Below are 115343 nucleotides of genomic sequence, written 5' to 3'. Positions count from 1 at the left end.
GTGGCTTTCTCGCATCTTCCTCGCCATCAGAGTCTTCCTCGCCATCAACGAATTCGACGCCATACGCTGTGTAGGCCTTGTCTCGCCAATATATCAGGATAAATCGGCGAATCTCGATTGTGGGCCGACCAAGAACCGCAGCATCTGCTATGCCTACCAAGGCTTTTTTAATACGATTCTCTCGATTCGCAGATGCTTTTTCGACGACCTTCGCCAATGGCGAGAGATCTACATCGTCTGGCAGGGCCTTCGCTACGAACGAGGCAAGATCTTGGATTGATGAAATAGGTATTGTGGCCTTTTCCTTTTGAGAAGGATCATCCGACCATTGAGGCGTGTAGGTGTGCCCATCATAAAATATTTTAAATTTTTCCATGACTCTCCCTAACTTAATTTAAATCGGCGAGAAACATTATATGCCGTCGCCTCTCCTCGCCGAATCTCTAGAACGATGTCGGCGTTGCCTTTTTCGTCGGCCAAGTGCCCGAGCAACGGGTTGAGCCGCCTGGCCAGATCGATGGCCTCTGGCCTCAGGGATTGCAGGCTACTAAGTGGTAGTTCAGCATCGTCGGTATCTTGCAATTGCATCATGACCAGGCCTTTCGAAAAAGTCGTTAGAGACGCAAAAAGGCATGGCCGCGACGGGCCATACCTCGTTACTGATGAGTATAATTGAACCTTTGTTCTTTGTCAACAAAAATCATCACCAATTTTGATGAATTTCTCAGATTCCATCAAAATTAGTGATGATTCGCTTTAGAGCTTTGCTGGCGGCGGCAAGCAGCTCTCATCAACGATTTTCACGACCAGGCTTCTAGGTAATTCTGTTGTCATCCAGATGTCGCAGGATTCGCAGTGGTATGTTGTTTTGACGTAGTCATTGCCCGCCTGGCTTTTCGTCATGCGCTGCGATGTCCCGATCATTTTATCCTGGCAGATGTCGCAGGTGTACGCGAAGTACTGACGCCCTGGTGTTTCTGGTAATACCCCTAATACTGCGGGTTGGATTTGTGTTGGCATGCGCTTTCTCCTTTTTCATCGAAAACAATGTATTCCCCACTAAAATACATTGTACTCGGGGCACAAAATGAGCCCCTGGATGGATCTCCAGGGGCTCAAGAAAGAATAGCGGCTAGAAATATGTGGCGCATCTACCGCAGTAGTGCATACCATCGTGACCTTGAGGACCGGCGATGCAATTGCCCTGCGTTTTATTATCGCGTGTGCATTGGTGTGTTGCCGAGCAGTCCTTCCCGAATGTATCATCATCTGATGATCGTGTTGGCTCTTGATAGTCATGGGCATGTCTGGTCTTGATTTCTAATTCCATTTTCTTATCCAATCTTTTCCATGATCTCACAAACAATTCGCCGCGCCTCTTGGGCCCCTACCACCTCAGCGATCTCATTGCACCCTGCCGCCATTCTCTCCGTGATAAATCGATGTTTCGCAGTCTCAGCGAACCCTTCGAGGCCTTGTTTGGCACCACTCAGCTCAGCCTCGATCTGCGCCCTGATTCGCGCCACCTCGCTCTGATTGTGATTCATAAAGCACCCCTTTGATTTTTGATGACTATCCAGGCAACGACGGCCAGGCGGTAACAATCCTGGCGTCGTTGCTGGTCACGATGCAGGCCACGCGTCGATGGTAGTGACAGAAGGCATCGCTCGCCGCGACCTATGAATAGTATACATTGAATCTATGATTTTAAATCATCATTGCATCGTCTGATTCTCGTCTCTTCTTCTGGCAATCTGCATACGTTCTGCATATCTGCATATTGTCTGCATTTTCGCAGTGATTTGCACTGAAGATAGACAAAATACAGAGTGCAAAGTATAATTTGAGGGTATTGTGGATGGCGTGCGAAGTGTAATGTTATAGTATTAGAGGGCAGCGAACGCACATGGAAAGAACATTGCTCATCCAGGCCCGAATAAAAAGGAATTGGAGTCAGCGGCATGCTGCTCAAGCGCTCGGAGTTGATGTAAACACCCTGTTGAGATGGGAAAAGGGTGTATCATCGCCACGAATGCAGAGTATTGCTGATTTGTGCAAATTATATGGCAAGTCAGCGGAAGAATTACAATTGTCACAAATCGACCAAATTTCAATCACACCGGGAGGGTTGATGACAGACAATATCAGGGCAGGGCTCAGCTACGACCTAACGTCGCGCCTTATGAGAATCATCTTCTCATGGAGGAAGCAAGATACCTATGAATTGCAAAATAAGATTAATCAAACAATCAACGATTACGACCCAATCGTTGAGATGGATATCGAGCGCACAATAACTAGGAGAGATGCACTAAGGACGCTGGTTCTCTTTGCGTGCGAGACCTGCTATATTGGCACCGCAAAAAAGGCAGGCAGCGAAGAGATCCTTGCACAGTGCGCAGCGGCCATAACGGCCTGCTGGTATCTGAGAAAGGGCAAAGAGCTCGCGCTAGCCAACGATGCGGTATCGACATACATTGCATCTCTGCAACCGCTCGCAGAAATAAATGCATCTAAGAAAAGCGCAAGCGCTCTCTTGACGCAGTGCTATCTACTGAAAGCGACTCTCTCGCGGCTTGTGGAAGGTCACGATCAACCGTTGAGTCACCTGGAGCAAGCACAGCGGTTTAGCGGAATGGCAGAGGATCCAATTCTCCAAGTGCTAGCACTGCGGACACTAGCGGCAACGTATAGCTACGGCAACAAGAGCAGCGCAGCGCTAACACTTGGAGAAAAAGCAGCGGAGAAATTAAAGAATATTTCCGCGCCGCCAAAGCTTCAGAGTTTCGTCTACGCAGGTCTTGCCAACTATCAAGCACAGTGCAGTCTTAAAAATGACTCATTAAAATCATTAGAAATGGCAAACAAAACGTTTACCGAAGAGTCTTATATCTGGATTGATCACCCAGAGTCAAACATGTGGATAAACACCGGGATGGTCAATCTGCACCTGGGTGATTTTCAATCCGCAATCACCGCATTTGGGAGAGTTGAAACTCTGCCGGATCTATCTGGTAGTAGCGATGGAAAGATAGAGGCAACAATCAATAGCGTTGTCGCAGAAGTGCAACGCGATGATCGACCTCGCGACCTGGATCGCTGTATCGCTCTGTGGCAACAGGGCATCAACGGCGCAAAGGCGCTGAAGAGTGAACAATGGTTTAGCGAAGCCAAGAATGCGCACAGATTAATGTGCGCAGCATGGCCGACGGAACAACGCATTAAAGCACTCAGAGAACAACTGGCGCATTGGTAGCTCGGTAGCTCGGCACAAAGAACGAGGGTCACTCATCGATTTCATGAGTGACCCTCGTTCTCTTGGCTACTTCGATGCAACCCAAAGCCCAATGCTGATTATCACAACCAATACCACGAATTCCATAACCAGCCATAATGATCGCATCCACCTCAATATATTTACCTCGCCTTCCTCGCCTTCCCCGTCTTCATTGCCTTCGCTGGCCGCCTCGTCCTTTACGGACCACCGCGCAGCTGCGATCTGCTGCGCTTCGGCCAGAATGTCATAGCCTTTTTTCATTGATTTACTCCTATAGATATGCGGGGTCTATGCTAACAATCACAAAGGCAAGCAGAGAGCCGAAAAAAAACGCGATGCAAACGGCGACGAACGCGATGCATACCATCGTGAGGGCATCGCAACGCGGACATCGATACTTCGTGGCACCAGCTGCGACCATGCCCAACAGCACTGAGACGACGCCAACGATGGCCCACGCACCAGTATCAATGAGTAGTCGCATACTCATGCCACCATTCCCACAATAGTCAACACCATCCAGGCCAGTAATGCCATTCCCAGGATGACCAGGAGGCCGAGGCCTGCGCCGAACAGCAGGCCATCTCGGATCGACAATAAAATATCTTTGCGGCTCATACATACTCCTCGAGATCAATACCAATAATTCCGTATGAGTCCACGACACCGACGGTTTTCAGCGCAGCCACTGCGATAATGCGTGGTGTAACGAGGCTCAGCAATGCGTACATCGGCGAGCCTGGCCGTGGGAGATCCACGGCCAGGAAGAGGCTCAATGTGGTGCGATCGTGCGCTGGCCGAAGCGAGAATGCATTGATGATCATCAATGCATTCTCCATTGATGAGGAGTAGCTAGGAGCACCTGCACCATACATATTAAAAAAGAGATGTTTATCGATCAGTGCATCTATTTGGACGTTTGTTAAATTGTCGATGTGCGTGGTTCGTCGCTTTGACTCTGCGGATGCTGAGGCCTTAGCTGGCAGGCGCAGAATGCTGGAGGCAAGCAAAAATGATTGACTTGATATAAATGGAGTAAATGCTGCCATTATTTGCCCCCTCTCATTGACTTAATGGTGGCGACCAAACTAGCTTTTGATGGATTTTTATACCAATGCTGGTTGAGGTCTATCCCAATGTCAGCAAGCTCATTGATAGCCCACCAGCGATCAATACTAATAGACAAATCCAGGCTATTGATGATCTTCTCCGCCTTTTGCTGATTGTCGCTTCCTTCAATGACGGTCTGGAGCCAGCAGGCGAAAGTCTTCGAATCCACATTCAGGATGCTATATTCTCGATGCTTTTCGCCGCCATTCGGCGCAGCAACGATGAAGATGGACGACAGATCGTCCAAAGCGATGGTCGGCGCTAATTTTATTGACATTATTTGCACCCCTTTGAATAAATACAACTAAGATTGTTGTGTGCTCTCAAGGAGCACTATGGCCATTGCCAGGACCGCATTGTCCTGGCTCAAAGAATCATCGTACCCGGTGTGAATTCTCCGCTGGCGACGACTGGATAGATATACCTCATTGCGGTTGATGAGATCCTCCAGGTACGCCGTTACAGCCTCGATACTGCCATAACCTCGGCGCTTCGCAATGGTTGCGAGCGCGATGATATCCTTATCTTCCATGCTATCCCCCTTCACTCTTTATTATCCGGGGTTGGCGCTGAATCGAGAAAGATCAGCGCCACCGGAACAACGATAGCCAGGCTCACCATGATCACCATTGCGATGATCATGGTTGCTTCACCAGATCGCCGAATTTCGCTGTAATAAATTCGAGGAGTTGCTCCGGGCGCATGGCCCCCATTCGATCTAGCCTGCCGAGGCCAAAAGATCGAAATTTCTTTGTAGCAGGGTCGTACTTGCCAATGGATAAATATTCATAATGTTTGCCATTTCCCTTTTTATTTATGATATCCCTGGACATCAGGCGAAGGCGATGCGCCCCTATGATTGCCTTGATTTCTTCTGTGGTCATCTGATTTCTCCTTTTCCTTGTGTGGCCAGGCTTATCATTATCAGCCTGGCCGAGTCCATTGTTTACGCCTGGACCAGCATTGGCTGGACCTTGGACTTACGATGTCGGTCCTTGTATTTTGCGAGGGTCGTCTTCGACCTGATCCCGAAATTCTCCGTGATGATCGAATTTGGGGGATACTCGCCTGCGTGGTCCACCATCCATGTATCAAAGAATGCGTGGACCTCCTCCTCGATACCCTGGACCTGGTGGACCTGGACCTCATCGGTTGATGATTCACGGTCCACTCGAGGGAGTCCACGGTTCGCTGGTCCAGCAATCATCTGCACTGAGTGAACCTCGGTGTGAACCTCGGTGATTTTAGTCTGGACCTCTCGTACTTCTTGGACCTGGACCTGGAGCTCGCCATGGATTGCGCCGATCTTTGAGCTCAATTCTTCGCGAAGAGTTGCAATGCGATCGCCGAGCTGATCGAATGCCGTCCGGTTGCAATCTTCGATCGTACGCATGAGCGGTTCGACGCGCTCGAGCAAAGATATACCGATCTGCTCACCGATCTCTCCGTGAATCGCCTGGATCTCGCCATTGAACCCCTCAATGGCCTCGTGGACCTGAACCTTGAACGCCTGGATCTCCACGAGTCCATGGTTCAGGCTCGCGATGGACCCGTGGACCTCCGCAAGTTCACGGTCCAGATTGACAATGGACTCTTGGACTTCGCGGACCTTTGCCTCAAGTCCAGTGACGGCCTCGTGGACCGCGTCTCTGGACTTCGAAAGTTCACGGTCCAGTGATGATTGTCGCTGGTCCATGCGCTGATCCAAGATTTCCAAGAGTTCATCGTGGACCTCCTGGACCCTGGACTTTCGCGGCTCTTTCTTGTGGTCGTCGTGTGGCTGGAGTGCGTGGACCACCTTCGAGTACTCCAGAGCGAAATAGCTTCGGATGACGATAAAGATCAGCGAGATAATCAGTATGACAGAATCGGGCATGCCAGGGATAACCCGCTGTACTGCTCCCCAAACCAAATTAGCCATCATGACATAGAAGAGGTTCTTCGACAGAGCAATAGCTGCCGTTGCGGAATCTTCGCTGATGAGCCCCTTGGCTTGTGCCGCTCGTGCCAAGCCTGGAAGCCCAAACGAACCAAGATCGAGCGCTGCATTTTGGGATAAGAACATGATGAGCGATAGCGAGGCTCCATGAATATTGATCTTGGGAAAATTGGGGTATGTCTCCCCAATTGAATACATGACCGTCACGAACAGCACTGGTTGAACAAGTCTCGTGACCAAATTCATAAACCACGACCACATATGTGTGATATATATGCTCTCGACAAATCCTTGCCAGGCCGCACAGCATGTCTCCCATACCCAGGGCCAAAATCTAAACTTCGATGTCTTCTCTGGTTTCATTGCTTTATTTCCAATCTTTCATTATCATTATTATTAAGAGCCTCGACTTCCAATCCGAGGCCGCTCGGCGAGAATGCTTGATAGCGCCGAGCTTTTTTTATTTTGCATCGAATCCTGGTATAACATCGCGTCTCAAGGTGAGCTTATAGCTCTGCACTGGCTTTGGGTATGAGCCGCACACCCATTGACCGCTGAGATGGTTCTTCTCCGCGGTCTTGATCTGCACCAGCTCATAGTCCCCCGCGCTACAATCACGGGATTGCAATACAACAGCTGCGACTTTTTGCTGATTGATTTTCGCGTAAACTTTATCTCCTCGATTCCAACGCCTCACAGCCTACCTCCATAATCCAGCGCCTTCTCGATGGCGCGCCTCGTTTCTGGCCCTGGGTCGAGCCATTCTCTCAGCGACGGCACGTCAAACCATTCATCGTCGGCGACCTGGATACCAACGCATGCCTGGCCGTCGTCGAGTTCCAGGATTCCGACAATGATCTGCGGATATTTCTCTCCGATCTGCCGGGCCAGGCTTTCAGCTCTTGTCGCTTTCATCGCTGGCTTTGCACTGGTCGCTGTCGATGGCGGCAGTGGTGGCGGCGACGCATCGACGATTGGCGCATCAACAATGATGGTCGCCGCCGCTGTCGCTGGCTCAGCTGGTGCCGCGCCAGGCTGACCGACCACGACTGGCTCAACAGACGGCGGGCTAACACTGCCGCCATAGCCAGCTGCGTAGACCTCCTCGTCCTCGTAAATCGGCTCGTAGGCAATGAGCGCCGTGGTCGGAGGTTGCCAGCCACTCCTCATATAATCATCGAATTGATCGAAGAGGTGACGCTCGACGTCGCGCAACGTTACAGCAGACTTTGTTTTTCGCCATCCTCGGGGATCACCTGGTTCTCGCTGCCACCAGGATGGCGAGCCAGGGCAGGACATATGAAGTGCGACGAGCTGCACATGCTCCCATGCGCGGACCGGATCTTTTCCTGCTAAGCGATCCATGATTCGTTGTGCTGTTTCGAGCACATCGGATGCAGGCGAGTCAGAGACACTTGTCAAGATACGACTGATAAGATGCACAAATGTTACAGCCGTCCATGGCGCGCAAACGACGTTCGCATCAGTCGCGACTAGGCTTTTATCGTTGTAACATTTCTTTATCGATTCTATGGACACGGAATTATCAAATGTGATATTCTGATAATCGAATGGCGGAATAGACGATGCTTTCGAAGCACCCCTTTGAACGTCGTTAGGATTGCCGTTTTCTCTCCCGCCAGCATTGGAGGTTGTCGTCTCATTAATGCTGGCTGGCCTTCTGACCCTCACAGTGACCGGTACCGGCCATCTATCCGGTTCCTCCGGTGGATCAATCCAATCCAACGCAGCGATGGCTGCATTGACGGCCTGGATCTCGTAACGATATTGCCTCGATAATCGCGACCATCCCTGGCTGATCGCGTTGCGGCTCTCATCGTCGTCGCCGACATAGTTTCCTGCGCCATCTGCGACGATAATAAAGGCGCTCTCCTCATCGCGATAAAGCGTCGCCGCTTCTGGCTCCTTGGCCGCGTTAGCTCCAGGCCGCGCGATCCATCGTTTGCTTAGAAATCCGAGTTCCACAAGGTTTCGCTTTTTCGAATGCTCGTCGTCGTCTCCTGCGTCGTCAGCCCCGGACTCAGCCTTTTTTGACTCAATGCCAAAGCAATGAGCATAGGTGCTCTTCCCCTGCACCTTCAATGATAGCGTTTCGACGGTCCTCAATGGGACTTCAATCCAGAGATCGTCCGCGTGTGGAAGTGTTGCATCTGGTATTGCGTGCGATCTTTGTATCGCCGCGATCCGCCCCGACGTCATGAATTCCACGACGCGCAGCGCATCTGCGCAGGATTCATCGTCGGTAATATCCATGAAGTCCTCGTATCGGATATGGTATCGACCATTTGGGCGATGGTGCGTCCAGCTGCGCCTGGCCACCGGCAACTGAGGCTGTGCGTTTACTGGGGCCGCTGTTGATTGCGGTTTCTGTAACTGTTGTGCCTGCATGGTACTTTCTCCGTATATATTTTTTAATACATAAAATATATGATATAATGTCGAAGTACTTTCTTCTCAGAGAGCTCCAGGGGTGCACCTGGAGCTCTCTGCTTTTACTCGCACTCGTCAAACATTGGTTGCAGAGGAAGGACTGGCGAGAGCTCGTCGAATCCTGTGCAGTGCTCTGCGTCGTGCACCGCCTCAATGAGACCCTCTTTGTTTATGGTATAGCCTCTCCCTTTTTGCCCTCCGCCGCCAGCAACGACAAGGCCGGCAGCACGTAACGTTGCTACGTGCCTGGACACGGTGGCTTGAGGAACCTCGAGGCTCTGCGTCAACTCTTTGACGCTTACCGGATCAGCGCGGTGTGTGGCTAGGAACCTTAAAATTTTTAACCTTGTGTCATTCCCCAATGCCGCAAGTCTTGCGGCGATCGGAGTCGAGGCTGGCCTGGTTACGCTCATACTTCCTCCTGTGAATTTCCACTAATAGGTATTAGTGGCAACTTCAGCATTAAAATTTTATTAATATTGCATACTTGTACTTCATATCGTTTTTGCATTTTATACATATTGACGGTTGCTATTGCCGTCAGTTAATCTCTTACTGGAGAGGGTAGCTACCTCTCCTTTGGGCCAGGTAAAGGCCTTCTGTATGGATGGCATCAAGCCGGATGGCTTCAAGCCTGCACTATAACTGGTCCTGGCGGACGTAAACCTAATAAATGTATGGCAGCATCAAGCAAGCCTATGTCTGTGACTGGTCCTGTCCGCCGCCTGGCCCTCCCCTATTTAAATATTTAAAAAAGAATCAGGAGAAATGCCATGGTTGCCATTCCCCTTCATGCTCATAAAGAGCGGCTCTATGTCGGAATCGACATAGCAAAGTCAAAACACGTCGCCGGATTTTTGTCTGCGCCATTATTGGCATCGCGACAAAAATTTAATAATTGCCCCTCCTTCTCTTTTCAAAACACCAGAGAAGGCTTCGAGTTCCTCGTGTCGAGGATGGCCGACCAGGCACCGCTGGCGATGTGCCTGGTGATCGTCGAAAACACGGGTCATTATGGACGAGCCCTCATTCAATACCTTCGGGCCCACCACATTGAAATTTATTCCATCCACGCAGCAAAGAGGCTGTCTAAGAACAAGACAGACCGCTCTGATGCGCTGAACCTGGCGAATATCCTCTACAACCAGGAGGAGTTGAAGGTACAGGCGAGTGACGCTCAATTGGAGGCTCATCGCTATGAGGAAGCGACGGCAACCGCTGCGCAGCTCGCGGTCCTGGCGCAGCGTCGACAAGAGCTGACCCAGGGCATTACGAAAATTCGCAACAAGTTGACGGCCATATGCGATGAACTTTTCCCCGAATTCGTCACTGTTATCAAAGATCCCAATTTGCCTACCGCATTGGCAATCAGGCACCAATACCCAACCGCTGCCCATGTGGCCGCAGCGTCTGTCGATGATCTCCTGGCGCTTCGGTCTGCCAGAACAAAAAAACCTGGTAGACCTACGCTTCAGCGGCTCGTAGACGTTGCTAAATTCAGCGTTGGGAACGTTGACGAATTCCGCATTCGTGGCCTTATCATTGAGCAGCGGCAACTCATCGAAGAGCTGCGACTTGCAAACCAGCACGCCGACGAACTGGATCGAGATATCGCGGCGATCCTCGCCGAAAGCAGGGAGGGAGCGATCCTGATGTCGATCGACGGCATTGGCCCGACGCACGCGGCGTCGATTATTGCCGCCATCGGAAATATCAATAATTTCGAGAGCGCCTCGAAGCTTCGAGGATACTTTGGGTGGTCCCCCAGATGGACGCAGACTGGTACGACCATTGATTCTGCTACACTGGACAAGGGCGGTAATAATATGCTGAAATCCACCATGTATCTTGTGGCCATGGTGGCAATCAAAAACGACACAGAGTGGAAAGCGATCTATGATCGTTTGGTGCCGATCAAATGCCGGTACGACGACCGGAAGAAAACTTATTCTGGCAAAATTAAAGTCCTTGGCCGCATCGCCGGCCAGATAGTGGGCGTCATCTATAGTCTTCTTAAACGAGACTCCGACTATCTGGCACGTCTCGAGCCAGGCCAGTCTGCCTCTGCCTCTGCTCCAGTTCTCTACAGCCGAGAGGTCCATCGATTTAAAATGGGCCGAGTGTCCAAGCTGGACTAAAACTTTTATAAATGTTATAGTGTAGAGTAAACACCATTAGCAGACAATGGCATTAGCAGACAGAATGGTAATCCCTTGAATGACAAAGCACCCATAACAGAAAGCGAAGAATTTAGCACCATCGAACCTGCTGACGCAGGTGACATTTTGATGGGTTATCTTGGCACTACCCCTCCTTTTGGTCAGCTCCCACAACGTGGTGAACGTTTCTGGGTTGATCGTCCTGAGCAGTTGGCCCATGCCGTTCATGAATTGAGGCAGGCCCATGTTGTTGCAGTGGACGCTGAGTTTATCCAGGTACGGACGCGTACTCCCCAGGAGGGTAGTTCGTCTGTTCCGCGCCTTGCTCTCTTGCAGCTGGCGATTGAACAGCGATGTTTTGTGGTGGATACTTTGCGGCTCCACGACCTTTCTCCATTGGCTGAGGTCATTAGCAATCCAGATGTAGCAATCTTGTTACATGGAGCTGGAGCTGACATGCGCGTTATGGCTGAGCGGAATCTTCATGTCATGCATTATTATGATCTTGAGGCAACCAGCCGTTCGATTTTTGGGCAGCATGAATCTTCGCTCGCTGCCATGTTACGGCGCGCCTTTGGTTTTCACCTTGATAAGAGCCTCCAACGCACTGATTGGACACGGCGACCGCTTCCCCCTGCAATGGTGGCGTATGCGGCACGTGATGCCGAGGTGACGCTTGCTCTGTATCATTGGTTAAATGAGCATTATCACGATATTCTACAATTGCATGAATGTACCGGTGAGCCTGAAGCTGTGGCTGTCTGGATTGAACCATTTTTGCGTGGAAATGCGCCTCTCTCTCCTGAGATGGCTGTGGCAGATGCGAAGTCGAAGGGGCTGGTAAAAAATAAAAATCAGATTATGGCAGACTGCCGGGCTGCACTGACAACGGTGACCCATCCGATGCGGAAAAGTCGTCTATTGCGCCTGATTGCGGATCTCTCATTGGTGCAGTTAGTGCCAGATCTTATGCCGCTCCTCGAGGCCAGAACCTCTGATGAGCGTGCTGGTAGTGCTCGCACATTGGGAAGGCTAAATGTTCAGTCGGCGCAGGATGCGATCACACTGTTACTGGCTGATCCTGTTCAGGATGTGCGTAAAGCTGCTCAGACGGCCCTGCGTAATCTACAGACCCGTGAGCCGCGACAACAACGAGCTCTTCCAACACGGGCCGCCGATGGAACGCGCAGCTGGAGCGTCGAGAATACCATCCAGTCTCCAGATGATGAGAATGGCTGGAAATCCCGCCTGCGCTCGATCATTGATGCCTGATCCCGAAGCGCCTGCTCGTTTCGTTGTTACACTATGTAAACGTAGCCCCCTCTTTTAGAAATGTCAGGCAGGAAACAATCCGTCAGTCCATTGAGCGTCAAGAGTAAGAAGCGGCGTGGTTTCCACGCCGCCTTTGTATACATGAGTGGCCTGCATCTCTTTTATAGCTTTTTTCGTCTCTTAGCGCGTGCGTGGCAGGCGTGTCCCCAACCAGACGAGAAAGAGCAAGCCAGAGAGCATACTCATCCGACGGAGCCTTTTTTCCCATAGGAGCTCTAATTCGCGATCACCGTGGCCCAGGTGGAAGCTTTGTGTAATTTTCTGAAAGATAGAGGGGGGAGGAACAACCCCAGGGGTTGCAACCTCAGAGAGGAGCAGAATACTTCCAGTTGCCTGCTTTTTTGCCACCTCTGTTGGATAGGTCTGCTGTAAGTAAGCTGCTAAACCGGAAAAAAGCTGTTGAAGAAAGAGCTTGGCGGCACCTTTAATAATACTGGGTTTAAGAGAAAGCGTTCGTTTGCCTAACTGAAGTGTACCTTTATATGCAATCACAGTCGTCTGCTCCTGGCTATTGAGATGAATGCTCCCTGTGCCGTGGATTGGAGCTTCCTCATCCCCCTCCAGAGTCAGACGATAATGATAGGGATAATGCAACTCGCTGAGTGTCAGTTGTCCCTGATAGAGCCCTTGAAAAGGATCATTTTTCAACTGGACACTTACTTGAAAACAATGAGTCGCGACCTGTTCGATACGTTCAATGCCAGGAATAATCTGTTGAAGCACCTGCTGATCCATTAAACATTGCCACACCTGTCCAGGAGAAGCCTGGAGTGTGTATGTGCCTTCGATATTCATAAAAAAAGTCCTTTACGATCGATGAATGAAGCCGTTTTTTCGAAATGAAGAATACCTGTTGATAGCAGTCATTATAGGTGAGATATTTATAGGCTGCAACACACTATGAAGATTAGTTTGTGGGCCGAGGATAGATGTCATGAGCGAAGAACTCTTCAGAGGCGTTTGATGTTTTTGTGAAGCGCTTATCAAGGGACTTATTTGGCGAGCCAATCGTGGATGGGGTCTTGTTTTCGGATATGGCAAGGTGTATACTAACATGCGTTATCATCGCGTGGTTAGGAACCCCATAGCTGGGCAAACAGTAGCCGTCTCAAGCGGTTGGGACCCACTTAAAACACACCGCCCTCGGGCGCAATGGTTTTCTCCCCATGCCTGAAGGCAGGGATATCGGATATCTAATATTGGAGACAAGATGAAAGTAATTCTGTTACAGAACGTTGAAGGTCTGGGAAAAGCAGGCGACTTAAAAGAAGTTGCCAATGGCTACGCCCGCAACTACCTCGTGCCGCGCCAATTTGCAGCGGCAGCCACCCCTGGCTTGATTACCAACCGGACACAGCGTATTGCTGCTGAACAGCGCAAATTGGAGAAACAGGCTGAGGCCAATCGCCAGCAGGCAGAGCGTTTGAACGAAGTCACCTTAACCTTTAGAGCAAAAGTTGGCACTCAGGGTCGGCTCTATGGTTCAATCACCAGCCAGGATATTGTTGCTGCTCTGCGTGATGCTGAAAAGATTACAGTTGATCGTCGTACGATTGAACTGCCAGACCCAATTCGTAGCCTGGGAACCTTCTCAGTTCCAGTGAAGATTGCTCCAAAATTGGAGCCAAAAATCACGGTGAACGTTGTTGACGAAGCCGGTCAGGCTGCCGCCAGGTAATCTCTCTTTTGTAATCTGGTCACACGACCTGTTTACCGGCCTTAGCAGGCCAGGAGATAGTGCGCCGTGGAGGCTCTTTCTCTCATGTATTGACCGTCAGTGCACCTCTTTATGGAGAGGGAGCCTCACTGACGGTCATTATTGTGTCTGGCTGGATGGTAGAGGAGAAATCTTCCAACCCATTGAAACACAATGGGTTGAAGCCTTTCCTCATAACCTGGAACTGAGATTGGCTCGCTTAGAACTCTGCATAGGCGGTTTCAATAATGGTTCGTGGCAGGTGTGGAAGCAGATCAGAGGCCAGAAGACCCGCCCGTCCCACATCGTCGCTAAGCAGGTCGGCGGCGGCGGTATGCAGATAGACGCCTGCGCTTGCGGCGTCAAAAGGCTGGAGGCCCTGACTTAAGAAGCCAGAGATCATTCCTGCCAGTACATCGCCTGTCCCAGCTGTGGCCAGGGCCGGACTTCCCCACCAATTGATACGAGTCTGGCCTTGAGGATTGGCAATAATAGTACAGGTCCCCTTCAATACAACATTTACCTGCCACTCATGAGCTTTCTGACGCGTGAGATTCAGGCGTTCGATATTGCCGCCAGAGACTTTGATTCCTTTGCAGAGACGACCCATCTCGCCCGGATGAGGTGTAATAACCGTCTCCTTTGGCAGAAGCGTCCACCAGCGCTCTAAGGCTGAAAGATTGTTAAGCCCGTCAGCATCAATCACCAGCCTGGGCCGTTTCTCGTCAGGGAGTGAGCGAAGATACTCCAGCACCTGGAGTATTGTCTCACGTGTGTTGGGTGATTGCCCCAGCCCTGGGCCAATAAGCAGTACTTTGTAGCCTTCGAGCGAATTATTCAGCGCTTTAGCACGATCAAAGCTGGGCGCATCGATAGCCGGTAAGATGGTAAACGTGGCTTCATGGAAGCTGCTGGCATAGATGGGGAGCATCTTCTCTGTCACCGCCAGCGTAACCAGACCAGCTCCGACGCGGGCCGCAGCCGTCCCTGCAAGATAGGCTGAACCAGGATAAGGTGGCGAGCCAGCAAAGAGCATCGTCTTCCCAAAGCTCCCTTTATTACTATTGAGTGCTCGCTGTGGCAGGAGTTTATGCACAAGTTTGCCTGAGAGCATCTCGTTCTGGATCGTCTGCTCTAATTCTTCAGGCAGGCCAATATCGCCGATAAAGAGCTCGCCGATATAGTCTCGCCCGGGAAAAAAGAAAAAGCCTTGTTTGGGACAGGCGAGCGTAATAGTCGTATCGGCTCGCAGCGTCCCCGGGTCAACCTCACCAGTATCAGCATTGAGGCCAGTTGGCAGATCGATGGCCACAATCTGTAGCTCGGGTCGGCGTGTGCGCTCTTGTTGAACTTGCGCAAGGAGTGCCCGTAAATCTTCAGCGAGTGGTCGTGATTGTCCTGTTCCCAGGATCGCATCCACAATATAGTCTGCACTCTTTATCAGATCCACCAGCTCATTGGCGACTTGAGCAGCAGGAAGCTCTTCACCTCGTACTATTAATTTTTGCTCTTTCCAATAATAGAGGCTGATCAGGGCTCCTTCCTGTGCAAGGTGATTAGCCATGACGACCCCATCCCCACCATTGTTGCCAGGACCAATCAGAAAGAGAACCTCCAGGCCATTCAAGCTATAGTGAGGTAGTAAATGTTCTGTAAACAGGTCAGCGGCACTTTTCCCTGCCTTACTCATCAGCATGTCAGAAGTGAGACCATAGCGTTGTTCTGCCAGGGCCTCTAACTCGCGCATTTCGGCGATCGTTACAATATGCATATGTCAGCCTCCAGGCTTATTCTTGCGTATGGATGTAGCTCCTTGTATTGTAAGCTTTTGGTCATAAATAATAAAGTACTTACAAAGATCCTTCAGGGTGTTCCCATTGTGTTCCCATTGTGTTCCCATTATAGGGCAGGCACAATTTCGTTTTTTTAAAGCTCAGGTGAAATCGAAAGAAATAGTGTTGGCAAAGTGTCAGAAAGGTGTACAATAGGGGAGAGAGACACCTAACCAGAATAGAGGGTATCTCCCCACTATTGTTGATGATGACAGGAATTGTACTATGACAGATAAACAGCCAATAAATGATAGCGTACTAGCGAGCAGTTTTCCCGCAGATTTTATCTGGGGGTCAGCAACGGCCTCCTATCAGATTGAAGGGGCAGCCCATGAAGATGGTCGGGGGCCTTCGATCTGGGATACCTTTGCCGCTACTCCCGGGAAGGTCTATATGGGACATAATGGTGATGTGGCGGATGACCATTATCATCGTGTCGAAGAAGATGTTGAGTTAATGTCTCGCCTGGGACTGGATGCCTACCGCTTCTCCGTTGCATGGCCGCGTATCTTGCCAACAGGTCGTGGAACCGTGAATACCCGAGGGCTCGATTTCTATGATCGGCTGGTGGATGCACTATTAACAAAAGGGATCAAGCCATGTGCAACGCTCTATCACTGGGATCTGCCTCAGCCATTAGAGGATAAAGGCGGCTGGCGTAACCGTGAGACCGCATACGCCTTTGCTGATTACGCTGAGATTGTAGCCCGGCGTTTAGGAGATCGTATTGCTGGCTGGATTACGCTTAACGAGCCCTGGTGTTCAGCGTATCTTGGGTATGGTATTGGTATGCATGCCCCAGGGGTGCAGGATCGTCAGGCGGCGATGGATGCTGGACATCATCTCTTATTAGCACATGGTCTGGCTATGCCGCGGATACGCGCCATTGTGCCACAGACCGCTGAGGTAGGGATTACCTTGAACTTTACGCCAGCCTATCCCTCGGATAATCGTCCTGAGACGTTGCGTGATACTGCACTGCTAGATGCTTTTAGCAATCGCTGGTTTCTGGATCCCATTGTACGTGGTCACTATCCTGAAGGGTATTTTGCATCGATGGGTCTGAACGAGCCACCGATTCAAGAGGGAGATCTCGCCATTATCTCTACCCCGATTGATTTTATGGGAATTAATTATTATTCGCGTAACCTTGTCAAAGGTGTCTCAGAGGTGCCTCTGGCTGATAGAGTCCCGCTAGTTACGCCCGTGCCTGAGGCCAGCTATACAGATATGCCCTGGGAGATCTACCCACAGGGCTTGAGCGATCACTTGCTTCGTCTATATCGCGAATACGGTATCCAGAAGCTCTATGTGACCGAGAATGGGGCAGCCTTTAAAGAGAGCTGGAAGCCAGGCGACGAGCATGTCCATGATCCTCGTCGTGTTGAGTATCTGCGTCAGCACGTACAGGCTCTGGCCGTCGCGATTGAGCAGGGAGCCCCGTTGAAGGGGTACTTTGTCTGGTCGCTCATGGACAACTATGAGTGGGCTGAGGGCTATACCAAGCGTTTTGGTATCGTCTACGTTGATTATGAGACCTTGCAGCGCATCCCTAAAGATAGCGCACTCTGGTATGCAGATTTCATTGCGGCAGCACATCAAGTTCATCAATATTAGTGTCCGAGCACACCACAGCGGATCGCTGTTAGAGACCCGCTGTGGTGTGCTATACTTGGCTGCATGAAAATAGCACTCAAAATCACACCACAGCGGAGTACGCAATATGCCTCTATGACAACGGCTCTTGCAACTCCAGAGCTTTTAGCCAGCCCTTTACAGGCAGTGATTCAGCACATTGAATCGATACAACTGGCTGGCCAGGACTATCTTCTTGCAACCTTAGAAGAGAGCTGTACTCCCTCTTCACCTCTGTTTGCGATCCTCTTTCATCTAGGTGCGATCAGTGAAGTTTACGAGTATTTTTCATCCATTGGCGATCTCACAGGGCCTTTTCTGCGTCCGATTGAACCGCAATCTACTCCGTTTGTCCCATTGGAGATGGCTGAGGTCAGGCGCTATAAAGGTAAAACCAATGAGGTCTTTACCCGTGTTCTATTAAATGTAGGGATCTTTGCCAGTCACTATGCAGAGCAATATAGCGAGCGTTTGCGGGTGCTTGATCCTATGGCTGGAGGGGGAACGACCCTGTTTCTAGCATTAGCCTCTGGTTATGATGCATTTGGAATCGATCTAGAGCGACAAGATATTGAGACAACAGCTGTTTTTGTGCGCCAATATCTGGAAGGAGAGCGCATCCATTTTAAAGAATTGGATGAGCGTAGCCGCCGTGCCGGTCGCCGTTATCAGTTCGAGATTGGGCCCAAGAAGCATATGCATTCGCTCGTGCTTGTCAATGGTGATGCCAGCGAAGCAGATCAGCATCTGCGAGATGTGAGTGGTGGACCACATGCGCATGCTATTGTGGGGGATCTCCCCTATGGAATCCAACATTTTGGAGAGATCTCTGAGCTTCTCAATCGTGCTTTACCTGTGTGGGAACGGATACTATACCCGGGCGGAGCCATGGCCCTGGCCTGGAATGCGACACGCATAAGCCGTGAGGAGATGATTGCCCTGGTGGGGACACAGACAGGTCTGCAAGTGTTAAATGAGCCGCCCTATACACAATTTGCGCATACAGTTGATCGTGTGATTAAAAAACGAGATATTTTAGTTGCTGTTAAACCTCTGTAGTTCGCAGCAGAAGGGGCATTCCAATGTATACACCGGAAGAAAAGGAATTTTTTCTGGAACACGGGTATCTTCATGCCAGGGGAGTCTTAAGCGGAGAATATTTAGAGTTCATTCAAGCGGAATTTGATCGCATCTGGGAGAAAGAGAAGCCACGCGTCACTCAACACCAATTGCTGAAGTACCCCTCATTTATAGCTTTAATTGAGCATCCAGCGATCCTTGAGAGGATACAAGCAATCTTTGGTGGACAGGCACAGTTATTACAGTATGACCTTTTGCGGCAAGGACCGCATAATACAGGGAATGAACGCTCCTGGCATCGCGACTTTGTCTTTCCTGGTGATCGTCCTCTCAGTATCAATACCATTATTATGCTCGATCCTATGACTGAAGAGCGGGGACCGACACGCGTCTTGCCTGGAAGCCATCGTGGCGAGGCGATTCCATCGGCTGACCAGATCCACCAGCCTCTCCCCGGTGAGGTTGCAGCCATGGTCGAACCAGGTGATGCCGTGTTTATTAACAGCGCTATCTGGCATACAGGTGGCATCAATCATACGGATGGAGTGCGTCGTGGCATCTACGCCTATTATGGCTACTGGTGGCTCAAGCGTTATGAGGCCGAGAAGGAGCTCCCCTGGCAGGCGTTTGAGAGCGCGAGCGAGCAACGTTTGAGATTGCTGGGTGTGAAAATGCCAGCTGGGGATCTCCACATGTACGATCCAAACGCCTGACTCAGAAGCTCACCGTACTGAGAAGCAAGCAACTCAATTCATCGTAGTTTGCAGTTCCAGAGAGCTAGTGAGGAATGAGCTCATTAGCTCTCTGATTGGCAATATTTTCCTGAAAGCCGCATATATTGCAGCGCGAGATGGTCCGTGTGTTAAAGGGTATCAATGGGATAAAAAAGAGCGTAAACCAGCGGCGATAGCGAACCATACTGTGGAATGAATTGTTTCCGCAGCGCGAGCACGTGTATTGTACCTGCCCCAGGACTTTATTACGCGAACGTAATCCCCAGATAATCATTGAAAAATCTCCTTCTCTTTTCTCTTATGCAGTGCTATTGTAGCATCAAATTCTTATGAATATATATGAATATAGTAGTAGTACGATGACGGAGCGTATTGAGTTGATGGAGCACCTCTCTTGCGCAGGGAGAGAAAGTTAGCTATACAATCGATGCCGCATTCGCATATAATGGTAACAACTTATAGCGTTTCTTCCGTCTGGTAGGGGGCATTCTTCGGCTTTTAGATAGAGAACAGCAGTGTGCAACCTGTTGGCGATGAGGATCAAAAAACTATGTGCAGCGCTGGCTCTTCAGGTCTCTTATTGTGATAGGGGTTAGAAAGCTGTTAAAGAGGAGTTTCTCTCTATGCGTAATCTCCCAAATATATTAAGTATAAGCCGACTGCTGGCTACTGTGATTGTTTTTATATTGGTGCTAGTCAATCAGCCATGGGCATTTCTTGTTGCTACAATCCTTTTTTTCCTTGCCTCAGTAACAGATTATCTGGATGGCTATCTGGCGCGGCGTTTGAAAGTTGTCTCATCGTTAGGAGTTTTTTTAGATCTGACCGCCGATAAAGTATTTGTTGCAGCGGTTCTGATTGCATTAGTCCAGCTTGGGCTGGTTCCTGCCTGGGTCACCTTCATCATCATCACCCGCGAATTTCTTGTTTCGGGTCTGCGTTCAGTTGCAGCCTCCAAAGGCAAAGTCATCCCAGCAGGAGTCTGGGGAAAACAGAAGACCTTTATTACACTGGTAGCCATTGGAGCACTCTTATTAGCTAAGGGGCTGGGTGCTCATCAACTCTCCTTATTCCCCTGGATGGTCAACTTTACCAGTCAGACAGTGAACTTTGCCGAGATCCTCTTACTGGTTGCTGATGGTCTGATCATCCTGGCAACCATCTGGACGCTGTTCTCTGGTATCGAATATATGATTGGAGCATTGCCAATCTTCCGCAGTGATGCTACCACAGCTCAAAAATAAAGTTTCTGTATCGAGCACAGAAGGGCGGGCTCAGCACCAGATGGTTTATTATTGCCATCCTGATGTCGAGCCCGCCCTTTATCGTATGTAAGCACAAAGCTTCATACTACAACGCGTTTGAGGGATCGGTTGCAGTAGTTGAAATCTTTTTAGAACCAATTTTGCGTTCGGTTCCAGAAAGGAGGCGCTTAATATTGTCCGAATGGAAAAGAATAACCATCGTAGGAGCAATAACCATAAAGAGCATCTCTGGCAGAGTAAGGCCAATGGAGTGAAGGAGCGAGGGATTATTCACGCCCAGAATATAGAACACGATGCCGCAAACAATAGTTGTGATGCTCCCGACAATGGAGCCGAGCGAGACATAACGAGAAAGAAAGATCGTGCTAGATGTCGTGATGGCTCCGATCAAGAACGTCAGAGGTGAGACGACCAGCATTGCGCCAGCACCAGTAAGCACCCCACGCCCCCCCTTAAAACCAATAAAGATGGGATAGCAGTGTCCTACAAGAGCCAGCAGCCCGGCGACTAGAATGCCCCAGCCACCACCTTGAAATGCAGGCACAAAACGGGACAGGAGTGCAGGACCGACGCCTTTTGAGAGATCCAAGAGAAAGACAACAATGGCGGGGCCTACACCAAGAGTGCGCAAAACATTGGTGGCTCCAGTTTTGTGACTACCATGCTCACGAATATCGAAATCCTTACCGCGTAGCAGTTTCCCCATCCAATAGCCTGGAGGTAGCGAACCCCAGAAATATGAGATGACTCCAATGAGGATAAGTGAAAGAATAATACCAGGCATCCTAGTCTCCTTCGTTTGATGTACATGCCATGCTTGCCTCATTATAGACTGCTACAGATGAATTGGCCAGGGGTACATTTTCAGAGTCAAAAAGCATGTACTAAAATCAACTCCAACTGCCATCCTTCTTCCAGAGGAGATTATCATATAAAAAGATCGAGCCAATGCGGACACCCAACGAGAGCAAAGTACCAGGTTGGATCTGAGTAAGTGGTTCGAACGTGTCATCGCGACAGATCATGATATACTCAAGAGAGGCGAGCGGTTTTTTTGCGACCATAGTAGTCATCGCCTGTGTCAGAACAGAACTTTGCACCTCTCCTTGCTCAATAAGAGCTCTTGCTCTGCAAAGAGCTTGATAGAGCACTGTACTGGTCTGCCGTTCCTCAGGAGTAAAGTTGAGATTGCGGCTAGAGATCGCGAGTCCATCGCGTTCGCGGGCAGTAGGAATCGTCTGTAGACTGACATCGATATTGAGATCGCGAACAAGCTGACGCAACAGGCCAACCAGAAGAGCATCTTTCTGCCCAAAGAAAGCGATATCTGGTCGAACCAATTGCAAAAGTTTGCACATAGTCGTCGAAAAAATGCGAATCATCTCTGGAGTATAACTCTGTAAGAGATATTCCATCACAGGGCCGCCAGGATTCACATACGTAGCAAACGTTGGTGGATACATCTCATCCGCCTGAGGAATAAACACAATATCAATATTATTATGGCTGACGACGCGTAGCTTCTGCACAATTGGCTGTGGCTGTAGCGGTAAAGCTTGCTTAAGGCCCAGCAGACTTGTTTTTTGAAGAAGACTCACCACTGTTACCTCGCCTGCTTGATGAGCGGCATGTAACAGAGCGGTGTGTCCGGCATGAAGATCGCTTGAGAGAGGGACCAGGCTTACGGTTCCTCTAGAAAGCCACCCACGGGCCGTCTCAACCATTTCGTCCAGGGTGTCAATAATGCGCATAATGGCTCCCAATGAAGTTGCGAATTTGCTAATTGGCTGCACCATTTTCTGATTCAGATAAAAGTGATTTTGAAAATGAAATGATAAAGTGCGCGAATTTTAAAAATGATGCGTATTGCTAGTATAATAGTTTGCCAGCCAGAGTGGGCCAGTTCTAGCAAAATGGTATACTACAGGCGTGTTTCGGTCGTCCGTTTCTTCCTAAAAGTCCAGTTTTTTGGGGTAATGGGGAGAGCATGAACCACAAGAAGCATGGATAGACTGGACTCAGGCATGGCTTCATGTCAGGTGTTAAAAGGAGGTTGTCGGTGGAGAGATTACAAAAGTTTCTGCGTATAGGCATGTTGGGAGGAAGTATGGGAGTGGTTGGTCTCGGAGGGGCACTCATGCTGCGCTATCTTTTGCACAGGCCCCAGCCCTTAACGAGCATGCTAGAGGGTGACGCCTCTACCTATACCTGGAAGTATGGACAGATCTTCTATAAAAGAGCAGGTAATGCAGAGCTCCCGCCGCTTGTTTTACTACATACCCCTGAGATAGGTGGGTCCTCATATGAGATGCGCTATCTTATCAAGGAGCTAGCACATGCATATCAGGTCTATGCGCTGGATCTCCCTGGCTTTGGCCTTTCAGATCGCCCTGCTCTTGAATATACTGCTGAGACCTATATTACAGTAATAAGAGACTTTCTCTGTGATGTGGTGCAGCGTCCGGCAGTGCTTCTCGCCAGCGGACTAAGCTGTAAGTATAGTATTGCGATCGCCAGTCGTGAGCCTCTCCTTTGCACACGATTAATATTTTTGTCGCCACAAGATTTATTTTTGAAGAATACTGGAGCAGCCTGGTTAGCGAATGGTAGAATGTTCCCGGCCCTGGCCTTCTTCATCTATGCATTGCTTACTCCAGCCTGGATCTTACGCCCATTGCTTACCTGGCAGCAGAGGCGTAGTGGACGGCCAATAACCCATTCAGAGTTTCGCTATCTATCGGCAGCAGCTCATCAGTATGGAGCACAGCATGCCGCCATCGCATTGCTCACAGGCAAGTTGCAGATAAGTATCACCAGACAATTGGAGTCTTTACAGCAGCCAGTTTTTCTCATTGAAGGTGGGCGTGCGAGCCATGCAGAACTTGCCGAGCTGCTACACAAGACACCACAAGCGCAAGTAGCGGTTATATCCGAAGCAGGATTGCGGGTTCAGGAAGAGGCTCCTGAACGTGTTAGTGCGCTTGTGCTGGCCTGGGAGCCTCAATCAGCGATTGCAGCTGGAAATAGGCAGAGAGAAGAAAGAGAAGAAGTGGCGACCTTGCCATCCATCGAACGCAGTACAGATAAACTATTACGTGAAGTCATAGAGCAACTGGAGAGGGAGCGAGCGGAGCACTCATTAGAGCCAGTCGTGGAGCAACCTGTTGTAGAGAAAGAGCGTTATCTCGTCGAATACCATACGGAGCCAGTGCGTTCTGGCGAGAATCAGAGTAAGCAAGACGGAGAGCCCCTTCAGAATGTATCACCGCAGAGTAGTCTGGAGAGAGAAGAGATCCATGAGCCAACTAATGGCGATCTCAACGTTCAAGAGATACCAGCGGTTGAGGCCTACTGCGTAAAATGTCGTCAGAAGAGAGAGATGACACATGCCCATAAGACTGTAACAAAAAATGGGCGTAGCGCGATGGAAGGAATCTGTCCTATCTGTGCGACCCGACTTTTCCGTTTTATTGCAGGATAGAGCGAATTCTTACAGAGAGAGGAGTAGTCATACGTGTATTGATAGTAGGATAGATAGTAGGATGAAATGCATATCCAGGGTAGAGTATTGCTATGATAAAAAGAAGATTGATGACGTATGTCGAGACAGGACGAACCTACAAAATAGGTGACCAAATCACTTGACGTTCTGTAATCCACAACGTATAATCACCCTCATGTGTGTTGAGTGCCTACACTTTCTCAATTATGATGCGTAGGAGCAAGTCGCCTCGACTAATGGTAGCAATAACAGCAAGTTGCTAACCAGTGAAATGGTTTAGTTTTGTTGTTAGTAAGTTCATCCTCTTTTATAACTTACTTATCAGGTGGGAGTGAGGACAGGATAGTTTTCCGCAGAAAGCCCGGCTTATCAGCTTATGTGTGAATTGATGCGCCATAGAAAAGCAGTAGGGACCAAAAAAAGAGGGATGGATCTAATGGGATGCGACGGAATGGGTAAGGAGAGGCGCAGATCTGGGAAGGCCTGTAAGGGGTCACAAGCCTCACTACCAGGAGGAGTATAACAAATGAGTATTGGTGGACAGAGTGATGCAAAGTCGGAGCGCAAGGTTTATCGCCTGACGCCCGAAGGCTTTGCAAAGAAACAGGAACGTTTAGATTATCTCCGCAATGTCAAACGCCGTGAGATTGCCGATTATATTCACGAGGCAAAAGAGGCGGGTGATATTAGCGAGAGTAGCGCGTATGAGGAAGCTAAGAGTGATCAGGCCAAGCTTGAAGGAGAGATCATGGAGCTTGAGCACCTTCTGGCTTTATCTGAGATTATGACGCCCGACATGCATGGTGCTCAGAGCGGTCCTGCAACGGTTCGAATCGGGATGCAGGTAGAGCTTGAAACTGAGAGCGGTTCAAAACGCACCTTTAAGCTGGTCGAGACGTTTGAAGCAGATCCTAAAGCTGGTCTGATCTCTGATCAATCGCCGGTAGGTAAAGCTTTGATGGGCCATCGCGAGGGCGATGAGGTCAATGTTTCCACTCCTGGTGGCGTGACAAGATATATCATCCTCTCTATTCGTCCAATGCTTTAATGGCACAACAACGACCAACAGGGCCTCAGCTATTGAGGCCCTGTTGATTTTTTAGCATCTGAATTGTAGCATTTAAAGAGAGACACAGCATCCTGACATGTTCTGTGTTGAGTTTTAGTATCTAAAGAGACACAGCATCCTGGTATCTTCAAAGAAGAGTAGAAATCCCCACCTCCTGCCTTTCTATTGACACCCATTGACTCCACAAGTAATATTAAGAATTATTACTAGGAAAAACTCATGTGTGGAGAGGATAAAGGAATGCTTATTTTAGTATAGAGAGATAAGAAATGCCGAAGTGGACGCGCTGTGGGCTGAAAATAGAGTCAGAAAAATAAGGAGTTCTTTTCTTGATCACATATGAAGATATGACCCGCTTGTTTCTGGAGGCGGCAGGGAACCTGAATCTTGTGACCCATCCAGAATATTGGATGAATACCCGTTCGTTAGAGCGAGAGTTTGCCTGTGCTTGCCATACAGGTGAATGTGAAGATATGGAGCTACAGAGTGGCTGTACAGTCTCATTCTCCTGGGGCTCATTGGACACGGCCCTCTCGTTAGATGGTCCTGGCGGGATCTGTGAGTTCTTCCATGATGATTCAGTGCAAAATTGTGCTCATCGTCATACCAATGCCATTCCTCCACTCGTTCTGGATCTCTCATATACGCTCTCTCTCCATGGTGAAAAGCCTTCTGATGAGACGCTACTATCTCTGACCCAGATGTTAAAGTTACAGGCGAGCGAACGGAGTCGACGAACGATTGAGACACGACCTGGAGTAAGTATGGTTCTGCATGAGAATCGTTTGCAGCCAGATCTGCTGACGCTTCAGCAGAGGGTGGAGGTTCCGCTCTGGCATCCGCTGGGTATTCATGGCCTGCACGACGAGCCTGTCATTCCTGAGCCAGCAGGGTCATCGGATGACGACGAGCCATCTACTCCACATCCTGAAGAATGGATTCCTCAATTGATGACTGAAATTTGCCAGGATGTTGTACAGGTTCTGGCAGCCCTGAACGCTGCCGTCTCATTTCACGCCTCAGATCTCTAGCCAGAGCTCTACTCCATACGTCATATAGTCAAAAGAGGGAAGAGGCCTTCCGGAAGGAGCCAGCTGTCATGTCCATCACTCTTCGCCAGTTAAGCGACGTTGATCTCTCCATTGCAGAGGCCATTATGCAGGCAGCTTATGGCTATTCTACTCCGCAGCAACGGAATCTGGCTCGCTATCTGAGCTTACAGCCAGATGGCTGGCTGTTGGCATGTCTGGATCAAAGACCTGTGGGGGTTGGGGGAGTGATAAATTATGGGTCTTTTGCCTATCTGGGAAGTATGTCTGTCTTGCCTACGGTACAGCGACAGGGGATTGGTAGGGCTCTGTTACAAGCGTTTCTCAATTGGTTAGATGAGTGGGGATGTCCAACCGTCTTACTGGATGCTTCGTCGGCGGGAGCAGATCTGTATAAAAAGTTTGCTTTTGTGCCAGAGGGAGAGGTTGCGCAGTGGCGTCGTCAGGCAGATCTGTCCACAGTCGAGTTGGAGACATTCTCACCAGGGATCACCTCTTTTCAACTGAAAGATCTGCCTGCGGTGACAGCTTTTGATGCCGCCTATTTTGGCGCTGGTCGAGCCGCTGTCCTGGCTGCATACTTGCGCGAATATCCTGAACGAGCCTTGATCCATCGCACTCCTGAGGGGAAAATTAGTGGGTATCTTATTGCCCAGAAGAGCATTATTGGCCCCTGGCTAGCTGAGAACCCTGAGGACGCAGAACGGCTTCTACAGTCTGCTCTGGCCTTTCCTTACACACAAGCCCCGATGATAAGTGCCCCCACAGAAAATAAGGCCGCTACCTCGCTGCTCACCTGCTATGGTTTTCAGATTGAACGAACGCTGCTCCACATGCGTCGTGGAGAGCCAGCGATCCTCAGAGATCGCAGCAGCATGTATGGACAGACGAACTATACATTGGGGTAGGTTTCCTGGCTTGTATTAGCAGGGCGTTTTAGGTCTGGGTTGGCTCTCTGGGCTTTGAATGCCTGGCTAATTGTTATCTTTTCCATCTTTCCTCTGTGCTTTTTCAAGAGCATTGAATATGCTGAAGACAAAAGTTTTCAGCACTTTTTGTCTTCTTGTTTACACTAATACGCCACTAATACGCCGGTTTTCTCGCGCTCCTCTGAGATAGTCAGGCCGAGCTGGGTGAAGCGGCGGATGACCGCGCTACAGCCGCGCTCGATCATGCTGGCGTTCTCGATAATGGTTTCGCCCTCAGCGACGGCTCCGGCGAGGACCAGGGCCATACCAGCGCGCAGGTCGAGAGCCTCAACGGTCGCGCCCACAAAGGCAGTAGGGCCTTTGACAACAGCGGCCTCGCCATCAAGAACGATAGTGGCGCCCATGCGGTTAAGCTCCTGGGCTGCGGCAAAGCGCTTGTTGAAGACGGTCTCGCGGATATAGGAGGTGCCCGAGGCACAGCAGGCCAGGGCCATCATCTGCGGTTGCAGATCGGTAGCGAAGCCAGGATAGGGCCAGGTAGTGATATTGATGGGGCGCAGAGTGCCGGGGCGGCGCACGCGAATGACGGGACCTTCCTGGTGGAGCTCGACGCCCATCTGCTCCAGCTTGGCGCGGGCCACGCCGAAATGACGCAGTTGTGCGCCAATCAGCTCAATATCGCCCTGGGTTGCGGCTGCCAGCATGGCGAAGGTTCCGGCATCGATGCGGTCAGGCATGATCGTATATTCCACACCCGAGAGTTCAGAGACACCCTCGATCTGGAGTACGCCAGTGCCGATACCAGAGATGCGTGCCCCCATCAAATTAAGGAAGTTGGCGACATCGGCGATCTCAGGTTCAAGCGCGGCATTCTCGATAATAGTGGTTCCTTGAGCCATACAGGCTGCGACCATCAGGTTTTCAGTGCCGGTATGGCTGGGGGTATCCAGGTAGAGATAGTTGCCCTGCAAGGAGCCCTCGCGGTTCACATCGATATGATCGCCCTGTTCGGTGACGGTGGCACCCAGGCGAGCGAAGCCTCGATAGTGGAAGTCCAGGCTACGTTTGCCCAGGCTACAGCCGCCCACGGTCTCAATCGCGACCTTGCCTGTCCGTTGGAGCACGGGTGCCAGGAAGAGGACGGAGGCGCGGAAGGTGCTGGTCAGGCGCTCGGAGAGTGTATTGCCATCCAGGCCAGAGGCATCAACGACCAGGACCTGATCTTCCTCGTGGAGGGTCATCTTAACGCCCAGAGAGCGAGCCAGTTCAATAGCTGCATATACATCGCGGATCAGGGGGACATTACGCAGGATGGTCTGGCCTTTGGCGACCAGGAGCGAGGCAGCAATAATGGGAAGCGCGGCATTCTTGGCGCCCTGTACCACGACTGAACCCTCAAGGCGCTGACCACCCTCGATGCGATAGCGTAGCGCTTGGCTGCTCAGTAGATCCTGGGTGGCTTCTTTGATGAAGTGCTGGGGATTGACCTCAAGCCAGTCACAGAGGCGCAGGAAGGTCTCAACGTCCAGCATCTTGCCGTTCTCGATGCGCGAGAGTGTGGCCGGGCTGACATTGCCCATCTCCTGGGCGATCTCGCGTAGTCCCCGCTCACCACGCCTCTCTTTTAAGAGGACCGCCAGTTGCTGTGTATCTAACATACTTCCCATGATTGCTTTCTCCCACTCTTTTCTGTTTCTCGTGTGAAACGATTGTATAATATGTGAAACTAGTTTGTCAAGAAAGCATATCTCGTGTATTGATCCTACTCATCTATGCAAAGCGATGGCGCAGGAGGGAGCGCCGAGTGGGCGATAGCTCCAATATTTCAGCGGGTTGTGCCAACCACTCCTCCAGGATGGGGAGCAGGGACTCATTCCACGCCTGACGACTGGTTAGTGTAGAGAGATAGTTCTTATAGGCTCCTTTATTGGCAAAGGTCGTGAACCAGGCAAAGATATGCTCGCCTTCGCGCACTGGCAGGACTGGAAATGTATTCGCACTTGCCTCTGTGACGAAATATCCTGCAATAGTCGCCCCGGCTGCATGGAGTACTGGAACCATATCTTGCTCAAAGAACTCGATAAACCTCGCTTTAACAGGGGAGGCAAAAGTATAGAGGGTGGCGATAATAATGCCCCCATCCGTTTCCAGCGCATCTTTTGCGGGCTGGTTGCTCAGGTCAAGCTGAAATGTACCATCTGAGCTAGCGGGCTTCAGTAGCAGTACATTATCCGAGTCAAGTATCGTATCATTGGCCGCTTCGCGGTGCTCTTGCCAGATCGGACCATAGTAAAAGCTCTGAAGCGCTTGCTGACGCGCCTTCATATCGCTAAAGCCACGCAGCCAGACGAATTGGTCGGGTTTGTCGTGGCGACGGAATTGGCCCAAAACATGGGCACCATTTTCCTCCTGCCCCTCAATGAAATGCTCCTCAAATAAGGTAATCAGCTCGTCGCGTCGACCAGGTTTAAGCGTGTACTGTCGTAGCTCAATGATAGCATTGTCTGCTTTCCTGATAGTATGTTCTCTATCTGCCTGTGGATGTAGATCTGTCATCTCTCTGATTCCTTCCTAAGTTACCAATTAAGATAGTTTGCACCTTGTAGGGTTCATGCTGGTATAGACTAACCCTTATTCCCTGGTAAACTTCATGATCCAGTTTGTTTCCCAATGCTTGCCCTCGTCGAAGGAGAAGGCCTGCTGCCAGCGGGCCGTGGTCTCAGTCAACTCATCCCAGATAAAGCGCACATGGAGAGGTTGCCCGTCTGAAGTTTCAATGACCTGGAAGAAGGTGCCAACACCATTCTCAAACCTTCCGTATAGGGGCCTGTAATCAAGGGGATTGCGGTTGTCGATCCAGATGATCGACCATTGCCCGGTGGCGGATTCATAGGCTTTGATGCTTAGCCCTAGTGCGTGCTCGCCTGAGGGGAGTGTGGCTTCCCAATGCTCGACGATTGCCCTCCCATCGAGTTGCTTTTCAAAACGATCTCGGCCATAAAACTCCTCCCATGTGGCCTCATTTCCTAATGCTTGATCTGCCAGAAGGGAATTTCCTTGCTTGCGTCGATTCTCAACCTTCCAGGTGCCGATTAGCAGGTCGAAATCATGGGCAATGTTTGGTATGTACTTCTCTGTCATGTGTGTGCTCGCTTTCCGCCTGATAGGCCCTATGTATGTTTGCCGCCCCTCCGTTTTAGTAGTTGGCTTGAGTAGCGAGTAGCGCGTGAAACGGTAAAGGTAGGCATTTCACGCGCTACTCTTGAAAGTACTCAATGTAGAGAGAGGCGAGGCAAGTATCTCTCTCTGCATTGAGTATAGGGCCAAAAGATGGTACTATTGACCCTAATTAAAACAAAATATGAGATAGGAGAGAAGAAAAGTGGTCTATCGTCCTACGGCCCGTGTGCTGACGGTTCTGGAATTGCTTCAGGCCCATGGGCGGATGACCGGGGCTGAGCTGGCGCGCAGGTTAGAGGTCAATATCCGCACGGTCCGGGATTATATTGAAACTTTGAGCGATCTGGGCATTCCAGTGGAGGCCGAGCGAGGTCGCTATGGAGCCTATAAGCTCAGGCCTGGGTATAAGCTTCCACCACTTATCTTTACCGAGGACGAGGCCCAGGCTCTGACCCTGAGTCTCTTAATGGCTCGCGAGAACGGTCTCGCCCAGACCTCGTCCGCATTTGAAGGCGCGCTGGTAAAGATCGAGCGCGTTTTGCCAGCGCCGACGCGTGAACGTATCCGGGCTGTTGAAGAGACAGTGATCTTTGAGAATAGTTCTGCTCATGTAGCGCCTGCCATCGCGGCAGTGACTATGTTAAGCCTTGCGGTTAAGGGTGAGCTGAGTGTGCATCTACGCTATCGTACCTCACCTCTGGAAGTCACAGAGCGCTTGTTTGATCCTTATGGTGTGGTTGCTCACGAAGGCTTCTGGTACACCATCGGTTATTGTCATTTGCGCCAGACTCAGCGCCTCTTTCGGCTGGACCGTATTGACAAAATCGCAATAACGAACGAGACCTTCACGCGTCCGCCCACCTTTGAGGCGCTTTCTGCTGTCCAGCGCGCCCTGGCCTCTGTTCCGCGTGTGTGGCAGGTCGAGGTATGGCTGGAGGCGACCCTGGAGGAGGCACAACGCAAAAGCCAGCTTTCAAAGGGGCACTTTACCGAGGAAAGTCAGGGTGTGCTTGTACGTAGCGAGGTAGCGGATCTGCCATGGATGGCGCGTTTGCTGGTTGGTATGGGGCTTCCCTTTATCATTCATCAGCCTCCTGAGTTACGCGAAGTTGTGCGTGAGTATGCGCTTACAATGATAGGCTATGCCGAACGTAGTAAGCAGGGTCAGGCGGAGGTATAGAAGCTTTGCAATACATTAAATTGCCCCATTTAGCAAATCCTTATTCCATTGACGATTTAGACAAGTTTTTGGCATTCCCTTCTATTTTTATATCTATTTCAAAATGGGCCCCATTCCCAGAATTCATCACCGTATATACTGTATAGTGTATATTATCTTTATTCCAATCAGAAGTATATAATGTCATAGATCTGTATTCTATATTATTAATAAAACTTTTTATGAGTTGTCTGGCGTTATATTGAGTACTATTTGTTAATTCTATCTTTATTGCATAAATAGGTATATCTTTAGCATAATCCAGGCTAAAGGACTTAATTTCTTTGGATTCATTTAAAAATAGGTGAACTTCATATAGCATACCAGAATCTATTGAATATTCAAACTGCTGTACAAAGCTTTTAATAGCTTCGGTAATTTCTCTTTTCATCTCTACTTTATACCTTTATTTTTTAACACCGCTATAAAGTTGAAGCGATTGCCTTAACTTTATAGCTTCGACCGTTACTTGTTCCTAAATTAGATGGACAATCAAGGTTTAGGAATGTATATTCCATCATTTATCGACGAAGGATGAGAGAAAACGGAAATAATTCTTTCCGTAAACTCCAGACCACCAGACTTTACATCACCTGGGAGACAAGTTTTATGCACCACCCGGCTACCATCACCAACGGTGAAGGTGTGATCCTGCTGGACTTCGAGATTATACATCACGCTGGTGCCAGGGACCAGGGCCCATATAGGTGGACAGGAAGTCAACCTCATGGGTAAGGAAAGGATACCTGGAAAAGTCTCACTTGAGAAACCCCAGTTGCTTCATAGAGCTCGACTTATTGTTTATATGTCATAGCAGATTGACAGCTATGACTGCTCTTTGGGATAGGTTTTCATCTCCTCAATAAAAGCTTGAAAGGATTGATAGACTTTCGCGAAATCCTCCCATGAGAGCTCTAACTGCTGGTGCCGTGGGAAAAAGGTCACATGCCAGACTCCATTGATCCGGCTCAGATCTGCGATTAAATCATTACCAAAAGAAGCTTCTTCTATGAGATCGAATTCTTCTGGATGATCAATAATGATAAAGCGCAGTTGATCTGTATTCAAGATATCCTCTTTCTTTCGAGAAAAATGCTTCGCTTAAACATTATGAGAAACACTCAAACTTCAGATGCTTTATAACGCAGTAGTGTTACATTTCAACAAAGGAACTCATTTGTTCCTGAAGAGAATCATGATACGTCACTGAAAAATCTCCTTCTGGCTGAATGCCTTTGGTCAAATCTATCTTTGAAAAAAATGATTTCCATTTTTCCAGCCATGATTCTAGCGCCTGTATACGAGTCGAAAAAGGCGTGTATGCCATATCGAGGTTAACACGATCAGAGGCAATTTTAATTTTAACGCTAAACCATGGACAATTTTCTCTTTTGACCTGTTCAGTAACAAAACCTTGCTCAACCATGTCATTTGCTTGCGAGATCAGCTGACGAATTTCGGTGCATTCCTGCTCGGGAAGAAAAATGCTCACGGCCTCAATAGATTGCCCTCCTTTTATATATTCTCGTTTATTAACTTTCTTGTTGTAATTTTCTCTATCCAATTCATAGTTCCATGAAGCCCTCCTTAAGCACAAAGCAGGATAATCATGACCTTCATCATCCGGAACGGTCGGAATGTAAACGCCAAAACACTCGGCAAAGGTGCCTGGTTTTGTTTGTACGACAAGAGATACTATGGCTGGCTCAAAATAATGAAGATCTCCGGAAAACTTCGCACTTATGAAATGAACTTCCTCCATCTTTCGTAGAGCAACTCCCATCGCTGGACGGTTGTTCAACCATTGAGGAGGGCACCTTATTACTCTATGTTGAGCATGAAGATTATTCGTTGTCTTTTCCCAGGGCATCTCTGCAAAGAAACTTTCCATATTCCCACTTTTCCTATTTCATTTATGGCAGCCATGATACTAATGCGTATGTATATAATAATCGACTAAAATGATGTAGCCCCTTTTATTTAAAATGACAAGTAGAGTTCATCTTTTCTCTTATGCGTAGGACCCACATTGACCGACAAAAAGCCCTCAATATAAGCTGTTCACCAATTTTGTGGCTCTACTACATATACAATTGGTTAGTTAAAAGGCAATTTTGGATCAAATCGCCATACAGGTTTTAAGAGCGAGAAATCTTGAAGATACACTTCTAATTCATTCTCCAAATGTTCAAGGCTATCAATATCTTTTTTAAACACATGATTAGCCAATTGCTCGACTGAAATATCTTCATTACTCCCTATAAATTTTTCATCTACCTCGTATTGACGGAACCAGAAACGTAAATCACTATAGTCTCGATTGAGAATAGATGATGGTCTGGCATGTCCTTTCAGTGTTTTCTCATATGAACCAATCACCACAAAAGCTCGGTGGTTAGGGAAAGATGAAGTGATCTCTACAGCCAGATGAGTCCCAGTAATGAGATTGTTTTTTTGAAATACATTAAATTGCCCCATTTAGCAAATCCTTTGTAAGAATTATTCTCTCTAATTGAACCCAATAATATTATAAATTAATACCCCACTTAATCATCGCATAATTAACTATAATGTAGGACAAGGCTTCTTCTATAGTATCAGCATCTATTCTAAAATGTTCACCTTTCAGTGTTTTCCCCGAAACCACGGCTGTATAAACTCCATTATCACCCTGACCGCGTTCGCCATCCCATTCGAGAAGAATAACAGCTCCCTCACGACGCATTTTTTCTATGACTGGTAGGAACCTCTCAATCACAAGAATATCGCTTTCAACAGGAGCCATTTCCAAATCTCGTGCTATTTTTGCAGCTATAGATTTATAGACAGCTGAATCCATACTAAAACCCCCTTAAAGCTGAAGCAATATCTCTGACTACAACTGCTGCTTTGTTCTAGAATCTACTTTGATATTGAGCGCTTGCTAAAACTGTTTCAGCTTTACCATTAAGCTCTGCAGTACCTCCAGGAGAAGTATTAATCTCTCTTATTTCATTGGTTGTACTGCCATTTGCAAATCTGCCTTCAACTCCACAATTATGCACCATAAGTAATTTCACCAATCCTGGATAAATCAGCAATTCTCATAGCAATTTAATTATACAAAGCAACATTCATCTTCCAGGGGACACAAAATGAAGAAAAATCTTGAACATATTCTTGTAACTTTTCCTCAAGTTCCTTTATGGAAAGGATATCGTTAATATAGATAAAATCTTTGAGTTGATACTCCTCAATACTAACATCATGAGAAGAAATTGCACTTTTATCAATTTCGTATTTGAGCATCCAAAATCGTTGTTCTGGATGCTCAATGTTAAGTACTCTTGAAGGCTTTTTGGGACCCAGTGGGGTTTGAGCATATGAACCAACAATGATAAAAGCCCTCAATTTTTCTGAAGAAGATGGTATTTCGATAGCTAGATCATTGCCAGTCAAAAGATTATTATTCTGAAAAATATCAAATGAATGCATAAATTCTCCTTAATTATATCAAAGATTTAGACAAGGTTATGGTATGTTTTTCCGATGAAAGAATGCCAATACCCTGTCTAAAACTTAAACTAAGGGTTAAAAAAAGCTTCTAATTGCGGAAGAACCATCAAAAGGATTGCATCCACAGTGATTTTCAGACCCTGTTATTTTTCTTATGCTGTTCTCGCAGTAAAATTTCTTCAGTTTCTGGCTAAAAGAAACTATGATGAGATGCAACTGACATCTAATCCTCTTTGTTTGGAGGATCAAACGCAAAAGCAACGGTGCGAACGTCTATGGTTTAGGAGTTCTATTGGCACATCATTCCGGGAAAAGCTCTATCTCTTCCTCCAAAGATGATCTGTACGTCACAAAAAATCTTTTCTCGGTAGAATACTAGTGGTGCTCTTTATATGAGAGCACACATGATGCCATCGGCTCAGCCAATTTTCCAATTCATTATTTTGATATTGTCTGAGTCCGTAGCCAATTTCAGTGCGAAAAAGAATCGCATCCAAAAGAATTCTCACCTCATCATACGGGATATCTTCTCTCTGCACTTGTTCAATGGCAATCCCTGCTTGTGCTTGCTGTTTCAGCTCTTCAACTAATGAGAACAGTTCCGGATGCAGTTGTGATTCTAAAAAAACGCTCTGTGCATCTATCTGCTGATCCCCCTCAATGTATTGCCTTTTACTTTCTGCCTGATGATACTGTGCTGCATCTCTTTGAAGATCCCAATAGGCTCTTCTTAAGCAATAATCTGGATAGCCTTGTTCCTTGCACGAGGATAGCTGCTTCGGCGGACCTTCGTAGGAAGGATTTTCTTCGCTTGCAACTTATTGGCAGATTTTTCCCAGGGATAACCTTCTATTGGCATATGTATCTCATTCTCCTCAATGAGGCTATTTTAGTATGAAAATAAGTAAAGCTGTTTATTTATCAAGTCATCTTCTATGTATAGGAATCATCTCTTATAAAATCTTAGCAAAAACAAGAGACATTACATTCTCTCTTTTCCGGGCCCAGTAGCGACAGGAAAGGTGTAGACTTGTTCATCTTTGATAAAGGACATCATCTCATGATGACAGTGATAGCTCCAGGGCTGTTCGACAAAAAGCGTCCATAATTGTTCTCCGGCAAGATTCCAGACGGTCATTCTCATTTCTGCAACCATAATGATATAGTTGCTATATCGCTCCCAGGAAAGAAAGCCAATGTCAACTGAAAGCTCGAACAATTTTTGAGGTACTTGCAGCTGATAAGCCAGAATTTTTTCTCCAGCCCTAATAAATAAGATCTGGCTTTCGGGAACGTAAAGCAACTCTGGATAAAAGGCAGGATCCGACGGGGAATAGCCGAGAAGTAAAGTGAGAGAAAACTCTTTTTTGCTCCCACAATTTTTTGCAGCAATAAATACTACATTGCTATCTAGCGGATCTTTTTCTGTTCTATCTATATCTATTTCTTCAGCTAAAAGCGAATCATCACGAAAAAATTCCCTATAATATTTTGGAGCCTGGTTTGTCTCTAAAAATATTTTATAATCATAAATGTTGAATATAATCATATGGCTTTTTACTCCTATGAACAAAATCTACAAAATTTCAAATTAAATGCACTGTTAAGAAGTCGTACAGCAACACTAAACGGTGAAGGTCGAATATTCTAAGCTCAAATTTTGCCATTTATTCGAGCTCTTCACCACTTAGCGGAGCTGTACCGAAGAAGTCCTCCGACGTATTTTTTCTATGACTGGTAGGAACCAACATAAATACATTCAATAGCGAAGAGTCCAAAAGCACCTGGGAAAATAAGCGCACAGTGAGAAGTCTCTACCTTTTAAGAAAACTCATCCTTTGTATGGAAGACGTCTGAAGATAATAGTATTTTCTTTCTCATATCGAGAAAATTTAGAAGGAAAAAAGTTTTCCCCGCTATTTTTGGGGAGTATCCATTGCGTAACTTCGCTTGATTCCTCCTCAACTGCTGAACGAAGATCGCCTTCAAAGTTTGTTGTATATTCCGAACCCATAGTAGCTGCAATAAACTGTTCCCCTAAGAAAGGCTTCACAATGTTTTCATCGAGAAGATCAACAATTTTTTGAAAGAATAATTCAAAGAATGCTTTCTCCTTCTGAAGAGTAGAAGATACAATATATGTGGCTTCAGCAGCAAGTGTCAGTATAATATAGTCGTCATGGACAATTTCGGTGAGAATTGTACACTGTATCTTATTGTTTAGGCATGGTTCAAATGGAGTGAGAACCATGTGACACATGAGCGCGACGATTGACAAAAAGAATCCCTGAGAGATAAGGTGATTTTGACAAAAAAAAACAACACCGTTCTCAGGGAGGAAACATGAATCATTGTAGCACGATTGAGCAGCGCGTTGATATCATTTCTCAGATGTTGGCCCAGCCACGTCATGGATTGGTGAGTCAGTTGAGCCGAACGTATCAGGTGTCCCGTCAGACCTTGTATCGGTGGGCGGCAAGCGGGCGCAAAGCGCTGCATGAAGCGATGGGTGCACCGCTGGTCCCACTGAAGCAAAAAACGTCGCTTGCCACACTGGTTCTGACCTTGTTGATCGAAAACCACGCCAGGTATCGAGGCATCCAATCGACGCTCAAACGGTTGCATGGCATACGCATCAGCATAGGAAGCATTTGCACGATCATCCAAGATGCGGGGCAACGTGCGCAAGCGTGGATGAACCGACAACGTGCACAAGCACCACGAACCTTGGCTCTCGATGAGCAATACAGTAGCCAGCGCGGCAAAGCCTATCTCAATGTCATTGATGTTCACAGCGGACAAGTGTGGGCGAGCATCCCTCCCGTGGCGGTCGATGGCGAAAGCTGGACGCTGGTGTTGTGGTCGTTGAGCGAACAAGGCATTGAGCCCGTTCACACCGTCAGCGACGGAGGCCGGGCCATTGCTGACGCATTGAGCCATCTGGAACTCGACCAGACCCATCAAAGAGATGTGTGGCATCTCTTTCACGTCGCGGCACAAGTTCAAGGGCGTCTTGAGCGAGCTGTGAAAGCCGAACAAGACCGCCTGCCAGCGCTGCAACGGCAAGCCGAACGCGTCGCGGCGGGAAAACACGTTCAAGGAAGACCATCGGGCAGAACGCTGCACCAACAGCACATCGTCCTGGCTCAAATGCAATCGGTTGCCGATGCGGTGCGCTATCTGTGTGAACAGTTGCATGCGTTGTTGGATGTGGTCGTGTTGCATGATGGGGCTATCATGAGCAGTTCGTTTCGAGAACAGGAACTGCAAACCATCGTTGCCCTGCTCGACGAGGTGGCGATGCTGGCGCAACCGGGCTTGCAGCAGCACCTTGCGATGCTGAGTAAGCAACTGCGTTTGGCCTTGCCTCATGCCTTGTTGTTTGCCCGACTGCTCGATGGCAGCCAGGAGCAGGCGCTTTCGCGGTTGGGCTCTCAAGCCGTCGCGTTGCTGGCATGGGCATGGCAGCGGCGAAGCGTGCTTGGCCCAAGCAGCCAGGATCTCTTGCGTGATCTTCCATCGCTGTGGCAAGCGCAAGCTTCCCTTCTCTTTACGGCTTGGGATCGAGCGGTTCGAGCCAGCAGTGCGGTTGAAAATTGGCACAGCATTGTGCGGCCTCATTTGGCCGTTCATCGCACGCTTTCTGCAGGAATGCTTGCACTGCTGGCTGTTTGGCAGAATCATCGGATTGCACCTCGTGGACTTCATGAGGGGCTCTCCCCTTTACAACGAACAGGATCGACCGAAGATCAGCCTGATTGGCTTGCCGCGTTGGGCTATCCTGTTCTTGTCGTTTGACTGTTCAAAAGTGTCACATGGTTTTGAACCATGCCTAATAAAGAAAATAGAGGAGTAATTAAAAACGTCTGTTTTTTTAGAATGAGGTGTAACTCCACTTTTTCGCCCATTGATGACTTCCTCATATGTCAATTTTTTAAGCACCTATTCAGATACCGATATGAAGCCAGTTAGCAAGAGCCCTCACTTTTTGGAGGGTTTACTCTAGAGTGCATCATATTGCTTGCGCCAAATCGGTCCTGAAGAGGCATGGTTGGTTCTAACATACCTGAAAAAGGTCCAAATTTTCAAAAACTAGATGATAGTTCTTCAATTATTTCTAAAGGGACTTCGCAGCCCCTTTCATCGAAGAGTTCAATACTTTGGGCATGCAATTTCAGGTCTCCTCCTGGTGCTATCTGCTCATTCCCCATAAAAGGCAAATCGCTAATAAAACGAAGAGTTATATACTCATCTATTTCATCATCACGGACATGAGAGATCCCCATTTGAGAGATAAACTTTTGTATATGATCTACATTAAACATTGGATTGTGGGGATCTGACCACAAAGTAAAAGATAGAAAATTACAGTCCACAAGTTTTAGCGTAAAAAACGAATAGGTCTCATCTATCATTTCTGCAAGGTAAGGGATATATATTACAAAAAATGTAATATTTTTAAGGTCTTTGTCTTTAAAGATATTCGTTATTTTACCATCATGAAACAGGCTCAGCATCCTAATAAAGGGCTCTTTTTTCAATGGATACTTCTCCATTGCCTGGTGCTCCTTGATCACATTTCACTCTTCTGCCCGTAGCCGGATCAAAAAACTCTGTACTATTACCACTCAATTTAGCCTGTGGGTGAGTTACATCTTCCCAGCCTTGCTCAAGAAGTTTTTCTGGATCTTGTGGAAGGTTCTTTATCCAACTACCCTCACCACCACAATTATGCACCACCCAGCTACCATCACCAACCGTGAAGGTGTGATCCTGCTGGATCTCGAAATTGTACCTGATGCTGGTGCTGAGGACCAGGGTCCAGGCAACTTAATGGATAGAGATAAGGAGAGATTCTGTATCAGATAATGGATCTATACTCCATCGCCATGAAAGAAAGAGAGCTCGCTTTCCTAGCAGTACTTCTAACGCTTTATTAGCCCATAGGAGATTCTCCGTCATATTAAAAGGACCTGATGAGACTACATCTCCATAGCGACTGAAAGAACCATCAGCAATAGGATACCCAAAGGCTGCAACAGCTTTACCAATGGTTAATCCAGTGAGAATGGTTGTAATTTCGCGCAAAAGAAGATGATATATTTTTTCATCGCCAATTGATACTGGTGATGGACAATTTTTAGAAAGAGATTCCACACGTTCCTTTTTTGTTTGATAGTTATCATCGATCTCGTCAATGCTCAATGCCATTGAGTGGTTGTTCTCCTCAGATGTACGATCGCCCTCTCTTTTATGAGTCTGGCCTCTCATTTGATAAACCTTTTCATAAGGGATAGAGGTAATAAAATGAGCCAGTTCTTCAAGAGCAGTAAACCATTCTCTTTCATCATTTGTAAAGTAGCACTGATAGTCTTCTTGAAAGACACATCTAGAGAAGTTGTGTGACTTCTTGCCAGTGAGGATGTCATATAACTCTTGTAGATAAGTTTTATTTTGATAAAAGACTGAATCAGATAATTCTACTGCCAGAAAGCGCCATACCATTTCATCCAGAGTCAGTAGTTTTTCTTCGGTACTTAAGAAGTCATAACAGTGTTGTATAATGGTCGTTGCGCGCTTATCTGCAGAAGCTGAGTTTTCTAAAAATGCTTTTACTCCCTCAAGCAATTGTTTTCGAATCGTATATTTTCTCACGGCTTACTCTCTATGTGAGGAGTCAGAGTGATTATATTACCCTGACTCCTCACATTAAACATTAATTGTAGATATTAATGGTGATGAAACTTTCCAAAGTCAGCATCAAACATGTTGTACCAGTAATGGTTTTCAATGCTTGGGCTTCCTTTTTTAGTAAAGGTTTAAATGACGTATTTCCAACACATAGAGCACTTTACGATCGGCTAATCGATATCCAGGTGAACATCCTCAAGCCTGACTTCAAAATGTTTGCAATAAAAGAGATGTCCTTGTTCCAGAATACACTTTGATATTAAGCTCTTGCTAAAACTGTTTCAGCTTTACCACTCAAACTTTTTCAGAACCTACTTTTTATCTAAAACGAACGAGACGGAACCATCATCAATGTTACTATCGTTGTCATAATGGATATGTGCTCCGGATGGAACTTCATCCTGAGCAAGGGTCAAGAGATGCCTGGCTAAAGTGATCAACCCTCCTTTGTCAGCCTGGATAACAAACTCATTATCAGAAACTATTCGTGCCGAGATGCTATACTCATTTTCGTAAATTGCTCTCACTCCATGCCAAATTGAATAATCCGGAACATCAATTGTCACTTGATTCAACTGAAGGTCATGACCTTGCGTATCTTTTGGCTCGAACGGGAACGTAATTTTTATTTGCCCCATTTCCATTCTCCCTATATTGACTAGTTAGTAAATCTCCATTCAAAGCGACGTAGTAGTCCAGTCCGGTGACGCTATCCGCTCGTTGACCGGTAAAACCGATACTGGTTGGTAGGGTCGTAAAGGAAAATAAAAAGCAGAGCCACGTGGCTCTGCTTTTTGTGTTTACGATTGTCGGTGGAGCTTAGCTATTGCTATGGCTTTCGGTCAGGACTGGGGCAGTAGCCTGCTGAGCGCCTTCTTGCGTATGCTGGTTTTGCAGTTTGACGCTGGCACCAACGAAATCACGGAAAAGTGGATGGGGACGCGTCGGGCGGCTCTTAAATTCTGGGTGGAACTGTGAGGCCACAAACCAGGGGTGATCTGCAATCTCAATGATCTCAACCAGACTATTGTCGGCAGAGCGGCCACTCACGATCAGCCCGTTGCTCTCCATGCGTTTGCGATATTCATTATTGAACTCATAGCGATGGCGATGGCGCTCAAAGACGATGGGCTCGCCGTAGGCCTCAATGGCTTTTGTACCAGTCTGAAGACAGCAGACCCAGCTTCCTAAGCGCATTGTACCGCCTTTATCGGAGATATTGCGCTGCGTATTCATCAGATCAATGACTGGATAGGGATTCTGCTCATCGAACTCCGAGCTATTGGCTCCGCTTAGCCCAAGCACATTGCGAGCGAACTCAATCACCGCAACCTGCATGCCCAGGCAGAGGCCGAGATAAGGGATGCGATGGCGTCGGGCATAGCTAGCAGCCTTAATCTTCCCCTCGATACCGCGATTTCCAAAGCCACCGGGGACCACAATGCCAGCTACATCCTCCAGAGCCTCCTCATAATTATCGCCCATCTGCTCCAGAGCCTCAGAATTAATCCATTTGATATGGATATCCACATCATGGAACCAGCCAGCATGATGCAGCGATTCGGCGACCGACATATAGGCATCGTGTAGCTCAACATATTTGCCAACCAGGCCAATTGTGACCTCGGGGCGAGGATGCTTAATCTTTGCCACCAGCTGACGCCACTCTTCCATCTGAGGAGGCTGCTTCTTCAGACCCAGCTCTTCGACCAGGAACTCGCCCAGGCCAGCCTCTTCAAGCGTCAGAGGAACCTCGTAGATCGTCTCAGCATTAGGCATGGGGATAACGGCCTTCGCCTCGATATTGCAGAACAGCGCGATCTTCTCGCGGATATCATCGCTTACGGGATAATCGGAGCGGCAGAGGATCACATCGGGCTGGATACCAACGCGGAGCAACTCTTTTACGCTATGCTGAGTCGGCTTGGTTTTGAGCTCCTTCGCCGCACCCAGATAGGGAAGCAGAGTAACATGAATATAGATAATATCGCGGCGGCCAACATCCTTGCGCATCTGGCGAATCGCCTCAAGATAGGGCTCACCCTCGATATCGCCAACCGTTCCACCAACCTCAACAATCACCACATCGGCATCAGAGTGGCGAGCGACCGAATTAATGCGCGATTTAATCTCATTTGTGATATGGGGGATGACCTGAATCGTCCCGCCCAGATACTCGCCACGGCGCTCTTTACTGATCACCGAATTATAGACCTGACCTGTCGTCACATTATTGGCCTGATAGGCAGGTTCATCGGTAAAGCGTTCGTAGTGGCCGAGATCGAGATCGGTCTCAGCGCCATCATCGGTCACAAAGACCTCACCATGTTGATAGGGAGACATCGTGCCGGGATCGACATTAATGTAGGGATCCAGCTTCATGAGCGAGACCGAGACTCCGCGGTTTTTGAGGAGACGCCCCAGGGAGGCTACACTAATTCCTTTTCCGACAGAAGATGCCACACCACCAGTGACAAAGATAAATTTCGACATTCCTTCCTCCTTAGACACGGAGCCTTGTCATGAGCCATGTTAGCCTACTGACGTGCTGCTAATAGAATCACCTGCATTTCCGCAGGGAGTGTATTGCGGGTGACCACAAATTTCGGCTGCGGATCAACAATCTCAATGCCCATCTCTTTACAGAACGTGCGCAAAGGATGGGAAGTTGCCTCAGCATTGGGTGTATAGTGCATAGGAATCACGACTCGTGGTTCAACCTGACTGATAATCTCCGCAGCCTGAGTTGCATTAATGGTATGGTCGCCACTAATTGGAAGCAGAAGCACATCAGCGTCCGCGACCTCCTCCAACTGTTCCTCTTGTAAGCTATGTCCCAGATCGCCGAGATGACAGATCACCAGATCATCCATATGGATGATATAGATCGTATTGCGACCATAGTCCTGACCGCGTTTGGTATCATGATAGGCGGCAACACCAGTGATCAAGACATCGCTAATCTCATATTCACCAGGGCTACGTACCACGCGTGGATGTCCGCCAACGCTTTGAACAGCATTATGCCCAGGATGGTCATGGCTGACAGTGACAATAGAGGCGTTGATCTTGCTCAGCGCTGCGGGGGCCGTGGGCTGAGATTGAGGGCTACAGGGATCGGTAATTAAAATGGCGTTTTTGCCACGTAACTGAAAACAGGAGTGGCCTAACCAGGTTATTTCCATAACTGTTGTTGCTCTCTCACATAAGTTCGGGCGGGGACCTAGTGTCCTCGCCCGAATTGTATTGTATCATAGGGATAGGTGTTCTACAAGGGGCCTGGCAATTACTCAGTCGGAAGAGTGTCTCTTTTGAGTCGCGCTATTGTCGCGCTATTTATGAAGAGATACATCTGTTTGTTGCTACTTACCACGTTATTCGTCTACAAAGGTGTGCAGTTATTTATTTTTTTGTCAGCACAACCATGTTTGCCGTTTGTTTTCGGAATGTGAGGTTTGTCTTTATGCGTGTTTCCATTGTTGTTCCTGCCTATAACGAAGAAAAGACCGTTGAGCTTATACTTACCAAATTGGCAGCAACTCCTCTCGATATGGAAGTGATTGTAGTGGATGATGCTTCCACTGATCGGACATGGGAAATTTTGCAGCGATTGAGTCAGCAGGAGCCTTTTTCAAGATATCGTTTTTTGCGTCATGAGCGCAATCAAGGCAAAGGAGTTGGTTTAAAAACTGCATTTGCACATACAACAGGTGAGCTTGTGACCGTACAGGATGCAGATATGGAATACGATCCGCAAGATCTTCCAGCACTCGTCCAGAAGTGGGAAGAGGTTGCTCAAACGGGTAAGAAGACTATTGCTGTCTATGGTCGGCGCAATCTTTCGCAGCAGAAGTTTACCACCCGGTGGGGAAACCGTTTTCTGACTGCTGTGACGAATCTGCTCTATGGAAGCCGTATCCATGATATGGAGACCTGCTATAAATTGATGCCTCGTGAGATTGCTCATGCGCTCCCTATGACCGGGCGTCGTTTTGAGATTGAGCCAGAGATTACCAGTTGTATTTTGCAAGCAGGCTATACCATCTATGAAGTTCCTATTAGTTACACACCTCGTGTAGAGAAGAAGCTCTCTCCCTGGAAGGATGGTTGGCCTGCGCTGGCGATGTTGCTCAGCCGCCGCTTTAGCAAACCTTTTCGTCTGCCCGTAACCGTAACGGTAGCGTCGCCTTCCGAAAAAGCCACTGTCTGATGTGCAATAGAGCAGATAGACGCAGGTAGTACAATGCTCTCGACGTAGTATAGGTACTATGGTATAATCATTTTAGTGTAACTCTACCCTGGACGTGCTAACGGTTTAGCCTGAAAGCGAGGACTTTTTTGATTTCTCAATGGCTCCCAGCTATTAGAATCGTGCAAATGATACTGGCTATCGCAGTGATCATTTTTATTTTGTTGCAGGTACGCGGCGCTGGTCTGGGCAGTGCCTTTGGTGGCAGCAGTGCTGGTTCAGTCTTTAAAACGCGACGTGGTGTGGAGCGCCTCGTCTTCAATGCAACGATCGTCTTTATTGTGCTGTTTGCATTGATCTCGATTTTAAGCCTGGCTCTGGTGCGCTAAGTACCCGCCATTCTGGCTCGTGTGCGCGTTTGAGCTGAAGCAGTTCTTCTGTGTTGCGTTTGTGTGGGATAGAATGGACGGACCCGCCAGTGGGCAGAAAAGAGGAAGCATCCTCTGACTTCTCTCTGCCGTGAAAGGGCTCGTGACGCAAACATGCACGATTGGTTCTTTAGCACATCGGTCATCCGCAATCAATATGCAGTACTAAGACAGTGGTCTGTGGAGGGAACGCGTCCTCGTGTTCCCACAGCCCTGCGTTATATGCTCCCTGCTGTGATTCTCCTGTGCACACTTTTTATCCCTTTGACACCCCATTCGACCTTTCCCGTTTCTTCTTCTACCCATCCTCCATTAACGTATGTAGCCATCGGTGCCTCAGATACGTTTGGTGTTGGGACCGATGATCCCCTCACAGAGAGCTGGCCCTCGGATCTTGCACGTCAGCTTGGAAACCAGATTCATCTGGTGAATCTTGGTATTCCGGGCCTGCTGGCCCATAATGCTCTGACGCGTTCTCTTCCCATTGCACTAGATGCTCATCCTCAACTGATTACTATCTGGTTGGCGGTCAATGATCTGGCTGCCAATGTCGCTCTTGAGAGCTATCAACAGGATCTGGAGCAACTTGTGGCACAGCTCCAGAAAGGGCTGCCACAGGCCCGAATTGTGCTGGCAAATGTACCAGATCTCACTCTTTTACCACACTTTAAAGCCATGGATGGGGATGTGTTGCGGAAGCAGATTGACGATTACAATTCCACTATCGTCACACTGGCTGATCATCATCATATTGTGCTTGTGGATCTCTATCAGCAGTGGAAGGCATTGGCTCAGCATCCAGAATATATCAGTGATGATGGCTTTCATCCCAGCGCTTCCGGCTATGCTCAGTTGGCGGAGATCTTCTATAACACTTTACAGAAACAAGCCCTATGATTCAGTTTTTCGGCGTTGCGCTTGAGACCTTGCTGCCATGGTTAGTAGGAACGACCTGTCTCATTATGGGGGGCGTCTTTGTGCTGGCATTGGCAAATAGAATCTTCTTTAAGATTGGGGTTCGCAATATTCAGCGCCGTCGTGTGCAGATGGGTTTGATTGTGTTTGCCTTAATGCTTTCAACGACGCTTCTTTCAAGTGTCCTTGCGACCGGGGATGTGCTCACGGCGGCGGTGCAAGGGGTGGCAGTCTATAGCTGGGGAAATGTGGATGAGACGATTGAGGGGGGACATGACTCATTAGGTAGCTATCCCCAGAAGGTCTACACAAATGTGTTAGAACATAGCCAGCATTCGCCCTATATTGCAGCCGTCGGTGCTGCTCTGCGTGAGGGGAATCTGCTGGTTGCTGACCAGAACTCGCGTCAGGTGCACTCAGATATCATCGCATTAGGAATATTGCCAGGGAGCGAGCGTGGCTTTGGTGGCATGCAGGATGTCACCACTGGTGCTACATTGACAATCAATGATTTGCAGCCCTACCAGATCTATCTCAATCAGACCAGTGCCCGGCTCTTAAGTGCTCACGTGGGCGATATGCTCTATCTGTATGCGGAGCGTTGGCCGGGGAGACGGTATGGAATGCAGGTCGTTGGTATTGTGGGGAATAATGGCCTGGTTGGTGACAATGCAACGATTTTGGGGCGCTTGCAAACCTTTCAGGAGATTGAAGGGAGATCAGATATTATTAATATAATCCTGATTAGCAATCGGACGAATAGCCCTGCTGGTGGAGAAGTTACGCTTTCACAACGAGTGGCAGCAGAGGTCAAACCCTGGCTCTCCAGACATGTCCATGTGAATCAGGTGAAAGCGCAGGGCGTTGCCAGCTCATTGAAGGCAGGCGATATTTTTTCGCGGATCTTTTCACTCTTCTCGCTCTTTGCATTGGCGATTGGGCTCCTCCTGATCTTTCTCATTTTTGTATTGTTAGCGGCTGAGCGGCGATCTGAGATGGGGATGGCGCGTGCAATTGGGATGCAGCGCCGGCATCTGATTCTGATGTTTCTCTTTGAAGGAGCAATCTACGATCTGGTCTCCTCGTTTATTGGTCTCTTATGTGGCCTTGGGGGAGGCTATCTGCTGGTCCTCTCGCTGCGCCCTATTCTCGCGCGTTTTGATTTTCCGCTGAAATTTTCGCTTCAGCCTACCAGCCTGATCGTGGCGTACTGTCTTGGCGTTATCTTTACCTTTTGCTCTGTGACCATTGCTTCCTGGTTCATCAGTCGCATCACTATAGCGGAGGCACTGCGCGATCTACCAGAGCCCGCTCGCTCCACTCTTTCGCTGCGTGAACTGAGGCAACGAGCCCTTTACCTGCTGCGGCGGTGTACTGATCGGACCGTATCCCGATCAGAACGGTTACGAGTGGTCCGACGGTTTCTCTTTGAGTTTGTGCCAGAAGCTGTGATGAGTAGTCTGCGTCTCCTCTTTCTGTCCGGGCCTCTCCCCCTGGTAATGGGCTGGTGGATTACGGAAGCGGGCGTCAGTAGCGGACAGGTCTTAATCTTCTCGATTGGCATATCCCTTCTAATCCTGGGTATTGTTCTGTGCGGAAAAGGACTGATTGAGTCGATCTGGCGTTTACAGTCTCAGGTACGTGCCCAGAAACTTCAGGATGGCTGGCGGACATGGCATACGCTAGCGAATGGCGTCTGTGCTGCTCTCGTTGGAGGATTGATCATTGCTTACTGGGGACTACCCTTTGATGCGCTCAGCGATCTGGGCATTACCCGTTTCCAGGGCGGGATTGAGCTCTTCTTTGTCGCAGGCGTCATGATGGTCCTGGGAGCCGTCTGGCTGGTCATGGCCAATGCGCGCCTGTTGACATGGCCCTGGTTAGCTTTGACCGCGCGTTTGCCAGGAATGTATGCAGTGATGCGATTAGCACTGGCTTATCCTCTAGAGAGGCGCTTCCGTACGGCAGTCAGCGTCATTATGTTTAGTCTGGTGGTATTTGCTATGACCATCATGGCCGTGATCACTTCTGCCATGCAGCAGAGCTATGTTGATATCAACCAGCAGACGGGTGGCTATGATATTCAGGCCACTGCATATTTTAAGGCTTTGCCCGATCTACAGAGCTCGCTGGCTCAACATGGGATTGCCCCCTCCACTTTTTCGGCTGTAGGCCAGAGGAGCAATACATCCGTTGGTATCTTGCAGTTAAGCGCAGCACAGCCGCGCTGGTACCTCTATCCAGCTCAGCTCGTCAATGGTGGTTTTTTGCAGGGGTATGGACTGCATCTGGTCTCGCGTGCCAATGGTTTCTCCGATGATGCTGCTGTCTGGCAAGCGTTGCAGAGCCATTCCAACTATGCATTGATCGACAGTAGCGCACTACCTGCCAATCCTAAGAGCTCTCAATATGGACTGAGCACGACTGCTCCGAGTGGGCAAGGTAATGATTTTGATGCTCATTATCTCTTCTCAATGAGTGGAGTCCATCAGGGTGAGACAAGTTTTGTTCCTACGCCTGTCTGGGTTACCGGCCAGCAAGATAACCAGCCAGCCATTAAGTTAACTATTATTGGTATCGTTGATAATAGTGACCAGAGCCATTATGGGCTCTATGTTCCTGCGTCGGCAAAGAACGTAAGTGCTCTGGGGCAGACTCAGGATAGTACGTCTCCCCAGGTGCAGAGCTATTATTTTAAGGTTGCATCTGGCCAGGATGTCCATGCTGTAGCGCGTGCCCTTGGTTCAGCCTATCTGGATAACGGATTAGAGACCACGGTCCTGGAGGATTCAATCTGGCAGGAGCGGGGTCCGCGGATTTTGTTGAGCAATGTTTTGTTGGGGGTCGTTGGCGTTACCCTGCTGTTGGGCGTGGCTGCTCTGGCGATTACAGGAACACGGGCCGTCATTGAGCGGAGGCAGCAGATAGGTATGTTACGAGCCCTTGGCTGCTCCAGACAGATGGTACAGAGTGCTTTTCTCCTGGAAGCCTTTCTTGTTGGAGCATTGGGGAGTATATTGGGCTGCCTCCTGGGCTTACTATTGGCCCGTAACATCTTTGCGGTCAATTTCTTTGAGCGCTATCAGACGGGACTGACCTTTAGCATTCCCTGGCAGCAGCTGAGTCTGATTATTGGGGTGGCTCTCCTGGCATCGTTTCTGGGTGCCCTTCTACCAGCCTGGCAGGCAGGTAAGATTGCGCCTGCCGAAGCATTGAGGTATAGCTAGCAAAAGACAGGGACCCCTTCTTGCATCCATATGGGAGTGCCTGCCTGACCACAGTCACAAAATGATCAAGTGATGTGCTGGTGACAGGCCGCTCGGGAGAAACGACGCCATTGAAGCCTGGCTACTTGTGAGAAGCAATGATCTGTTTGTAGATATGGACATAGTTTTCGACCATAGTCGGAGCTGAGAAGTACTTTTCGGCATGTTCTCGGACTGCTCGTCGATCGATCTCAGTGATGCGAGGGATACAATCGACAATCTCATCGACACTCCTGGCGAGAAAACCAGTCTGCTCATGTTTTACAATTTCGGGGGTAGCGCCGCGTGGAGTCGCAATGATTGGGCAGCCTGTGGCCATAGCCTCGATCAAGACCATGCCAAATGGTTCATCCCAGACAATAGGATGGAGCAGGCCACGAGCCTGGCTTAAGAGCTCCACTTTCTGTTGATGTGAAACAGGGCCAACGTAGCGGATCTGTTTGCCATCCAGATAGGGTTCGATCATATGTTTATAATATTGGACTGACTCTGGCTTGTGAGGCTCTTTGATGCCCGCCAGTACGAGAGGAACCCCGGCTCTTCTGGCGGCCTCAATGGCCAGATGAGCTCCTTTTTCATAGCTGAAACGGCCCAACCAGAGAAAATAGTCTCCATTCTCCTCTGTGAGTGGACGATAGCGATCGGTCTGAATACCATGATGAACGGTGCCTATAACGTTATCTGGCAGGGGATTACGTCTGGCATGTTCGCTAATAGTGATGAGAGGGACCTGTCGTGCCCATTCCATAAAATAGGCATCGGCATCTCCAACCCATGGCCCGATCGACCGATCAAATGGGAAATGGCTGTGGAGCGTTGTCACATGAGGGGTATTGAGATCCGCCAGGAGCGGGAAAAGATACATATCACCGCTTGACGAGAGGTGCGTATGCACGATGTCAAATTGATGGGATGAAATATATTCAATTGATTTGTGGAGATGATAATAAGCCTTCATGCCTGCCTGCCAGGGAACCCCCTCAGAGACCAACGAAGCAGGAATGAATGAGATCAGATGAGCGGAAGTGCGAGCATCAGCAGTAGCAAAGAGTGTGACCTCGTGCCCCTGAGCGACCTGCTCTTCGATAAGATGGAAGAGGGCATTCTCTGTTCCACCAAAATTATGTGGTGGAATGGTAATCCAGGGTGGTGCAATCTGTGCAATTTTCAAAGCTTCCTCCTTCTTAAACTCAAGTGTGATACGTACGCCATTGTAGGTTTTTGTAGGGGAGGACGGTCTAAAAGGTTCGCAAGTGGGATATGCTGATACTTATAAAGCAGTGATCCTGTTATAAAGACTCATGAGAAAGATAACTGTTAAGGTTTTGCCTTTGACATTCTCTCTCTTCCCGTTGGGAGTGAAGATCCATAGAAGCGGGTCTTATCGGGCGGCTGCGTCTCTCACTAATTAGTCTCTATACGGTATACTGGGGAAAATAGATACTGTTCAAAGGGCAATCTGGAAAGGATCATTCATGAGATTTGGTATTGTTATCCCAAACTGTGGCGGAGATTATGCCGACCCTCGTTTTGTAGCGGAGGTTGCGCATGAGGCTGAAGAGGCTGGCTGGGATGGTTTTTTTGTTTGGGATCATATTAGCGATAAATGGGCACCAGAGGTCAGCGATCCCTGGATCATGTTAAGTGCGATTGCCATGCGTACACACCGCCTGAAATTAGGAACGATGGTCACCCCTATTCCAAGGCGAAGACCCTGGAAGCTCTCTCGTGAACTGGTAACCCTGGATCACTTATCGGGAGGGCGTATAATTCTCGGCGTGGGGATCGGCGGCGGCGCAGAATATACCGATTATGGAGAGCAAGCAGACAATAAACTTCATGCAGAGATGTTGGATGAGTCGCTTGAACTGTTAGAGGAGTTATGGACAGGCGAGCCAGTGAACCATCAGGGGCAACATTATACAGTGCAGCATGTTCGTTATCTTCCGCGACCGGTGCAGCAACCACGAATCCCGATCTGGGTTGCGAGCGTCTGGCCGAATAAGAACCCGCAGCGCCGAGCCGCCCGATGGGATGGTATTGTACCCATTGGCAAAGGCCTGGGTCCATTAGAGCAGATGTCGCCCGCCGATGAGCAAGCATGTGAGGAATTTGTCCGCGCACAACAGAGTCCTGAGCGAGCCGCCCAGCCCTATGACCATATTCACTGGGGCGTATTAGAAGGGAAAGATGCGGAGGCTGATCGAGCTCTGGTCGAAGAGTATAGCCAGGTTGGAGTAAATTGGTGGTTAGAGAATATCACCTGGAGTCGTGGCACTTTGGAAGAGCAGCGGGAACGTATTCGTAAGGGGCCACCCGGAGTGCGCTGAGTAGAGCGAAGTTAAAGCGGGATTTTTTGTACAAGCTCTTCCTGATCGATACCTTCAATCTCCACAGTTTTTAGCCTGCTTGTGGCTCCTCGTACAATATGGATAGTGCGGCGAGGGCGTGCTAAGCGCTCGGCTAGCAGGGCAACCAGTGCCTCATTGGCTGCCCCATCCACGGGAGGAGCCGTTAGCCGAGCCTTAAGGTTACCATTTTCCCATTCAAGTGTGTTGCGACCACTGCGTGGGAGAACACGGACCGTAATCAACATAGGTTTGTCTTACCAGCCGAGAGGCATGACCGACTGTAGCAAAAGGGCACGAATGGTAAAGACAAGAAACATCGTAACCAGATAAGAGATATCGATAATCCAGACGCGCCAGACAAAGCGGCGTACCGCCTCGAGGAAAGGATCCGTGATTCTGGCGATAAAACGCATAAGCGGGTTGCTACCCTCGCCGATATTTAACCAGGAAGCCAGAATACGAATAAAAAGGCATACGAGGATGCCCCCTGTAATGAGCTGAATCAAGAAGCTCACAATTGGTAGTGGTAAGGCATGTGGCACAAACATGAATTACTCCTGTATAGTTCGAACTTCAACAAAAGAGACACCCAGGAACGTGCGTCGGGCGATATCGATCACACGAACGCCCTGGAGATCTGGCAACGTGGTAAAGTGCTTCTGGACATATTCACCTACTGGTCGGGCGGCGGCCCAGCCAGCGATTGAAGAGGCCGCAGCAGTCGTTACGCGGGTACGTGTTCTGGTCGAAGCAAAGCCCAGCATAGTGCCAAGCGTAATAAGTGAGACCCCCACTGCGAGATTTGTGCCACAGTTGGGATGAATAGCCAGTTCTGCTTCACCAGCCTGAAGTCGGCTCAGAGCCTCAGCTACAGCTCTGTGGAGGACCTCCATCTTAACCTCACCATAGATGGTAAAGCCATCCGGATTGGAGCGGGCTACAGCATTGAGCGAAGGGTCCATACGGGCCATAATAGTAAAGGTAGCGTGTTCTAGAGCATGATTCTGGCGTGTACGCCGGCTCATTGGTATATCAGCAAGCTTCATTGCAGCTCTCCTCTGTCGATTCGTTCTCCAAAGATCGCTCGCCCAACGCGAACGATGGTTGCTCCTTCTTCAATTGCTACGCAATAATCATCGGTCATACCCATGGATAGTTGAGACCAGGAGCTATCAGGGATCTCCTGTTGCAGCTGGTCTCGCAGAATGCGAAGTGCACGAAAGATCGGGCGAACTGTTTCTGGTTCCTCAACACGTGGTGCGATCGTCATCAATCCTTGCACCTCGAGATTGGGAAGGGCGACAATCTGCCTTGCCAATCCTGGCACCTCATCGGGCTGCATCCCTTCTTTACTTGTTTCACCAGAGATATTGACCTGTAATAAGATTGATTGGCGTATCTGTAGTTTTTCGGCCTGACGTTGCAGTGCCAGAGCAAGATGCAGGCTATCGACACTATGAATGAATTGGAATGCGCCAACCACTTTATTGGCCTTATTACTCTGAAGGTGTCCAATCAGATGCCAGCGAGGTGTGGGGAACGCTGCGATTTTTTGCAGCGCCTCCTGAACACGATTCTCACCAAAATCACGAACTCCAGCCTGTGCTGCGACCTGGATGGCTTCAAGTGGCCTGGTTTTTGAGACGGCTACGAGTGTGATAGCGTCAGGCTGACGCCCCGAGCGAAGCGCCGCCTCAGCGATGGTGCTTCGGACCGTTGCGAGATTGGTTGTAAGAGCCTCATATTGAGCCTGCAAATGCTTGTCTATCACAAAATTTCTCTTTACTAGTCAGTCTATTGCGTCTTCTTAATCTGTTGTTATTATAGCAAGTTTGTACAGTCTCTGTCTTGCGAGGGGAACGATTTTTTAAGGGACATCAGAACGACAAAACGGCCCGTTTTCCCTTGCTCGCGGCGATGAGAAAAGAATTGTTCAGTATGGCAACTGGTGCAGATCTGCATTGTCTCAATCTGATCCTCAGGAATACCAATCATCATCAATTGATTGCGGTGCGTTGCCTGCAGATCGAGACGGAGACTGGTTCTTTCTGGGAGTTCAACCCGTGAGAAGACAGCCGACTCTCTAACCAGAGGAAGATAATCTATACGCGTTGGCATCTCATCAAATGCTAATCGACCAGAAAAGATCTCTTGAAGATCTGAGCTTACTTCATAGCAACACGAACCAATTGCTGGCCCGATGCCTGCATAGATCTGCTCCTTCTGGCAACCGTACTGTTGCTGCATTGCTTCAACCGTTGCTATGGCTATCCCTCGGGCTGTGCCTCGCCAGCCACCATGAGCAAGCGCAATGACGCGCTGTTGGGGTGCATAGAAGAGAAGCGGTACACAGTCTGCAAAGGAGAGAGCAAGTGTGACCGAACGTTCGTGTGTGATTAAGGCATCACCTTTGCGAATCGTTGCTGGCGTCCAACTGCGTTCATAGTAGGAATGGTCAGCCCAATCAGTACGCCATTCATCCTGTGAGCGATATGTGATGACATCGGCTCCATGAATCTGCCAGAGCGTAATACAGGATTGTACTGGAAGATCAAGGGCACGCAGAGCTAACTGGCGATTGTGAATGACATTGTTAATGCTATCGCCGTTGACGCCACGAGGGGGAGTCGACGTATTGAGGCTAGCATAGGGAGCCTGACTTACCCCACCCAGGCGCGTAAAGACGCCATGGGTCAGCTCAGGAAATTGTTGATAAAGATCAAACTGAAGAAATGATAGCTGCTGCTCGATCAAGATAGCTCCTTTATGTACTGAGAAAAATATGTACTTACGTACTGAGAAAGATTGGCTTAGCTTTATTCTAACACAGCCAGCGATGAAACCATCCTTCATTTCCGTAATTGCAACTCCATCAATTTAAGATAAGTAGAGTGACAATATAGCAGCGTTTATACGTATATATAAAAAGTCACCCTAAATGATAGAGGTGACGGCTAGATCCATTGCAAACCGCAAGAAAGAGAAAAAACGCATGGAAAAGCAGAGCACCCGGCTCGGGGTGGGGTTAGGACTGCTCATCACAGCCTTTTTAATTACAGGACTGTTGGGCTTCTCGCTCACAGGGCGTGGCTCGGAACAAGTATTGGCTTCATCTGCGGGTACGAAGGCGCAGGTGCGCAATTTTAAGCTCTATGTACGCGATACCACGTTAAAAATGCCGGATGGAAAACAGATTTATGTGTTCGGCTATACAGATGATCCTCAGGGGCCAGCCAAAATTCCTGGGCCTGTACTGACGGTCAACGAAGGCGATACCGTCAACCTGACTCTGGTCAATGATAAAGATCCAACCAAAACCTCTTTTAATCCTGATGGAGATGGACACACTATTCATCTTCATGGACTGGACCTTCCCAGTGCGATGGATGGTGATCCGATGACTTCCCCAACCCAGGATTCAGTGAAAGAAGGCTCGCAGTACACCTATCATTTTGTGGCCAAAGAGGCAGGAACATACTGGTATCATTGTCATGAGAGCGCCACAGAGCATATTCAGATGGGGATGTATGGAGCTTTTATTGTGCTCCCACGCGGTGGGGATACACACTATGCATACGCTGGTACCCCGCGTTTTGATAAGTCGTATACGCTGGTGCTAAGCGACATGGATAGCGGTGCTCATCAACAAGATTATACCAATCTCCATAGCGGCGGTGATAATCCGAACTGGACTCAATATCGTCCTGATTATTTTCTTATGAATGGGCATGCATGGCCAGATATCATGGATGATCCTTCGTCATTTATACAGGCAACGGTTGGACAGCATCTCCTGGTACGTCTGATCAACTGTGGCTATACCGTTCATGCTATTCACTCACATGGTTTTCATTTTACCGTCATTGCAACCGATGGGCGAAAACTATCTGATCCTTATCAGAAGGATACATTATTGCTGGCTCCTGGCGAGCGATACGATATCCTCTTTGATCTCAATCAAGCTGGCCGTTATATGTTCCATGATCATATTGAGCAGAACACTACCAATAATGGAGACTATCCAGGTGGTATGATGACCTTTATCAATGTGAACAATCCAGATGGCTCTAACCCTGTGCCTATGTCCAGCCTGCATATGAACGGCTAACCCTTTGTGTGCTTGACCTGAATGTGTCTTCTCTCTATCCTCCAGCGGAGAGAAGACACATTCGTGCTGTTCAAGAGGTCTGTCATCATGAAGACAACGCTATCATGAGAGTGAAAAAGAGTCTTCAACAGTGGTGGTACAATGACAGAAACCTTTGTCACTTGCAGGAGGGACATCTTTGATGGAGTTAGCTCAGATCCAGGAAGCCATTCGGGGCGAGCAGCTTGACGGCTGGCTTTTTTATGATTTTCGCAAGTCCAATCCGATTGCCTATCAGGTCTTACAATTGCCAGTAGAAGAGATGTACACACGGCGCTGGTTCTACTATGTGCCAGTTCAGGGTGAGCCAACGGCCCTGATCAGCGCAGTCGAACCACATGTTCTCCACTCATTACCGGGTCAGCGTTTGAGCTTCAGAACCTGGCAGGAGATGCAGGATCACCTGAAAGAGCTTCAATTGCAGGGAAAGAGGCTGGCGATGGAATATTCGCCCCGCAATGCCATTCCTTACGTCTCGCGTGTAGACGCGGGAACCCTCGAGCTTGTGAGCTCATTGGGAGTAGAGGTTGTCACTTCTGCGAATCTGGCGCAGCGCTTTATAGCGCAACTCACCCCAGACCAGATCACCAGCCATCGTGAAGCAGGTCGGCGGCTCATTGCAGTAAAAGATCAACTTTTTGCAGAGCTACGCTCTGATCTCCAAGCGGGGCGAGAACTGGATGAATACGGAGTCCAACAACGTTTTCTGAAACTTATTCTGGAGGCCGGTCTCATTCCGCCCGAAGGAGAAGCTCCCATCGTTGCAGTGAATAGCAATAGTGGTAACCCACATTATGAACCAACCATCCATAACTCTAGCCCAATTCGGCGCGGCGACTTAATCTTGTTTGACTTCTGGGCCACCCTACCACAGCCAGGGGCAGTCTATGCTGATTACACCTGGGTTGCCTTTGCGGGCACGCGAGAAGAGATTCCAGCTAAGCAGAGAGAAGTATTTGAGATCGTAAGACGTGCCCGTGATACAGGTATTGCCTTTGCGCGTGAGCGGTTAGCAGCAGGTGAAAAAGTCGAGGGCCGCCAGGTTGACGATGTTGTGCGTACCGTTATTCAGAGAGCTGGCTATGGAGACTACTTTGTGCACCGTACGGGGCATAGCATTGGTTCAGCCGATCTGCATGGCAATGGAGCCAACATCGATAATTTTGAGACCCAGGATGAGCGCGTTCTGCTTCCATACACCTGCAACTCTATCGAGCCAGGCATCTACTTGCCTGAATTTGGTGTCCGTAGTGAAGTAGACCTTCTTATCTTCGAGCGAGATGCCGAAGTTACTGGTGTACCAGCCCAGGGAGAGATTACCCCTCTTCTCCCTTAATAGAGCATACTTTTGGTAGAGATGATCAACGTCGAGATTACAAATATTGATCTCGACGTTGATCATCTCTACAAAGGTGAAACAGTATTGCAGCCCTTCTCAAGCGTTTACAACCCACCCTGGACTCTCGCGTAGATATTTATGAAAGCAATTGCGCGGTTATTGTGCTGGTGTGCATACATCAGATTGAGATAAGGGAGGCAGTAATCAGTTATGAGTGATGAGTGGGAGCAGGGTCCGCGTCCAGGCTCGGGCCAACCAAATTTTGATGATATGGACAAACGTCTGGAAGATATCAGACGGAAAGTAACGCAAGGAGCGAGCGAGGTGCAGCTCCGCCTCAAGCGCGCCGTGAACAAAGCCAACGATTACTGGTCACAATCCCAGACAGCACCAGTTGCACATGAGGCGAATAGCGTAGAAGAGCAGCGTATTCGGCAACTGGCCAATCTATGGAGTACTGAGAACTGGCGGGTGGCACGCGATCTGGGAACCTATATGGATAGTATCTCAATGGCGACCGATGAGCTCTGGGAGATCACCGTTCAGACGCGTTGGGAGCAGCGAGCACTGGAAATCACCAGTGAGCCCTATGCTGGGAACACACCAGGTCTGCCTAAACCGATCGTGCCGATCTGGGATTACGAACTGCCCCCTGTGACAGGACTGAAAGCTCCTCAGACACGCACTGGACTCAATCGTGACGAGGTCGTTGCCTGTGCATCCTGTAATAGCACCGGACATGCCCTCTGTTCGAACTGTAGTGGTCGTGGTTGGATTGTCTGTCCAGACTGCAAAGGGCGAACCAAGAAGCGCTGTATCACCTGTCGAGGGCGAGGATATGTTGCTGATTGGACACCAGGGGAGAAGAAACCTTTCTTCCGCAAGCAGGCTGAGAACGTAGCCAGTTCAGTTGGTGGAAAAGTTGCCGACGCCTTTGATTCGATCCGCCAGCAAGGCGTACCCATTCCTAATCTTGCAGATAGCGATCCTGCTGCCAAGGGACCGACCGTCCCCTGTCCAGACTGCGTCAATGGAGAGGTTCCCTGCACGTGTGGTAATGGAAAGCGCATCTGTGCGGTATGTCAGGGAGCGCGGATGTCGCTCTGCTCAAATTGTAATGGGACAGGCAAAGTTGTGCGGCATCGAGAGATCGTACGAACTTTTGATCTGCATACGCGCACCAGCATTGTAGGGAACAGCCCGATACCTCAGGCGCAGCTGGCCCGAGCAGAAGGTGATCTGCTCTATAGTGGAGAAGTCGATGAGACCCTCCATGCCGAAGCGCCACCGGAGAACGTGCCAATTGATATCTGGCGTTCAGCCGTGAGCCTTGTCAAATCTGAGTCGCAGAGTCAAGAGAAGCCCGGTACAGATCCGCAGGCAGCCCCAAGAGCCACATTGCAGGTTCTTGAACTTGTGCGTATCTCATATACATCCGTACGATATCGTTATGCAGATGAAGAATATACCTTCTATTATTATGATCGAGAGGGCAACGAAAAATTCTATGCAGAGCGGTTCCCGGCACGCTGGGATCGGATAGAGCGGCTCTTCAAAGCTATCAGTAACGATCTTGTCACACCAGCCTCAGCCCCTTCTGAGCCCCCGGTTAGCAATGAGCAAGCCAGAGGCTATCGCTCCTCTGAAGAAGTGCCACCTTATAGTATTCATGAAGAGAGCGAAGACAAATAAGAGCACTCAGTAGTCACTCAGACGCTAGAAATAGACAGGACACTATCAAGGAAACAGATAGTCTTCTGTCTATTTTTGCTCTTTGACTCAAAGAGAAAGTATAAAAGATATTACGCAACCCATCCACCCATGACATAGTAGAGTGATAAGAAAACGAGGAGTGTACTTGAGATAGTTATATAAGTAACCTCAAAACTGCGATATTTACAGAGCTTAGCAATAACTATAAATGCTGGAAAAAGCTCTAACATAAAGCGTATAGTTGATAATAATGGAAAAGCGTAAGTGACGAGAGGGAACGACTGGAAGAAAATGAACATTACGGCAGCCAGTATAATGTAAGACCAGTGAGAGCGAGGAAAGCGTAACGGTCCAACTGCACTCAAAATGATGAGAAGAAGAAAGGATAGGTTGGTAATGATATCAAGCCAGCTGTAAATGGCATGATAGCTTAGAAACGTATTATCTTTAAGAACAAGAGTAATAGTTTGAGCAATTCCAACCCATGGCAGTTGATAGGACCGGTCCCACGCTTTTTGGGCATGTGAGAAGGCTAAAAAGTCTCCAAATCGGTAGTAACAATAAAGAGAGAATAGCCCCAGACCAAGAGGGATAAGGACTACACTAAGAATATTCCAGCGAATCTGATGAAGCCGAAAATGCTTTTGGCGTAAGTATTCGTAACAGAATGGAATAACTAATAACACTCCGGTTGAACGTGTCAGGACTGCCAAAAAACCAACAAATCCAGCAAGCCACCATTGACCTCGGCGCATCAAATAAAAGCTCAAAATTGCCAGGCAGATAAACAGCGATTCATTGTATCCAACTGCAAAGAAGAAAGCAGTTGGAAAACAAGAAAGCACCAGAACAGCCTTTTTGGCTAATTGCTCATCAAAATCTTCTCTCACTAATTGATACAGAACGACTAACATTATCAGGCCCATTACGTTTGATACAAAGAGAGCAGAGAGCAGATAATTGCGATGGAAGAGATAGACGCTAGCTCGGACAAAGACAGAAAATAGAGGGAAGAAAGCCGTCTGTGTGCTATAAGTATACCCATGAGCGGCAATATCCATATAATAGCCAATGTCCCAACGGAAAAAATTATGCCAAAGATTGAAAGGCTTCAATTGAGTGCTGTCTGATGAGAAGAAGCCGCTAAATATATCAATTAAGAGCAGACCGATATGGAAAGCAATATACAGAGGGAGTATATATTTAAGCGCCGAAAACCAATAGACAAAAAGATTTTTCGCTGATTGGCGCACTGTTGGTCTTGTAAGTTCGGCAATAACATGAGAATTTTTAGGAGTGTCTTCAAGAAGCAGCACCGGGCGTTTTGCTGTCTCATCTGTTTGAGAGGTTGTACTAGTATCTGTCAATGGTAGCGTCATATCAGTATCGGCAACCATTTTCTCGTCTGATAAATTCATAGATAGCTGAACTCCTTAGTGACTAAATCTCAAGGAAGAGAGATATAAATACCCAAGAATATTGACGCCTTTGGAAGTGGAAGGTAACTTGAAGAGTACATATAGACCTATTTAACGATGGATAACTCATTATTTTATGGAATGATTAGAGTTCAGAATATGATGGTGTTCTTAGCATCCCAAGTTGTTTTCATGGGAGTCTAGCGTTAAAGGGGGCTATAATAGCATGAATGATTGTGGTAGCTATTGTGATCACAAAGAATTGTAGGAGGTATTGTGATTATGCAAGAATAGAGGCAGAGATAACAGACTTGAAGCTGCCTATCTCCGCCTACTCGAAATCTTGCCAATAGTTTACTTTCCTTCACCTGTCAGATAAGCAATCAGCTCACTTTGGGGAAGTTGAATCTGTTTGTTCTCTATCTCCATGCCATCGGCCTGAAGGTTTTTGAGAGAGACAGTCCCATTAGCCAGCTCATCATCTCCCAGGATAACGGCGTAGGCTGCACCTGAAGCATTGGACTGCTTCATCTGAGCTTTGCGGCTACGATCTCCATAGCTCATCTCAGCTTTAATGCCTGCCTGGCGTAGATTAGCTGTAATCTGTACGGCAGCGTTTTTGAACTCTGGCGTTTTGCCAAAGTAGACGACAAAGACGCGGGTGGCTGTTTCACCGGGCGGGACAATGCCCTGGCGCTTCATTTCGAGGATAATACGTTCCATGCCAGCGCCAAAGCCTATGCCTGGTGTGGTGGGGCCGCCGAGGATCTCTGCGAGACCATCATACCGTCCTCCACCATTTAAGGCCACATTGTCTACCTCGGAAGTAAACTCAAACACGGTACGGGTATAATAATCGAGGCCGCGTACAATCAGCTTATCGATGGCGTAAGGAACCTGGTAAAAGGTCAGGAACCGCTGGACGGCCTCAAAATGCTCCTGACAGGGTTCGCAGAGATGATCTGTAATTCTGGGTGCAGCAGCGATCTTTGGTTGATCCTGTGGCTCTTTACAGTCTAACAGACGCAAAGGATTTTTAGTAAAGCGGATTTTACAGTCGTCACAGCAATCAGCTAGAAGTGGACGGTAATAATTTTTCAGCAGTTCAATATACTGTGGGCGGCAATTGCGATCGCCAATGCTATTGATATTGACCCGAATATGCTGAAGGCCCAGGCGTGAATAGACCTGATAGAGCAGGCCAATCATTTCGGCATCAATGGCAGGATCGCCTTCGCCCAGTGCCTCGCAGCCAAACTGATGGTGTTGGCGATAGCGCTTTGCCTGTGGCTTCTCGCGTCGGAACATCTCAGTTCCCAGATAATACAATTTGACTGGTTGGGCTAACTGAAACATGCCATGTTCTAGATAGGCGCGTACGACGCCTGCGGTTCCTTCGGGGCGTAGGGCAATATTTTGTCGTTTCCCCTCTTTATCGGCGCGGTCGTCGAAATTATACATCTCGTGTTCGACGATATCAGTGCCTTCGCCCGAGGATTTATGAAAAACAGCCGTCTCCTCGAGAATAGGAGTATCGATGCGTCGATAGCCATAGAGCTGTGCTACCTCGGACGCAATCTTTTCAATAAAGCGCCAGTAGGGCTGTTCGTCAGGGAGAATATCACGAAAGCCCTGTAAAGATTTATATTGTTCAGGCATAAGTAGTCCTTTTTTCCTCCACGCACATACGAGTCGTGGCTATTATAACAGATCCAGATAGAGCATGCAGCTTTTAAGCTAGCAGATGAGTGGTCTGAGTCCTCTTCTATGATGTTTGCATGATCAAGCGATGATGTAAAGAGGGGGATATTCGTCTACTTTGAACCATTGGCTGAAATGATCACGTTCAAGAGCTATGTATTACTTTCTGATAAGTGGGTGACCGTCTGGGGGATATTTCGTTTTTGACTTAAAGGCTCAGCAACGAAGGACGTGCGATGGGATGTTGGAGAGGAGTTGGCTGATGGGAGAGAATGATTTATGGCAAGCAAATTTAAGTATTTTGAGTCTTTTTTAGCATTGAATGATCGAGAAAAACGGCTCTCCTGGTGGAGCACATTTTTTGGATGTATTCCGCTTGACTGGGTAGTGGGATGTATTCTATTTGTGCTGGCACTTGCATTTAATTTTTTTCGTCTGGGGGTCCCTGGAATCTGGTTTGATGAAGCTTTTTCAGTTGAGCTGGCGCGTCAGCCTCTTCCTCTGATCTGGCATATTATTTTTGGCCCCGAGCCGAACATGGAGCTCTATTATCTCTTCTTGCACGGCTGGCTTGGCATGATTGGAGCCCTGGGTTTTCCTGCAACTGAGTTCGTCGTGCGGTTTCCGTCGGCGATCTTTGCTGCTCTGGCATCGTTCGTCCTCTTTATCCTGGGGCGACGCTTTCTCCATCCGTTCGCTGCAACCGTTGGAGCCTTGCTTTACCTGCTTAATAACCTTCAGTTGACCTATGCTCAACAGACGCGTTCGTATGCATTACAACTATTACTCCTCTCTTTAGCCTGGTATGCACTCTTCCGGGCCCTTACCCCTGGCTATAAACGGCGCTGGTGGGGACTCTATATCGTGGCAAACACGCTTGCAGTCTATACTCATCTCTTTAGCATACTGATCCTATTGGCACAGTTGATGGCATTATGTGGTTTGTGGATATTGCCTGGAGAGATGAAAGAGGCGGTGCATAAGCAATGGAGGATAGCAATTGCCAGTCCCTGTGCCATCGGTCTGGGGATTCTGCCAATGCTCTGGGAGAGCTTGCAGGGTGCCAAAACAGGCTGGCTTGATATCCCACATCGTGCTGATCTCTACCACCTCTTTGCCACTATTGGTGGCGACAGCCGTCTCTATCTTCTTCTTCTAGTCAGTTGTATTCTTCCAGGCTGTAGCGTGAGCGCACTCTTGCTGTTCTCGTCTTCCTGGCGTCACCGATGGCTGATAGGACAATCTTACTCTAAGAAGCAGCACCTTTTGTTTATGAGACAGCAGGCTCTATTCCCATATATCTGGGCTACTGCTTGCTGGCTGGTTCTACCGATTATCATCAGCTATGGCGTCTCTCATGGGACGCTGCGCCTCTTCTCCACGCGCTATCTTGTCACAGTTGTCCCTCCATTCTTTTTACTTGTGGCTGCAGGGATTGAGGTAATGAGGTGGCGTGTTGTGCAGATGGGAGCCGTTATTTGCCTGATCCTTTGTGCGCTCCTGGTCGTTCCTTCCTATTATGAAAATGCGCAGGTCGAGGATTGGAATACGATCTCTGTCTGGCTAGCAGAGCGTTATCAGCAACAGGATGGGTTAGTCTGTTATGATAATGAGATGAATCAGGGCTGCCAGATCTCTTTAGAGTACTATCTTCATACGTATGATCCAGCCGTCCATTTTGACGCTGATACACCTGGAGCCTTTTCCTGGAGCAATTTTGGTCCCGTAAATCAGCGGGTGGGCTTTGCGGCAGCTGCGGACCCTGCCAGCCTGCAACCATATGCAGCCGAACATCAACGCCTTTTCTATGTTATTGGCCGTTTGCCAGATGCTGAGGCGGCACAACATGTTGGCCAGGCGCGGCAATGGTTGGATCAGCATTACCATTTTGTTGACCAGCTCGTTACATCTACAGTGACGATTCGGTTATATCTTACGCAGTGATTTACAGTTGTACGGGGGCGAGGTAGTGATTAACTATCGTATGATACGATAGAGGCTAATAAGATTGTTTCACTGACAAACAATTGGTCCCATTGTCCATTCCTGTAAATAATTCTGGAGCGTAAGATGGCAGATAGATTTCATACCTTATATGCAAGCATGTTAAAAGATGTTTTTTTAGAGAAGGCACAGGGGCAGGTGTCACAGGGCCAAGATAGCATTGCCTGTGCGAAAGGGTATGCCCAGCAAGGTAAACCTGATTTTACCCTGGCCTATCTTTTGTTGAGTGAGATTGACGTAGAAGAGAAGCAGAACCTGTTAGCCGAGGCTTATGAGCAACGTGCGTTGTTCTCAGAGGAAAAGGCAGAGGCATTATCTCAGCAGTTCCAGCGTGCTTTTCCGTTGATTAAATTGGAAGCCCAGAAGGATCGTTCAGCGGCACAGCGCGTGCGCCAGGGGCAACCGATTCATCGTAGTGGAAAGGCACTTAACCCTGGCTAGCGTGTTTCTTTCATGTAGTCATGGTGGGGAAATGGATCCCAACAGCATCCACTACCTGTAGTATAGAATATGATCGCAGAATAGAGTAAGAGCGTATAGCCGTATACCTTAGAGGTATCAGACTACACGCTCTTAACAGATTAGTCAGTCTCGTCAATGACAGCGATGGTCTCATCAGACCCTTCAACCTCAACCGCTTCGACGATCCCTTCTGAAGAGTCGTCGATAGAGGAATCGATCTCATCGCCATTTTCGTTGAGCTTCTTGCCATTGGTAGTAGCGACTGCAACCACAGTATCGCCATCAGCGATATGCATGAGGGTAACCCCCTGGGTGGCGCGTCCTGAACGTTTCACCGTATTAATATCGGTACGGATCACCACGCCGCTGGCTGAAATGATCATCAGGTCATTATCGAGCTCAGTGACGATGCGAGCAGTGGCGACGCGGCCCGTCTTATCAGTCACCTTAGAGGTAAGGACCCCATTGCCACCACGATTGTGTTGAGGATACTCATCGATTGGCGTGCGTTTGCCGAATCCATACTCAGTCACAATCAGTAGATCGCTTTCGGGTTTAACCAGATTAAGAGAGACCACTGTATCCTGTTCGCTCAAGCGGATACCGCGCACCCCGCCGCTGGTCCGAGAAGCAAGGCGTAGATCATCGATGCAGAAGCGGATAGCCTGTCCCTGAGTAGTAATAATGAGAACTTCATCGCCAGTATGAGCCAGCTTGGCGCCAATCAGCTCATCATCCTCTTCCAGATCCATTGCAATCAGGCCCTGGCGGCGTACGACCTCGAACTCGCTCATGGCCGTCTTTTTAATCTCCCCTTTTTTCGTTGCCACAATCATGTGATCGCGATTGACACCTTTGGGGACATTAACGATAGCCGTAATGCGTTCGCGCTGTTCGATTGCAATCATATTAATCAAATGATCGCCTTTCGCAGTGCGACTGACATCAGGAAGTTCATAGGCCTTCAGTTGAAAGACTCGTCCACGATCAGTAAAGAAAAGCAAACTATCGTGAGTATGAGCGACCAGGAGATGGCGTACGGCATCATCCTCGCGTGTGGCCATCCCGGTGACGCCACGGCCTCCGCGGCGTTGGGCGCGATAGGTATTGATAGGGAGGCGTTTGATATACCCTTTTTCTGTAAGAGTAACAATGACCTCTTCATTAGGGATCAGATCCTCATCGCGGAAGTCTCCAGCCTCAGCCTCAACGATCTCGGTGCGACGTTCATCGCCATATTTCTCTTTGAGCTCTTTGAGATCCTGCTTAATCAAGCCGCGAATCTCATTGATATCGCTTAAGAGCATATTGAAGTACTCAATATTCTTCAGCAATTCAGTGAGCTCCTCCTCAATTTTCTGGCGTTCCATAGAGGCCAGACGTGCGAGGCGCATCTCAATAATAGCTTTTGCCTGCTCCTCAGAGAACCCAAACTGAGCACGCAGATTGACAAGACCGTCGTCATAAGCGGAGCGAGATTGGCGAATTGTAGTAATGACCGCATCCAGATTATCCAGCGCAATCTTGAGGCCTTCAAGAATATGCTTACGGGCCTCAGCCTTTGCGAGATCATAGCGGGTGCGTCTGGTAATTACCACCTCACGATGGCTGATATAGTTCTGTAGAAACTTCTTCAGCGTCAGCGTAAAGGGTTGCTGATCGACAAGAGCGAGCATGTTCGTATTGAACGTATTCTGCAGCGACGTATATTTGTAGAGAGAGTTCAGAACGCTATCGACATTGGCGTCGCGCTTGAGCTCGATCACCATACGCATGCCCTCACGATCGGACTCATCGCGGACATCCGAGATGCCATCCAGTTTCTTGTCGCGGGCGAGCTCAGCGATCTTCTTTACCAGCTCGGCCTTATTCACCTGATAGGGGAGCTCAGTAACAATAATGGTCAGGCGTCCACGATCAGACTCTTCAACCAGAGTGCGTGCGCGGACGACGATGCGGCCACGGCCATTGGCATAGGTATTGCGGATCCCCTCGCGGCCTTGAATGATGCCGCCGGTTGGGAAGTCTGGGCCGCGAATAATGCGCGAGAGATCTTCTGTAGTGGCATCGGGATTATCGATCAGATGAGCGATCCCATTACAGACCTCATTGAGGTTATGAGGAGGAATATTGGTTGCCATACCGACAGCGATGCCAGTTGAGCCATTGAGCAGCAGATTTGGCAGACGTGCGGGGAGTACAGTTGGTTCTAGAGTTTGATTATCGTAGTTGGGTTCTAGATCTACTGTATCCTTTTCAATATCGCGCAACAGCTCATCAGCAATGAGAGCCATTTTGGCCTCGGTATAACGCATCGCTGCAGGCGGATCATCATCTTGTGAGCCAAAGTTACCCTGACCAAGAATCAAAGGATAGCGCATGGACCAGGGTTGGGCCATACGGACCAGAGCGGCATAAACGGCGGCATCGCCGTGGGGATGGTAGCTCTTCAACACCTCGCCCACCGTACCTGCGCATTTACGGAATTGTTTGGTCGACTGAAGGCCCATCTGTTCCATCGCGTAGAGTACGCGGCGGTGGACAGGTTTGAGACCATCACGTACGTCTGGCAGAGCGCGACTCACAATTACACTCATCGAGTAATTGAGATACGCATCTGTCATCTCTTTTACGATATTGACTGGCTTAACATTGCCCGGTTCCATAATACATCCTCACCAAAAAGAAAGACATAGCCTGAAGGCGATATCGAGTTGAAGCGGTTGCTATAGTTGGGTGGAGGGGTCTGAGAACATGTGATCCTACCTGCTCTATTATAGCATATATGGAGGGCTTTGACGAGTTGAGGGCCTGTTTTGAGCAGATGTACTACTCATCTGAGGAATAGGTGTCGGAGGGCTTCAGATGCACCTTTGAAGCCCTCAATCGTGGGTTGTCGATTGAATATTGAGCAGACATTCCTCTTCATTTGAAGAAATTGAAAATGTGAAGAAACCTATTCAATTGTTGATACAGCAGATACGTTTGCTGCTCGTGGTGAGACTACCTCTCTCTTTGCAGTAATTTGTGGTGATGGGGTATTGGGATTCGATGAGAGAGTCAATGAAGGCTTCTTCTTTCTCAGGCTTTCGCTGTATTTCATAAAAGGCCTTTCAACGAGAGCAAAGAAGATAAATGAAAATGGACAGATCACCAGAAAGAACCACGCTATCTGTAAACAGAGAACCCGAAAAGGACTCCAGGTCTGAATATAAGGGGCAATGTTGTCTGCAAATGGAAGTAGCAGGGGAATATGCCACATATAGATGCTGAAGGATATTAATCCAATCCAGCGTAGCGGATTCCATTCAAAAATGCGGGTAAGGATTTTTCCTCCAAAGAGAATTGAAAACATAAATGTAGCGTAGCCGATAGCAAATCCAAGCTCATGAAAGGTTACTTGTCCATCTCCATAAAACCATGTTGTAAATGAATTCGTGACATTAGGGAAGAGTCCTCCGTTGCTCCAGAGCACCATTGCAAAGAGCCAGCCGAGGCTACCAAGAAAGAGCCAAGGGCTTAGAAGGCGGAGAAATCTATTGAAGAAGCTGTTGGGCATGCTATTCCGAGCGAGTGTATAAATAACTGCCACGATCATTCCAACGGCGAAGTCCTCCATGAATTTTCCATGGATTCCAATGCCGCCACAGCCGTACGTAAGAGCCACGATTACTCTAAAAACTGTAGCAGGCAGGCCATGTGTATTGTTGGGATATTGTGTTGCAATGTTCCCATAATAGCGAGTGGTTACCCCCCACAGAACAAGGAGACAAAGACAGGCTACCAGCTTCCAGATTCGTTGTCTTAAAGAGCCCTTCTGTACAAAGAACCTCATAGCCAATGCGATCCAGGGTAAAACCATATAAAATTGCCATTCAACCGCAAGCGTCCAGAACGGGGCATCTAAGTGTTGAAACGTTTTTTGTGAAGAATCCATGAAAAATACAAGAAATAAGGCCAGCTCTTTCCAATGGATTGGTTGTAAATAGGATGATCCTGCAAGCATTACAACGAGAAAAAGAGTTAAGTAGTAGCCGGGAATGATACGTAGGGCACGTCTTAAATAGAAGCTTCTTACAGATGGCCAATCGTTGTCAAAGAGGAGTGATTTTGAATAAGGTAAGAAGAGCAAAAATCCTGACAATACTAAGAATAAGGTTACTCCTGCATAACCATTATAGATTGCCATTTTTAGCTTATAGTTAATCCAGGGTATACTTATAAGGCTAGCTTTGACGCTAATATGGTAAAAAACGACGGTAAGAATGGCAACAGCACGTACACCATCCAGAACACCAACGCTATTCTTTTTATTTCCTTCAAGGATGTATCCTATAAACTGGAAGATTCTGTGAAAGAAATTTCCTGGCTTTCCTATAATAGAGCTATTACTATGACTTAAATGCTCTGAGGACATTACCAATCACTCCTTAATACCAATTACCAATGTCTGTTGCTATCCTATTCTGCTATTATTGTTTTGCACAGTGAATAGGTAAGAGAACATACAGCCCTGTCAATGTGACTATACAGTAGGACGGATAAGTTCGTATATTTTCTCGATTGCTCCAAAAGGTACTGTTCTTTTTCTATTTTATCGTTTAGCGAATAAGCTCTGTAGTAAATTAGCCCTTTTGTGTAGAAGTTGAAACCTGTGGATGGGTTTTCGTTAAGTAGGAGGCAGAGATTTTTTATGGGTAAGCAAAAGGGTGTAAATTTGATCTGTAAGCCTCTATGTTTTCAAGAAAAGCTGTGGTATGATTAAATGCAGGAACGGGATTTACAGGGAGAAAGATACGATTTCTATTGTCACGTATGCACGAAGCACGTGTGACTGTGATGACCCAGGGGAGATTCGAGAATATGCCATTATCCGCGGAACAACAATGCTTTTTCGTGGCCATTCTCGCGTTTATTGTCGTTGGTTTTCAACGTGGTTGGCGTCGAGAATTGGTGTCACTGGTTTTTACCTTACTGGCCGTCTTCCTCATCCACCCGGAGACGAGTAAATCCTTTGGAGAATTTCTTGGTAGATTGCCAGGGCTATTTGGCTATCTTACCAATCAGCCTACGAACGTTGACTCATCGCAGCCAGCGAATTTTTTTGGTGGATATATTGGTTCTTTAATCATTTTTTCGTTTATCGTAGCCCTGGGATACTATATTGGAAATAAAGTGTTCCCACGGCCAATAACAGCGCAAGAGAGGTTTATTGGGATTGTGCCAGCAATTATTGCGGGCTCATTTATCCTCAATTACCTGAATAACTACTTTCCCAAGAATGCGGCGGGTCAACCTTCGATTACCTTAAACCTGGAGAAAGTGGACCCCAGCAATTACATTCCTATCATCTTTGTGATTGCGATTGTGGCCATCTTGATAGCGTGGATCGCAGCGCGTGCGAAGAAGGCATCGGCCAAAAAGTAGTGTGTTTGATGGATATGCGAATTGGACTGATATGTCGAGGTGCTTTGCATGGCTGAAACATCACAGACAAACTCCACTGCTCCAAAAGATCCCTGGCGTTCAGGACGTTCTCGCTTTGGATTGTTGCAATTTCGACGTGACCGAAACAAAACCTGGCATTTCTCTGGTCAGCAGCCAGATGAGGAAGTGCGGCTGATTGTTCGTAAGCATTGGTGGTTTCTTGCTATTCATGCTCTTCCCTGTGTTGGAGCTGTGTTAGCCTTAATCCTGTTTGCTTTTTGTGCCATTACACTGCCCAAACTGGCCTCGTTATGGATTCTGCTCGAGATCTCTGCATTCCTGGCTGTGTTGGCGACGGGAGCCTGGTTTGCCTATAAACATGTGCTTGCCTGGTGGTATGAGACCTATATTATTACTAACAAGCGCATTATCAATGCAAAAGGGTTGTTTGAGCCAACACGCCAGCAGACGACTATTGATAAAGTGCAGCAGGTTGGGCTAGGAGTAGAGGCTTTGCGTGGCCTCATACTAGGTTTTGGGACGGTTCATGTCTATCTCGCTGGTGGAGACTTTTTTATTCGGGATGTTCCCCAGCCTCGTAAGGTTCGTGATGCCATTCTGGGTATTACGGATGTCGTTAAAGCAAAAGCCCCGCCAGCGGCTCCCGGGCCGAAGCCAGAGAGTACGGACCTCAATGATGTTCTGGATACGCTTTCGAAAGAGAAGCCTGTGCCTCAGTTGCCTGATGCGGATGCTGATCTCCCTGTGACGCGTCGAACCGATCGTTTTCGAGGTCCACGAAGAACCTTTGGTGGTATTCTCCGTATTCCAGCCGACGTTCGTTATATGTCGGGAGAATATACTGTCAAGTATGTACAACGCTCGCAGTATGTGCTCTGGAGAAACCTGTCGCTTCCAGCCATTGCGCTGCTACTGGTTATTCCGATTGCTCTGGTCGTTAGTCTGGGGGGCTGGCTGCCATTGGCCTTTCAGTCGTGGTGGTGGACCTTTATGGGCTTGCTCATTATTGGCCTGCTTGTTGCGGGTGGGTTGATCTATGCGAACTACGTTGATGATGTGTATATTCTCACGAATCGTCGCATTATTGATATCCAGCGCTATTTCATCTTCTTCTCAGAAAGGCGCTTAGAGGCAGAGTACAAGAATATTCGCGATATTCGTGTGAAGGTACCCAATGTTGTTGAGCGTTTTTTGGATGTGGGTAATGTCTATGTCGAGACACCTGGTAATAGTCCAGATATTCTCTTAGAGAGTGTTGATCATCCGTTTGTCTTACAGGATGAGATCTTAGGCATCAAAAACCACAAAGAGCGCGAAGATGCAGCCAAAAAAGAGAATAGCGAGAAGCAGAATCTCCGTAAATGGTTTGACACCGTCATTGCAAAATTGGAAGAGACGACCACCACGCGAGGCACTCCCAATCTCCGTGAGATGGATCTGTTGACCGCAATGGCCTGTGCACAGGAGTATGGACTGGATGTAACTGTGCGCGGGGAGGCGGTAGATAATCCACTTGTTCCTCCCGGGCATGTGGTATATCAGAGCCCACCTGCGGGGACAATTATGGAAAAGGGGAGCAAGATCGAGGTTGTGCTGAGTAAACGTCCCTCATTTGTTGAGTGAGAAGAAGCCAGACAGAGAGGCTCCTGGTCCAGTTCTTGAGAACCGGACCAGGAGCCTCTCTGTCTGGCTTCTTTATTTCGTACCAACGCGAACCAGAAGAGCAACACATTCGATATGATACGTCTGCGGAAACATATCAACTGGCTGTGCAGCGACAAGGCGATAGCGATTACCAGCGCAGAGCGTTGCGATATCGCGTGCCAGCGTACTGGGATCGCACGAGACATAGCAGATAGCGCGAGGTGCCATTGTTTGCAATGCCTGGAGCGCTTTTGGATGACAGCCTGCTCGTGGTGGATCGACCAGAGCCAGATCGATGCGTTCCCGGCGATAGTGCAATTGGCTAAGAATTCGTTCGAGCGTGCCTTCGAGAGGCGTAATATTATTCTGATTATTGAGCGTAGAGCCAGCGCGAGCGTCCATGACAGCACTGGGCTGTGATTCTACTGCAATGACGCGCGAGGCCTGAGATGCCAGGAACGTTGAGAAGAGCCCGACCCCACTATACCCATCGAGCACAACCTCCGAGCGTTGCGGATCCAACATCCCCATAGCCTGTTCAACCAGGACAGAGGTCTGAATAGGATTGACCTGGAAGAACGAATCAGCAGAGATACGGAAGCGGCGTCCAAGGACCACATCTGTTAAATATTCCTGGCCCACAAATACGCGCCCATAGCGGCCCCCCACGCGCTCGATGATCACGCCCACGATGCCAGGAGCAATCGTCATCAGCTCCTGAGCCAGTTGATGAGGATTCTCAATCATCGAGCCAGGGCGTGCATTAAGAATGAGGAGCGTCGGGACAGCTTTGATCGAGCTAGAAGCCATACCAGCTACGGTCGAGCTCACAGCGCCAATAGCACCTCGGATAGTGACACTCTGGAGCATCTCCCCAAGAGTATCGCCGAAATAATCCATTAATTTGTGGCGGACCAGCTGATAGACTTGATCAAGAGCAGGATGTAAGAGCCCGCACTCGTCAAGATCCTGAACATCGTGGCTCTCCATCAGTTTAAAGCCGATCTCGCCGGCTGAGCTAACCGTAAAGACAGCATAGTTGCGGTAATGCCAGGGTTGGATCTGTGCAGGCATCCCAATTGTTGGATGGACGAGGGCATCAGGTTGCTTGCCGATGCGTACGAGTAAGCCGCGCACAATATGAGCTTTCCAGGTGAGCTGTGCGGGATAGGCAATATGTTGCCATTGGCAGCCGCTATTGGTGAGCTCAGGGAAAGCGGGCTCAACTCGTTCGGGAGAAGGGCGCAAGATCTCCAGGAGATTGGCGCGTGCATGTCCTCGGCGCTCCTCAACAATCTCAACGCGGACCCGTTCGCCAGGAATCCCTCCGGGGACAAAAAGAACTCGTCCCTCATAACGACCCACGGCGTCGCCACCGTAAGCCAGATCAGTCAGTTCAACATCAATGCTCATGTTCACCTCGGCGGTACGCAACGCCATATCGTTGCAATCCGTCCCATCTTTCCAGCGTTTTTGTGTTTTTCAATTCTTATTTCTACCTGGCCCCCAATACAGGCCTCAGCGCACTGTATTAATAAGCTTCTAGACCTCTGGATTCAAAGGCCTAGCTCGTTCTGGTTAGTGAACGAGCCTGCTCAAAGGGGAAGCGGCTGTCTGGGTTGGCTATAGACCCGGGTTCCAAACCGGCTCAGGAAGACAGCTCCCAATCCGGTCAGACCGGCTCCCAGACTTATGAGCCAGCCGATATAGGGGAGTGATCCAGCAAGCACAAGTGCCGTGACACCGATAATGACCTGAAGTTGACGTATATTCTGTTGTGGGGCGAGCTTTCGTAGGAGCATATCGCCAATCTGCCAGCCTATGGCTACCGTCCCCAGAGCCCAGGCTGTAATTAACCCCAATGCAACAATAATTGCGAGCGGAATAGAGACAATCAGTGCAATTAAAACAGCCAGAACCACTGGAGCCAGCAGAACACTGAGGAGCCCCAGAATAAGGCTGCGTCGCAATTTGATCTGAACAGTTGTGCGTACCAGCATGACATGTTCTGGCAGCAATGTGGTGAGTAAAACCCCCAATACCACCCATGTCACAATTGACCATAACCGAAAATTAGCTCCAACGTCGCTTTGTAAGAGTGCATTAACGCTTTTTGTGCAATCATCAAAGATATTGCCATTGACGTGTACATTGTCACTCTCTTTCCACCCACCTCCACAGACATGAATATCGCCAGCGATATGAGCGTTCTTTGGTAAGCTGAGTGTACCACCGTAGAGAGTCAAGTTGCCATTGACCTTCCCATCGATGATCACGTCGCCATTAAAGACCACCACATCGCCATTGACCACCCCATGGATAACGACATTGCCTCCAAAGGAAGTCACATTTCCACAGACCATCTCCCCATCTTTGACTACCGTTGTACCGCCAAGGGCTGGCTTATGCTGCCAACCGACGCAGGCATTGCTATCGGTTGAGGCGTGTGTTTCGCCAGCGGCAAGTGCTGTCCTCCCAGACAGTACAACGGTTCCCCCACCTATTATGAACGCTGCAATAAGCAGAAGCCCTGGCAGCGTGAGCATGAACTTTTGTTGTTGCGACACCTTTTGCATATGAGAACTCCCTATCATGGTTCCCTTTGTGAGGTCGCCATGATCTTCGCGGTTTACGCCTCTTTTGGCGGGCGCATCAGGCGAAGCCACATCCCCATCATGACGACCACGGCGAACGCAAAGCCAGAAAAGATCCAGTTATCGCGTGTAACCAGTGACAGTCCTGTCTGCAGGTATTGTGCAAGGATCATACATGTGTCGATGACTCCATTGAGCAGAGCCAGCATCTTTACGGCAAGATCCGTTTGCAGCATTGTCAGAGTCAGGAACAGCAAAGGAATACAGCTCAGCGTAAAGACGCTCAGGGCTGCACTGGCAGCCCCCATCTTGCGCATCTTTTTTACGCGAATCTGTTGCTGTTGCTGTAGCTCCTCAAGCTGCTGGGTGATTCTCCGTCGCTGTTGGATTGCTCGCATGATTGTATCAGTTGAAACCTGTGGCTGCTGTGATCGCTGGCCCTGAGGAGTGGGAGCACAGAGCAATATATCGATGTGCCGTTGCTGCTGTTCAAAGACGCGGCAAGAGTCACAGCTTGCCAGGTGCTCTTGTAGTGCAGAGGCTATCGCTGCTTCGAGATTGCCTTCATGCTGAGCACCGAGTCGTGCTTTAACGTCGCTGCAACGCATCAGTTGATTCCTCCTCATGAGTTGGTTTCTGTTGCATATAACGAGCGAGCAGCTCACGTGCACGATGTAAACGTGCTTTCACGAGTGGTGATGTCAGGTTCAGTGCATTGGCGATCTCTTCATAGGAGAAGTCATACCAATAGCGCAGAACAATCACAGCACGATATTTGCTGGGGAGGCGCTGTAGATAGAGTTGGATCTCATCCTGCTGCTCACCTTGCAGAGCTGATTGCTCGGGGCTTACACCCATATCAACGATCCATTCCAGGAATGGGACGTCTTCAAGAGGCAGTGCGAGAAAGCGGCGACGGCGTAGCTGATCAATGGCCAGATGTGAGGCAATTGAGAGCAGCCAGGTGCTGAACTTATGCACTGGCTTATAGGTTGTGAGCTGTGTATAAGCGCGGACGAAAGCTTCCTGGGTGATATCTTCTGCTTCGGTCGCATTCCCAAGCATGCGATAAGCAAGGTTTTGTACGGCATCTTTATAGCGCTCTACAAGGACCGCAAAGATATCCTGGTCTCCACTGAGAACCAGTTCGACAAGCGCTGTATCGCTCATCGACTCCACAATAGCTCCTGTTTTCGCTTGATACGTACGTGCACTTGTGGTTGCAATATCCTGCGTACCAGCATCAATCAGGGTTCCACTCTTTGTGCGTAGAGTTTTTTCTGGCCTGATAATAGCGCCAGCCCCGATGTTTCCCAGCATATGTGAAGCGTTTACAGTTGATTCGATCATTTGTCACCGCTCATTTATAAAATTAGGCGAGAAAACCACGAAGTCTTCAGATTCGTGGATGAATCGCCGAGCCTGCCCTTGCCCGAAAGGAAAAACAGTAGACCCATTGACTCAAAAAATCTGCTTACGCAGGTGGTGCGTATCTCTTTCCTGTAACCAGAAAGAGAATCCGGCCTCATCTCGACAAGGTTCCCATGGCTTTTTGCACCTGGATCACCGAACCTTTCCTCAGTTCTTCTGAAACCCAGGCGACAGAGCGACGGTCTGATGCGCCAACCGAGGGTGTCATGACCATACGAACGAAGCTCGCATTTCTGCGGCTGAGTCTGATTAACGCAGGCTTCCGAAGAAGTCTCTGAGTCTTTTGCTCAGAGGTCAGGTTACGTTTACTTATGCTTTGAATCGAATAAAATTGCTTCTTCTATGATTGTGTACGAGCAGTGGCTAAGAAAGTTGTAGGTTTTGGAGCAGTGTAACACGACAATGTCTTCGCTGACAAGGGCGAATAACTCCTTCCATTGTGCTATTGTATCACAATCTCGCAAACCTCTGGCTCCCAGCGTGAACGGAGGCTTTCTAGTACGAGCTGATGGCAGTTCAGTGAGAGTTAAAAAGGTCTCTAAAATAAATTCTTTTTTCTCTATCTTTTTTGGAATCACGTGTGTTCTGGTAAGTGAGTGAAGTCATAGAATACGTATATGCTAACTCTGATTATGCTGTGGTGGTGGTTATTTTGGTACAAAAAAAGTGGTATAGCACGAGAACTGCTATACCAGGATAGGAAATATCGGTATGACAACTACGCAATGTGGTCTGCACGCTCTGACTTTGAGTGGAGTGGAAGAGCCCTTTCATGCAACGCTCTCACCTTCTGAGATTGAGCCCGGACTGTTTCTCGTGCAATTCTCTCTCTGGTCTGAAAGACCTCATCAGCCGCCGCGTTGCACAATTTCATGGGCTCATCCTGCCGTTGATATTCATGCATATTGGCGCTCTGGCGGGGATCATAATAAAGGGCTGAGCCCCTGGGGAAGTCGTTTTGTCTCGCGTGCAATGTCACAGGCTCCGGTTGTGAGCCTTCTCAGTTTCCAGGGGAAAAATGGTCTGACGTTTGCTTTTTCCGATGCTTTGCAGGCAGTCGGGCTCAATGCTGGCCTGGAAGAGGAATCAGCCCTCTTTCAGTGTGCGATTGAACTTTTTATTGAACCAACGCCTCCATTAGTAGAGTATACAGCGACGCTTCTGCTGGATAGCCGTCCTTTCTTTTATGCCGAAAATCTGCGCCAGGTGCAGGCCTGGTGGGCCGAACAGCCAGGTTATGAGCCTGCTCTGGTCCCGGAGATCGCTCGTTTGCCAATGTATTCAACCTGGTACAGTTTCCATCAGCAGGTGCAGGCTACGGCGGTTGAGGAGCAGTCGCGGCTGGCGAAGGACCTGGGTTGCGATGCGGTCATTGTAGACGATGGTTGGCAGACCACTGATAATGCTCGTGGGTATGCGTATACGGGTGATTGGCAGGTGACGCCAGAGAAGATTGCGGATATGAAGGCGCATGTGGAGCGTGTGCATGATCTGGGCCTCAAATATATTTTGTGGTACTCGGTTCCTTTTGTTGGTATCCATAGTCAGGCCTATCAGCGCTTTGCATCCCGGCTGCTCTACTCAATTGAAGAGTTGGGTACAGGAGTGCTTGATCCACGCTTCCCAGATGTGCGCGAATATATCATTACGCGCTATGAGCGTGCCCTGGTCGAGTGGAATTTAGATGGTTTTAAGCTTGATTTTATTGATAGCTTTACTGTGCCGAAGAATGAGGTTATTGCGTCTGGCGAGGGTATGGATTATCTTTCAGTGCCAGCTGCCGTTGATCGTCTTATGACCGATATTATGGTGCGCTTGCGAGCGATCAAGCCAGAGATTCTGATTGAGTTTCGTCAGACCTATATTGGCCCTTTAATGCGTAAGTACGGCAATATGTTTCGCGCGGGTGATTGCCCCAATGACGCTCTGACCAATCGTATTCGCACATTGGATCTCAGGTTGCTGAGTGGCAATACAGCTGTTCACGCTGATATGCTCATGTGGCACCCTGATGAGCCAGTTGAAAGTGCTGCATTGCAGATTCTGAATATCCTCTTCTCTGTGCCACAGATCTCCGTCTTACTGGATCGCGTGCCAGAGGCGCACAACACCATGCTGCGTTATTGGCTGACCTTCTGGCGTGAGCAGCGCGATGTTTTACTGGATGGAGAGCTAACTCCCTATTCGCCTGAGCTCCATTATCCGCTGGTGATAGCCGCCACAGCTCAGAAGTTGATTGCGGTTCTGTATGCGACGAGTGTTGTCGGCCTGGGGACAGAGCTGCCAGATACTCTGATGGTGGTCAATGCCACAAGGCAGGAACGGGTTGTACTGGACCTTGCAGAAGACTGGGGGGTTGGAGAGCTCACTATCCGTACATGTCAGGGCGAGATTGTGCGCCAGGAGCGGCATATATTGTCGGCAGGTCTGTCTGGCTTCATCGTGCCATCATCGGGTCTATTGACCTTTCAGCGAGCAAAGTAAGCTCATGTGAAGTAGATTGGCCCATTGCCTTTCAGGTATGCAACACAGAGGTTCTCTGAATGTATGAGTGAGAGGTAATGGGCCATATGGTCTTACACAGGCTGTGAAGATAGCATCGCGTTTGTGTTGAGGGGATTTTACTATCTCCTGACCCTATGACCCGTTTTAGAGTCAGGGGACTTTAGGAAAAACGGCGTTTTTTGGGGATTTTTTGCGCTATTTCTGTAGAATGGTGGTCCTGGTTGAGATGGCTTGAGAAGAGGTTGGAGAGAGGAAGATGGGGCGAGAGGGAGTCGAACCCTCACGACATTGCTGTCAGGGGATTTTAAGTCCCCGGCGTCTACCATTCCGCCATCGCCCCGTGTCAAATTCTGTATCTATACTACCATGCTTCAGCCTATCAGTCAATCTTTTTTCGTTCAATTTCAGATCTCCTCTCAAATTTTCGGCCCTCACGTATTCGCGTCTGTTCGCATCTTTACTTGCTTGATAGCTTATAGATAAGTTAAATTAGTCTAAAGAGAGATGATGATTTTTCCTTACAAAAATTGCCCGAAAAATACTACATAACTTGTACGAATGTTGACTATGGTCCGTCTATGGAGCATAATACGAGGCACACAGGTGTGAAATTTTATTCATAATTCTAGAAAATCCAGGGTATGAACGCGATGGTGAATACAGTTGAGAGATCCCCAGAGCAGCTCTTGCGGGGAAGCTATGAAGTTATTGTTGTTGGAGCCGGTCATGCAGGATGTGAGGCGGCTCTGGCCTGTGCGCGGATGGGAAGAAAAACACTGCTATTGACGATGAATCTGGATAGCGTCGCGCTCATGCCTTGTAATCCTTCGATGGGAGGACCTGCGAAGGGGCATCTCATTAAAGAGATCGATGCGCTCGGTGGTGAGATTGGGCGCAATACCGATCGAACCTTTATTCAGGTTCGCTTACTCAATACGAGCAAAGGGCCAGCAGTGCAGGCGTTGCGCGCACAATGCGATAAGCAGGCCTATCGGCTGGCTATGAAATACGTCCTGGAGAGCCAGCCCAATCTTGAGCTTAAGCAAGCAACCATTACCCATCTTTTGAGTACAAGAGGCGATGATGGCCGTCCTCAATTGACGGGGGTCATCACGAACAATGGATGGCAGTATGAGGCCTCTTCGATTGTCCTAACGACGGGAACCTTTATCAATGGGCGGCTGGTCGTTGGTGAGAAGACGCAGCCAGGTGGGCGTGCTGGTGAGGGGCCAGCGTTGGGTATCTCTGATAGCCTGCGTGATTTTGGTCTGGAGGTCCGCCGCTTTAAGACAGGGACTCCGCCCCGTATTGATGCGCGTACCATTGATTTTAGCAAGACAGAGATGCAGCCTGGGAGCCGTGTGCCACTTTATTTCTCGCGCGACCTGTCGGCCAGGGAAGATGTACAGCTTCCTGGTGGACGACCTAATCCAATCTATCCAACAACAGATGAAGATCTCCATGGTTGGCGGCCTCAACTCCCCTGCTATCTCGTACGGACAACGGAGCAGACTCATCAGGTCATTCGCGATAATCTGCATCGTTCGCCGCTCTATACAGGCGTCATTGAAGGGATTGGACCGCGCTACTGTCCATCGATTGAGGATAAGATCGTGCGCTTTGCAGACAAGATCTCGCATCAGATCTTTCTAGAGCCTGAAGGCTGGCGAACGGGTGAAGTCTATGTTCAGGGAATGAATACCAGCTTGCCCGAGGATGTTCAACTGGCCATGTTGCGCAGTATTCCGGCTCTGGAGAAGGCAGAGATTATGCGGGTTGGCTATGCCGTTGAATATGATTACGTGCCACCTCATCAGTTGCTGCCGAGTATGCAAGTAAAAGGAGTGCGGGGACTCTTTCTGGCGGGACAGATCAATGGAACATCGGGCTATGAAGAGGCCGCTGCACAGGGAATTATGGCAGGGATTAATGCGGCCCTCTCAGCTCGTGGCGAGGAACCGTTTGTACTGGGCCGCCATGAGGCATATCTTGGCGTATTGATCGACGACCTGGTTACGCGCCCACTGAGTGAACCCTATCGTTTACATACCTCACGGGCCGAGCATCGTCTACTATTGCGACCCGAGAGCGCCGATCTGCGCCTGAGCGACTATGCCTATAGATTTGGTTTGATTGATGAAGCACGTTATCTGCAAGTCGTAGAGAAACGGGCCGCCATTGAGCAGACGATTGAGAAATTGGGGAACCTCACCTTTACCTCTTCGCGTTTCGTCGAGGCCTGCGCTCAAGAGGTAGGGATACAGCCATTGGGGCAGATGCTGAGTGCACAGGAGTTATTGCGCCGTCCTGAAGTCAACTATCAACAGATTACGCAACTGGCTCGGAAAGTAGAAGAGGGACGTGCAGCCTCCGTTGAGAGCGAGCACACTGATGGGAATGAGCAGATAGTGGCCCCATTGCTTGACCTTCCAGAAGACACTGCCGAAGAGATTGAATTGCAGGTAAAGTATGAAAATTATATTCGCAAGCAGGAGCAGATGGTCCACCGTACGAGGCGTTTAGAGGAAATGAAGATTCCCGAGACAATTGATTATCAGGCAGTGCTCCATTTACGCACCGAGGCTCGACAGAAGCTCATCCGCACCCAGCCACGTACGGTAGGTCAGGCCTCAAGAGTAGAGGGTGTGACACCAGCGGATGTTGCTATCCTTATGATTTATATTGAGAAATTACGGGCAGTAAGAGCCTCGTCTTGACAGTACACGCATTGAGCGTGTACGATACACCCATATCACTCATTTGTCATGTATCGATGTATTATAGAGCCAGGCGCGTATGCTTTCCCTCTACGTATGTACCTGGTTCTTACCGATACATCAGCATCTGGTAACACTGATACAGTTACCACACTGGGGATCTCTTGATGCTATTTGTCCGCGCCCATTATTGTACCTCTGCATGGACAAGCTGCGGGCAGCGTCCAAAGCCTGTTGTTGTGAGCCAGCAGGCGAATGTATCAAGAACAGGGGAAGACTGTGTACATTCTAGTCGTTGATGATAATCGGTTCGAGAACACGCTGGTCCAGTTTGTTTTGAGTAAAGTTGGTTTTGAGGTCGAAATAGCAGATAACCCACGTGGTGCGATGCAGATGATCCAGAAGCGTGAACCTGACCTCTTAATTCTTGATGTAAACATGCCTTACATTAATGGATTTGAGTTTTCAGCCAGGCTCCGTTCTGAGGGATATGAGATCCCACTTATTTTTATGACCGCCCAGGATACCATTGAGGCGAAGCTGCAAGGGTTTAATATCGGTGCAGATGACTATATTTGTAAGCCCTTTAATCATCAGGAACTGGTCGCTCGCGTCCAGGCTGTGATGCGCCGAATTAAACATCATGGGAAGTTAGAACACGAAAGTCTGCGTGGTGGGCCGATCGAGCTTTTTCCCTCTGAATTAAAGGTGATTGTAGACAACGAGATGGTTGTGACTCTTACTCCCAAAGAGGCCCATGTGCTCAGGGTTTTAATGAGCAGTTCGGGACAGGTCGTTAATCGAGAACAATTGTTGTCTGAGGTCTGGAATGAGAACGAAAATAATAGTAATATAGTAGATGTCTATATACGAAGATTGCGCGTAAAATTGGAGATAGATGCTTATAGTCCAAAACATATTCTATCTGTGAGAGGAATTGGGTATAAGTTTGTAGGGAAATAGGGGGTAGTCAGGTTGCGGAAGCGTGTGAAAAAGCAGGAACAGGTGGACGTAGAGGCTACTATGCAGCCTCTACATGATGATCAGGGTTCTTCTCAAGCGCAATGGCAAGAGCAGCGGCAACGCGCTCTCGAGGATTTAATTGCTCAGACTTCAGATGCCATGATTACGCTGAATCGTCGTTTTCAAGTACTCGAATTAAATGCAGCGGCAGCTACCACACTGAGTATCTCTGAGCAAGAAGCGCCCGGATTAGATTGTTCGGCAGTCCTGAGCTGCAAGAACTTAAATCGTATGTCTCTCTGTGGGACCTCTAGCTGTCCTTTGACAAGGGTGCTCCAGGAGAAACGAGCTCTCCCCCATGATGAGATTATTATCGGCACAAAGCCCGACCATCTTAGTGAGGTATCAGTTAGTGTGACCCCCATTGTGCAGCAGGCTGAGATCTGTTATGCGATTTTTACGACACGAGATATGTCAGCGTTAAAGGTAGCCAATCGTGTACGCTCAAATTTTGTGTCGATGGTCTCGCATGAACTGCGCACACCATTAAACTCGGTTCATGGTTTTATTGATCTGTTGATGCAGGGACATATGGGCAAGCTTACAGAGGAGCAGCATACCTATCTAGGCTATACTCAGGAAGGAGTCCAGCAGCTGATCTCGATTGTGGAAGATATTCTCTTGATGACGCGGTCAGATCTGGGACAATTTGAGAGCCGCCAGGAAGAGGTTCATTTTCGTGGCCTGGTACGTCAGCTCGTTTTGAGTCTGCATCCGCAAGCTATTAAGGCCGATGTTTTGTTGAGGGATGCCCTTCCAGGCAGGCTCCCGAGCCTTTACATTGATCCATTGAGGATCAAGCAGGTTCTTAATAATCTGATTATCAATGCAATTAAATTTACCCCTCCTGGTGGGACGATAACGGTCACTGCTCAACAGGTCGACCAGAACTTTATGCGGATTGCAGTCACGGATACAGGGTATGGGATTCCTGGGGAAGATCGGCAGCATGTCTTTGAACGATTTTATCAATCGAACCATAGCCAGCAATCGCGTATGGGGGGCTATGGGCTGGGCCTTTCGATTGCGAAACTCATTGTAGAGCAGCATGGTGGCACGATTGGCTTTGATACAGTGCTGGACAAAGGCACGACATTTTATTTTACGGTGCCTTTGTATCGAGGTCAGTCCCAGGGAGAGTAGTTAGCTCCAGAGCGAGAGTTGTTGATTATCATCAGGCTCTATCCAGTGGTTATCTTTTGAGAGCTTGTCAGCTTGCCGTGTGGTCTCTGGTAAGCGATACCCTTTGCCACAGGCCAGTACATAACGAATACTGGTCTCCAGGCTAATCAGATGTCCAGGTGAGATAAAGAGAGGGTTAACGCGGGTACGGGTGCGGACCACGGCTCCAATGACCTCTTTTTTATAGACCAGTGGAACCCATGATCCCGCTTCCTCAGCCAGAGCCTCTTTATCATAGTGGCCGCAGAGTAAGGATTTGGCGCAACCAATCGTTGGGATATTGAGCCAGAGCCCTACATGTGCGCCAATCCCCATACGGCGTGGATGAGCGATTCCCTGGCCATCGACCATTAAGAGATCAGGTTTCTGGCGTAGTTGTTGAAAGGCACCCATAACAGCCGGAGCCTCGCGAAACGAAAGGAGCCCTGGAATATAGGGCATACGGACTGGCTCCTCATAAACATGGCGTTCAACAATCTCCAATTCTGGATAGGAGAGCAAAACGACTGCGGCTCGTGCCATCTCATGCTCTTCATTAATTGCCATATCCACGCCTGCAACGAAGCGAACCGATTCTGAGAGATGATCTTCTAGAATAATCTGGCTGGCTAACTCGTGTTGAAGTGCTACAGCCTGTTCCACCGTAAGATTCCATTCATGTAATGGAGGACGCATCATTCTTTTATTCCTCTTCTCAATTGTAGATAGAGAGTGTGCTGATCAGCGGGCCTCGGCCACGCAGATGAGACGGGGGCTCTCCAGATGAAATGCACTGAGATCGTAATCGCCATAGATATCTTTGACCACAAAGCCAGCCTGTTCGAGTAACAGTTCGATCTCGCTCTTTTCAAAGAGATAAAGCGAGGTAGTGACTGTTGTGCGTTGAACCGGTCCACCCTGGCGATGCTGCTCATAAAAATGGGTCATTTCGAGTAGGTGGGTTGTGATTGAGGAGGCTGGACTCACAAAATGTGTGTAATAGATATCATCTTTCCCATGCCAGGTGCCCTGGTGGAGAACCTGTCCACTAAGATTCTCCATATAACGTGCATCAGCATTACTGATATCGACAATAAATGTTGCACCAGGGCTGAGATGAGCGCGTGTGGCGGCCAGGACCTGTTGCTGTTTCTGGCGTGAGGTAATATGTCCAAAGGAACCCAGTGCGATAAAGGCCAGGCGGAACTTCTGTCCCAGTTGAAGCGAGCTGATATCCTGTTGCACCAGGGTCCAGTGTCCCGACACATTGGCTGTTTGCAGTGTCTGGCGAGCCAGTTCGAGCATCCGGGCAGACGAATCCACACCTGTTACCTCGTAGCCCTCTTGAGCCAGCGGCAGCATTGCCCGGCCACTGCCACAGGCGAGCTCCAGTATTTTTCCTCCACTGAGTTCAGCGAAGTTCTGGTAGAGGTCCAGATCTTCACTAAAGTGAGCGTGTTCAATATCATAAAAGGGCGCAATTAAATCGTATTCGTTCATGATAGTTGCGGCAGGATACCTACGCCTTCAGGCGTGGGAGGAATGCCGCTTCTCCTCTCGATTAAACAGGCGGTTGCCTTTTGAAGAAGCTGCAGTTTTTTGACACTGGCACCGCCATGAACCTTTGTCCCATCCAGGGTGCGCAGATCAAAGTAGCCAGACGTTCTTCGCCCATCCACAAAAACAGGTCGTGCCTCCTTCCAGGAAGGAGGGGGTCGTTGATCTCTGGGTTATTTTAGCGTTTCTAGTATATGCCGGAAGACCAATAATAACAAGGGGAGTTGACGCGAGAGGCTACAATATTTTTAATGTTTGTTCCTAAAATAGATGTAGAAGGATAGTCCAATGATGAGCCCTGAAGCAGATTTTTTGCCTGACGTTCAGCTTCAGCACCAGATGCCCACCTGCGTGTTTGGATTGACTCAGGAGCAACTCTGGCCTGTGGTGGAGCAATTAGCCGGTGAAAGCGTGGCTCATTTCTCATTGACCCTTCAAGATCAGGTTCAGGGATTTCCAGGGTGGGCCGGACAAAAGCTGGTTCCAACGATTACCTATGAGACTATTGGAGGACGCTCAGGACAGAGTCGCCTCTTTGTCAAAAAGTTATCTCCCGGCCTCTCAGAGGAACTGCACTATCGCTACTTACATGAACAGGATTTTCCTGTAGCCAGACTTTATGGAGCAGTCAGAGGAGCGCAGGGAGAAGAGATTCTGTTTCTTGAGTATCTCGAACGCACATTTAATGCGATTGATCCGGCCTATGCTTCTCTTCGGACGCTCTTTCTTCAGCAGCTCGCCTGTTTTCATAATCTGGAGCTTACGCCAACGTATCGGTCACAACTTCCAGTAGAGAATCTTACCTCTCATCTTACTGCGGAGCGGATTACAGCTACTATCCAGCGCATTGCAGACTATGCCTGTCAGGGTCGTCCCCAGAATAAATTGATGCACCTCGCTAAAGAGGCTCAGAGACAACTGCCTGAGCTTCTCAATCTGGCTCAAGAGGTGGCTGGACAGATTGAAAAGATGGAGATTGGCTTGACCAATGGGGAGTTCGGCCTGGGAGCATGTGCAAGCTCAGGCTCAACCTTCACCGATTGGCGCCTGTTTGATCTGCACAGTATTGGACTACGACCACGTTTTTTTGATCTTGTTCACCTTTTTGGTTCGCCAGAGCAACTCACTACTGTCTATGGCCCTTCCTGGCGTGGACAGCCCCGGCTGGGTTACTACTATCTCGAGCAATTGTCAGCCGGTGGCGGCCCATCTTATACGCTATCCGACCTGTTTGATCAGTGTGAGAGCCTGTGGCTTGCCTATGCCTTTAAACTTGATTGGTGGATTGAACTCGCGCAGACTGGAGCTGTCATCTGGACTACCGATCGTAAAGCAGGTCGCCGCCATTGCCGCAGGCAGCTTACTCTTTTGTTTGAGGCACTACTTACGCGCTGTGGTTCGCGCGCTTAATGGAGTGAGCTCAGTATTGCTGCAAGAATGCATCCACCAAAGACAAGAATAAAGATACCAAAAACAACGAGTCGGATCACCAGTCTCGTCATTAGCCATCCAACGAGCCAGTTACTACTATTATTTGCTTGAGCGCGAGCATAGTCTGGGACCTGCCCATATGGCTGTTGGCTCCATTGTTGTGGTTGTCCATAAGGCTGTTGAGGTTGGCTGTATGGCTGATCAGGGGGATAGGGTGGTTGTGGTTGGCTCCATTGTTGTGGTTGTCCATAAGGCTGTTGAGGTTGGCTGTATGGCTGATTAGGGGGATAGGACGGCGGCTGTTGTCCCCAGGTCGACTGAGAGTTGGGGTTAGGAGTCCATGATGGATAAGAGGGATTCTGTTCTGGTTGTTCTGGTGGCATAGTCATGTTTGTTCTCCCATCTGCTATTCGCTGGCGATTGATGTTCGGATAGTAAACGTCTATGAAGCAATTTTTCGGCAATTTTTCGACCACTTCTTTTTTGATATGAAGCTTATCGAGCTGAAGGCTATAGTATTTCATGAATAGACGATATACTTTCAGTAGTTGCTATTGATAGTAAAGGTCAGGCGGGAAGAGATTAAGAACGGAGATGTTTAATGCGTGCGTTAAACTTTACGGGGGAACAATTAGTGTTTCGCTCGGATTATCCAGTTCCACGGCCTCGTGCAGGTGAGGCTTTGATTCGCGTTCTCATGGCTGGTATCTGTAATACTGATCTTGAGATCCTGCGTGGATATCAAGATTTCAGAGGTGTGCCCGGTCATGAGTTTGTTGGTGTCGTGGAAGAGATCCCAGATGCAGAGACTCGTCGGACCCACTCCCATCTTCTAGGGCAGCGAATCGTTGGTGATATTAATGCGGCCTGTTATCAGTCGCATTGTGACTATTGTCAACGAGGAATGCATACACACTGTCCACGACGCACCACCCTGGGCATTGTTGATCGCGACGGAGCGTTTGCTGATTACCTGTGTTTGCCCGTTGAGAATCTTTTCCTGGTTCCTGAGGGAGTAAGCGATGAAGAGGCTGTCTTTGTGGAACCTCTGGCCGCCAATTTTGAGATGCTAGAGCAGCTGCACCTCAAGCCAACTGCGAGTGTGCTTGTATTAGGGGATGGAAAGCAAGGGCAGCTGGCTGCACGTGTCCTGGCTCTCAATGGTTGTGAGGTATGCATAGTGGGTAAACATCCGGAGAAGCTAGCCTTAGCAGCAGAGGTAGGAGCCGTCCCTTATTTACTTGAGCAATCCGAGACATTCCAATTGCCAGAAGGCAGAAGAGTCGACGCCGTTGTAGAGTGTACTGGTAATGCGCAAGGTTTAGAACTTGCTCTCAAGCTGGTGCGGCCACGTGGAACGCTTCTTCTCAAGAGTACTGTGGCTGATAAAAGCACCATTAATCTTGCCCCTATCATAATCGATGAGATTCTGGTTCAAGGGTCGCGTTGTGGACCCTTTGCTCCCACTCTGCGCGTATTGGGTCAGAAACGCATTGATGTGCAACCGTTGATCAGTGCCTGTTATGCTCTGGAAGATGGGCTGGAAGCATTTGAGTATGCGGCCCAGAAGGGAGTTTTGAAGGTATTGCTAAAGGTGTCATAGCCTTTTGCGCCTTTGGGAGCTGCATACGTATGTATGTAGCTCCCAATAGATATGCCATAATCCGCCATCATAGCGCGTTATTCCCTTCTGCAACAGGAATCAACGATCCTTTTCGGCATGGCTGAGTGCGGCTTGAGCTGCAGCCAGGCGGGCGATAGGAACGCGGAAAGGAGAGCAACTGACATAGTCCAGGCCAATCTCACTACAGAACTCGATACTATCGGGATCACCACCGTGTTCACCACAGATGCCCAATTCAAGATGAGGATTAACACTCCGGCCCTTTTCAACGGCCATCTGAATAAGCTGTCCAACGCCCTCACGATCGAGAGTCTGAAAGGGATTAGAGGGAAGGATCTTCACTTTGTCCTTCAGGCCAGGAACATCCAGACCATCGACATAGTGAAGCAAAAACTTCCCTTCGGCATCGTCACGGCTGAAGCCAAAAGTTGTCTGTGTCAGATCATTCGTGCCAAAGCTGAAGAAATCTGCTTCCCGGGCAATCTTGTCAGCAGTCAGAGCAGCGCGTGGTAGTTCGATCATCGTGCCAAACTTGTAATCGATGCGGCCCCCCGACTTCTCAGCAATCTCGTCAGCGACTGTCTGTAGTTGGCGTCGGACCTCTTTTAGTTCATTGACATGACCAACCAGAGGAATCATGATTTTAGGATGCAGCTTTTTACCCTGGGCAGCCAGCTCGGCTGCGGCTTCCAGAATTGCTCGTGTCTGCATTACATTAATCTCGGGGAATGTCAGACCAAGGCGGCAGCCACGAAGGCCTAACATGGGATTCATCTCGCGTATTGCGCCAATGGCCTCTAACAGAGCCGTCTTCTCTTTGAGTTCAGCCTCGTGCCCGCCGAGCGTCTCCAATCTAGTGACTTCGACCAGGAGATCCTCATAAGAAGGGAGGAACTCGTGCAAAGGAGGATCGATCAGACGAATCACGACTGGATAGCCCTCGCCAGTGCGAGGATTGACCATTGCCTCAAAGATGCCTTTAAAATCACTGCGTTGAAAAGGCAGGAGTTGATCCAGGGCGGACTGCCGTTCCTCATAGGTAGGCGCGAGGATCATCTTCTGGACAATAGGGAGGCGCTCTGGCTCCATAAACATATGCTCTGTACGGCAGAGACCAATGCCCTGAGCACCGAATGCGACTGCACGTTGCGCATCGCGTGGATAGTCGGCATTGGCCCAGACACCAAGATGGCGGAACATATCAGCCCAATCAAGCAACTTCTTCAGATCGGTCTCATTGGCAAAATCAGCCTCAACAGTCTTGATCATACCAGCAAAGACCTCACCGGTAGCACCATCGATCGAGATATCCTCCCCTTCATGAATCACTACATCCGATCCAACCACGCGGAAGAGATGTTCAGCCTCATGCACACGGATCTCTTCGCAGCCAGCAACGCAGGGAAGACCTAATCCGCGAGCCACGACCGCTGCATGACTGGTAGCACCCCCACGAGCCGTCAGAATACCTCTGGCAACCAGCATTCCATGGACATCATCCGGACTGGTCTCGGGGCGGACAAGCACCACAGGAGTCCCCGCCTTGCCAAGAGCCTCAGCGCGGTCAGCATCGAAGATTGCTTTGCCATATGCAGCACCGGGCGAGGCATTGAGACCTTTTGCCAGCAAGCGACCTTCGGCCTCAGCGCGCCTCTTGCTTGCATCCTCGAAGCGAGGGAGTAATAATTGATAGACCTGTGAAGGTTCCACGCGTTTCACAGCCTCTTCAGGTGTAATCAAGCCTTCTTCAACCATATCCACGGCTACTTTTACGGCTGCGCCAGCATTGCGTTTGGCGGATCGTGTCTGTAACATATAGAGCCGGCCCTGCTCAACGGTAAACTCTAGATCCTGGATATCATGGTAGTGCTGTTCCAGACGATTAGCAATCTCTTTGAATTGTTCATACACCCCTGGCAGATCCTGTTGGAGGCGACTGATAGGTGAAGGAGTACGAATACCAGCTACCACATCCTCCCCTTGAGCATTCAAAAGATATTCGCCATACAAAACTTTTTCACCAGTGGCGGGATTGCGTGTAAAAGCCACCCCGGTCCCACTAGTATTTCCCATATTACCAAAGACCATACTTTGTATATTAACGGCGGTACCAAGATTATGGGGAATCCGATTAAAGTTTCGGTAGTCGATAGCGCGTTTGTTATTCCAGGAAGAGAAGACCGCCTCGATCGCTTTATGAAGTTGTTGGAAGACATCGGTCGGGAACGGTTCACCAGATTGGCGTTCAGCAATCTGTTTGAACTCGCCTACGATCTGCTTGAGGTCAGAAGCGGGGATGTCGGCGTCAGTCAGTACGCCAGCGTTGTTCTTATAGTGTTCTAGCACCAGTTCGAAGTCATGAGGATCGGTATCCAGAACAATCTTGCTGAACATCTGAATAAAGCGGCGGTAAGCATCATAAGCAAAGCGTTCGTCGTTTGTAAGGGCGATCAGGCCCTGAACAGTCTCATCGTTTATACCCAGATTCAAGACAGTGTCCATCATGCCAGGCATAGAGAACTTAGCGCCAGAGCGGACAGAGACCAGAAGAGGATTCTCCCGAGAACCAAAGCCTTTCCCCGTTTGTGTCTCAATAATGTGGAGCGCCGCCAACACCTGATCCCAGGTACCCAGTGGAAACTGCTTTTGGTGCTCATAATAGGCATTACAGGCTTCAGTTGTGATCGTGAACCCTGGAGGGACGGGTAAGCCGGCGTTTGTCATCTCGGAGACGCCAGCCCCTTTCCCACCCAGGAGATTGCGCATAGTTGCGTTGCCCTCACTAAAGAGATAGACCCACTTTTTTGGCGACTGTCGAACGGCTTCATCCAATCCCTGATGAGTGACTTGCTGTGTCATAAACATCCTCCAACATTCTATTCACGGTCTAGTAATCAACGGGGTCGGGTAGAGCTTTAAAGTTCTTGAAAAATAGTTCTTACATCGCCAATATAATCGTCCTTGCCCAACGCAAGACCTTACGAGCACTCTGGACAAAATAACTCGCTTGTTCTGCACTAATGACCTCATCGGCCTCCTCAGGGGGAGTGCCTGCATAGAAGTCTTCGGGATGAAATGGCGTCAGTTCGGCCATCAGATCCTGAATTTCCGTGGGGGCTCCAACGAGCGTGCCCAATGAGCGCAGATCGTGGTCATACATAGAGCGTCGACCATATCGCAGGAGGCTAACGGCCTGGGCAGCTTTTTCGACGGCTTGGTTACAGAAATCAACACAAGCAAAGTGGCGCCCCAACCCCAATTCAACTCCAGCCGTAGCCATATCCTGTGCTGCCTCCGCAAAGAGGCCATAGGCCCCTTGAGCGTCGCTATCCGAGCTGACCTCTTCCTCCTCCTCCTCCTCATCCTGCTCCGCAACTGATGGTGGGAATTGTATCTCGTCTGATGGGCGAGATACAAAAGAGCTGGTGACCCCATGGAGAAGCTGATCCACTAGCGCTTCTTTATGCTCGTCATCGGGAGTTTGATTATTGTCATCTCGTATTTGAGACATGCTATGTAATCCTTGTTCACTTTAATGTAGGCCCTCTGCACCGCATATTGCTTAGCACTCGTAGGCCGTTGTGCACATAGTATTCCTAACAACCACCACATGTCAATCGCTGAATGGCGGTAATTTATTATACAAGTACATTATGGAGGTAATAAACATTATTATCAATGAAGCTAAGCAGTGTATTTTAATAGACTGTATTGGATTGGTAGATGGCATATTTTTTATCATTGTGTGAATAAACAGTAGAAATATGTAGATCAATTGCGTGAACAATAGCTGGATTGTTTCCTTTTTTTAGCTCAAGGATCAAGCGAGTATCTGGCCTCTTCGGGCTCTTCTAAACCTGAGTGAGAGGTATTGGAACTCAGGTCACCAGGAGAGAATGTGCAACTATTTTGGAAAGTGATCCGTGTCAGACAGGTAAGCCGTAAAACGTAATATAGGATTATACAGTCAGTACAAACAAGAATATTGCAAAATTTTCAAGAAGAAAAACGTCGATGCTTATCCGGTGTTAGCAGGTGAACAAGGCGGTTTTTAAGGATAGAGTATCTATTTCAGAGGAGGAAATGTATGGCAACTACTGAAAGAACGACAGCTGTTGGTGCTTTTACAGAGCAAGCTCTAGCAGAGCGTGCAATTGAAGAGCTGAAGCGTAGCGGATTTACTGAGGATCAGATTGGTTTTGTCGCTCGCCATTCTCACGCTGTTGACGGTCGCGAGGTTCCAGCAGATGACCTGGGATCAGGTACAGTATCAAGCACTGCGACCGGTGCGGTGGGTGGTGGAGTGTTAGGTGGTGTGATTGGTGCAGCCGCCTCGCTTTTAATTCCTGGTTTGGGACCGGCCCTGGCGGGTGGTATTCTTGCAGCAACATTGGGTGGTGCCGCCATTGGAGCCGTGGCAGGTGGTTTCGTTGGTTCACTGGTGAATGCGGGCGTGCCTGAGGATGAGGCGCAATACTATCATGACCAGCTAACGCGTGGTAGCTCGATCGTTACAGTAACCGCCCCCGGGCGCTATGAAGAGGCAGCGGCCATCCTGCGTGAAAGCGGAGCTTACAATGCGACGGTGAGCAAGGATATGCCTGCTACCAATGCTGATACTGTAGGATCTGCCAGTGAGGAGAGCCTGATCCCTGCTGCGATATTGCCTGGTGCTGCTATGGGACTGGGAACGCCAGTAACTGCTGGCATCGTGAATCCTTTGCAGCCCCCGCTATATAACGCTGTCAATCCACCTGTCGAAAATCTTAACGATGAGCAGGTTGATGATCGGCCTTCTGAAACATATCGTACAGGGATAGATACAAAGCCCAATCAGCTCACTGATGTAACGACCTCTACTGCGACAGTAGAACGCTATGAGGATGATCAGTTTCAGACCGACACAACCACTCCTGAGAATACTCTGCGCCCACGTCCCGAACTGGCTGATACGCAGACGACAACTCCTGTGTCTGATGCAGAGCCTATACCTGCTGAGAAACAGGATAACAGCCATCGTGCCCCTCTAATGCGTGATTCCGAATCCGATCCAACCTTACCGAATGACTCTCAAGTCTGGTAATTGATAAGGTTCGATGAGAAGAATCTCAGTCGTCTCATGAAGCAAACGCCTTAACGCAGCCCGCGTTAAGGCGTTTTGTCATTATAATTAGCTAAACCAATTAGCTAAACCATTTTGGGGGTATGAGTATAGTGATAAGAGAGAGTAGTAGCTACAGAGTGTAGATATTTTTTATGACAATCTTATGTAAATAGCTCAGTGTAGTCAGATGCTACACGTAACAGGAGTAGTGGGCAGGAATGTCGAGGAGGGCATATGAGTCGAGCGACATGGCATCCTATGTTTCTGATGGCACTTGTGTGTAGCCTGATGATAAGTCCGACAATCACCCCTTCTTTCCATGCACATGCTCTGGATCGCCCCTGGATGGATCGTTCTCTATCAGCCGATCAAAGAGCGAACCTGTTATTAAAGCAGATGAGCCTGAAAGAGAAGATTGCACTGTTGCATGGTGGAGATGGACCCTATGTAGGAAACGTGCCTGAGAACACGCGCCTGGGAATTCCAGCATTAAAGCTTGAGGATGGTCCGGGCGGAGTCGCTGACGGTGTGACACAGGTGACCGCCTTTCCTGCTCCCATTGGTGTGGCGGCCAGTTGGGATACACAGTTGATGTATCAGTATGGGCAAGCAACAGCGAGTGAAGAGTCTGGAAAAGGAGCAAATATTCAATTAGCCCCCACAGTAAATATTCTGCGTATCCCTCAATGGGGAAGAAGCTTTGAGAGCCTGGGTGAAGACCCCTATCTGACCGCCCAGTTGGCGGTAGCAAACATTCAAGGTATTCAGAGCCAGGGTGTCATTGCGACGGTCAAACATTTTGCCGCCAATAATCAGGAGCACGATCGTGAGACGGTAAGTGCATTGGTGGATCAGCGCACGCTCCACGAGATCTATCTGCCAGCCTTTGAGGCCGCAGTTAAGCAAGGGCATGTTGGATCAGTCATGTGTGCTTATAATCGTGTGAATGGCATTTATGCTTGTGAGCAGAATGCTCTTCTCAAAAATATTCTCAAGAAGGATTGGGGCTTTCCAGGCTTTGTGATGTCAGATTGGCAAGCGACACATAGTACTGTAGCAAGCGCGCAGAATGGCTTAGATCTTGAGATGCCCGGTGGAAACTATTATGGAGATGCGCTTGAGAGTGCTGTGCAGGAGGGTCAGGTCAGTATCAATGTTTTGAACGATCATGTACGCCGTCTTCTGCGGACCATGTTTGCCACTGGTCTCTTTGATACAGCATCCTCTGGATCGCTCCAACAAGATGTCACCACGCCAGCTCATAGTCAGTTTGCACGTACTGTAGCTGAGGACAGTATTGTACTTTTGCAAAACCAGCAGCAGATTCTTCCTCTTGATCCGACGCATATTAAGTCGATCGCTGTGATTGGTCAGGATGGCTCCAGTGCTGCGACCGCCACAGGTGGTGGGAGTGCACAGGTTCATTTACCCTATCTTGTAAGCCCTTTACAGGGTATTCGAGCGCGAGCAGGCAGCGAGATAAAAGTAACCTACACTAGTAGTTCCAGAGCAGCTGAAATAGCACATGCGGCTGATATAGCGATTGTATTTGTCAGTGATCAGGAGGATGAAGGCAGTGACCGCCCTGACCTCTCCTTGCCTCATGGGCAGGATAAGCTGGTACAGGCGGTCGCGCAGGCAAATCCACATACGATTGTCGTGTTGAATACAGGTGGTCCAGTCCTTATGCCCTGGGCACATCAGGTCCAGGGTATTCTTGAGGCCTGGTATCCAGGTCAAGAGGATGGTAATGCCATTGCCTCTATTCTGTTCGGGGATATAAGTCCAGCGGGCAAGCTACCAATGACCTTTCCCGTACAAGAAAGCGATCTGCCAGTCAATACCGAAGCACAATATCCTGGTAATAACGACGTTGCAGACTATAGCGAAGGGATTTTTGTTGGGTATCGTCATTATGATCAGCAGCAGATTGCGCCATTATTTCCATTTGGCTTTGGCCTCTCATACACTCATTTTTCGTATAGTAATCTAAAGATCAGCGGCCAACTCTCTCATCAAGGTTATGTGCAGGTTGATATCGATGTGACGAACGATGGAGAGAGGGATGGGTCAGAAGTAGCCCAACTCTATATCGGTCTCCCTTCAACCAGAGCAGTTCCTCAACCGCCGGAGCAATTAAAGGGTTTTCAAAAGATCTTTCTGCCAGCGGGACAGCAACGTCACCTAAGTTTTACCCTCGACACACGGTCCCTTTCCTACTGGGATACGCATCAGGCCAACTGGGCACTTGCGCCGGGAACATATACCGTTGGAGCAGGTGGGTCATCTCGTGAACTCCAGGTTACAGGGATTTTTACGGTAGAGACGCCGTAAAGAAAGCATACCCGCAACGATCATGCTTCTTGAAAGGCGCGAATTTTCTGCAGACAGAATGCCTGGTTCATTCTGTCTGACAGAGGCGCAAATGTAGTTATTTTGGTTATATAAGTATAATAAATTATAGAGTATATAAATAGCTATTATTGTTTTATCGAAAAAGACAAAACCAGCTTCTGTAGAGAAGCTGGATTGAGAATTTTATACATACATTGTGTATGCCAGGAACCTGGGCAATAATAGCGCATTATATCAATGTTTGTAAAAAAATCCTATGTTAAAACGAAGTGGAGGATATATGCGTTTGACCTCTTTACGTTCCACTAAACCTTTTTGGGTTCTCTGTCTGGTTTTTCTATTGGGCACAACCATCTCCGTCTACACCCCCCTTCAGGCAAATGCTCAGCAGCGTCCCTGGCTGAATAAGGCTCTATCTGCCGATCAGCGTGCCTTACTTCTCTTAAAGGTAATGACATTAACCGAGAAGATTGACCTGTTACATGGGGTTGCTGGCCCATATGTAGGAAACGTCGCGGCAAATAATCGACTGGGCATTCCAGCCTTGCATTTAGAGGATGGGCCAGCTGGAGTAGCCGATGGGATGACCGGTGTCACGGCCTTTCCGGCTCCTATCAGTGTCTCAGCCAGTTGGGACCCTTCGCTTATGTATCAATATGGTCAGGCGACAGCGAATGAAGAGGCGGGTAAAGGCGTTAATATTCAGTTGGGGCCTACAGTAAATATTTTGCGCATCCCCCAATGGGGACGAAGCTTTGAGAGTCTGGGTGAAGATCCTTATCTCACCTCTCAAATGGCTGTCTCCTCGATTCAGGGCATCCAGAGCCAGGGAGTAATTGCGACCGTCAAGCATTTTGCTGCCAACAATCAAGAGTATAATCGCGAGACCATCAGTGCGGCCGTTGATGAACGTACACTCCATGAGATCTATCTACCAGCCTTTGAGGCGGCGGTCAAGCAGGGGCAGGTAGGGTCAGTCATGTGTGCTTATAACCGTGTGAATACAGTTTACGCTTGTGAGAATTCAGAGCTACTGAACCAGATTCTTAAGCAAGATTGGGGCTTCGCTGGTTTTGTCGTCTCGGATTGGCAGGCAACACACAGCACACAGGCTTCAGCGCAGAACGGACTGGATCTGGAGATGCCAGATGGAGCATACTATAATGCAGATCTATTGAAAGCAGTTCAGTCTGGACGAATTAGCCGTGTGACGATAGATGATCACGTGCTGCGCATCTTGCGAATGATGTTCACCTTTGGCCTGTTCGATGAGACGGCAAAAGGCTCACCAAACAAAAATGTGATGTCCAGCGCGCATACGCAACTTGCACGTACAGCGGCTGAAGAAGGCACAGTGCTGCTGCAAAATGCGGGCCAGATCTTGCCGCTTAAGCGTGAGCAGGTTAAATCAATTGCCGTGATTGGGGAAGATGGCTCGCTTGCGGCAGTAGGGAATGGGAGTGCGCATGTGCATCTTCCTTACCTGGTTACACCTTTGCAGGGGATACAGTCTGCAATCCAGGGAAATAAGATTAAAGTGACGTACACCAGCGGCAAAAAAGCAGCTCAACTGGCGAAAGCTGCTGATGTTGCGATTGTGTTTGTCAATGATCATGAGGATGAAGGCAGTGACCGCCCTGACCTCTCCTTACCTCGTGGGCAGGATAAACTGGTGCAAACGGTTGCACAGGCAAATCCTCATACGATTGTTGTATTAAATACCGGGGCACCCGTTAGCATGCCCTGGGTACACCAGGTGCAAGGTATCATTGAAGCCTGGTATCCAGGTCAGGAAGATGGCAACGCGATTGCATCCATCTTATTTGGAGATGTGAACCCTTCGGGTAAGTTGCCAATGACATTTCCAGTACATGATACAGATGTTCCAGCGAAGACCACTGTTCAATATCCTGGCCAGCATGGCGTAGCCCAGTATAACGAAGGCATTTTTGTTGGATATCGTTACTACGATCAGCAACAGATCACACCACTCTTCCCCTTTGGCTACGGACTCTCTTATACCACATTTGCTTATAGTAATCTGGCACTAAGTTCACCGGCTACGGCGACAGGACAGGTCGCCGTTAATGTAGATATTACAAATACAGGTACACGAGCCGGGTCTGAAGTCATGCAGTTATATGTTGGCCTGCCCTCAGGATCTGTCTCCGAACCCCCTGAACAATTGAAGGGCTTTAAGAAAGTGACCCTTGATGCAGGCCAGATGCAGCATGTGCGTTTTATGCTTGATGAACGAGCCCTGTCGTATTGGAACGTTGCGCGCCATGATTGGGCACTTGCTCAAGGAAACTGCACCATTAGTCTTGGCAGTTCCTCAAGAGATATCCGCTTACAGGGGCATTTTACGATCTCTTAAGAGGACGAAAGCTCCTTAAAGCGTTTTTAGCGCTTCCCTGGGAGCACCGAATGTGTTTTAACTGTAAAGGCGATGCCAGGGCTAATCTGGAGGATAGCTCTGGCACCAGTTGCATCATGCTCTGGTAGCCTGAGAAACGTATCTTGATCTTGAGCGCAGAGGGTCTGGAGGCTGTCGCCAGCTATAGTTGATAGCGTTTCTCCCTGGAGGGTTGCGCTGGCCCAGAGAAGATACTCTTGCTGGCTCATTGCTGCTGATGTGTTGAGCTGGCAGTCCTGTTGAGGGCCCTCTGTCAGAGCATTAATGCTGATTGTTTGTTTTGCTAACGATTGTGGGAGAAGCGGATCAGACAGATTTGCAATAAAACTTTCGCCTGAAGGGGCCTGATAGCGCTGAAGCGAGAGATGAAAGACGTGCTCGACGAGAAGAGCCGGGCCGCTAAATGTAATTAACAGGTGATGTTGCGCTGTCTGTCGAACAGTAAAGCCAGAGTCTTGTAAAAAGTGGCGTGCCCGATTATACGTTGTGATATCGGGGCCAAATTGTTGTTCATATTCCTCAGCCGTCAATACTTCATGTAATTTTCCCTGTCTCTGGGCTGCGAGAAGCGCCTCAAGCTGATCGCTATGACGTGGCATAAGCCCGAGTGAGAGCGTAAGCTGTTGCGTAGGTTTAACGTCTCCCACGCGCCGGCTCTGTGCAATTAAGGGTGAAAGCGTCCCATGGACTGCACTTGCTGGCTCATTTCCTTTGGCCTGCACAAAGGAAAGATGCAAAAATTGCAGCGCAATGACGCTCAAAAAAATGAGAAATGTAAATACGGGCATGAGTACCGAGAGCAATGCACGATAGGGCCGTAGCCTGAGAGCCAGGTAATGATGTTTGCGTGCCTGTACTGTTCGTAGTAAGTAGATATAGAGCATAGATATTCTCATCCCTTCCAACCAACCAGAATAGTGTTGCCTGATCTTTATGTCCACAACATACTGTCAAGCGCCAATATGTTTTCGCGTTTAATTGCAGAAAAGCATAGTTAATCGCTTTATAGGGATTAGCAAAATACGATGTGTCAACTATGTTATTATAGTCATTTTTTAATAGCAGTTAAGAGGGAAAGAACTCCATGAATAAGATGAAGGTACTACATCAGTAGAAAATTTTCGGGCTTAAGAGCGTGTTATAGTCAGATCTCTCGATGGAAGAGGTAAAGAGAGAGGTCTAAGGAGGTTCTGGCTGGTATGTTCAATTTCCTAATCTTTCCTGGTATACTACTGGCACAATCGAGAGGTGTAAGCATTGTTAGTACGCCTATAGAAGAGAAAGCACTCGCCAGCATGACCGTAAAGAAAGCTGCCAGTTCGCAGGACAGAGGGGCGGATGAAAATGCACTGATAAAGCTTTATGAGCAATTTCGCCGTCCTATTCACTCCTATACATATCGCTTGCTTGGGAGTCAAGAAGATGCAGATGACATAACGCAAGAGGTCTTTGTACGTGCGTGTACCGCATGGAATGGTCTCTACGAGCGTGATAACCTCTCATCCTGGTTATATCGTATTGCGACAAATCTCTGTGTGGATCACCTGAGGCGACGCAAGCGAATTATGTGGTGGCCTTTAGGAGGTAAGCACCGTTCACTAGAACGAGGAGAAGAGCCAGCCCCGCTTGATCTCACCGATTTTCTGGCTGATATGGGAGGAATACCAGAGATTGCGGAGCGTGAGATTATTCGCATGGCTTTTGCCGGTATGACTGAAGAGTATGCAGTAGCTCTTATATTGAGCGCTGCCCAGGGGCTCACCTACCAGGAGATTGCTCATATTGTCAATATTTCTCCGAATGCAGCGGCGACCCGTATCTCACGAGCCAAGAAAATGTTTGCGGAACAATACCAGCGCCTGATCAAAGATGGTGTTGTACAACGGGAGAAGAGATAATGAACAACACGCATCTACCAATTCTGCCATCGACGGGAGAGAGAGGCCCGGAGGTTTGTGAAATTATTCGTCTCTATTTAGCTGTCTGGGATGATCTTTCACCACTTCAACGCGAACAAGTGATGGGTCATGTACATTCATGTCAGGGGTGTACTGAGGAGTTACGCCTTTTACAGCAAGTCACGAATCTCGTTGCCACCATGGAGACCTCCAGCCCATCCGCTCGTGTTGATGCCGCTATCAGGGCCGCTATTGCGGCCCGGGGCATGCAGCAGAACGTTCAGGCATCATTTAAAGTCAGGTTCCCGCGCTTCCTGTCGCTGGCAGGTGCTCTGGCGGCAGTGGCGTTGATAGTACTTGTGCTTCTTCTTGTTCATCCATTTGGTGGAAGTGAGAAAGCTTTTGCTCTTCCGGCTAATCTTACCTGGCAACCATATGTGCTTTATCATACCCAGACGATGAAAAGCAGTGATGGTCAAACCTATCAGGTTATCTCATATCATGATATGAGCGATCACCATCTGAAGGTAGAAACAAAAATGGATGATCAAGTGCATATTATTGTCTTACAGGATGAGCAGAAGAGTCTAGGATTGGATATGATGCATCATGTAGCACAATGGAACGCAACTTCCTGGAGTGTTGATGAATCTATGTTCAACCTTGCTCAGCTCAGGCATGATCTGCAAACCGGACACGCAGTCTATCAGGGAAAAAGGCAATTTCAAGGTCAGGACGTCTATGACATTGGATATCCTGATGGAACTATTCTGATGCTTGATATGCATTATATGCCGATAAATGTGCTATCACCAGCGCAATCTATGAAGCCTGTGTATACTACGCTTCAGTGGCTTTCCCCGACGCAGGTTCCTGCTTCCACCTGGGATATGCAGATTCCAGCCGATTATCATATGGGTCAGTTGCCAGCCAGGCCATAAGGCTCTGAGATGAGGGTGCGTATGAGATATACTAGAATAGAGTTGTTTTGATTATCTGTTTGTAACTCTCTATTAGCCACAGAGTGGTGAGCACATGAGAGGAGAAAGAGCACATGGCAGAGCATATTCCAGTGATCAGTAGCGCAGTTCGTACCCCCACAGGCAAGTTTCTTGGTTCGCTCGCTTCATTTACGGCCCCGCAACTGGGTTCACTTGTGATTCGAGAGGCCGTAAAACGTGCTGGTATCGACCCCATGGTATTAGATGAAGTGATTATGGGGAACGTTGTTTCAGCGGGGGTGGGTCAGGCACCAGCTCGTCAGGCGGCACTACATGCGGGCCTGCCTGCCGAAATCTCGGCGTTTACAATCAATAAGGTCTGTGGTTCCGGTATGCAAGCTGTGATGCTTGCGGCTCAGGCTATTCGTGCTGGCGATGCACAGGCCTTTGTCGCCGGTGGGATGGAGAGTATGAGTAATGCTCCCTATCTTCTGCCCAATGGCCGCACCGGGTACCGCATGGGCGATGGAAAGATTATCGATAGTGTTGTCCATGATGGACTCTGGTGTGCTTTTGAGAATATTCATATGGGCAATGAGGCGGAGATTATTGCGGAGAAATATGGAGTAACGCGCGAGGAGCAGGACCGTTTTGCTTTGCAAAGTCATCAACGTGCAACAGAGGCCACGGCAGCTGGGCGTTTTAAGGATGAGTTGCTGCCAATTGAGATCAAACAAAAAAAAGGGTCTCTTTTTCTTGAGAGTGATGAACCGATTCGTGGTGATAGTTCGATGGATGCTCTGGCCCGTTTGATGCCCGTCTTTCAACAGGGTGGTTCGGTGACTGCTGGTAATGCTCCTGGTCTTAGTGATGGGGCCTCTGCAACTGTCATTGTCGAACAGGCATTTGCGCACGAGCACCAGCTTCCAATTCTTGCCCGCATCTTGGGGTATGCTACAGCTGCCATTACTCCACGTTACATTTTTGCGGCTCCTCCGCATGCAGTTTTGCGGCTCCTTGAGCGAACAGGATTGCATTTGCAAGACTTTGATCTTATAGAGGTCAATGAAGCCTTTGCGGCCCAGGTTCTGGCCAATGGACTGGAACTAGACCTTGATTGGTCACGGGTCAATGTGAATGGCGGAGCAATTGCCCTGGGCCATCCCATTGGATCGAGTGGCTCACGGGTACTGACAACCCTCATGTATGAACTGCGTCGGCGCGGGGGCGGACGAGGATTGGCCACACTCTGTCTGGGGGGTGGCGGTGCCGTCGCGATGGCAATTGAAGTTTAACTCTGTCCCCTTTTACATCATTAATGAAATAGCCACCATCAAGATGGCCGCGACAACCTTCTTCACCATCGGGATCTAAAGCGATGAACGCGGCCAATGTGATCACCACCAGAGAGAATGGAGATGAGCTTCGCCATTGAAGTGGATTCCTGCCATTCTCTCGCTTTTAGCGCTAAGATGCTTAATTTTTAGTGTATTGGGCAAATGGATAGTGTTCTTGTAGGTACTGGTAGATTGTGCCTGGATCAACATAGCTACCCTGGTCGTAACACTCCTGCCAATAGCTCTTCTGACCATAGCTATCGTGCTTGTAGCTCTTTTGATCATAGCCATCGTGCTTGTAGCTCTTCTGATCATAGCCATCGTGCTTGTAGCTCTTTTGATCATAGCCATCGTGCTTGTAGCTCTTCTGATCATAGCCATAGTGATCATGACCGTAGCTATCCTGGTTGTAGCCATAGTGATCATGACCGTAGCTATCCTGATTGTAGCCATAGTGATCATGACCGTAGCTATTCTGGTTGTCGCCATAGTGATCATGACCGTAGCTATCCTGGTTGTCGCCATAGTGATCATGACCGTAGCTATCCTGGTTGTCGCTACCCTGACCATAACCATCTTTTCCACCATGGTCAGAAGGAGGAGGAGGAGGAGTTGGTCCACCATGATCAGAACCATAGCCATCTTTTCCACCATGGTCAGAAGGAGGAGGAGGGGGAGTTGGTCCACCATGATCAGAACCATAGCCACCTTTTCCACCATGGTCAGAAGGAGGAGGAGGAGGAGTTGGTCCACCATGATCAGAACCATAACCGCCTTTTCCACCATGATCAGGAGGAGGGGGAGGCGTTGGTCCGCCATTGTCATAAGATGGTGGATTATTTTGGTACTGTTTCCAATAATACTGGCAATAGTATTTCTGTGAACTATAACTTGCTGAATAAGGGAAGTAACTATCACAATTGATAGTTTTGCCTTTAAAATCGCAGGTATTGCTATAGTACTGATTATAATAGGGATTGCTGGGATCATAGTGGCTATAAAAGCCATTGTAGCCATCACACTGCTTGTAAGACTTATGATCGTATGAACCTGAATGGCTACCGTGGGCGTAGGTCGTTGGAGCCTGTAAAAGCATCCCTAATACCCCTGTAGAAAGAAGCGTTGAGACCACCAGGGCTCGTTTTCCCAGGGGGATAGAGGAATGTTTCAAGCTGTGAAAGAATGTCATTGCATATATCCTTTCTAAAGATCGTGCAACTTGTGTGAATGCCCATAGTTTTATGTGTTTATAGGTCAAAGAAAAGCATAGTGGGTGTTGCAGTAGGTATATCGAGAGTGACGTTCTGGTTTTCTACCGCTACTAATTGTATCGGGGGAGACGAGGCCAGCCTGAAGGGACCGATGGGCTAGACTTATGCTAACAGGCTATGGACTTCTGGTGCTAAGATATGCTGACTGTTTCTGCCTGTTCTGCTTATAGAAACATGGTACAATACAGCATAGAGCTTCCACGTAGAATCGGGCAGGCAGACGATTATCTTTTGAGTACGAGGCGTAAAATATATGGCCTTTTATTGAGGCCCCAGACTCAGCGAGGAGTAAGAGAGATTATGCTTGAACAAGAATCAACTTCACCTCAGCGCTTAGATGCCACTCAGTATACTCAGGGAACCCTGTTTCAAGCTGAGGAACTGGCTCGCCTGAGTGTCGAGCAGGTCAGGTGGGAGCAGACAACCGTTCAGAAGTCTCTAGACCGTGTGCCTGAACGTGATCCTCTAATGACGACATCTGGTGTACCTATTAAGCGTGTCTATCTACCGCAGGATCTGGCTGATCTGGACTATACACGTGATCTGAGCCTGCCAGGAGAGTATCCCTATACGCGTGGTGTACAACCGACCATGTATCGTGCCAAACCCTGGACGATGAGAATGTTTGCGGGCTTTGGAACTGCCGAGGATACCAACGCGCGTTTTAAGTATCTCCTCCAGCAGGGCCAGACGGGGCTTTCCACTGCTTTTGATATGGCAACGTTGTATGGGTATGATACCGATCATCCGTTGGCCGCAGGTGAATTTGGCAAGTGTGGGGTAGCTATCTCTTCACTGGCAGATATGGAGATCCTCTTTGCGGATCTCCCATTAGATAAAATTACGACCTCAATGACCATCAATAGTCCTGCTGCCGTCATCTGGGCTATGTATATCGTCAATGCTGAGAAGCGTGGGTACAGGATGGACCAGCTAGGAGGGACCCTTCAGAACGATATTCTTAAAGAATATACGGCGCAAAAGGAGTTTCTCTTTCCACCTGAGCCTTCCTTGCGGTTAGTTACCGATACCATCGAATTTGGGACACGCCATCTTCCACGTTGGAATACCATTAGTATCAGTGGTTATCATATTCGCGAGGCTGGTGCGACAGCGGTGCAAGAGCTTGCTTTTACATTGGCGGATGGATTGACCTACGTTGAGGCGGCTCTTGCGCGGGGACTAAACATAGATGAGTTTGCTCCTCGGCTCTCCTTCTTTTTTGATGTGCATAACGATTTTTTTGAAGAGATTGCAAAATTCCGCGCCGCACGTCGGCTCTGGGCGAGATTGATGCGAGAGCGTTATGGGGCCAAAGATCCGCGCTCCTGGATGTTGCGCTGCCATGCTCAGACTGCTGGCGTCTCTCTTACAGCCCAGCAGGCCGAAAATAATATTGTGCGCACAACAATTCAAGCTCTGGCCGGGGTTCTGGGAGGCACGAATTCGTTGCATACAAACTCACTAGACGAGGCTCTGGCCTTACCTACCGAGAAAGCTGCCCTGATTGCGCTGCGCACACAGCAGATTCTTGCCCATGAGAGTGGGGTCACAAACACAATTGATCCACTGGGAGGATCATACTTTGTAGAGGCCCTCACCAATGAGACCGAACAGGCAGCAGATGATTATCTTACGCGAATCACCGAGCTGGGTGGGGTCCTGGCATGCATTCAGAATGGTTTTTTTCAGAGAGAGATTGCAGAATCCGCTTATCGTTATCAACAAGAGATTGACACCCATCGTCGAATAATTGTCGGGGTAAATGATTATACTCTCGATGAGAATGTCAAAGTTCCAACACTGTATGTGGATTATGAAGGTCAGCGTACGCACCTTGAGCGCCTGCATCGTGTGCGCCGTGAACGGGATCAAGAAGCTGTCAGGCAAACTCTTGCTGAATTGCGTTCGGTCTGTGAGGGATCAGCCAATACGATGCCAGCCATTATTGAAGCCGTGAGAGCCTATGCCACTCTTGGTGAGATTATGGATGTTTTTCGTGCTGTCTTTGGCGATTATATGGAGCCAGCCATTTTTTGAGTATAAAAAGCGGCTTTCACATGCACTAAAGCCGCTTTAAGAATAGCATCGCCCCAACTATCAATAGAAAAGGGAGTCATTATGCCCACCCATCAATTACAAGGGCTTGTACAAAGGCAAGCCCTCTCTTCGTTTGAGTTGCAAGCTGTTCAGCAGTTGGCAGAGATCTGTGAGAAGGCAGAGCAGATTCATCTCCGGGTCATCTGGGATCTGCTTCGGGAAAGGTTGGAGATTGAAGCGCTCGATTTTCTGTATTATGATGATGGCGCTGTGGTTGGCTACCTCTGCCTGGATGATCATGGAATGGAAGCCAAAGAGGTTGTGGCCTACGTACATCCAGCGTATCGCAGGCGTGGCATCTTTCGTCAATTATTAGCGGCTGCATGGAAAGAGAGCCGTCTTTTTGGGATTGAGCGCTATCTGTTTATCTGTGATGAGCAATCACAATCTGGTCTGGCCTGTCTACAAGCGATAGGAGCGACATTAGATTTCTCGGAGCATGATCTCATACTGCATAGTCAGCTAAAGGCGACTGTTTTTGATCATCGCCTGCATGTGCGTCAGGCGACTCTCGCCGATCTTGAGGCACTGGCTCAGATCCAATCGGAGAGCTTTGGCGATCCGATCAATGTTGTACGTCTTCGTCTGGCCCAGAGGTTAGAGAATCCTCTGGCGCGTTTCTCTCTTGCCACACTTGGTGAGCCGGGTATTACCTGTCATGAGCCAGTAGGATGTTTAAGGGTGCGCGATTGGCAGGCTTATACGAGCATCTATGGTTTTGGCGTCCGACCAGATTATCAGGGTAAAGGATATGGTCGGCAGTTATTGGAGACAGTGATCGCGCAGTTGCAGCGCGAGAGCTCGAAGCCTGTTCAGCTGGATGTTGATACCAGTAATCAGCCGGCGGATCATCTCTATCGCTCCTGTGGTTTTCAGCCGCGTGCTACCTATGGATATTATGCCCTCTCCATTAAAGATGGAAGATGAAGAGGCATCTTCCAGGACTGTGGTATGCTAAGGGGCGTATAGAAGCGGAATTTCAAGGTCTTCTCATGTGAGATATGAGTCTCATGTGAGATGTGAAAGGTAGAAGTTGTTTTCATGCAGTGGTTGGAATTAACTGTTCAGGTACATCCTGAGGCCGTAGAATCGGTGAGCGAGCTACTTAGCACATATACCTCAGACGGAATAGTGATTGAGGAGCCCTATGAATTATCTGATGACGGGCAAGAATATCGTATCCTGCATGGTCAGCCAGTCATAGTTCATGCCTATCTGCCGATGGATGGCAAAGAGGAGGCGACAAAGCAACAGATTGCGCAAGGTCTCTGGCACTTTACCAGTCTTGGTGCGCATTTTGTTGGCGAGCTTCAGACGTGTGTCGTGAATGAAGAGGACTGGGCCAATGCCTGGAAAGATTACTACCATGTCACACATATTGGGAAGCGGCTCGTCATTCGGCCATCGTGGCGCGAGTATACACCAAAGGACGAAGAGGTGGTGCTGACCCTTGATCCAGGCATGGCCTTTGGGACGGGGGTTCATCCCACGACACGGATGTGCCTGGAACAGGTTGAGCAGAAAGTCCAGCCAGGTATGCGCATCCTGGACGTTGGAACTGGTTCAGGTATACTGGCGCTGGCCGCAGCTAAATTGGGGGCTGCCAGTGTCTATGCCATTGACAATAGCAGCGTAGCTGTGGAAAGCGCACAGGCCAATGCAGCTTTAAACGACCTTACAGACCGTATTCAGGTCGTGTTAGGCATCCTTGATGAGGCGGAGGCTGAACGTACAGCAGGCCAATATGATCTTGTACTAGCAAACATTATTGCGCATATTATTGGGTCTATTGCACCTCAGTTAGCACAGACTCTGGCACCTCATGGGCTCCTGGTTGTCAGCGGCATCATTGAGGCGAGAAGGCCCGATGCGGAGGGACCATTGTTGGAGGCTGGTCTGGAACTGGTCGAAGAAGTTAAAATCGATGATTGGCTGGCCCTCGTCTATCGTAAGCGCGTATCCTCGCCTAGCGTAAGCGAGTATCAATAGATGCATCGCTTTCTGGTCACTGAGAGCGTTCTGCCCCAGGCTGGCGAGACATTTCTGCTGTCCGATAAGCTTGCCCACCAGGTACGCGATGTGTTGCATCTGAAAGTCGCAGAGCATCTGATCCTGTTCGACAATAGTGGTGAAGAGCTCCTGTGTACTGTACAGACGAGCAACCGGTCAGGCGTTGAAGTGCAGGCAGTGGAGCGACGGGCGGGCAAGAGCGAATCGCCTGTTCGGATCGTGCTCTGTCAGGGGTTATTGAAGTCAGCCCGGTTTGAATGGATTCTCGAGAAAGGGACTGAACTGGGAGTAAGCACATTTGCTCCCATTCACTGCCGTCGTTCACTCGCGGGTCTGGAGGAGGCCGGGTCCTCCAAACAGCAGCGTTGGCAACGTATTATTCAGGAAGCGACTGAGCAATGTGGTCGAGCGCATCGTCCAGAGCTCCTGCCAATTCGATCATTGACGCAACAGTTGCAAGCCTTACCCAACGACGCCTGTGCAATTATCCCCTGGGAAGAAGAACGGAAGCAGAGCCTTCAGAACGTCCTGCGGTCGTTTCCTCTGGATAAGGTCCCTTTGACCGTCTACCTTTTTATTGGCCCGGAGGGTGGATTGGCCCCGGAAGAGATTATGCTGGCGCAAGAGCATGGTGTGAAGAGCGTCTCATTGGGAGCGCGTATTTTACGAGCTGAGACCGCAGCCCTTGCGGCGGTTGCCAATGTGATGTATGAGCTTGAGGCTCGGCTAGCATAGCCGCGTTTGAAAATGTTGTGTACGCAACCAGCATCATAATAGGGCTATGCCAGGGAACATGCATTGTGAACTACCCCTGAGCTAAAAACTCAGGGGCCTGATCCCTGAAGTCTTCAGCTTCGTGGGAGGTCTTGCCGCGAAAGAATAAGCTAAAGTGTAAAAGGTAGCAGCGCAGTTGACGAAATTATGGTCTACATGCTATTATTGCCCAATGGGTGTCACGGATGCTCAAGGGTTTCCCAAGCAGCACAAAAAGCGGCGCAAGACGTTCCTGGGATACCGTACCAGCGATAGTGTGAAGGCGATGACCCCCAAACGGACGCTCACAGGACGCATCGCCCCCTCGTTTCGCCCTGGCAACGCGGAGAGCCACCCCAAAAAATAGCAAATAGATGCGCCGTCTTCATCGTGCTGACGGCTACGAATACGAACACAGAAAAGAAGGCGTAGCGCTTCCTCCCCATGCATAAAAGGGGTACCCGCGCCACGAAATTCAGATGGAAAACGTTGCACCAGGTATTCTACAGCGCTTGCGAGCTGCCGACATTATTCGGATGGCGGGACTGAGCTCAGCAGCGCTAGGGCAGGAATATGAGCGGACTGGCTCTATCGCAAATACGCAGCGTTCTGGTGCGCGCCTCTCAGGTGTCGTAACCCTTTCGCATGCCTCCACATCAACAGAGCAAGAGAAATCCGATGCTTCGCTGATGCGCTCATGTATCGTGTCTGTGGAATTGCAGAGCTCCACCTCGTGGCTGACAATCTGTTCCTGTCATACTCCATCTACCCTCCTCTGTAGCCATGGTGCGGCTCTCCTCTATCATTGGTTGGCTACCCCTGCTCTTTTTCTCCCTGTTCAGCCAACGGGTGGCGACCTTTCCTCCTCATCTCATGTGGGGGATGCAGATAAAGCACCTGGAAAAGAGATGACAAAAGAAGACATTTCGAGAGAGATAGCTGCGCCAATCGCTCCCTCATCGCCTGTTGTACAGCCAGCTCGTTCACCGGCAGTAGCGAGCGATCTGCTTGCACTTCTTGCTCAATTAAGTCTGAGCGATCTGAGAAATATAGCGCGTGAGTATGAGATTGTGACGACTGGTCTGGCAAAACAACAGCTGGCAGAAGAGATCTTTCAGGCATTACAGCAGCCGGAGACAGTGCGCCGGTTAGCGGCTACTTTAGAGAAGTCCCAGCGCCAGTTATTAGCAGCTCTGACATTGGCGGGTGGCTCGATGACTGATGAGGATCTGCGCGGCCTTTTCGAGCGTTTCTCATTGGGGCAGGCCAATCAATTGCAGAAGACACTCCTGGCTCTCCAGGGGCGGGCTATGATCTTTCGCACCAGTCTCAATAGTGCGCTGTCTCAGCCAATGGGCCTGAGTGGCAGCCTCTTAGATGTAGGTTGGTTTGTTCCGCTTGAGGTGAGAGCTGCGCTGAGAGTATCTGTACCAGTAACAACCTTTCATGTCGAGCAGGGAGATGAGCAGGGGCGCCGACCAAGACTGGAGTTAGCGGAGCCATTCCGTCTTCTCTCACAGTTGATGTTAATTGCTCGTGCCCTGGATGGGTATCGGCTCGCAACAAACGAGGATTGGCCACGACCTGCAAAAGGAGCTGGTAGCTCAGAGGTTGCGCGGCCAGGTCATCCAGCATCTGGAGATGGCTCTATGGCTATTCCAGCGCCCACCCCGCACTTTTCGGCGCATATAATAGCCGTTATTCGGGAGACAGTATCTGCATCTCCCACGTTTATCCGTTTTGCATTGCGCCTTCTCCAGCTAGCAGATATTGTCTATATTTATAATAGTACGCATAATAGTGCGAATGATGGTATTGATGCCGAACTGAAGGTATTATCCAAAGCAGCGCAGTTGTTGTTGGGAACCGATCGTGCCGAGGGATTGCGTGACCTCTTCGATCTGTGGTTAAAGCAGTCATCGTATGATGATCTTTTCGCCTTACAGGATGATGGATTGCGGCTTCGTTGTCGCACAACGTCGTCGCAGCAGCCGATTTTGCGCGTAGGAGAACTGGAAACAGAGAATAGTGAAGCACGTCAAAGCATACTGGCACTATTAGCTCAGGCTCCAACCGGTCAGTGGATGAGCTTTCCAGCTTTTGCACGTTTTGTCTATCGTCTGCAACCTTTGTTTCTCCAACGTCGGCAGCGCCTCTTTGCAGCTCCTCACTGGTGGATTGAGCAAGATGAAGGGCGCCCTTTACGTCCAATTCAATTAAGCGACTGGTTTCGAGCAGAGGCACACTATCTCACCCATCTACTGACCGGGCCTTTACACTGGTGGGGAATATGTGATGTAGCTTACGCCCCTGATGGCCATCTGCTGGCCTTCCGGCTGACAGACCTTGCCAGTTCCCTATTACATGAAGCTCCTATTCCGCAACAGAGCGAGCAGCCAGTTCAAATGTTTGAGCTTCTGCGAGCAGTTAATGAAGAGAAGAAAGAGCTGTTAGTAACCTGTTCACCAGTAGCCTGGCCCCTGATTGAAGCGCTGGAAGTGTTTGCCGAGGCGGATGGTATTGAGGCGGACTGTTTGCGTTACCGACTGACCCCTCGAGCCTTAGGGATGGCTTTAAATCGTGGTTATCGCCCTCTGCGCCTCTTAGAATTGTTGCGGGCAGCTATGAAGCACCATACAGAAGAGAGTGCGCTAACCACGCTGGTGCTTCAGCTAGAGCAATGGATTGCCAGTTATGGGCAGGTACGGATCTATACTGGCGTTCCAGTGCTGGAGACTATGGATGCCGTTGTGATGCGTGAACTGGCTGCGACGACCTCGGTGGAAAGTCAGATTGTGCAATCCATCTCACCCAGTCTGCATCTTCTGAAGAAGACAGCCGTAGAGCGCCTCACAGAAGAACTAAAGCGACGTGGTCAGACCCCACTCTTGCATGATGAGGAGATCTATGGATCAGAGTGATCTTAACCTTCTACAGACAGTACCCTCATATCATCTACAAGCGGTAATGAGAGTGCGTCATATCCCTTTGTCGCCACTCGTGTTAGGGAATAACCTGAACCTTACGGCGAATACCTCCTCGAGTGCTTCTGCATCTCCCCTGGCGACCTCAGCCGTCGCAGAAGAGATTGGACAGTATTTATTTGAGTCACAAGGGATTGAGCAGATTCTGCAAGAACTGGGTAGTGCTCAATGGCTGATTTTAGCAGAGCTAGTTGCGTGTGGTGGACGAGCCAATAGCCGTGATCTCGCACTGTATTTCTCTCTGTCTGGACAGCTCCATGCCCCGAAACGCGCCGATACGTCCGCAGACCAGCGCCCCTTTCAGAGCGGCTCTTTGCTTCTACCTCCACAATATCCCCCCGCCCATCCACATGGACCTTTTGAAGAGGCATTACGGCATCTTCTGGCATTGGGCCTGGTCTTTTGGGGCAAGCAAACGAACTTTGCGGGGCGCGAATATAGCAGTGGTACGCATGATGGCGTCTTAATTGTCCCTCAAGCAGTACGGACAACCGTCCACGCCTACCAGCAGCAGCAAGCATCTGAGACGAAAGTGCATGAGAAAAGTGAACAGATCCCCGAAAGTTTCTGGAGAGCTCAGCGGCTACTCTATCTTTACTGGTCTCTGGTGGCTTCACGCAATGAAGGTCTGGCCCTTGTTAACAACGGTCTGTTGGGGCGTACAGCCCTGCGTCTTATTATCGAGCAACTGGCCGAGAAAGAGCAACAGAAGAGCTCCTTTGACACTGATCCAATACGTAGCGAGATCCATTTGCCTCGTTTCCTATTTATACGGCAATTGTTGATGCAATTGGGCTTATTATACGAGCGCCAGGGGACCCTCTATGCGGCCTCAGCTCCAGCTGAGAGCTTCTTTGCCCTCTCGATCAATGAACGTGTCAGGCGTTGCTACCAACTGTATGCGGAGACGACGTTCTGGAACGAGCTTGGATTTCTGCCTGATGTGATTGTCCGTCCTGGTCCAGAACCATTGGAGCCAGCGCATAATGAGGTTCTCAACAATCGCCAGCAAGTACTTGAGCGTATCTTATCTGAGCAAACGAATGAGAAGGTAAATATAGCAGCCTTTATTGCTCGTACAAAGCTTTATTACCCATATCTGCTCTTCCCACGCCACTATGGAGCTCGTGCGGAGCGTTATTCGTCTGCCAGCAATCCTTATGGTTGGGATTTCCGCTTGCGGCGTGGTTGGTTGACGCATCGCGAAGGCTGGCATATGGTCGAAGGAAGCTTTATTCGAGCTATAGTAACCGGTCCACTGCAATGGTTGGGATTAGTGGATTGCGAGCAAGAGGATGGGCTACAGGTCTTTACGTTCTCGCCGGACGCCCTCTGGATTATGGGCCATGATCAGTTGGTGGGACCTGAGATACCATGGGGACGCCTCATTGTGCAGCCTAATTTCGAGCTAGTCGTATTAGCACCAGTCTCTGAAGCTCTGTTAGTTCGCCTGGATCGTTTTGCTGAACGGATCAGCCTTGAGCATGTGGCTCAGTATCGGCTGACAAAAGCCAGTGTAACGCGTGCTATTCAGCATGGACTCAGTGCTGACAGCATTCAACAGATATTAACAGAGGCCGCAGGAGATGAGATCCCGCAGAATATTCACTATTCAGTGGGAGAATGGGAGCGTCAGGCCCGCAGAGTCGAGCTCTGGCCGCAGATGACTCTTCTTGAAGTTGCTGATCCAGCGTTACTGGATGAGCTGCTGGCAGATGAAGAGACGCGCAAGCTGTTTGGACGGCGTTTGAGCGAGCGGCAAGTCGAGATTCCCCTGGCCCAGCGAACAGCGGTTCAGCAGCTGTTCTGGCGGCGCAATTATCTTCCTGCTCAGACGGATGTGGCTGAGAGAAGCGATAGCGATGCTCGCAGGGAACCACAATGGCGGCTACATGTAGACGGCTTGCTTGAGCCTCTGTATCCAGTTCTTGATCTTTATCTCGTTGCCGAAGTGGGCCAGTTTACAACCAGAGATGAAGCCACAGGCTGGCCACTAGTGAGTGCACATTCGGTGCAGCAAGCATTGGAGCAAGGAAAAAGTTTAGAGCAGATGCAACACTTTTTACAGAGCTATTGCGAAGCAGGCATTCCGGGGTCGTTGATGATCCGGCTGAAGTTATGGGGCAGGGGGTATGCAGAACAATCGCAGATCCGGGTTGAGCGAGCTCCCTTGCTTCATCTGTCCGCCGAAATTTTGCAGGATCTCCAGGCGGACAATGAGCTTAATGAACTGCTAGGATCGCAAGTCGAGACCACCGGGCGGCTAGTGCATGTCGCAGAGCAGAATCTCGAGCGTGTTCTGGACCTGCTCAGAGAACGAGGTTTCTTGCTCTAAACAGGCTAGCTGGTGCATACAGAGCTCACCCCTCCCCCTGCTAGTGTATAAGAGAATTGAGGTTCCACACAAAACTCAGAGATAAACCTGTTGACAATTCTGATCGATAGTGCTATATTATCCATGCAAACGTGATGCGGTTGCAGTGAACCGGGCTAAACGGTTTACACGAACGCATATGCGGGAGTGGCTCAGTGGTAGAGCATCTCCTTGCCAAGGAGAAAGTCGCGGGTTCGATCCCCGTCTCCCGCTTCCCCCAATTCAGGGCGACGTCGCCAAGTGGTAAGGCACGGCTCTGCAAAAGCTGCACCAGCGGTTCGAATCCGCTCGTCGCCTCCCTTTAGAGACGTGGCTTATGTCGCGTCTCTTTTTTTGTTCTCATCGCCAAGCACTCTGGATAAACCACATTATGCGCAATCAACGAACCTATTCCATTGAAGCTGTGGTTCTCAAGCATACCGATCTTGGGGAAGCTGATCGTATTCTCACGCTCCTGACGCCTTACAAGGGCAAGATTCGAGCCGTTGCGAAAGGCGCACGCCGCCCCATTAGCCGTAAGGCCGGTCATCTTGAGCTCCTCTGTCATAGCCAGTTGCAGTTGGCGCTGGGGCGTAACTTAGATATCATTACGCAGGCTCAAGCTTCTGAAAACTACTTCCAATTGCGTTCCAACCTCTGGTATATGACGTGCGGTTTTTATCTGGCAGAATTAATTGAGCGCTTTATTGAGGATGACACTCCGCATCCAGAGGTCTATCATCTCCTCCTTCTTGCCTTGAGAGAATTGGAGACCGAGGCCAGTTCTGAGCAGCAGAAAAGGATTGGTGGATTGGCCTTAGATGGTCGCGAGCAGATGCATTCATTTTTACTTCTGCGTTATTTTGAAGTATACCTGCTCTCGCATATTGGCTACGCCCCCGTACTGCGCCATTGTGCCAATTGTACAGCTGAGCTGAAGCCAGAGGTGAATGGTTTTACACCGACTCTTGGTGGAGCGCTGTGCCCAAAGTGTTCTCATTTATGGGCACAGCCGTTATCAATGAATGCACTCAAAGTACTTCGCCTGCTCCAGCGCACTGATTGGCCTCAAGTTCCGCATCTCCGACTGGATACGCGTCTGCAAGCAGAGATTGAAGGTGCAATGCATGGACTGCTCCGTTTTCATTTAGAGCGTGATCTGAAATCCTGGAGTTTTCTTGATATGTTGAATGCACGTTAGCAATTTTGGTTTAGAAGACATCATGGCTATTGATTAAGTTGCCTGAATAGTCATAAAGTTCAGCCTGTAGAGGGGTCTCTACGCGTTCATCCGTAAGGAAGAGGACGATCCCGTTCTCAACCGTATCCTCTACAACTGTTCCATTGGTGGCAATAAGTTTTACACGAGCAACCTTGACGCCTTTATCAATGATATAGCCCCCACCATAAAACTCTTTTGGCCAGCCTCCTCCGCTGAGATGAGCCCAGGGCTGTTCGTGTATCAGATGAGCTCGCTCAAGATCGCTGCTGACCTCTCCACCAGCCCCTCCTCGAAAGCCCCATAAGCCCTGGGCATTCTGCATGACATGACAGAGAAAATGAATATCTTCTCCGCTTTTATTTTTAAAGGTAACGGCATGAACCTGGCGGCCTGGAAGACTGCGCATCCGGAGAAAATGGACTGTCTCTTCCCCTGCGGCTGTAGCAGGAATAGCATACAAGCGGACAAGTCGTGAGAGAATCTCCTGTTTCGGATCTTGCTGTGCCATAAAGTTCCCTTTCCAGAACAAAATAATGTTATAGATATCTTACGGTATCCTGGCAACCTTCCTGAGGTTGGCTCTGTGGATCTACGACATGAGGAAGAGGATATGGCCGCAGTTGAATGCTCTTTATAGAGCATCTGTCTATGCTAAAAAGATATGTCGGAAAATAATTGTAGGTATTCTTCTATTCGTCCAATAAATAGAACACGAGTAGAGTGTGTTTTAGTAGAAATAATCTGGTCAGGAACTGAGGTATATGATATGGTACAGATGGAGGAAATTATCGGTACCATAGCATTCTTTTGGAGGTTCATATGAATGAGGCTCTACTTTCCGGAGATGAGCGAAGATCTTCGGAGAGATCTGCCCGTTCCAGCTATCC

At 49.0% G+C, this 115343-nt stretch carries 107 protein-coding genes and 3 tRNA genes (2 of these 110 cut by a window edge); 50 read left to right on the top strand and 60 right to left on the bottom strand.

Translation table 11 applies throughout. The annotated features are described in order from the left end of the window. The 4 genes from EL628_RS19890 to EL628_RS19875 form a co-directional block, all read right to left on the bottom strand. Window positions 1–376: the 5' portion of a hypothetical protein gene (locus tag EL628_RS19890; RefSeq protein ID WP_126581649.1), read on the bottom strand. Its footprint begins 116 nt before the window's first position; 376 of the gene's 492 nt are visible here — the first part of the coding sequence; its start codon is at window positions 374–376; the stop codon falls past the left edge of the window. An 8-nt stretch (window positions 377–384) separates the two neighbouring features. Further along, a complete protein-coding gene (locus tag EL628_RS19885; RefSeq protein ID WP_126581648.1) occupies window positions 385–591 on the bottom strand; it encodes a hypothetical protein in 207 nt (68 codons plus the stop codon). 165 nt (window positions 592–756) lie between these two features. Further along, entirely contained in the window at window positions 757–1020 is a 264-nt protein-coding gene (locus tag EL628_RS19880; protein WP_126581647.1) for a hypothetical protein, read from the bottom strand. A gap of 314 nt (window positions 1021–1334) precedes the next feature. Continuing rightward, entirely contained in the window at window positions 1335–1547 is a 213-nt protein-coding gene (locus EL628_RS19875; protein ID WP_126581646.1) for a hypothetical protein, read from the bottom strand. A 359-nt stretch (window positions 1548–1906) separates the two neighbouring features. Between EL628_RS19875 and EL628_RS19870 the strand changes: the two genes are divergently transcribed. Further along, window positions 1907–3256: a helix-turn-helix domain-containing protein gene (locus EL628_RS19870; protein WP_126581645.1), complete on the top strand. Its 1350-nt coding sequence runs from the start codon at window positions 1907–1909 to the stop codon at window positions 3254–3256. 66 nt (window positions 3257–3322) lie between these two features. Here EL628_RS19870 and EL628_RS19865 read toward each other — a convergent pair whose 3' ends face one another. From EL628_RS19865 to EL628_RS19830, 8 genes are all read right to left on the bottom strand, one after another. Continuing rightward, window positions 3323–3538, bottom strand: a complete 216-nt coding sequence (locus EL628_RS19865; protein WP_126581644.1) for a hypothetical protein — start codon at window positions 3536–3538, stop codon at window positions 3323–3325. 10 nt (window positions 3539–3548) lie between these two features. Continuing rightward, a complete protein-coding gene (locus tag EL628_RS19860) occupies window positions 3549–3899 on the bottom strand; it encodes a hypothetical protein (protein WP_126581643.1) in 351 nt (116 codons plus the stop codon). Then, window positions 3892–4326 carry a hypothetical protein gene (locus tag EL628_RS19855; RefSeq protein ID WP_126581642.1) on the bottom strand — a complete coding sequence of 145 codons (435 nt, stop codon included), beginning with the start codon at window positions 4324–4326 and terminating at the stop codon, window positions 3892–3894. Before EL628_RS19855 ends, EL628_RS19860 begins: the two co-directional genes overlap by 8 nt. Then, a complete protein-coding gene (locus EL628_RS19850) occupies window positions 4326–4664 on the bottom strand; it encodes a hypothetical protein (RefSeq protein ID WP_126581641.1) in 339 nt (112 codons plus the stop codon). Before EL628_RS19850 ends, EL628_RS19855 begins: the two co-directional genes overlap by 1 nt. A 27-nt stretch (window positions 4665–4691) precedes the next feature. Beyond that, entirely contained in the window at window positions 4692–4919 is a 228-nt protein-coding gene (locus EL628_RS19845) for a hypothetical protein (protein WP_126581640.1), read from the bottom strand. A gap of 106 nt (window positions 4920–5025) precedes the next feature. Beyond that, window positions 5026–5271 carry a hypothetical protein gene (locus tag EL628_RS19840; RefSeq protein WP_126581639.1) on the bottom strand — a complete coding sequence of 82 codons (246 nt, stop codon included), beginning with the start codon at window positions 5269–5271 and terminating at the stop codon, window positions 5026–5028. Between the two features lie 62 nt (window positions 5272–5333). Continuing rightward, on the bottom strand, window positions 5334–6689 hold the full coding sequence (locus tag EL628_RS19835) for a coiled-coil domain-containing protein (protein ID WP_136626717.1): 1356 nt from the start codon (window positions 6687–6689) through the stop codon (window positions 5334–5336). Between the two features lie 330 nt (window positions 6690–7019). Beyond that, on the bottom strand, window positions 7020–7769 hold the full coding sequence (locus EL628_RS19830; protein ID WP_126581637.1) for a hypothetical protein: 750 nt from the start codon (window positions 7767–7769) through the stop codon (window positions 7020–7022). Between the two features lie 178 nt (window positions 7770–7947). Here EL628_RS19830 and EL628_RS29915 point away from each other — a divergent pair, with 178 nt between their 5' ends. Next, complete coding sequence (locus EL628_RS29915; RefSeq protein ID WP_161975627.1) at window positions 7948–8109, top strand: hypothetical protein; 162 nt, start codon at window positions 7948–7950, stop codon at window positions 8107–8109. 730 nt (window positions 8110–8839) lie between these two features. Here EL628_RS29915 and EL628_RS19825 read toward each other — a convergent pair. Then, on the bottom strand, window positions 8840–9190 hold the full coding sequence (locus EL628_RS19825) for an ArsR/SmtB family transcription factor (protein WP_126581636.1): 351 nt from the start codon (window positions 9188–9190) through the stop codon (window positions 8840–8842). A gap of 360 nt (window positions 9191–9550) precedes the next feature. On the opposite strand from EL628_RS19825, the gene EL628_RS19820 reads away from it, so the two are divergent. Further along, on the top strand, window positions 9551–10915 hold the full coding sequence (locus EL628_RS19820) for an IS110 family RNA-guided transposase (RefSeq protein WP_126581635.1): 1365 nt from the start codon (window positions 9551–9553) through the stop codon (window positions 10913–10915). A 75-nt stretch (window positions 10916–10990) separates the two neighbouring features. Next, window positions 10991–12208: a ribonuclease D gene (locus EL628_RS19815; protein ID WP_126581634.1), complete on the top strand. Its 1218-nt coding sequence runs from the start codon at window positions 10991–10993 to the stop codon at window positions 12206–12208. A gap of 180 nt (window positions 12209–12388) precedes the next feature. On the opposite strand, the gene EL628_RS19810 is transcribed toward EL628_RS19815, so the two are convergent. Next, the gene (locus tag EL628_RS19810) at window positions 12389–13063 is read right to left on the bottom strand and encodes an SRPBCC family protein (protein WP_126581633.1); all 675 of its coding nucleotides are present in this window, start codon (window positions 13061–13063) and stop codon (window positions 12389–12391) included. 415 nt (window positions 13064–13478) lie between these two features. Between EL628_RS19810 and rplI the strand changes: the two genes are divergently transcribed. Continuing rightward, window positions 13479–13946: a 50S ribosomal protein L9 gene (rplI, locus tag EL628_RS19805; protein WP_126581632.1), complete on the top strand. Its 468-nt coding sequence runs from the start codon at window positions 13479–13481 to the stop codon at window positions 13944–13946. Between the two features lie 238 nt (window positions 13947–14184). On the opposite strand, the gene EL628_RS19800 is transcribed toward rplI, so the two are convergent. Then, window positions 14185–15735, bottom strand: coding sequence for an NAD(P)H-hydrate dehydratase (locus EL628_RS19800; protein WP_126581631.1), 1551 nt, complete (start codon window positions 15733–15735; stop codon window positions 14185–14187). 286 nt (window positions 15736–16021) lie between these two features. Between EL628_RS19800 and EL628_RS19795 the strand changes: the two genes are divergently transcribed. The 3 genes from EL628_RS19795 (at window position 16022) to EL628_RS19785 (ending at window position 19224) form a co-directional block, all read left to right on the top strand. Beyond that, complete coding sequence (locus EL628_RS19795; protein ID WP_126581630.1) at window positions 16022–17413, top strand: GH1 family beta-glucosidase; 1392 nt, start codon at window positions 16022–16024, stop codon at window positions 17411–17413. 114 nt (window positions 17414–17527) lie between these two features. After that, on the top strand, window positions 17528–18490 hold the full coding sequence (locus tag EL628_RS19790; RefSeq protein WP_126581629.1) for a TRM11 family SAM-dependent methyltransferase: 963 nt from the start codon (window positions 17528–17530) through the stop codon (window positions 18488–18490). 23 nt (window positions 18491–18513) lie between these two features. Then, window positions 18514–19224: a phytanoyl-CoA dioxygenase family protein gene (locus EL628_RS19785; protein ID WP_126581628.1), complete on the top strand. Its 711-nt coding sequence runs from the start codon at window positions 18514–18516 to the stop codon at window positions 19222–19224. 64 nt (window positions 19225–19288) lie between these two features. On the opposite strand, the gene EL628_RS19780 is transcribed toward EL628_RS19785, so the two are convergent. Then, a complete protein-coding gene (locus EL628_RS19780) occupies window positions 19289–19519 on the bottom strand; it encodes a zinc-ribbon domain-containing protein (protein ID WP_126581627.1) in 231 nt (76 codons plus the stop codon). Between the two features lie 349 nt (window positions 19520–19868). Here EL628_RS19780 and pgsA point away from each other — a divergent pair, with 349 nt between their 5' ends. Then, complete coding sequence (pgsA, locus tag EL628_RS19775) at window positions 19869–20489, top strand: CDP-diacylglycerol--glycerol-3-phosphate 3-phosphatidyltransferase (protein WP_126581626.1); 621 nt, start codon at window positions 19869–19871, stop codon at window positions 20487–20489. A gap of 106 nt (window positions 20490–20595) precedes the next feature. On the opposite strand, the gene plsY is transcribed toward pgsA, so the two are convergent. Both plsY and EL628_RS19765 read right to left on the bottom strand, forming a co-directional pair. Next, complete coding sequence (plsY, locus tag EL628_RS19770; protein WP_126581625.1) at window positions 20596–21294, bottom strand: glycerol-3-phosphate 1-O-acyltransferase PlsY; 699 nt, start codon at window positions 21292–21294, stop codon at window positions 20596–20598. Window positions 21295–21400: 106 nt separating this feature from the next. Then, window positions 21401–22261 carry a pantoate--beta-alanine ligase gene (locus EL628_RS19765; protein WP_161975626.1) on the bottom strand — a complete coding sequence of 287 codons (861 nt, stop codon included), beginning with the start codon at window positions 22259–22261 and terminating at the stop codon, window positions 21401–21403. A 308-nt stretch (window positions 22262–22569) separates the two neighbouring features. Here EL628_RS19765 and EL628_RS19760 point away from each other — a divergent pair, with 308 nt between their 5' ends. From EL628_RS19760 to EL628_RS19745, 4 genes are all read left to right on the top strand, one after another. Further along, window positions 22570–23991 carry an alpha/beta fold hydrolase gene (locus EL628_RS19760; RefSeq protein ID WP_161975625.1) on the top strand — a complete coding sequence of 474 codons (1422 nt, stop codon included), beginning with the start codon at window positions 22570–22572 and terminating at the stop codon, window positions 23989–23991. Window positions 23992–24538: 547 nt separating this feature from the next. Further along, entirely contained in the window at window positions 24539–25060 is a 522-nt protein-coding gene (locus tag EL628_RS19755; RefSeq protein ID WP_126581622.1) for a GreA/GreB family elongation factor, read from the top strand. A gap of 350 nt (window positions 25061–25410) precedes the next feature. Continuing rightward, complete coding sequence (locus EL628_RS19750) at window positions 25411–26112, top strand: hypothetical protein (RefSeq protein WP_126581621.1); 702 nt, start codon at window positions 25411–25413, stop codon at window positions 26110–26112. Window positions 26113–26180: 68 nt separating this feature from the next. Next, window positions 26181–27038 (top strand): GNAT family N-acetyltransferase, encoded by an 858-nt coding sequence (locus tag EL628_RS19745; RefSeq protein ID WP_126581620.1) that lies wholly within the window; start codon window positions 26181–26183, stop codon window positions 27036–27038. 164 nt (window positions 27039–27202) lie between these two features. On the opposite strand, the gene murA is transcribed toward EL628_RS19745, so the two are convergent. The 3 genes from murA to EL628_RS19730 all read right to left on the bottom strand — a co-directional run bounded on the left by murA (window position 27203) and on the right by EL628_RS19730 (window position 30200). After that, complete coding sequence (murA, locus tag EL628_RS19740) at window positions 27203–28726, bottom strand: UDP-N-acetylglucosamine 1-carboxyvinyltransferase (protein WP_126581619.1); 1524 nt, start codon at window positions 28724–28726, stop codon at window positions 27203–27205. Window positions 28727–28829: 103 nt separating this feature from the next. Then, window positions 28830–29615 (bottom strand): NIPSNAP family protein, encoded by a 786-nt coding sequence (locus EL628_RS19735; protein WP_126581618.1) that lies wholly within the window; start codon window positions 29613–29615, stop codon window positions 28830–28832. A gap of 75 nt (window positions 29616–29690) precedes the next feature. Beyond that, on the bottom strand, window positions 29691–30200 hold the full coding sequence (locus EL628_RS19730) for a DUF1579 domain-containing protein (protein ID WP_126581617.1): 510 nt from the start codon (window positions 30198–30200) through the stop codon (window positions 29691–29693). A 241-nt stretch (window positions 30201–30441) separates the two neighbouring features. Between EL628_RS19730 and EL628_RS19725 the strand changes: the two genes are divergently transcribed. Then, on the top strand, window positions 30442–31419 hold the full coding sequence (locus EL628_RS19725) for a helix-turn-helix transcriptional regulator (protein ID WP_126581616.1): 978 nt from the start codon (window positions 30442–30444) through the stop codon (window positions 31417–31419). Window positions 31420–31459: 40 nt separating this feature from the next. On the opposite strand, the gene EL628_RS19720 is transcribed toward EL628_RS19725, so the two are convergent. The 9 genes from EL628_RS19720 to EL628_RS19680 form a co-directional block, all read right to left on the bottom strand. Further along, window positions 31460–31849, bottom strand: coding sequence for a hypothetical protein (locus EL628_RS19720; RefSeq protein WP_126581615.1), 390 nt, complete (start codon window positions 31847–31849; stop codon window positions 31460–31462). Between the two features lie 434 nt (window positions 31850–32283). Next, on the bottom strand, window positions 32284–32526 hold the full coding sequence (locus EL628_RS19710; protein ID WP_126581613.1) for a hypothetical protein: 243 nt from the start codon (window positions 32524–32526) through the stop codon (window positions 32284–32286). Window positions 32527–32611: 85 nt separating this feature from the next. Next, entirely contained in the window at window positions 32612–33349 is a 738-nt protein-coding gene (locus EL628_RS19705) for a hypothetical protein (protein WP_126581612.1), read from the bottom strand. Window positions 33350–33555: 206 nt separating this feature from the next. Then, window positions 33556–33936: a hypothetical protein gene (locus EL628_RS19700; RefSeq protein ID WP_126581611.1), complete on the bottom strand. Its 381-nt coding sequence runs from the start codon at window positions 33934–33936 to the stop codon at window positions 33556–33558. 49 nt (window positions 33937–33985) lie between these two features. After that, window positions 33986–34297, bottom strand: a complete 312-nt coding sequence (locus tag EL628_RS19695) for a hypothetical protein (protein ID WP_126581610.1) — start codon at window positions 34295–34297, stop codon at window positions 33986–33988. A gap of 254 nt (window positions 34298–34551) precedes the next feature. Beyond that, the gene (locus EL628_RS19690) at window positions 34552–34932 is read right to left on the bottom strand and encodes a hypothetical protein (protein ID WP_126581609.1); all 381 of its coding nucleotides are present in this window, start codon (window positions 34930–34932) and stop codon (window positions 34552–34554) included. A 751-nt stretch (window positions 34933–35683) separates the two neighbouring features. Beyond that, the gene (locus tag EL628_RS30845; RefSeq protein ID WP_281276549.1) at window positions 35684–35812 is read right to left on the bottom strand and encodes a hypothetical protein; all 129 of its coding nucleotides are present in this window, start codon (window positions 35810–35812) and stop codon (window positions 35684–35686) included. Window positions 35813–35935: 123 nt separating this feature from the next. After that, window positions 35936–36502, bottom strand: coding sequence for a hypothetical protein (locus tag EL628_RS19685; protein WP_126581608.1), 567 nt, complete (start codon window positions 36500–36502; stop codon window positions 35936–35938). Window positions 36503–36784: 282 nt separating this feature from the next. Beyond that, window positions 36785–37231 carry a hypothetical protein gene (locus tag EL628_RS19680; protein ID WP_126581607.1) on the bottom strand — a complete coding sequence of 149 codons (447 nt, stop codon included), beginning with the start codon at window positions 37229–37231 and terminating at the stop codon, window positions 36785–36787. A 65-nt stretch (window positions 37232–37296) separates the two neighbouring features. Between EL628_RS19680 and EL628_RS19675 the strand changes: the two genes are divergently transcribed. Next, window positions 37297–38751 (top strand): hypothetical protein, encoded by a 1455-nt coding sequence (locus EL628_RS19675; protein ID WP_126579943.1) that lies wholly within the window; start codon window positions 37297–37299, stop codon window positions 38749–38751. A gap of 287 nt (window positions 38752–39038) precedes the next feature. Here the strand turns inward: EL628_RS19675 and EL628_RS19670 are convergent, their stop codons facing one another. From EL628_RS19670 to EL628_RS19645, 6 genes are all read right to left on the bottom strand, one after another. Next, the gene (locus EL628_RS19670) at window positions 39039–39509 is read right to left on the bottom strand and encodes a hypothetical protein (protein WP_126581606.1); all 471 of its coding nucleotides are present in this window, start codon (window positions 39507–39509) and stop codon (window positions 39039–39041) included. Then, the gene (locus EL628_RS31030; protein WP_371859674.1) at window positions 39472–39753 is read right to left on the bottom strand and encodes a hypothetical protein; all 282 of its coding nucleotides are present in this window, start codon (window positions 39751–39753) and stop codon (window positions 39472–39474) included. The genes EL628_RS19670 and EL628_RS31030 overlap by 38 nt, the downstream gene beginning before the upstream one ends. Window positions 39754–39783: 30 nt before the next feature. Next, complete coding sequence (locus EL628_RS19660) at window positions 39784–40608, bottom strand: hypothetical protein (protein ID WP_126581605.1); 825 nt, start codon at window positions 40606–40608, stop codon at window positions 39784–39786. 347 nt (window positions 40609–40955) lie between these two features. Next, window positions 40956–41282, bottom strand: coding sequence for an Imm32 family immunity protein (locus EL628_RS19655; RefSeq protein ID WP_126581604.1), 327 nt, complete (start codon window positions 41280–41282; stop codon window positions 40956–40958). A 181-nt stretch (window positions 41283–41463) separates the two neighbouring features. Then, a complete protein-coding gene (gene pyrG, locus EL628_RS19650) occupies window positions 41464–43137 on the bottom strand; it encodes a CTP synthase (RefSeq protein WP_126581603.1) in 1674 nt (557 codons plus the stop codon). 44 nt (window positions 43138–43181) lie between these two features. Next, window positions 43182–43829, bottom strand: a complete 648-nt coding sequence (locus tag EL628_RS19645; protein ID WP_126581602.1) for an MBL fold metallo-hydrolase — start codon at window positions 43827–43829, stop codon at window positions 43182–43184. Between the two features lie 278 nt (window positions 43830–44107). On the opposite strand from EL628_RS19645, the gene EL628_RS19640 reads away from it, so the two are divergent. From EL628_RS19640 to EL628_RS19625, 4 genes are all read left to right on the top strand, one after another. Then, window positions 44108–44854 (top strand): glycosyltransferase family 2 protein, encoded by a 747-nt coding sequence (locus EL628_RS19640; protein ID WP_126581601.1) that lies wholly within the window; start codon window positions 44108–44110, stop codon window positions 44852–44854. Window positions 44855–45015: 161 nt separating this feature from the next. Further along, entirely contained in the window at window positions 45016–45222 is a 207-nt protein-coding gene (gene secG / locus EL628_RS19635; protein ID WP_281276558.1) for a preprotein translocase subunit SecG, read from the top strand. 153 nt (window positions 45223–45375) lie between these two features. After that, complete coding sequence (locus tag EL628_RS19630) at window positions 45376–46158, top strand: SGNH/GDSL hydrolase family protein (protein ID WP_126581599.1); 783 nt, start codon at window positions 45376–45378, stop codon at window positions 46156–46158. Further along, on the top strand, window positions 46155–49403 hold the full coding sequence (locus tag EL628_RS19625) for an ABC transporter permease (protein ID WP_126581598.1): 3249 nt from the start codon (window positions 46155–46157) through the stop codon (window positions 49401–49403). Before EL628_RS19630 ends, EL628_RS19625 begins: the two co-directional genes overlap by 4 nt. A 121-nt stretch (window positions 49404–49524) precedes the next feature. Here EL628_RS19625 and EL628_RS19620 read toward each other — a convergent pair whose 3' ends face one another. Next, window positions 49525–50613 (bottom strand): glycosyltransferase family 4 protein, encoded by a 1089-nt coding sequence (locus EL628_RS19620; protein ID WP_245994173.1) that lies wholly within the window; start codon window positions 50611–50613, stop codon window positions 49525–49527. A 304-nt stretch (window positions 50614–50917) separates the two neighbouring features. Between EL628_RS19620 and EL628_RS19615 the strand changes: the two genes are divergently transcribed. After that, complete coding sequence (locus EL628_RS19615) at window positions 50918–51772, top strand: LLM class flavin-dependent oxidoreductase (protein WP_126581596.1); 855 nt, start codon at window positions 50918–50920, stop codon at window positions 51770–51772. Between the two features lie 11 nt (window positions 51773–51783). Here the strand turns inward: EL628_RS19615 and EL628_RS19610 are convergent, their stop codons facing one another. Genes EL628_RS19610 through pgeF form a run of 5 tightly spaced genes read right to left on the bottom strand, consistent with a single transcriptional unit; the run spans window position 51784 to window position 54547 of the window. After that, on the bottom strand, window positions 51784–52038 hold the full coding sequence (locus EL628_RS19610) for a DUF167 domain-containing protein (protein ID WP_126581595.1): 255 nt from the start codon (window positions 52036–52038) through the stop codon (window positions 51784–51786). Window positions 52039–52047: 9 nt separating this feature from the next. Then, window positions 52048–52341 carry a YggT family protein gene (locus EL628_RS19605; protein WP_126581594.1) on the bottom strand — a complete coding sequence of 98 codons (294 nt, stop codon included), beginning with the start codon at window positions 52339–52341 and terminating at the stop codon, window positions 52048–52050. A 3-nt stretch (window positions 52342–52344) separates the two neighbouring features. Next, entirely contained in the window at window positions 52345–52839 is a 495-nt protein-coding gene (locus EL628_RS19600; RefSeq protein WP_126581593.1) for a DUF6391 domain-containing protein, read from the bottom strand. Further along, window positions 52836–53564, bottom strand: a complete 729-nt coding sequence (locus EL628_RS19595) for a YggS family pyridoxal phosphate-dependent enzyme (RefSeq protein ID WP_218028950.1) — start codon at window positions 53562–53564, stop codon at window positions 52836–52838. Before EL628_RS19595 ends, EL628_RS19600 begins: the two co-directional genes overlap by 4 nt. Before the next feature lie 50 nt (window positions 53565–53614). Then, window positions 53615–54547 (bottom strand): peptidoglycan editing factor PgeF, encoded by a 933-nt coding sequence (pgeF, locus tag EL628_RS19590; protein WP_161975624.1) that lies wholly within the window; start codon window positions 54545–54547, stop codon window positions 53615–53617. A 238-nt stretch (window positions 54548–54785) separates the two neighbouring features. Between pgeF and EL628_RS19585 the strand changes: the two genes are divergently transcribed. The 3 genes from EL628_RS19585 (at window position 54786) to EL628_RS19575 (ending at window position 58971) form a co-directional block, all read left to right on the top strand. Further along, window positions 54786–55901, top strand: a complete 1116-nt coding sequence (locus EL628_RS19585) for a multicopper oxidase family protein (RefSeq protein ID WP_161975623.1) — start codon at window positions 54786–54788, stop codon at window positions 55899–55901. Window positions 55902–56082: 181 nt separating this feature from the next. Further along, on the top strand, window positions 56083–57276 hold the full coding sequence (locus EL628_RS19580; protein WP_126581590.1) for a M24 family metallopeptidase: 1194 nt from the start codon (window positions 56083–56085) through the stop codon (window positions 57274–57276). 213 nt (window positions 57277–57489) lie between these two features. Further along, entirely contained in the window at window positions 57490–58971 is a 1482-nt protein-coding gene (locus tag EL628_RS19575) for a zinc finger-like domain-containing protein (protein WP_126581589.1), read from the top strand. Between the two features lie 110 nt (window positions 58972–59081). On the opposite strand, the gene EL628_RS19570 is transcribed toward EL628_RS19575, so the two are convergent. Beyond that, complete coding sequence (locus EL628_RS19570) at window positions 59082–60410, bottom strand: mannosyltransferase family protein (protein WP_126581588.1); 1329 nt, start codon at window positions 60408–60410, stop codon at window positions 59082–59084. 354 nt (window positions 60411–60764) lie between these two features. Continuing rightward, entirely contained in the window at window positions 60765–62069 is a 1305-nt protein-coding gene (gene hisS, locus EL628_RS19565) for a histidine--tRNA ligase (RefSeq protein ID WP_126581587.1), read from the bottom strand. 321 nt (window positions 62070–62390) lie between these two features. Here hisS and EL628_RS19560 point away from each other — a divergent pair, with 321 nt between their 5' ends. Together EL628_RS19560 and EL628_RS19555 are read left to right on the top strand one after the other, a co-directional pair. Next, entirely contained in the window at window positions 62391–64055 is a 1665-nt protein-coding gene (locus EL628_RS19560; RefSeq protein WP_126581586.1) for a glycosyltransferase family 39 protein, read from the top strand. 126 nt (window positions 64056–64181) lie between these two features. Beyond that, entirely contained in the window at window positions 64182–64556 is a 375-nt protein-coding gene (locus EL628_RS19555) for a hypothetical protein (RefSeq protein WP_126581585.1), read from the top strand. Window positions 64557–64696: 140 nt separating this feature from the next. Here EL628_RS19555 and gyrA read toward each other — a convergent pair whose 3' ends face one another. Beyond that, window positions 64697–67243: a DNA gyrase subunit A gene (gyrA, locus tag EL628_RS19550; protein ID WP_126581584.1), complete on the bottom strand. Its 2547-nt coding sequence runs from the start codon at window positions 67241–67243 to the stop codon at window positions 64697–64699. Between the two features lie 290 nt (window positions 67244–67533). Then, window positions 67534–68994: an acyltransferase family protein gene (locus EL628_RS19545; protein ID WP_126581583.1), complete on the bottom strand. Its 1461-nt coding sequence runs from the start codon at window positions 68992–68994 to the stop codon at window positions 67534–67536. 446 nt (window positions 68995–69440) lie between these two features. Between EL628_RS19545 and EL628_RS19540 the strand changes: the two genes are divergently transcribed. Continuing rightward, complete coding sequence (locus tag EL628_RS19540) at window positions 69441–70004, top strand: hypothetical protein (protein WP_126581582.1); 564 nt, start codon at window positions 69441–69443, stop codon at window positions 70002–70004. A gap of 48 nt (window positions 70005–70052) precedes the next feature. Further along, entirely contained in the window at window positions 70053–71648 is a 1596-nt protein-coding gene (locus EL628_RS19535; protein ID WP_126581581.1) for a PH domain-containing protein, read from the top strand. Window positions 71649–71720: 72 nt separating this feature from the next. Here the strand turns inward: EL628_RS19535 and rlmD are convergent, their stop codons facing one another. From rlmD to EL628_RS19515, 4 genes are all read right to left on the bottom strand, one after another. Continuing rightward, window positions 71721–73109: a 23S rRNA (uracil(1939)-C(5))-methyltransferase RlmD gene (gene rlmD / locus EL628_RS19530; protein ID WP_126581580.1), complete on the bottom strand. Its 1389-nt coding sequence runs from the start codon at window positions 73107–73109 to the stop codon at window positions 71721–71723. 155 nt (window positions 73110–73264) lie between these two features. Beyond that, window positions 73265–74245: a bactofilin family protein gene (locus tag EL628_RS19525; protein WP_126581579.1), complete on the bottom strand. Its 981-nt coding sequence runs from the start codon at window positions 74243–74245 to the stop codon at window positions 73265–73267. A 53-nt stretch (window positions 74246–74298) separates the two neighbouring features. Continuing rightward, window positions 74299–74871, bottom strand: coding sequence for an anti-sigma factor family protein (locus tag EL628_RS19520; protein WP_161975622.1), 573 nt, complete (start codon window positions 74869–74871; stop codon window positions 74299–74301). After that, complete coding sequence (locus EL628_RS19515; RefSeq protein WP_218028949.1) at window positions 74852–75613, bottom strand: sigma-70 family RNA polymerase sigma factor; 762 nt, start codon at window positions 75611–75613, stop codon at window positions 74852–74854. The genes EL628_RS19520 and EL628_RS19515 overlap by 20 nt, the downstream gene beginning before the upstream one ends. A 792-nt stretch (window positions 75614–76405) precedes the next feature. On the opposite strand from EL628_RS19515, the gene EL628_RS19510 reads away from it, so the two are divergent. Further along, entirely contained in the window at window positions 76406–78178 is a 1773-nt protein-coding gene (locus tag EL628_RS19510; protein WP_126581577.1) for a glycoside hydrolase family 36 protein, read from the top strand. A 278-nt stretch (window positions 78179–78456) separates the two neighbouring features. Here the strand turns inward: EL628_RS19510 and EL628_RS19505 are convergent. Then, window positions 78457–78539, bottom strand: a tRNA-Leu gene (locus EL628_RS19505). 310 nt (window positions 78540–78849) lie between these two features. On the opposite strand from EL628_RS19505, the gene mnmG reads away from it, so the two are divergent. The 3 genes from mnmG (at window position 78850) to EL628_RS19490 (ending at window position 83082) form a co-directional block, all read left to right on the top strand. Then, on the top strand, window positions 78850–80916 hold the full coding sequence (gene mnmG, locus EL628_RS19500) for a tRNA uridine-5-carboxymethylaminomethyl(34) synthesis enzyme MnmG (RefSeq protein WP_126581576.1): 2067 nt from the start codon (window positions 78850–78852) through the stop codon (window positions 80914–80916). Window positions 80917–81195: 279 nt separating this feature from the next. Continuing rightward, window positions 81196–81879 carry a response regulator transcription factor gene (locus EL628_RS19495; protein WP_161975621.1) on the top strand — a complete coding sequence of 228 codons (684 nt, stop codon included), beginning with the start codon at window positions 81196–81198 and terminating at the stop codon, window positions 81877–81879. A 60-nt stretch (window positions 81880–81939) separates the two neighbouring features. Beyond that, the gene (locus EL628_RS19490) at window positions 81940–83082 is read left to right on the top strand and encodes a sensor histidine kinase (RefSeq protein WP_126581574.1); all 1143 of its coding nucleotides are present in this window, start codon (window positions 81940–81942) and stop codon (window positions 83080–83082) included. Here the strand turns inward: EL628_RS19490 and nfi are convergent, their stop codons facing one another. The 3 genes from nfi to EL628_RS19475 are packed head-to-tail and all read right to left on the bottom strand — an operon-like array spanning window position 83083 to window position 84779. Then, the gene (nfi, locus tag EL628_RS19485; protein WP_126581990.1) at window positions 83083–83796 is read right to left on the bottom strand and encodes a deoxyribonuclease V; all 714 of its coding nucleotides are present in this window, start codon (window positions 83794–83796) and stop codon (window positions 83083–83085) included. Between the two features lie 45 nt (window positions 83797–83841). Next, entirely contained in the window at window positions 83842–84600 is a 759-nt protein-coding gene (locus tag EL628_RS19480) for a class I SAM-dependent DNA methyltransferase (protein WP_126581573.1), read from the bottom strand. Further along, window positions 84597–84779, bottom strand: coding sequence for a hypothetical protein (locus tag EL628_RS19475; RefSeq protein ID WP_126581572.1), 183 nt, complete (start codon window positions 84777–84779; stop codon window positions 84597–84599). Before EL628_RS19475 ends, EL628_RS19480 begins: the two co-directional genes overlap by 4 nt. Window positions 84780–84945: 166 nt before the next feature. On the opposite strand from EL628_RS19475, the gene EL628_RS19470 reads away from it, so the two are divergent. Continuing rightward, a complete protein-coding gene (locus EL628_RS19470; protein ID WP_126581571.1) occupies window positions 84946–86067 on the top strand; it encodes a hypothetical protein in 1122 nt (373 codons plus the stop codon). Here EL628_RS19470 and EL628_RS30235 read toward each other — a convergent pair. Continuing rightward, complete coding sequence (locus EL628_RS30235; protein ID WP_174719964.1) at window positions 86064–86477, bottom strand: hypothetical protein; 414 nt, start codon at window positions 86475–86477, stop codon at window positions 86064–86066. The two genes, EL628_RS19470 and EL628_RS30235, sit on opposite strands and share 4 nt — an antisense overlap. Window positions 86478–86689: 212 nt before the next feature. On the opposite strand from EL628_RS30235, the gene EL628_RS19460 reads away from it, so the two are divergent. Beyond that, complete coding sequence (locus EL628_RS19460; RefSeq protein ID WP_126581570.1) at window positions 86690–87691, top strand: MDR/zinc-dependent alcohol dehydrogenase-like family protein; 1002 nt, start codon at window positions 86690–86692, stop codon at window positions 87689–87691. Between the two features lie 99 nt (window positions 87692–87790). On the opposite strand, the gene ppdK is transcribed toward EL628_RS19460, so the two are convergent. After that, on the bottom strand, window positions 87791–90571 hold the full coding sequence (gene ppdK / locus EL628_RS19455; RefSeq protein WP_126581569.1) for a pyruvate, phosphate dikinase: 2781 nt from the start codon (window positions 90569–90571) through the stop codon (window positions 87791–87793). Between the two features lie 79 nt (window positions 90572–90650). Further along, a complete protein-coding gene (locus EL628_RS19450) occupies window positions 90651–91223 on the bottom strand; it encodes a HEPN domain-containing protein (RefSeq protein WP_126581568.1) in 573 nt (190 codons plus the stop codon). Between the two features lie 576 nt (window positions 91224–91799). Between EL628_RS19450 and EL628_RS19445 the strand changes: the two genes are divergently transcribed. From EL628_RS19445 to EL628_RS19435, 3 genes are all read left to right on the top strand, one after another. Continuing rightward, complete coding sequence (locus tag EL628_RS19445; protein WP_126581567.1) at window positions 91800–92795, top strand: hypothetical protein; 996 nt, start codon at window positions 91800–91802, stop codon at window positions 92793–92795. A 255-nt stretch (window positions 92796–93050) separates the two neighbouring features. Next, window positions 93051–95150, top strand: coding sequence for a beta-glucosidase (locus tag EL628_RS19440; protein WP_126581566.1), 2100 nt, complete (start codon window positions 93051–93053; stop codon window positions 95148–95150). A 301-nt stretch (window positions 95151–95451) separates the two neighbouring features. Beyond that, a complete protein-coding gene (locus EL628_RS19435; protein WP_161975620.1) occupies window positions 95452–97548 on the top strand; it encodes a beta-glucosidase in 2097 nt (698 codons plus the stop codon). A gap of 26 nt (window positions 97549–97574) precedes the next feature. On the opposite strand, the gene EL628_RS19430 is transcribed toward EL628_RS19435, so the two are convergent. Then, a complete protein-coding gene (locus tag EL628_RS19430) occupies window positions 97575–98471 on the bottom strand; it encodes a protease pro-enzyme activation domain-containing protein (protein WP_161975619.1) in 897 nt (298 codons plus the stop codon). 315 nt (window positions 98472–98786) lie between these two features. Here EL628_RS19430 and EL628_RS19425 point away from each other — a divergent pair, with 315 nt between their 5' ends. The 3 genes from EL628_RS19425 (at window position 98787) to EL628_RS19415 (ending at window position 101721) form a co-directional block, all read left to right on the top strand. After that, window positions 98787–99485: an RNA polymerase sigma factor gene (locus EL628_RS19425; protein ID WP_126581563.1), complete on the top strand. Its 699-nt coding sequence runs from the start codon at window positions 98787–98789 to the stop codon at window positions 99483–99485. Further along, a complete protein-coding gene (locus tag EL628_RS19420; protein ID WP_126581562.1) occupies window positions 99485–100426 on the top strand; it encodes a hypothetical protein in 942 nt (313 codons plus the stop codon). Before EL628_RS19425 ends, EL628_RS19420 begins: the two co-directional genes overlap by 1 nt. 113 nt (window positions 100427–100539) lie before the next feature. Beyond that, on the top strand, window positions 100540–101721 hold the full coding sequence (locus EL628_RS19415; RefSeq protein ID WP_126581561.1) for a thiolase family protein: 1182 nt from the start codon (window positions 100540–100542) through the stop codon (window positions 101719–101721). Between the two features lie 181 nt (window positions 101722–101902). Here EL628_RS19415 and EL628_RS19410 read toward each other — a convergent pair whose 3' ends face one another. After that, window positions 101903–102952, bottom strand: coding sequence for a hypothetical protein (locus EL628_RS19410; protein WP_126581560.1), 1050 nt, complete (start codon window positions 102950–102952; stop codon window positions 101903–101905). Between the two features lie 382 nt (window positions 102953–103334). Here EL628_RS19410 and EL628_RS19405 point away from each other — a divergent pair, with 382 nt between their 5' ends. The 10 genes from EL628_RS19405 (at window position 103335) to recO (ending at window position 114435) form a co-directional block, all read left to right on the top strand. Beyond that, window positions 103335–105074: an acyl-CoA mutase large subunit family protein gene (locus EL628_RS19405; RefSeq protein WP_126581559.1), complete on the top strand. Its 1740-nt coding sequence runs from the start codon at window positions 103335–103337 to the stop codon at window positions 105072–105074. A gap of 81 nt (window positions 105075–105155) precedes the next feature. Continuing rightward, window positions 105156–106061: a GNAT family N-acetyltransferase gene (locus EL628_RS19400; RefSeq protein ID WP_126581558.1), complete on the top strand. Its 906-nt coding sequence runs from the start codon at window positions 105156–105158 to the stop codon at window positions 106059–106061. Between the two features lie 114 nt (window positions 106062–106175). Beyond that, window positions 106176–107123 carry a 50S ribosomal protein L11 methyltransferase gene (prmA, locus tag EL628_RS19395; RefSeq protein WP_126581557.1) on the top strand — a complete coding sequence of 316 codons (948 nt, stop codon included), beginning with the start codon at window positions 106176–106178 and terminating at the stop codon, window positions 107121–107123. Further along, window positions 107124–107879, top strand: coding sequence for an RsmE family RNA methyltransferase (locus tag EL628_RS19390; protein ID WP_126581556.1), 756 nt, complete (start codon window positions 107124–107126; stop codon window positions 107877–107879). 175 nt (window positions 107880–108054) lie between these two features. Further along, window positions 108055–108264 (top strand): hypothetical protein, encoded by a 210-nt coding sequence (locus tag EL628_RS31025; protein WP_126581555.1) that lies wholly within the window; start codon window positions 108055–108057, stop codon window positions 108262–108264. Window positions 108265–108376: 112 nt separating this feature from the next. After that, window positions 108377–110818 (top strand): hypothetical protein, encoded by a 2442-nt coding sequence (locus EL628_RS19380; RefSeq protein WP_126581554.1) that lies wholly within the window; start codon window positions 108377–108379, stop codon window positions 110816–110818. Then, entirely contained in the window at window positions 110805–113216 is a 2412-nt protein-coding gene (locus tag EL628_RS19375) for a helicase-associated domain-containing protein (protein WP_161975618.1), read from the top strand. Before EL628_RS19380 ends, EL628_RS19375 begins: the two co-directional genes overlap by 14 nt. Before the next feature lie 180 nt (window positions 113217–113396). Beyond that, a tRNA-Gly gene (locus EL628_RS19370) sits at window positions 113397–113468 on the top strand. 13 nt (window positions 113469–113481) lie between these two features. Then, a tRNA-Cys gene (locus tag EL628_RS19365) sits at window positions 113482–113552 on the top strand. A 73-nt stretch (window positions 113553–113625) separates the two neighbouring features. Further along, window positions 113626–114435 (top strand): DNA repair protein RecO, encoded by an 810-nt coding sequence (recO, locus tag EL628_RS19360; RefSeq protein ID WP_161975617.1) that lies wholly within the window; start codon window positions 113626–113628, stop codon window positions 114433–114435. A 10-nt stretch (window positions 114436–114445) separates the two neighbouring features. On the opposite strand, the gene EL628_RS19355 is transcribed toward recO, so the two are convergent. Further along, a complete protein-coding gene (locus tag EL628_RS19355) occupies window positions 114446–114964 on the bottom strand; it encodes a hypothetical protein (protein ID WP_126581551.1) in 519 nt (172 codons plus the stop codon). 311 nt (window positions 114965–115275) lie between these two features. Between EL628_RS19355 and EL628_RS19350 the strand changes: the two genes are divergently transcribed. Continuing rightward, window positions 115276–115343: the beginning of a spinster family MFS transporter gene (locus tag EL628_RS19350; RefSeq protein ID WP_126581550.1), read on the top strand. Its footprint extends 1342 nt past the window's final position; the window shows 68 of its 1410 coding nt (coding positions 1–68); it begins with the start codon at window positions 115276–115278; its stop codon lies off the right edge, out of view.

This window comes from Tengunoibacter tsumagoiensis, assembly GCF_003967535.1.
GTDB classification, from domain to species: Bacteria; Chloroflexota; Ktedonobacteria; order Ktedonobacterales; family Ktedonobacteraceae; genus Tengunoibacter; species Tengunoibacter tsumagoiensis.
This window is presented reverse-complemented; position numbering and strand designations above follow the sequence as displayed.

Coding starts and splice junctions, on each gene's coding strand:
- EL628_RS19885 (WP_126581648.1), bottom strand. CDS start 591: ATGATGCAATTGCAAGATACCGACGATGCTGAACTACCACTTAGTAGC.
- EL628_RS19880 (WP_126581647.1), bottom strand. CDS start 1,020: ATGCCAACACAAATCCAACCCGCAGTATTAGGGGTATTACCAGAAACA.
- EL628_RS19875 (WP_126581646.1), bottom strand. CDS start 1,547: ATGAATCACAATCAGAGCGAGGTGGCGCGAATCAGGGCGCAGATCGAG.
- EL628_RS19870 (WP_126581645.1), top strand. CDS start 1,907: ATGGAAAGAACATTGCTCATCCAGGCCCGAATAAAAAGGAATTGGAGT.
- EL628_RS19865 (WP_126581644.1), bottom strand. CDS start 3,538: ATGAAAAAAGGCTATGACATTCTGGCCGAAGCGCAGCAGATCGCAGCT.
- EL628_RS19860 (WP_126581643.1), bottom strand. CDS start 3,899: ATGTATGAGCCGCAAAGATATTTTATTGTCGATCCGAGATGGCCTGCT.
- EL628_RS19855 (WP_126581642.1), bottom strand. CDS start 4,326: ATGGCAGCATTTACTCCATTTATATCAAGTCAATCATTTTTGCTTGCC.
- EL628_RS19850 (WP_126581641.1), bottom strand. CDS start 4,664: ATGTCAATAAAATTAGCGCCGACCATCGCTTTGGACGATCTGTCGTCC.
- EL628_RS19845 (WP_126581640.1), bottom strand. CDS start 4,919: ATGGAAGATAAGGATATCATCGCGCTCGCAACCATTGCGAAGCGCCGA.
- EL628_RS19840 (WP_126581639.1), bottom strand. CDS start 5,271: ATGACCACAGAAGAAATCAAGGCAATCATAGGGGCGCATCGCCTTCGC.
- EL628_RS19835 (WP_136626717.1), bottom strand. CDS start 6,689: ATGAAACCAGAGAAGACATCGAAGTTTAGATTTTGGCCCTGGGTATGG.
- EL628_RS19825 (WP_126581636.1), bottom strand. CDS start 9,190: ATGAGCGTAACCAGGCCAGCCTCGACTCCGATCGCCGCAAGACTTGCG.
- EL628_RS19820 (WP_126581635.1), top strand. CDS start 9,551: ATGGTTGCCATTCCCCTTCATGCTCATAAAGAGCGGCTCTATGTCGGA.
- EL628_RS19810 (WP_126581633.1), bottom strand. CDS start 13,063: ATGAATATCGAAGGCACATACACACTCCAGGCTTCTCCTGGACAGGTG.
- rplI (WP_126581632.1), top strand. CDS start 13,479: ATGAAAGTAATTCTGTTACAGAACGTTGAAGGTCTGGGAAAAGCAGGC.
- EL628_RS19800 (WP_126581631.1), bottom strand. CDS start 15,735: ATGCATATTGTAACGATCGCCGAAATGCGCGAGTTAGAGGCCCTGGCA.
- EL628_RS19795 (WP_126581630.1), top strand. CDS start 16,022: ATGACAGATAAACAGCCAATAAATGATAGCGTACTAGCGAGCAGTTTT.
- EL628_RS19790 (WP_126581629.1), top strand. CDS start 17,528: ATGACAACGGCTCTTGCAACTCCAGAGCTTTTAGCCAGCCCTTTACAG.
- EL628_RS19785 (WP_126581628.1), top strand. CDS start 18,514: ATGTATACACCGGAAGAAAAGGAATTTTTTCTGGAACACGGGTATCTT.
- EL628_RS19780 (WP_126581627.1), bottom strand. CDS start 19,519: ATGATTATCTGGGGATTACGTTCGCGTAATAAAGTCCTGGGGCAGGTA.
- pgsA (WP_126581626.1), top strand. CDS start 19,869: ATGCGTAATCTCCCAAATATATTAAGTATAAGCCGACTGCTGGCTACT.
- plsY (WP_126581625.1), bottom strand. CDS start 21,294: ATGCCTGGTATTATTCTTTCACTTATCCTCATTGGAGTCATCTCATAT.
- EL628_RS19765 (WP_161975626.1), bottom strand. CDS start 22,261: ATGCGCATTATTGACACCCTGGACGAAATGGTTGAGACGGCCCGTGGG.
- EL628_RS19755 (WP_126581622.1), top strand. CDS start 24,539: ATGAGTATTGGTGGACAGAGTGATGCAAAGTCGGAGCGCAAGGTTTAT.
- EL628_RS19745 (WP_126581620.1), top strand. CDS start 26,181: ATGTCCATCACTCTTCGCCAGTTAAGCGACGTTGATCTCTCCATTGCA.
- murA (WP_126581619.1), bottom strand. CDS start 28,726: ATGGGAAGTATGTTAGATACACAGCAACTGGCGGTCCTCTTAAAAGAG.
- EL628_RS19735 (WP_126581618.1), bottom strand. CDS start 29,615: ATGACAGATCTACATCCACAGGCAGATAGAGAACATACTATCAGGAAA.
- EL628_RS19730 (WP_126581617.1), bottom strand. CDS start 30,200: ATGACAGAGAAGTACATACCAAACATTGCCCATGATTTCGACCTGCTA.
- EL628_RS19720 (WP_126581615.1), bottom strand. CDS start 31,849: ATGAAAAGAGAAATTACCGAAGCTATTAAAAGCTTTGTACAGCAGTTT.
- EL628_RS19705 (WP_126581612.1), bottom strand. CDS start 33,349: ATGGAAAGTTTCTTTGCAGAGATGCCCTGGGAAAAGACAACGAATAAT.
- EL628_RS19700 (WP_126581611.1), bottom strand. CDS start 33,936: ATGGGGCAATTTAATGTATTTCAAAAAAACAATCTCATTACTGGGACT.
- EL628_RS19695 (WP_126581610.1), bottom strand. CDS start 34,297: ATGGATTCAGCTGTCTATAAATCTATAGCTGCAAAAATAGCACGAGAT.
- EL628_RS19690 (WP_126581609.1), bottom strand. CDS start 34,932: ATGCATTCATTTGATATTTTTCAGAATAATAATCTTTTGACTGGCAAT.
- EL628_RS30845 (WP_281276549.1), bottom strand. CDS start 35,812: ATGCCAATAGAAGGTTATCCCTGGGAAAAATCTGCCAATAAGTTGCAA.
- EL628_RS19685 (WP_126581608.1), bottom strand. CDS start 36,502: ATGATTATATTCAACATTTATGATTATAAAATATTTTTAGAGACAAAC.
- EL628_RS19675 (WP_126579943.1), top strand. CDS start 37,297: ATGAATCATTGTAGCACGATTGAGCAGCGCGTTGATATCATTTCTCAG.
- EL628_RS19670 (WP_126581606.1), bottom strand. CDS start 39,509: ATGGAGAAGTATCCATTGAAAAAAGAGCCCTTTATTAGGATGCTGAGC.
- EL628_RS19655 (WP_126581604.1), bottom strand. CDS start 41,282: ATGGGGCAAATAAAAATTACGTTCCCGTTCGAGCCAAAAGATACGCAA.
- pyrG (WP_126581603.1), bottom strand. CDS start 43,137: ATGTCGAAATTTATCTTTGTCACTGGTGGTGTGGCATCTTCTGTCGGA.
- EL628_RS19645 (WP_126581602.1), bottom strand. CDS start 43,829: ATGGAAATAACCTGGTTAGGCCACTCCTGTTTTCAGTTACGTGGCAAA.
- EL628_RS19640 (WP_126581601.1), top strand. CDS start 44,108: ATGCGTGTTTCCATTGTTGTTCCTGCCTATAACGAAGAAAAGACCGTT.
- EL628_RS19630 (WP_126581599.1), top strand. CDS start 45,376: ATGCACGATTGGTTCTTTAGCACATCGGTCATCCGCAATCAATATGCA.
- EL628_RS19625 (WP_126581598.1), top strand. CDS start 46,155: ATGATTCAGTTTTTCGGCGTTGCGCTTGAGACCTTGCTGCCATGGTTA.
- EL628_RS19615 (WP_126581596.1), top strand. CDS start 50,918: ATGAGATTTGGTATTGTTATCCCAAACTGTGGCGGAGATTATGCCGAC.
- EL628_RS19610 (WP_126581595.1), bottom strand. CDS start 52,038: ATGTTGATTACGGTCCGTGTTCTCCCACGCAGTGGTCGCAACACACTT.
- EL628_RS19605 (WP_126581594.1), bottom strand. CDS start 52,341: ATGTTTGTGCCACATGCCTTACCACTACCAATTGTGAGCTTCTTGATT.
- EL628_RS19600 (WP_126581593.1), bottom strand. CDS start 52,839: ATGAAGCTTGCTGATATACCAATGAGCCGGCGTACACGCCAGAATCAT.
- EL628_RS19585 (WP_161975623.1), top strand. CDS start 54,786: ATGGAAAAGCAGAGCACCCGGCTCGGGGTGGGGTTAGGACTGCTCATC.
- EL628_RS19580 (WP_126581590.1), top strand. CDS start 56,083: ATGGAGTTAGCTCAGATCCAGGAAGCCATTCGGGGCGAGCAGCTTGAC.
- EL628_RS19575 (WP_126581589.1), top strand. CDS start 57,490: ATGAGTGATGAGTGGGAGCAGGGTCCGCGTCCAGGCTCGGGCCAACCA.
- EL628_RS19570 (WP_126581588.1), bottom strand. CDS start 60,410: ATGAATTTATCAGACGAGAAAATGGTTGCCGATACTGATATGACGCTA.
- hisS (WP_126581587.1), bottom strand. CDS start 62,069: ATGCCTGAACAATATAAATCTTTACAGGGCTTTCGTGATATTCTCCCT.
- EL628_RS19560 (WP_126581586.1), top strand. CDS start 62,391: ATGGCAAGCAAATTTAAGTATTTTGAGTCTTTTTTAGCATTGAATGAT.
- EL628_RS19555 (WP_126581585.1), top strand. CDS start 64,182: ATGGCAGATAGATTTCATACCTTATATGCAAGCATGTTAAAAGATGTT.
- gyrA (WP_126581584.1), bottom strand. CDS start 67,243: ATGGAACCGGGCAATGTTAAGCCAGTCAATATCGTAAAAGAGATGACA.
- EL628_RS19545 (WP_126581583.1), bottom strand. CDS start 68,994: ATGTCCTCAGAGCATTTAAGTCATAGTAATAGCTCTATTATAGGAAAG.
- EL628_RS19540 (WP_126581582.1), top strand. CDS start 69,441: ATGCCATTATCCGCGGAACAACAATGCTTTTTCGTGGCCATTCTCGCG.
- EL628_RS19535 (WP_126581581.1), top strand. CDS start 70,053: ATGGCTGAAACATCACAGACAAACTCCACTGCTCCAAAAGATCCCTGG.
- rlmD (WP_126581580.1), bottom strand. CDS start 73,109: ATGGCGTTGCGTACCGCCGAGGTGAACATGAGCATTGATGTTGAACTG.
- EL628_RS19525 (WP_126581579.1), bottom strand. CDS start 74,245: ATGCAAAAGGTGTCGCAACAACAAAAGTTCATGCTCACGCTGCCAGGG.
- EL628_RS19520 (WP_161975622.1), bottom strand. CDS start 74,871: ATGCGTTGCAGCGACGTTAAAGCACGACTCGGTGCTCAGCATGAAGGC.
- EL628_RS19515 (WP_218028949.1), bottom strand. CDS start 75,613: ATGATCGAATCAACTGTAAACGCTTCACATATGCTGGGAAACATCGGG.
- EL628_RS19510 (WP_126581577.1), top strand. CDS start 76,406: ATGACAACTACGCAATGTGGTCTGCACGCTCTGACTTTGAGTGGAGTG.
- mnmG (WP_126581576.1), top strand. CDS start 78,850: ATGGTGAATACAGTTGAGAGATCCCCAGAGCAGCTCTTGCGGGGAAGC.
- EL628_RS19490 (WP_126581574.1), top strand. CDS start 81,940: ATGCAGCCTCTACATGATGATCAGGGTTCTTCTCAAGCGCAATGGCAA.
- nfi (WP_126581990.1), bottom strand. CDS start 83,796: ATGCGTCCTCCATTACATGAATGGAATCTTACGGTGGAACAGGCTGTA.
- EL628_RS19480 (WP_126581573.1), bottom strand. CDS start 84,600: ATGAACGAATACGATTTAATTGCGCCCTTTTATGATATTGAACACGCT.
- EL628_RS19470 (WP_126581571.1), top strand. CDS start 84,946: ATGATGAGCCCTGAAGCAGATTTTTTGCCTGACGTTCAGCTTCAGCAC.
- EL628_RS30235 (WP_174719964.1), bottom strand. CDS start 86,477: ATGACTATGCCACCAGAACAACCAGAACAGAATCCCTCTTATCCATCA.
- EL628_RS19460 (WP_126581570.1), top strand. CDS start 86,690: ATGCGTGCGTTAAACTTTACGGGGGAACAATTAGTGTTTCGCTCGGAT.
- ppdK (WP_126581569.1), bottom strand. CDS start 90,571: ATGACACAGCAAGTCACTCATCAGGGATTGGATGAAGCCGTTCGACAG.
- EL628_RS19450 (WP_126581568.1), bottom strand. CDS start 91,223: ATGTCTCAAATACGAGATGACAATAATCAAACTCCCGATGACGAGCAT.
- EL628_RS19445 (WP_126581567.1), top strand. CDS start 91,800: ATGGCAACTACTGAAAGAACGACAGCTGTTGGTGCTTTTACAGAGCAA.
- EL628_RS19440 (WP_126581566.1), top strand. CDS start 93,051: ATGAGTCGAGCGACATGGCATCCTATGTTTCTGATGGCACTTGTGTGT.
- EL628_RS19435 (WP_161975620.1), top strand. CDS start 95,452: ATGCGTTTGACCTCTTTACGTTCCACTAAACCTTTTTGGGTTCTCTGT.
- EL628_RS19430 (WP_161975619.1), bottom strand. CDS start 98,471: ATGCTCTATATCTACTTACTACGAACAGTACAGGCACGCAAACATCAT.
- EL628_RS19425 (WP_126581563.1), top strand. CDS start 98,787: ATGTTCAATTTCCTAATCTTTCCTGGTATACTACTGGCACAATCGAGA.
- EL628_RS19420 (WP_126581562.1), top strand. CDS start 99,485: ATGAACAACACGCATCTACCAATTCTGCCATCGACGGGAGAGAGAGGC.
- EL628_RS19415 (WP_126581561.1), top strand. CDS start 100,540: ATGGCAGAGCATATTCCAGTGATCAGTAGCGCAGTTCGTACCCCCACA.
- EL628_RS19410 (WP_126581560.1), bottom strand. CDS start 102,952: ATGACATTCTTTCACAGCTTGAAACATTCCTCTATCCCCCTGGGAAAA.
- EL628_RS19405 (WP_126581559.1), top strand. CDS start 103,335: ATGCTTGAACAAGAATCAACTTCACCTCAGCGCTTAGATGCCACTCAG.
- EL628_RS19400 (WP_126581558.1), top strand. CDS start 105,156: ATGCCCACCCATCAATTACAAGGGCTTGTACAAAGGCAAGCCCTCTCT.
- prmA (WP_126581557.1), top strand. CDS start 106,176: ATGCAGTGGTTGGAATTAACTGTTCAGGTACATCCTGAGGCCGTAGAA.
- EL628_RS19390 (WP_126581556.1), top strand. CDS start 107,124: ATGCATCGCTTTCTGGTCACTGAGAGCGTTCTGCCCCAGGCTGGCGAG.
- EL628_RS19380 (WP_126581554.1), top strand. CDS start 108,377: ATGGAAAACGTTGCACCAGGTATTCTACAGCGCTTGCGAGCTGCCGAC.
- EL628_RS19375 (WP_161975618.1), top strand. CDS start 110,805: ATGGATCAGAGTGATCTTAACCTTCTACAGACAGTACCCTCATATCAT.
- recO (WP_161975617.1), top strand. CDS start 113,626: ATGCGCAATCAACGAACCTATTCCATTGAAGCTGTGGTTCTCAAGCAT.
- EL628_RS19355 (WP_126581551.1), bottom strand. CDS start 114,964: ATGGCACAGCAAGATCCGAAACAGGAGATTCTCTCACGACTTGTCCGC.